A 115,343-nucleotide genomic window follows, 5' to 3' on the forward strand; every position below is an offset into this window, starting at 1 on the left:
GGCCGCAAGATCTTTCTCCGGGCCGGACTTCAGCCGCCCCACTGCAAAAAGACCAACACGCATCATCCGCTCCCGCAGTTCGGCATAAGGCGACACACACGTGCCGCTGGCCGGGTTCGATCATCCGGCCAATGAAATGCCGTCTATCAGGCGCCGGACGCAGCGTCCAGGCAGCCTGTTAGTGCACCGTTTCCTCGTCCATATCAGGCGCGGCCCACATCTTTTCGATGTTGTAGAACTCGCGTATCTCAGGACGGAAGACATGGACGATGACATCGCCGGTGTCGATCAGGATCCAATCGCCGCCTTCCTGACCTTCGACACGGGCGCTTCCAAGGCCCTCGTCTTTGAGATCAGTCAGCAGGTGGTCAGAGATCGCCATGACATGCCTGTTCGAGCGCCCGGAGACGACGACCATGAAGTCCCCCAGTGCCGATTTTCCAGCGATGTCGATGGTGACGATATCTTCAGCCTTAGAGTCCTCGAGGCTTGTGAGGACGGCGTGCAGGGCGCGGGCGGCAGCATCGGCGCCACGTTCCGGGCTCTTTGGGACAACGGCAAGCGTTTTTCCCTTGGCGTGTACTGTTGTCAGCGCTTTCCCTTTCTCGGAATGACAAAACATGCACATCACTGATTTGGTGACCAAATCATAGTTAAGATAGGCACCAAACCATTAACGTTTCAAGACGCGCACAATCACAAAGCGTGAATGTCCGTCTTAGTAACAAACCTTTGTTGAATGGAGGACTGCATGTCGCCGGCTGTGTACAGCCCCTATGACCGCACGTAAAGTAAGTTCCGTTTCCGACTACAAAAGACCCGTCCGATGAAAAGCCCCGCCGCAGACACACTCACTCCGATTCTCCGCATCAGCTTTCCCCATCAAGACAGGCTTGGGCGCGGCAAGATGGAGCTGCTCGAACATATCAGGGACACGGGATCGATTTCCGCCGCCGGCAGAGCGATGGACATGTCCTATCGTCGCGCCTGGTTGCTTGTCAGCGACATGAACAGGATGTTCCGGGACCCCGTAGTCGAATCCCAGCGCGGTGGGCAGAAGGGAGGGGGTGCGGCTCTGACGCCGTTTGGCGATGAACTCCTTGCCCGCTTTCGAAAGATGGAGCGGATGATGAAGTCCACGCTTGCGGAGGATCTGGCATGGCTGGAGGCCAACAGTAGTCGCTGATCATTGTTCCAGGGCGACAGTCTTTATGACGGCGAAGACCGGCGCCCCGATGCACACGCCCAGCCGCTCTGCCGAAAAGCTTGTAATCCGGGAAAGAATGATATCCCCGCCACAATCCATCAGAACATCGACCGTCGCGTCATCAGCCTGCGTCATGTTCTGAACAGTGCCCTTCAGAATGTTCAACGCGCTTAGTGCCTCGGGCTCTCTCATCGCGAGCATGACATCACGGGAGGGGATCCGGACGCGAACGGCCTTGCCAGGTGTGAGCATCGCTCCCGGGACACGAAGCCGGGCCGATTTTAAGGCAATCGTCGCAATGCGATGCTGTGCGTCGACGCTTTCCACTTTACCTTCGAGGAGAGCACCAGTGTCACGCCGTTCGAACGAGGCGGGCGGATGGCTCAGCACATCCAAGGCTGAACCGACCGCCTCCACCTTGCCATCCTGCATGACCACGACCTGATTGGCGAGGCGCGCTACCTCGGTGATCGAATGGCTGACATAGACGATCGGAATATCCATCTCGTCACGCAGCCGCTCGAGATAGGGCATGACCTCGGCCTTTCGGGCATCATCCAAAGCCGCCAGCGGCTCGTCCATCAATAGCAGACGCGGAGCAGAGAGCAGCGCCCGGCCAATTGCCACGCGTTGCTTCTCGCCACCGGAGAGCTTTTCCGGCCTGCGCTCGAGCAAGTTTTCGATGCCGAGCAATGCAACAATTCGATCCAGGCTCTCCGCCGGACCGGCGGCTTTGGCAAACCACCGACCATAGGACAGGTTGTGACGGACGCTGAGGTGCGGAAACAGCCGCGCCTCCTGGAAGACATAACCGAACCTGCGGCGATGCTTCGCAACAAAGATTCGCCGGTCGGTATCCGTGACGACCTCGCCGTCGAGGATCACCTGTCCATCGTCGGGCCGCGCCAAACCGGCAATGATACGGATCATAGACGTCTTGCCGGAACCGGAACGACCGAAAAGCGCTGTGATACCGCACTCCGACGTAAAGGCGGCATCAAGCGCGAAGGCACCAAGCCGCTGCTTTGCTTTCACGACGAGCGTCATTCCGGATCGATCCTCCGACCGGCGATGCGGGAGAGGAATTCCGAGGCAAGCAACGCGACCATCGAGATGGCGATGGCGACGAGGGTCAATCGCAAAGCGCCGGCATCACCGCCCGGCACCTGCGTAAAGGAATAGATCGCGGACGAAAGCGTCTGCGTCTCGCCCGGAATGTTGGAGACGAACGTAATCGTCGCCCCGAACTCTCCCATCGCTTTGGCAAAGGAAAGAACCATGCCGGCAATGATCCCAGGGAGCGTCAGGGGTAGCGTGATCGTCAGAAAGACCCAGATTGGACTGGCTCCCAGCGTGCCGGCTGCCTCCTCCAATTTTCGATCGACCGCTTCGATCGAAAGCCGGATGCTGCGCACCATCAAGGGAAAGGCCATGACCGCGCAGGCAAGTGCTGCACCTGTCCAGCGGAAAGATAATACGATGCCGAAATACTGATCGAGAAAACTGCCGATCGGCCCGCGCCGCCCGAAGAGGATCAGTAAAATGAAGCCCGTGACGACAGGGGGCAGGATCAGCGGCAGGTGAACGACACCATTGAGAACCGACTTACCCCAAAACCGCCCGCGCGCGAGCAGAAGGGCGACCCCGATGCCAAACGGGAGACTCGCCAGCATCGCCACCACTGACACGCGCAGGCTGAGCAAGATCGCCGTCCATTCATCATTGCTCAGGCCGAGCGCATCCAAGCTGTTTTCTCCAAAAATAGGAGGCCCTGTCGGACGGGCCTTCTCACGCTATGTCTTCATGCGAAAATTCGCAATCATTTCAAGATGGTGAAGCCTTGCTCGGTAAAAAAATGAGCCGCCTTTTCCGATTTCAGGAATTCCAGGTAAGCCCTAGCATCCGGGTTCTTGCTCTCGGAGAGAATGGCAATTGGATAAACGATCGGCGGATGCGAGTCCGCCGGGAACGTGCCGACGACAGCAACGCCCGTATCGGCGGCGGCGTCGGTCTGGTACACGATGCCATAAGGCGCCTCGCCGCGCGATACCAGGGCGAGCGCGGCACGAACGCTCTCGGCACCGGCGACCTTGGCCTCAACCGAGGGCCACACGCCAAGCGCTTCGAGTGCAGCCTTGCCATACTTGCCGGCCGGCACAGACTTCACCTCGCCCATCGCGAGTTTGCCGTCACCGAGCAGAGCAGCGAGGTCAAAACCCTTTTTGATCTCGACCGGCTTGGCGTGATCCTTGGTTGCGACAAGTACGATCCGGTTACCCAACAGATTTGACCGGCCGTCGACCCTGATCAGGCTCTTCTTCGCAAGATAGTCCATCCAGTCCAGGTCGGCGGAGATGAAGATGTCGGCAGGCGCGCCGCCTTCGATCTGCTTTGCAAGCGCCGAGCTCGCAGCATAGGAGGCAACGGCTTCCTTACCGCCGTCCTTTGCCCACGCGGCGTTCGCTTCATCGAGCGCGTTCTTCAGGCTGGCCGCCGCAAAAACAGTGACCTTTTCCGCAGCTGCGGCAGGCGTTGCGGCAACACCCGTGAAGACTGCCGAAATGGCAGCGGCGGCAAATTTGATCCATTGGCGGCGACTGCGCATGATCTCTCCCCGAATCTTCGAAATATCCGGAGAAATATAACGTTGCCAGCGACTTGGCCAGCGTTATATTTTCGTAAGCATAACCATCTGGTCGCTCGCCAACCCCCGACTTCACGCATTCGTGATGTGCAAGGCTGAGCAATGCCACTCCTTGAAAACGCGAAAGCGACCCTAAAATTCTAGGGGAAAGCTTGCAGAGATCGTGATGCTTCGGCAGAAATCGTTGAGAATGCAAAAGAAATGAGCAAACTGGAAACGGTTTCCAGCTACAGCTATGCTCATGACGCATTGCTGCAATGCAATGGACTCGCTTCAAAAATCCGAGGACTATGGTACAACACTTTCATCGAACGGCGATCTCCTCCTCCCAAAGCCGTTGGATATGGATCGGCAACACTCCTCCTCCCAGTTGTCGATCAAGTTTATGAAGCCCGACGGATCTCCTCCCCCGTCGGGCTTTTCATTTGCGCTCTCACGGAAAATCGAACTTATTTCAAGGCACCGTTCGTGGCGCGGATGGCGGTCGAGCTGAGGCCGGATCGAGGACCGTGTATGAACGTCCAGGCTGGTGCCCGCCGCTTCCAGAGCGCGCGGGAATCGTCCTCATCGATGCGAGCGAAATCAAATGTCCTCGCCATCTTCGACGACAGAAACGACAGCGTGGAGCCCGGCCGGTCGATAACGGCAATCGGAAATGTGTTGACGATGTCCTGCCAGCGTTGCCACAGATGGAAAGTCTTCAGGCTGTCCGCCCCCATGATCCAGATGAAATGGACATGCGGGTTGCGCGCTTTGACGCGCGCCAACGTGTTCGCCGTGAAGCTCGTCGCGAAATCACGCTCGAACGCCGTGATCTTGATCGAGGGATGTCGGGCAAGCCGCTCGCTCAAAACGATGCGTTCGGCAAGCGGCAGCAGATGCCGCCGATCCTTCAGCGGATTGCCGGGAGTGACCATCCACCACAACTGGTCGAGGCCGAGACGCTTGATTGCGATTTCGGCGACCAGCGCGTGTCCCTCATGCGGCGGATTGAACGAACCGCCGAAAAGACCGACCACCATGCCCCGCTCGCTATGCGGCATGCTAAAGCAACGCCGGTCGATTTCGTCGTTGATCACGTCAGGGCCGGGTCTGTCCGGTGCCGTGCACGCGGTATTTGAAGGATGTCAGCTGCTCGACGCCCACAGGGCCGCGAGCGTGCATCTTGCCGGTCGCGATGCCGATCTCGGCACCCATTCCGAACTCACCGCCATCGGCAAATTGCGTCGATGCATTGTGCAGCAGGATCGCCGAATCAACCTCGGTGAAGAACCTCTCCACCACGGTTGGATCCTCGGCAATCACGGCCTCGGTGTGGTTGGAGGAGTAGGTCTGGATATGCTGGATCGCGCCGGAAATGCCATCGACGACGGCGACCGAAACGATGGCATCCAGATACTCTGTCGACCAGTCTTCCTCCGTGGCGGGCTTCACGCCAGGCATTGCCTGAACAACGGCGGCCGAACCGCGGATCTCGCAACCGGCTCCCGCCACGGCTTCCAGCAGCGGACGAAGATGTGTATCGGCTGCAGCACTATCGACGAGAATCGTCTCCACTGCACCGCAGATACCCGTGCGCCGCATCTTCGCATTGACGACGATCTCCTTCGCCATACGGAGATCGGCGGACGCGTCCACATAAATATGGCAAAGCCCCTCGAGGTGCGCGAAGACGGGCACTCGGGCCTCATTCTGAACGCGCGCCACAAGACTCTTGCCGCCACGCGGAACGATAACGTCGATTGCACCATCCAGTCCGCGCAGCATCGCGCCGACGGCGGCCCTGTCGGTCACCGGCACGAGCTGAATGGCATGGTCTGGAAGTCCGGCGGCCTTCAAGCCCTGTACGAGGCAGGCATGGATCGCCTGCGAAGAACGCCGAGAGTCCGAACCACAACGCAGAACGACTGCATTGCCGGCTTTCAGGCAAAGCGCACCCGCATCCGCCGTCACGTTCGGACGGCTCTCGAAAATCACCCCGATGACGCCGAGCGGTGTGCGAACGCGCTCGATCTTCAAGCCATTCGGCCGCTCCCAGGCTGCGACCACCTCGCCGACCGGATCCTTGAGGGCGGCAATCGCGCGGATACCCTCGGCCATGTCGGCGATACGCTTTTCGGTCAAAGTCAAACGATCGACGAAGGACTCGAGCATATCAGTGCCGGCGACGTCCTTAAGATCCTTGGCATTCTCCGAGAGGATGTGATCGTTGCCGGCGAGGATCGCATCTGCCATGGCACTCAACGCCCTGTTCTTCGCCTCGGTGGATGCAAAGCCCAACGGTCGCGCCGCGGCCTTTGCCTTGCGGCCGATGTCGTTCATCAGCACGTCAATGTCAGGGCTCTGCGCAACGGTATCAAGCATAGCTTGCGTCCTTCTTCTGCCTTTCTGATTTTGATTTGATCTGCGAGGTCATCACCATGTCGTCGCGATGGATCATCGCCGCGCGTCCCGCGTATCCGAGAATCGCCTCGATCTCCGCAGACTTGCGGCCGGTGATCTGCCGCGCCTCTTCGGCATCGTAGCCGACAAGCCCTCGGGCGATCTCGCGGCCGTGGGGGCCGACGATCGCCACCGTATCGCCGCGGCTGAACAGCCCGACAACCTTGCGCACGCCTGCGGGAAGCAAGCTCTTGCCGGCACCGAGCGCAGCAACGGCGCCCTCGTCGACGTGAAGTTCACCCGCCGGCTGCAGCTGGCCCGCAATCCAGGTCTTTCTCGCTGTGACGGGCGTGCCTGACGGCGCAAACCATGAGGAACGCGCCCCACTCTCGATTGCAGAGAGCGGACTGTCCGTTTTACCGGAGGCAATGATCATTGCGCAGCCGGCCGTCGTGGCGATTTTGCCGGCATCGATCTTGGTGCGCATGCCGCCACGCGACAGCTCGGACGCTGCGCCACCCGCCATGGCTTCGATCTCAGGCGTGATCTCAGCGATCGTGGCGAGAAACTCCGCCTGGGGATCGAGATGCGGCGGCGCCGTATAGAGACCATCGATGTCGGATAGCAGAATCAAGAGATCGGCGCCGGTCATCGTCGCGACACGCGCAGCCAGACGATCATTGTCACCGTACCGAATTTCGCTGGTGGCAACGGTGTCGTTCTCGTTGATGATCGGCACGGCACCGATCTTTAAAAGCTGATTGATGGTGGCGCGCGCGTTCAGATAGCGGCGGCGCTCTTCGGTGTCGCCGAGCGTCAGGAGAATTTGGCCGGCAACAATCTCGTCCCTCGACAGGCTTTCTGACCAGGCACGCGCCAGGGCGATCTGGCCGACGGCCGCCGACGCCTGGCTTTCCTCCAGCTTCAGCGCGCCCGAAGGCAGGTCGAGGACCGACCGGCCGAGCGCGATCGCGCCCGAGGAAACGACGAGGATGTCAACGCCCTTGGCTTTCAGCGCCGCAATATCGCGGCACATCGCGTCCAGCCATGCCTTCTTCAGACCCGTCTTGCGATCGACGAGGAGAGCCGAGCCAATCTTGATGACGACGCGCCGATAGCGCTGAAGCGACTTACGCGTCGTCATTCGCCTCGCCTTCGTCATCCGACACCATGTCGCGGTGGCGAAGCTTTGGTGCCTTGGCAAGCTTTTCCGCCGCACCGGCATTCGCCTCGACGATGATATCCCGCAGGGCACGCAACACTTCGGTCATGCCCTTGCCAGTCGCCGCCGAAATCTGGAACGGTGTCCTGCCGCAAGCCTTGGCAAGTTCCTTCGTTTTCTTCTTCAGTGTTGCATCGTCCAGTACGTCGATCTGCGAAAGCGCAACGATCTCGGCTTTGTCGGTCAGGTCGTTGCCATAGGCTTCGAGCTCCGTCTTGACCGTCGTATAAGCCTTGCCGACTTTTTCCTCCTGCGCAGACACGAGATGCAGCAGCACGCGCGTGCGCTCGACGTGTCCAAGGAAGCGATCGCCAATGCCCACGCCTTCATGCGCGCCTTCGATCAACCCGGGAATATCAGCGAGAATAAACTCCTGCCCGTCGATGGTGGCCACGCCGAGGTTTGGGTGAAGCGTCGTGAAGGGATAGTTGGCGATCTTCGGTCGGGCACGCGTTACAGCTGCAAGAAAGGTCGACTTACCGGCATTTGGCAAACCGACGAGGCCGGCATCAGCAATCAGCTTCAGATGCAGCCAGACCGTCTTTTCTTCGCCGGGCAGACCCGGATTTGCCCAATCCGGCGCCTGGTTGACCGACGACTTGAAATGCGCGTTGCCGAAACCGCCATTGCCGCCCGTCGCGATCCGGAACCGTTGCCCCTCTCTCGTCAGGTCGCAGATCAATGTTTCCTGGTCCTCTTCGAGAACCTGCGTGCCGACCGGAACCTTGAGTGTGACATCATCGCCGTTGGCGCCGGTGCGGTTTCTACCCATACCGTGCGTGCCGATTTTAGCCTTGAAGTGCTGCTGGTAGCGGAAGTCGATCAGCGTGTTGAGACCATTGACCGCCTCGACCCACACATCGCCGCCGCGTCCGCCGTCTCCGCCGTCGGGGCCGCCGAACTCGATGAACTTCTCGCGCCGGAAGGAGACACTGCCCCCGCCGCCGTCTCCGGACTTGATATAGACCTTTGCTTCGTCGAGAAATTTCATTTTACTTCCATTGTCCAGTGGCAGCTCATCGCCCCTCTTGCCGCTTTCGATATAGGCGGTTCAATCGGAGGTCAAAGGGTTATCGTGAAGTTTGCGAGCTATAACATACAGTACGGCTTCGGTCTTGATGGCATCTACGACCTCGACCGAATCGCTGCGAGCCTCGAGGGCGGCGACATCATCGCGCTCCAGGAGGTGACCCGGGGCTTCGTTCGCAACGACTATGCCGACATGGTTGCGGACCTTGCCGCGCTTTTTCCCAACCATTTCTGGGCCTATGGACCTGCATGTGATCTGCATGTCGAGGAGGCTTCCGACGGTTGGCCGCCGCGCGGAACCCGTTTCCAGTTCGGAAACATGGTGCTCTCGCGCTGGCCGATCCTGTCGACCCGAACACTGCTTCTGCCGCGCAGCCGAACGATCTCCAAGATTAATCTCCAGCGCGGGGCGACTGAGGCCGTTATCGGGACGCCTGCCGGCGCGCTGCGTGTTTACTCGGTGCATCTCGATCATGTCTCCATCGACGAGCGCGCCCGGCAGCTTTCCCACCTGAACGAGCGCATCAATGCCTTTGTTACCGAGGGCGGGTCGCTCACGGGTTCCGCAGAATTCGATATTAGCGATCCGCCGCTGCCCGAGGACTATATCGTCATGGGAGACTTCAACATGACGCCGGAATCGCCGGAATATTGCATTTTCGCTGGCGCCACCGACGGCTATTACGGCCGCGTCCCGCGCATTGGCACGCCCATCGACGCACTTGCGGCGCTGAAGCCCTACACGCCCGGCAGCTATAGCTGGATGGATCCCAAGGATCACGGCAAACGCATGCATCTTGATTACTGCTTTGTCAGCTGCGGCGTTGCTGGCCGCCTGAAATCGGCAAAGATCGATACGAATTCGGTCGGCTCCGATCACTTTCCCGTCTGGGTCGAGATCGAGGCATAGGGGTCGAGGCGTCCTGATGTATCGGGACGCCTCCTTTTCATCTCAAGCGATCCTGGCCTGTTGCAGGGCACCTGGCTTCAGCATCGTCTCGACATGCGTCACCATAGTGTTGCGCGCGAAGCTGTAGATTTCGCCGCAACCGGTCATCCGGAAGCCAAGCTTTTCCTGCAGCTTCAGCGACGCCGGGTTGTCGGCGAAGACACCGGAATGGACCGCTATCTCAGGCATTCGGCGCGAAAAGCGCCCCAACACAGCCGATACCGCCTCGCTCATGTAGCCCCGCCGCCAGTAGTAGCGGTTCAGCCAATAGCCAAGGTGCCAAAGTCCATGGCGAAGCTCGACCGAGACGACGCCGATATGAGCATCGTCGCCGGCCGTGATGGCAAACTGCCAATCGGGCATGCTTCCGGCCGTCACCGGCACCAGCCAGTCGAGCGCGTCCTGCCTGTCGTAGGGAGCAGGAACGCGCGCGAGCATCCGGGTGACGGCGAAATCGGACAACGTGTCTGCAATCGCATCCGCGTCACTCAGCCTGTGCGGGCGCAGCACCAGCCGATCCGTTGTGATGACCGACAGCGAACCGGGCGTCATCGACTGGCTCCTGGATCTTCGAAGACTGATCGCGTTCATAAGACGCTCCCCCAGCTTCTCAACGACATCCAGGTCTTGCGATCGAGCCTGTACCACTCGACCGGCACGTTGCTGCCGAGCGCCAGTGATGCCGCCAGCCCCGATCCCTGGAACTGGAAACCGCACTTCTGGATGACCCGCCGCGAAGCGACGTTCATGACCCGGCAACGGGCATCGATCTGATCGACATCCTGCCTTGTACGGAAGACCATATCGACCAGAGCGTGGCATGCCTCGGTCATAAAGCCTTGATTCCAGTAAGGTTCTCCAAGCCAGTAACCAATCTCGACAGTCCGCCCGTCGAGATGCGGTTCGACCCCGCAGCAACCCACAAATGCGCCGTTCTCCGCTTTGGTAATCGCATAGACGCACTTGCCGATCTCGCCGTTTTTCGTGCGACGCACGAAGTCGGCGGCATCATTGGCCGTGTACGGGTGCGGCATACGCGACACCATGGTGGCGACTTTGGCGTTGTTGGCAAGATGGGCAAGGGCGTCGATGTCTTCTTCGTGCGGCGCGCGCATGACGAGCCGTTCCGACAATAAGACAGGGCAATCGGCCCTTAACCGTTCCGGCCTCAGCCGTTCCTTGGGAGACCGCTGGTCTTCCCGGGGAGACCGCGATTGGCCTTCCCTTAACAATTCGCCTTGCATGTTCAGTCCTCCTTCGTTGGACAAGAAAAAAGGGGAGATGGCGCCCCATCTCCCCTGTTTTCTGGACTGAACCTGATACGCTCAGCCGGGTCGATGAGACGCCGGCTGTTTTAGAGCGCTACCGGCTTATTCCGCTGCTTCCGCTTTCGGCATTACAGACACGTATACGCGACCGTTGGCCTTCGTTCGGTAGTTCACATTGCCGGCGGTAAGAGCAAAGATCGTGTGATCCTTGCCGAGGCCGACGTTGGAACCCGGATGCCACTGCGTACCGCGCTGACGCACGATAATGTTGCCTGCGATGACGGCTTCGCCGCCGAACTTCTTCACGCCAAGGCGCTTGGATTCGGAATCACGACCGTTGCGCGATGAACCGCCAGCTTTTTTGTGTGCCATTGGAGTTCTCCTTTAAACCTTAAAGTCCCGTGATCTTACTGAGCAGCCACGATGTCCGTAATACGGACAACGGTGTGATGCTGGCGATGGCCGCGCGTACGCTTCGAGTTCTGACGACGGCGCTTCTTGAAGGCGATGACCTTCTTGCCGCGGTTGTGCTCGACCACTTCGGCCTTGACGGAAGCGCCCTTGACGAAGGGAGCACCAATCGCAGCGTCGGCGCCTTCGCCGATTACGAGGACTTCGGTGAATTCAATTGCGTCGCCAGCGGTTGCTTCAAGCTTCTCGATGGTCAGCACGTCGTTTGCTGCCACACGGTACTGCTTACCGCCGGTCTTGATGACTGCGAACATTTTTTATCCTTTCATGTTCGTTCCGGCTCATACCCGCAACAAGCAGGTGGCCGTCTTTTTATCAGTCGAGGTTAAGCAGGGATTTCAGAGGCTTTCGCCCAGAACTCTCGCTGCCGGTGATCCGCCCCGCGCGAACGCGAGACTGGCAAGGCGCGGACTTATCCACACCTATTGCGAAGCCGAGATACGCGAGGCCAAAAACACTGTCAAGACAAAAGGATGAAAAGCATTGAGATTTCGTCTTGCCAGCCCGTCATTCTCTCGCTAAGAGAACGCCCGCGCCGAACAAGCGCCGACCAGACCGCGGAGAGGTGGCAGAGTGGTCGAATGCACCGCACTCGAAATGCGGCATACCTGCAAGGGTATCGTGGGTTCAAATCCCACCCTCTCCGCCATTAAATCCTCTGTCCAGCCCGGAGACATAGGTAACAAAACGTACCTAACACATGGGTGACAACCTCGTGCCGAACGGGTTGTCGATGGTTTGCAAAGTCCTCTGCTCCAGGTCGATATCTCCCAGATCATAGTGCATGAAGCTAACGAGCCAAATACCGTCGTCGACTTCCTTGATTCCCAGTTTCTGTCCTGCCAGCACGGTCGAGATATTGATCTTCTTGCGGTAGATGCAGATGCGGCCGCAATTGGTCACCAGTGCGTCACGGTCGTGGAACGGATAATCGATCTCCGGCAGCCCGTTATATCGGCGCGCCGATGGTGTGTAGAGAACGACCGGCGACTCAGCGTCCTTCGTTTCGAGACCTGTTGGCAACGCCGAAGTGATAGGTAGATGTTCGTTATGCGCCGGGGTAGTCCTTGGCTTCCTCCCAGGGGCATCTACGGGTGATCTTCGGTATCGATGGGAGATCACATGGCGACGATCCGCAAACTTAGAGGACGCTGGCAAGCCCAGGTTCGCCGGCGCGGCATGAAACCCCGCTGCAAGTCCTTTGGTACGAAGCTGGAAGGGGAGAAGTGGGCGCGTGACCTGGAGGCCCCGGTCGATCGCTTCGGTGCCGCGCCGGTCTCAACGTGATCGAGGTTTCTACGATCAGCGGGCACAAGGAACTGCGAATGCTCCGGAGATACGCACACCTCAGTGCGGATGATCTCGTTGCTCGTCCGGGGTAGCCATGCATGTGCCTAGCATGCAGGCTGTGGCAGCCACTACTGCGATGCGGAAGGGGGCGGCGAGAGCCGTCCCTTCGTGCATTGGCGCACAGGTTAATTCAAATAGCATTGACTAATTGATTAGTGTCGGCTATTTGATTGCTCATGACCGAGGCTGAAACCATAACTGCTGTCATGCGCGCCCTTGCTGATCCCACGCGGCGGGCCGTGTTCGAGCGCATCGTCAATTCCGACGAGATCACCGTCGTTGAGTTGACCCGCGGCAGCAGTGTGACGCAGGGCGCTATCTCCCAACATCTCAAGTCCTTGAAGCAGGCCGGCCTTGTTTGCGAGCGCCCCGAGGGGCGCAATGTCTATTATCGTGCCCTCCCCGACGGTCTGGACCCGCTAGCCGACTGGATGAGCGACTATGGCGTATTCTGGCGCGAACGCTTCGCCGATCTGAGAAACCTGCTGAAGGAAATTGACCCATGAACCAAGCCGTGAATCCGGACACGCAGGCCATTGTGGTCGACGACGTCTTCCCGCACGCGCCCGCAGTCATCTGGAAAGCCTTGACGAGCGGCGAGCTCATCGGCCGTTGGCTGATGGCGCCGACTGGCTTCGAGCCTGCAGTCGGCAGCCATTTCACCTTTCAAACCAAGCCGGCAGGCGAATGGGACGGCACCATTCATTGCGAGGTGCTGGAGGTCGTGCCGAATGAGCGTCTGTCCTATGCGTGGAAGGGCGGCCATGAGGGCAATGACGGCTATGGCTCGAAACTGGAGACCGTGGTCACCTTCACCCTCTCCACGGCCGAGACGGGCACGCGCCTGCGCCTCACCCATTCCGGCTTCGTGCTTCCGAAGAACGACACCGCCTACCGCAACATGAGCGAAGGCTGGAAAAAAGTGGTCAAGAATCTCGACAGAGTGGTCGCCGAAGAGGCGTCTTCGCAAAGGCTGCATTGAAGCAACAGGAGAACGACATGAACACGCCCTATACCGGTGGCTGCGCCTGCGGCGAAATCCGCTACGAGATATCAGGCGAACCGGCCGTCATGGTTGACTGTCAGTGCCGGCAATGTCAGCGCGACAGCGGCACCGGACATCAATCGCACCTGACTTTTGTTGCGGCTGAGGTGAAGGTCAAGGGAGAAGCATCGCATTGGCAGACCGTCGGCGATGGCGGAACCGTCAAGCGACGTGCCTTCTGCCCGACATGCGGTTCGTCCGTCCACATGACATTTCCCGACATGCCGGATGTGTTCATCGTCACGCCGGCAAGCCTCGACGACCCAAGCCGCTATAAGCCACAGCTGGTGTCCTGGACAGCAGCCGGACATGCCTGGGATCACCTCGATCCGGCACTGCCGAAATTCGACAAGATGCCGACGACGTGAAACATCGACGTTGCCAGCCGCCATTGGGGGCTGCCGCTTAGCCGCAATGTGGTGAAGCTCGTCCGCCGTCCGGTAATCCGAAACGAGCGCAGCCGGCGCCTGACCGGTGACGAGGAGCAACGTCTCCTCGATGGCTGCGACGCCGGACAGATCCCATTCCTCAAGACGATCGCCATTCTCACCATCGAGACCGGGATGCGCCGAGGGTAGATCCTGGACTGAAGTGGTCCGACGTTTCCCATAATCGCCGGGTGATCACGAGCGCCGCCGCCTTCTTGCGATCCTTCGCGCTGTCGGCCCAGCCCACTTTCTTGAGCTTCGTCGCGCTGATGCCTTTGGGATAGGGCGGCGCATCGGCCGAGAACCATGCGGGCGGCACGCGCTCGATGCCGATCGCCGAAAGCTCCTTCAGCACGCGTGCGGCGTCCTTGTCGTCGCCCGAAATAATGCGCGTGCCGAATGCGTCACAAAGCTTGTCGCGTTCCGCTTCGAAGGCTGCGTCATGCGTGGCCTTCGCGGCGGTCCATGCCGCGTCCCAGGCCTTCTGATCGTCTTTGCTGAAGCGCTTCAGGAAGACCAGCGAGGCCTTAACCGTCGCATCGGCTGAGCGGAAAGTTTCTTCCGGCAGCCCCACTACAGCGAGGCTTTTAGCCTTGCCCTCGCACCAGCGCCACAGCCATGTCAGCGACGGATTGTTGAGATTGCCGTCGGGCAGGACGATGCCATTGGATCCCTTGCGTTCCAAGGTTGTCCCGTAGCCTCTGGTTTTCGTCAAGCATGGATCTCGTCGCCCAAATTGGCTAGGGCCACATTCTCGGCACGACCAAGTATTTGCTGCGCATCCCAATACTCAGGATCGACCGGCTGGCGATGTCTGGCTGCATGTAAGCGAATGTTCGCGAGTTTAACATGAGGCTCAGACGTGTTAAGAAAATGCGTTTTTTTTAACTCATTGAGCGCACATGTTAAAGCCGACCAACATCGCAGGACCACGCTGACGGCGCGTCCGTGATAGTTAGGCGCTACGCAATCCGCCGCGGTGTGATTCAGCCGAAGCTCTCGACTGCCCTCTCGATCCCGGGCCGGGACTTCGCCAGGTCATCGCGGTTCATGACCGCCTTGATCTCAACACTGGCATCAAACGCAAGGAACCATGGCTCAGCAACACCCGGTATCTCCGAGGTGTCCGTCATGTCGAAGAAAATAAGGCCCGTTCTTTTCCCGTCGAATTCCGTGAAGTAGGCCGCTTCGGGTTTGAGATCAGCGAGGATCGATTGAATCTTGGTGACGAGGCTGCCGTCTTTGATTGCTGCGTTTCCCTTGTCAACGGGAAGCGAAACTTTGAGCATCATTCGCATTTCTATCCTCCTTTTTCGTGCATATGTGGCTCTCAGCGACGCCTCATGCCCGACGAGCGGGTCGACGAGGCCGTGCTTTACGTTGCTTTAAGCGCCTCAGCATATAAGAATACTCAGCATATAAGAATACCATGAGATACGTCATCGCTGCGTTTATTCTGGCGTGCTTCGCTACCTGGGATTTTGCCGAGAAAAAGGGATCCGTCTCTTTGGCGGCTCTGGATACCATCACTCATTATGCGAAGCAGCCATCTCGAATTCTACAAAGGCTAGCGGCTCGATAATAAGTAGCGCGCGCTTCCCTATTCCATACGCATCGGGATCTGGGAGATTTGGATTTTCTGACTTGCGTTCGGGATTTCTGCCGCCCCGTCAGCGCGCTGAATGGCCGCCGCTGCGACAATGGAATAGTTCACGGTGAACACGACCACCCGCGCTCGTGGCGCGAAGGGAGCTCAGGCTTTTTCGCCAAAGCTTTGATGCGCCCGGATAGTCCTTGGCTCACCTCCAAGGGAGGATCATCGTAAGCGCTCATTTCCATGCGCCTTTTCGCGTTGAGTTCTCTGCCGCATGAAGTGTCCACTTGAAATAGGTGGACACCAAATATGAATGACGAAGAGCAGAAGCTGCGTGTGCGGTTGGTGGGGCGTGATGGTCGGCGGCGCTATGATCCAGGATCAAAGGCGCGGCTTGTTACGGCTTGCCTCCAGCCTGGTGTTTCTATATCAGGCCTTGCGCTTGGCCATGGGGTCAATGCCAACCTTCTACGCAAGTGGGTCAAGGAGGCCAGGGAGGCTGGCTTGTCGGCGGTATCTGCAAGCTCGCCGTTTATCCCGGTCGTCGCAGCAGACGGCAGCCTGCCTGTCGGGATGCGCTCGCTGGATATACCGGTCGCGTATGGTGAAGAACAACCGGCATCACTGGAGAAGACGGCCCATCTGTCAGGTTTTTCCAAAATCAGCGCGTTGCTGCCGAACGGCGTGAAGCTTTCGCTGGAATGCGGTGATGTGGATGCGTTGACGGCGATCATCGGAGCTCTGGGTCATGTTCAGACTGGGCGCTGATATCAAGGTTTACCTGCACCGCGAGCCGATCGACTTCCGGGCCGGTATCAACAGCCTTGCGGTCCTGGTGCAGGAGGTGATGGAGCTCGATCCGTTTGCGCCTGCGGTCTTTGCCTTTTGCAATCGCCGCCGTGACCGGATGAAGCTCCTGTTCTTCGATCGGTCCGGTTTTGTGATGGTGCTGAAGCGATTGTCGGAAGACCGGTTCCGATGGCCACGTCGGGAGATGATGGTGGTAACGCTGACGACCGAGCAATTACACTGGATTCTCGACGGCATTGATATCGACGCGATGGTCCGCCATCCGGTTCGGCAATACCAGATCGCCGGCTGACAGTTCTCGACGTCTGCGGTTGACGGGGCGAAACGGTTCAGATTCAAGAATCTGATGATCCGACCCGGCGAACCCACTGTTGAGGAGTTGATGGCGCGCATTGCGGCGCTGCAGGCGGAGAACCGTCAGCTCACGGAACGCGTGGTCAAGCTCGAGGAAGAACTGGTGTTGGCGCGGCTTCATCGTTTTGCGCCGAAAAGCGAAAAGCACGTGGACCGCCTCTTCGATGAAGCCGAGCAGGTTGCCGATGAAGACGACGCCGGCGGAGACAATGGGGAGGTCGTCGACCTGCCGGACACGGGCTTTGCGGCGATCGAGAAGCCAGAGGGCAAGAAACGTGGCCGCAAGCCCCTGCCGGAACATCTGCCGCGCGAGCGCGTCGAATATGACCTTGCCGACGACCAGAAGGCCTGTCCTTGCTGCCGTCACCAGATGCATCGCATGGGCGAGGCCGTCACCGAGCAGCTCCACATCGAGGTGAAGGCCAAGGTCCTGCAGAATGTGCGGCTCAAGTATGCCTGCCGCCATTGCGATCGCACCGGGATCAACACGCCTGTTGTCCTTGCGCCAATGCCCGCGCAGCCCTTGCCGGGCAGCATCGCCACGGCCTCGACGCTGGCATTTGCTCTTGTTCACAAATATGTCGATGGCACGCCGCTCTACCGCCTGGCCCAGGCCTTCGAGCGCGCCGGCGTTCCCGTCAGCCGCGGTGCTCTGGGCCATTGGGTGATCGGTTCGAGCGAGAGGCATCTCTCCCGCATCTATGACGCGCTGAAATCGCGGCTCAGGTCTCAAGCCATCATCCATGGCGACGAGACGACGGTCCAGGTGCTGAAGGAAAAGGACAGGGAGGCCACCAGCACATCATTCATGTGGGCGTATCGGAGTGGAGAGGACAGCGACGAGCCGATCGTGCTGCTCGATTATCAACCCGGCCGCGGCCAGATTTATCCGCAGGCCTTCCTCGGCGATTACCACGGCATCCTGATGAGCGATGGCTATTCCGCCTGGCGCACGCTGGCAGGGGCCACCCATCTGGGATGCATGGCGCATTCCAGGCGTCGCTTCGTCGATGCCCTCAAGGCAAGAAAGAAAGGCGGCGGTCCGCCGGAGCAGGCGCTGAAATTCTTCGAGCAGATCTACCGGATTGAAAGCCAGGCGCGCAACGCAAAGCCTGACAAGGGCGAAACGCAAGCCGATTGCATTCGCCGTTTCCGCCAGCAACACAGTGTCCCCATCCTGAATGCTCTCAAGGTATGGCTCAACGACATCGCCCCGAAGGTCTTGCCCGACAGCAAGATCGGCGATGCCGTGTCCTATACCCTAAATCAGTGGGACTACCTGACGCGCTACACAGAAGACGCCAGGATGCCGATCGACAACAACCTACTCGAGCGCGATATCAGAATTTTTGCCACTGGCAGAAAATCCTGGCTGTTCAGCGACACCGTGGACGGAGCGAGGGCCAGTGCCGTCGTCTACAGCCTAATGCTGACCTGCCGAGCTTGCGGCATCGAACCCTTGGCCTACTTGCGCCACGTGCTTACCGAACTGCCGCAGCGCGCAACAGATTCCGACATCACTGATTTGCTGCCCTTCAACTTCGCCAAAACTACCGCTGCCTGATCCGATAGGGCCGTCACAAAGCGACCCACGTCAAATGGGCCACGTCAACGCGCATGGAAATGAGCGCTTACGGATCATCAACAGCGGTGGGAGATCATATGGCGATGATCAGAAAACTAAGAGGGTGCCTTGGCCCGTGCAGATGCAGATGATCCTTCCTCACGGTCCTGCGGCGGTCCAGAATCCGGTCTTCTTCGCGTGCTTGCCCCTCAACTCTGCAACATAGCCGGGATGTGACGTAAAAGTGTCGAAGTCGCTAATCTTCGTCGACAGTCGCTCACATTCAAAGAGATGCCGCGCGGCAAAGCGATAGCGACTGGATTTCGCTCGATCGAGCGTAAAGTCGATCATAACCCGCAGGGCGATGGTCGCTGCCAACGGATACTTCTCCTGCAGATGCTCGGACGCCGGTGTCAACAGTTCGTAGCGATCGCCATCAAGTTCGGCTGCACGCGTGCGAACGAGCGTCGCAGCCTTGTCGAGCGCCGGCCATGACACCAGGAAGGCGAGCGCTTGGTGGACATCCTGGAAGCGGCTCACATAGTTGAAGGCGTTCTCTTCTGCTTCGAGATCATCGAAATCCGGTAGGCGCTTCAGAAAAGCTCCCAGGTGCCGCTCGTTCAGCGATTGTTCGAAGCACTGCCAGCGAAAGGCCTGCGCTTCGTCACTCCGGCTGAGAGCTTCAAGCACATCGAGGCGGGCCTCTTCCCACTCGAACGGGGATGGTCTGCCCTTCATCTCAACGCGATTGATGGCATCCCATGCCTCTCCGGCCCGGTCCGCCTTCAGCAGACGCTGGGCGATTTCTGCCGCAATCGTTGGCACGGATCTCGCCTGCTCGCTCTGCTGCGCGATGAAGGCATCAACATCACCCTGGGCGTCGGCGATCTGCTCCAATGCTGACCTGATGGTTCTGTCGCGATGGAGGAGATTGATCTCGTCTTCGTAAACCGGACCACTGCTTCCCCAACCGATCACGACACGGCCTGCCTCAGCCGGCGCATCGACCGGCGCTTTTGCCCAATCGTCGAACAACGACTTCAGCCAATCGAGGCCTTCCGCACCCAGCGCTGGCGACAGATTCTCGATCAGACGATCATACTGCCCGTAGTCATTGCCTTGCAACGCGCGAAAGGTTTGTTCGGCGAGCAGGCGCGGGTCCGGTCTTGCCGCGTTCGCTATCGTGCCCAGATCGACGCAGGTTTGATAAAAGACATCCATGATTGTGCCGTTGCCATCGTCGCATCGCTCGAAAATCGAACGCGCCAAGCCCATGAAGCGCCACATCACCTCCAGCGCCTCGTCTGGATCGCTGCTGGCGATCGTATCAACGATCACGTGCCGCTGCGTCTCCAGATCGCTCTTCAAGGCCTTCACCCGGCGCCAGTTGATCACGGAGCGGGAGCGCTCGATCGATGAAAGCCGCTTTGTTACCTCCCTTGCAACTTCAGCGCTGCTCTGCTTTCCGGCAAGTTCGATCCGCAGCCGTCGCTTGTGCGCGGCACTGCCAGTGCTGATGTCGATCAGAAGCTCTGCAAGCCGCTTCGCGCCGAGTGCTTCCAGGTTCTTCGCATTGAGGGTGGTCTTCGGTGCCATCGATTGTCACTGTCTGTTTTAGGTCGACTTTACTTGGGCAAGCGCAGAAGTCCAAGGCTGCAGCTGTCGGCTTGCATCTGCTGCATTGTCGTGAATACTCGACCTTCAACATGAGGTGAGGAGCGAAATGGCGCTCACACAGGGCACGGAAATCCGAATTGGACGAGCAACTCTCAACTTGACGCCAAGTTCTTCCGTTGCAGTCGAACCTGCCCGCTATGAATTTGAACGCTGCCTTTCGAAGAAAGCGGAAATGCCGGCCTGTGCCTCGTCCGTCTCCCAGCTATCCGCGAGCTGAGAAATCACGCTCTCGACGATCTCGTCCGTGATCGGCGAGGCGAGAGAACGCACCAGGGCCTTGGCGCGTGCTGCAGCCTGCGGCGAGGCCGCAATGAATTCGTCGACCTCCCTGTCGACGGCGCGATCGAGATCGGCGGGCGCGACAATGGAAGCGACCAGACCGATCGACTTGGCATGGGCAGCGTTAAACATTCGACCGGAGACGAATAGGGACCGCGCTGCAGAACTGCCGATCCGCGCTACGACATAAGGGCTGATCGTTGCCGGTATTAGCCCAAGCCGGACCTCCGTCAGGCCGAAACGCGCTGCCTCCGAGGCAATCACGGTATCGCAGACGCTGATCAACCCGATACCGCCGCCGAAAGCGCTCCCGTGGACGCAACCAATAAGCGGCCTCGGCAGTTCGTTCAACGCCTTGAACATCATAGCCAGCCGTCGCGCTTCCGCAATTCTCTCCGCCCGGCTCGCCTGGAACTGCGCTCTCATCCACTCCAGATCGCCCCCTGCACAGAAGCTCTTGCCGGCCCCGGCAAGCACGATGGCGCGAACCCTCTTGTCCGACCCAAGTGCGCTTGCGGCTTCGGTCAACTCGTCGATCATCTCGGCGGACATTGCATTGTGCTTGTCTTTGCGGGCAAGCGTAAGCCGCGCGACACCGCGTTCGTCGATCGAGATCATCAGCGTTTCCGGCATTATCCTGCGCTCCTTAGGCCCTGCGCAAAACGGGCGGCCTGTTCCAGCTTCTCCGCCGAGAGCCCGGTCCGGTAGCCCTTGCGGGCAAGGAACTGCGCGACAGCCAAAGTATCGACGTTGCCCTTTGCGCCCGGCGCATAAGGGCAGCCGCCCAATCCGCCGACCGACGCATCGAAAACCCGCAGCCCGTGCTTTAACGAAACGTCGATGTTTTCGAGGGCCCAGCCGTCGGTGTCGTGGAAATGACCGGCAAGCATCGTCGCCGGTGCAAAGGAAAGGACCGTTACCAGCATCTGGTCGACCTCGTCGGGGCGTCCTCGGCCGATTGTATCGCCGAGGCTGATCTCGTAGCAGCCCAATGCATGCAGGCTCTCGACGACCCGCGCCGCCGCATCGGGCGAGACGGCCCCCTCATAGGGACATTCGACCACGCAGCTGACGTAGCCGCGCATGGGGACGCCGCGCGCAAGGCTTGCTTCGGCAACCGGCTTGAAACGTTCGATGCTCTCGGCGATCGAGCAGTTGATATTCTGCTGCGAGAAGCTTTCCGAGGCAGACGCGAAGATCGCGACTTCGTCCGCGCCCGCCGCCATTGCAGCCTCGAAGCCTTTCATATTCGGCGTCAGAACGGCGTAGCGGACCCCAGGTCTGCGCTTGATACCGGCCATCACCTCGGCGGCATCAGCGAGCTGCGGCACCCACTTCGGGCTGACAAAGCTCGTCGCCTCGATCCGCTCGAAACCACATTCCGAGATCATGTCGATCAGGGCGATCTTCGTCGCCGTCGGAATCAGATCCTTCTCGTTCTGGAGACCATCGCGAGGCGCCATCTCGACGATCGACACGTCCCGCGGCAGCAGTGAAGATTCTCCGGCCTGCACAATCACGTCTCCTCTACCCGCAGCGTCAGAAGTACCGCGCCTTCGTCGACCTGCTGCCCTTCACTCACCTCGACGGCTTCCACCGTTCCATCGCGGGCTGCGACAAGCGTGAGTTCCATCTTCATGGCCTCCATGACCACAAGCGCGTCACCCTCGGAGACTTCCGCCCCCGAACTCGTACGCACGATCTTGATAAAGCCCGGCATCGGCGCGATCAGCCTGTTGCCGTCAGCCACATCCGTCGTATTGAAATCGAGCGGGTTGCCGAGATGAAACACATGCGTCCTGTGATCCACGCTGACAACCAGATGATGCGCCGCCACGCTCGCCTTGACCTGCACCTGCCGGCCATCGACCTCCGCCCTGCATCCGTCATCCTGCCTGCTGACGATCTTCACGGGAATGACTCGCCGGCCATCGTGCACCGCAAAGAAATCGAATCCCTTGGCGGCAACCCGCAGCGTTGAATGCCCGCCCTGGTAGGTTAGCACCACGATACGCTGCATTTCGCTCCAAAGCTGCCAGTGCCCCAGCGTCAGCCATGGGTCGCCATCCGATGATTGCGCAAGTGCGCCCAACGACAGGACGGCGGCAAGCGCAACGACGGTGTCCACCGGCGGCTCGATTGCGGTCAGCGATCGAAGGTTGCGATCGATCAGCCCGGTATCCGGATGGCCAGCAGTAAATTCCTCCTGTGCGCTCAGTCTGGCGAGAAAGTCGAGATTGGTGGTGACGCCGACGACATGCGAGCTCTGCAAGGCTCTGGTCAGTCGCAACAGCGCGACACTCCGACTGGGCCCGTGCACGACCATCTTGGCGATCAGAGGGTCGTAATGAGCGGAGACCGTGTCGCCGGGACGGATCCCGGCATCGATCCGCGCCGTAACGTCAGGAAAATCTAGATGCCTGATCGTTCCCGTCGCGGGCAGGAAACCCTTGGCCGCATCCTCGGCATAAATTCGCGCCTCGAAGGCCCAGCCGTAGATTTCGAGCTCCGACTGCTTCTTCGGCAGGGCTTCACCAGCCGCCACGCGGAATTGCCACTCGACCAGATCGACCCCGGTGATTGCCTCAGTGACGGCATGTTCGACCTGAAGGCGGGTATTCATCTCCATGAAATAGAAGCGATCCGGCCAAAGGCCGTTTGACACGTCCGCGATGAACTCCACGGTGCCGGCACCACGATAGGAGATGGCACGCGCCGCGCGCACGGCCGCCTCGCCCATCGCACGGCGCATCTCTGGCGTCATGCCAGGCGCTGGCGCCTCCTCGATCACCTTCTGATGGCGGCGCTGGAGCGAGCAATCGCGCTCGAAAAGATGAACGACGTTGCCATGCCGATCCCCGAAGATCTGAACTTCGATGTGGCGAGGTCGAATAAGGCACCGCTCTATCAACACGGCATCGTCACCGAAGGCGGCCATGGCCTCCCGTCTTGCGGCGGCGAGCGCCTCTGGAAAATCCTCTTCGCTGTCGACCCGTCGCATTCCCTTGCCACCGCCACCGGCGCGGGCCTTGATAAGGACAGGGTAGCCGATCAAGGTCGCCTGATCGGCCAGAAACCCGTCGTTCTGTTCCTCGCCATGATAGCCCGGGACAACCGGGACCCCGGATTGTTCCATCAACGCCTTTGCCGCATCCTTCAATCCCATGGCGCGAATGGAGGATGCCTGCGGTCCAATGAAGACGATGCCCGCAGCCTCGACGGCTGCAGCAAAATCGGCATTCTCGGACAAAAACCCGTAACCGGGATGAATGGCTTCAGCGCCGGTCCGTTCCGCCGCAGCCAAGATCCGTTCGATCGAGAGATAGCTTTCCTGTGCGCTGGCGGAGCCTAAGCGGACGGCCTCGTCGGCCATCTCGACATGCAGCGCCCCGACATCGGCATCCGAATAGACCGCCACTGTGGCAATCCCCATGCGCCTGGCAGTTCGAATCACCCGACAAGCAATCTCGCCACGGTTTGCGATGAGAATTTTCTGGAACATCGCTACCTCACATCCGGAATAGGCCGAAGCGCGTCGCTTCAATCGGTGCATTCAGCGCCGCAGACAGCGAGAGACCGAGCACATCGCGGCTCTTGGCTGGATCAATCACCCCATCATCCCAAAGGCGCGCCGACGCATAGAGCGGATGGCTCTGCCGTTCGAAGAGATCGAGCACCGGCTGCTTGAAAGTAGCCTCCTCCTCCGGCGTCCAGGGGGTGCCGGCACGGGAAAGCGCTTCTCCCCGCACGGTCGCAAGGACACCGGCCGCCTGCTCTCCACCCATGACCGAGATGCGGCTGTTCGGCCATGTCCAGAGAAAGCGCGGCGAGAAGGCGCGCCCCGCCATGCCGTAGTTGCCCGCACCAAAGGAACCGCCAACCAGCATCGTCACCTTCGGCACGCCAGTCGTTGCGACCGCGGTAACGAGCTTGGCGCCATTCTTCGCGATGCCTTCCGTCTCGTATTTGCGGCCAACCATGAAGCCGGTGATGTTCTGCAGGAAGACGAGCGGTATCCTGCGCTGCGAGCAGAGCTCAATGAAATGGGCACCCTTCAGAGCCGACTCCGAGAACAACACACCGTTATTGGCGACAACGCCAACGGGAATACCGTGGATATGGGCAAAGCCGCAGACCAACGTCGTCCCGTAGCGTGTCTTGAACTCATCGAAGCGGGAGCCGTCGACGACACGAGCAATGACTTCGCGCACGTCATAGGGCACGCGTAGATCGGCGGGGACGATACCCGCAATTTCGGCCGGATCAAACAGCGGCGCTTCGACCGGTTGCCGCTCGATGCCGCGAACCTTGCAGCGATTGAGGTTGGCGACAGCGCGCCTCGCCAAGGCCAGTGCGTGGGCATCGTCACGAGCGAGATGGTCGGCAACGCCGGAGAGCCTTGTGTGCACATCGCCACCGCCGAGATCCTCCGCCGAAACAACTTCGCCGGTCGCGGCCTTGACCAATGGAGGACCGGCAAGAAAGATCGTCCCTTGGCCTTCGACGATGATCGCCTCATCGGACATAGCAGGCACATAGGCGCCACCCGCCGTACACGAGCCCATGACCACGGCAATCTGGGGAATTCCCGCTGCCGACATATTTGCCTGATTGTAGAATATCCGGCCGAAATGATCGCGATCCGGAAACACCTCGTCCTGGTTCGGCAGATTCGCGCCGCCGGAATCCACCAAATAGATGCAGGGCAGATTGTTCTGGGCGGCAATTTCCTGCGCTCGCAGATGCTTCTTCACCGTCAGTGGAAAGTAGGTGCCGCCTTTGACGGTCGCATCGTTGCAGACGATCATGCAATCGCGCCCCGAGACGCGGCCGATGCCGGTAATCAGGCCCGCAGCCGGCGCTTCGTTGCCATACATTCCGTGGGCCGCGGTCAATCCGACCTCGAGAAACGGTGTGGCTGGATCGAGGAGGCCCGCGATGCGATCGCGCGGCAGCATCTTGCCGCGGGCAACATGGCGCTCGCGCGCTGTCGCTCCGCCGCCATTTGCGGCACTCCCAGCAGCTTCCTCGATGGCACGGATCGCTTCGGCCATCGCCGCGCGATTTGTCCTGAAACTCTCGGAATTCGTCGAAATCTGCGACTTCAAAACCGTCATTTGTCACCAGGATGGTTGTCGGATGAACTTTCAGATTAAGCCGTCTCAGCAAATAGCTCGCGGCCAATCAGCATGCGTCTGATTTCAGAGGTTCCGGCACCGATCTCGTAGAGCTTTGCGTCGCGCAGCAGCCGGGCGGCGGGATAGTCGTTGGTGTAACCATTGCCGCCGAGCGCCTGGATCGTCTCCAGGGCCAGAAGCGTCGCTTTCTCGGCGGCATAGAGGATGCAGCCGGCAGCATCCTTGCGTGTCGTCTCGCCGCGATCGCTGGCGGCCGCCACCGCATAGACGTAGGCACGCGCCGTGTTCATGGTCACGTACATGTCGGCGAGCTTTCCCTGCATCAGCTGAAACTCGCCGATCGCCTGACCGAATTGCTTTCTCTCATGAAGATAGGGCACGACGACATCCATGCAGGCCGCCATGATGCCGATCGGCCCAGCGGAAAGAACGACGCGCTCATAGTCGAGTCCCGACATCAGAACGCGTGCACCACCGCCGACAGTATCGAGCACATTTGTCTCGGGAACCTCGCAGTCCTCGAAGATCAATTCGCAGGTGTTGGAACCGCGCATGCCTAGCTTGTCGAGCTTCGGGCCGGTTGCAAAGCCCTTGAAGGCCTTCTCGACGAGGAAGGCGGTGATGCCGCGCGGTCCTGCTTGCGGGTCTGTCTTTGCGTAGACCACCAGCACATCGGCATCCGGGCCGTTGGTGATCCACATCTTGTTGCCGTTGAGAACGTAACTTTCGCCTTGCTTCTCCGCCCGAAGCTTCATCGAAACGACGTCTGATCCGGCGCCCGCCTCCGACATCGCAAGTGCGCCGACATGCTCGCCGGAGATAAGCTTGGGCAGATACCGCGACTTCTGCTCTGCCGTTCCATTGCGGCTGATCTGATTGACGCACAAATTGGAATGGGCGCCGTAGCTGAGCCCGACTGAGGCCGAAGCGCGGCTGATCTCCTCCATCGCGACGCAATGGGCCAGGTATCCTAGACCGGCGCCGCCATAGGCCTCCTCGGCCGTGATCCCGAGCAGCCCCATGTCGCCCATCTCGCGCCAGAGCGGCGTCGGGAAACGGTTGCTGCTGTCCGTCTCGGCCGCGAGCGGCGCAATATGCTCCGTCGCAAAGCGTCGAACGCTGTCGCGAAGCGCCTCGATCTCGTCCGCCAGACCAAATCTCAAACCACCTGAATACATGCCTTCCCTCCCAAGTCCGGCGCGCGGTTGGCGCAGCGTCCGGCATGCGTGTGTCGTTATTCTCCCGTCATTGTTTTTCACGCGCGTATCTTGTCGGCAGCTCCTCCACTGCCTGTCGGCTCGATAAATTTCGTTGAAGAACGCGAAAATGGCAAGCATTTCCGGTCGGCCGGTCCGTCCGGACCGCCAGTTTGCTCCTGGTGGATCTTCGATAGATCTTCCGCCGGCATCTGCCCTTCCTCCCGAGATAGGCGACGACTCGAATACGCACGGGGTCTTTGGAGATCCGCGCGCAATGAGGATGCTAGCACCGGGCGCACGGTATTTCTGAACCAAGAAGGCTCGTCTTGCGCAACGTATGGAAAAGAATTGGCCGTCGGGACGACAAATTCGCCCGATCGGGCCGCCCGATGAAGTCAGGCAACCCAATGGGCGGCAAGAGCCGATGGCTGTGAGATTAGCGCTTTATGGCGCGGCCGCTGCGGCTTTCGGAGAGCGCGCGCACCTGATGGCGGCGAACGAGCTCAACCTGTACCTCAGCCTGAAATGTCATGATCTGGTCGCGAACCTCAGCTTCGGAGCAGCCGAGCAACGTCAGCTCGTCCGCCAGCCGGCGGCATTCCGTCTTCCAGAAGCGCACTGCGTCCTCACCGTGGCTACGATCCAACTCGGCCGCACACCGATCAATGTCACCGGCGCGCGACGCGACCGGGAAAATAACGATCTCGCTTGTCGTCATTGCTTGCAGAGTTTTGTTTGACTGTACTGGCATCGACTCGTTCCGTTGTGTCCGACTCATTCCTAGCTGACCATGGTTAACGCTTTCCCCATCACGTCAGGCGAACGCATTGCTTCGGCTCACCGCGGGTCGCATCAGCCGTCGCTGACACGCTCAGCGGCGGGTACTTTGAGCGCTGTCTTCCGCCACAAGCAGGACTTCCTAACCGTCAAAAATGCCGCTACGCTTCTGCAAGCTGCTTTGTCGATGCAGCGGGGGGCTGAAATCGGTGAGAAGTGTGATCGCGAAGCCTGTCGCGGCGGCCATCGTGGTGTTCGCCCGTGCAATTACTGCAGTGCGCGCCATCTGGCCGAATGACGGCATTCCCGAGGGGCAATGTGTTTATTTTGCCAATCATTCCAGCCATGGCGATTTCATTCTGGTCTGGGCTGTCCTGCCGCCGAGTTTGAGACGCCGAACACGCCCTGTCGCTGGCGCGGAATATTGGCTGAAATCGTCGATCAACCGTTTCATCGGCCGCGACGTCTTCGACGCAGTGCTTATCGAGCGGGATCGCGACAAGCGCACCCGCGATCCGATTGAAGTCATGGCCGAGGTGGTCGATTCCGGGGCGTCGCTGATTCTCTTTCCCGAAGGCACGCGCAACCAGACAGAGGCGCAACTGCTGCCATTCAAAAGCGGGCTTTTCCATCTCGCCTCGACCCGGCCGGGCATTCAGCTCGTGCCGGTCTGGATCAACAATCTCAATCGCGTCATGCCAAAGGGCGAGATCGTCCCGATCCCCCTTATCTGTACCGTGACCTTCGGCAACTCCATGCAAATCGAAGCCGGCGAGAGCAAGGAAATCTTCCTCGAAAGGGCGCGCACGGCGCTCCTCGATCTGTCACCAAAACACCCAGGCGGTCACGAATGAATGCAACAAACTCCGACCTGTGGACGCTTGTCCTTGGTATCTTCACGCTCCTCGTCGTTTCCTCGGCCATTGGCTACCTGCTGCAGCGACGCCTGCCCGCCGGTAAGTCAAATGCCGCAATCGAAAACCTGAACGCGCGCATCACCGCATGGTGGATCATGGTCATCCTGATCGGCCTTGCCTTTCTCGCCGGTCGGATCGGTGTGCTGCTGCTTTTTGGCTTCTGTTCTTTCGCGGCGTTGCGCGAATTCATTACCCTGACCGACACCAAACGTGCGGATCATTGGGCGCTCGCGGCTGCCTTCTTCGTCGTGCTGCCGATCCAGTATTGGCTGCTGTGGGAGAAGCAATACGGTATCTTCTCGATCTTCATCCCAGTCTACGCGTTCCTGCTGATGCCAATCATCTCCGTGTTGCGCGGCGATACCGAGCGTTTCCTGATACGCATTGCCGAAGTGCAATGGGCACTGATGATCTGCGTATTCTGCGCCTCACACGTTCCGGCATTGCTGACGCTGACGATCCCGGGCTACGAAGGCCGCAACGTTCTTCTGATCGCCTTCCTGGTGATCATCGTTCAGCTTAGCGATGTCCTGCAATATGTCTGGGGCAAGCTGCTCGGTCGAACCAAGATCGCGCCAAGCCTGTCTCCGTCAAAGACTGTGGAAGGCTTTGTCGGCGGCGTGGTCAGTGCGACATTGATCGGCGCCGCCCTGTGGTGGATCACGCCATTTACGCCGTTTCAAGCTGGGGTCCTGGCCTTCGTCATCACGATGATGGGCTTCTTCGGCGGTCTCGTCATGTCGGCAATCAAGCGAGACCGCGGGGTCAAGGACTGGGGCCATCTGATCGAAGGCCACGGCGGATTGATCGATCGGCTCGACTCCGTGGTGTTTTCCGCGCCGATCTTCTTCCACATTGTCCGCTATTGGTGGTCGACCACATGATGGCACCCGTTCGCCGGCTTGCCCAAAGCAGTGTGACGCACGTGCTTTTCGCGTTCGTCGCCATGGGCGGTTGGGCGGTCCTTGCCAACAGCAATCACTCTCCGCAACGGGCGCTGCTGGCCGGCATTGTGCAGGGCGCACTCTCAGCCTGTCGAACGGCTCTCGAAGCAGTTCAAGGGGGGCGCCGGTCTCTGGGCGCCACCGTTGATCGCATGTCTTGCCTCGACTGCCGTGCTGATCTCGATCCACGCATTGAGCGGCACGCCGGAGATCCTGAGAACCATCGCGGTTCCGCTGGCCGTCTCGACGAGCTACGCGGCGGTTTACAACTACTTTCTCTATCGAAAGAGGATCAGCGCATGACGGAAACGGGGGATCGGCGGCCGCTGGCAAGCAGAGACACCCAATGGGCGCGGCGCATTGCACAATGGCTGGCGACGAGGTCGGTCACTCCGAACCAAATCTCTCAGGCAAGTATGGTCGCGGCGGCGATGGCGGGCGGTTCGTTCTTCCTTGCCGGATCTGAAATGGGATGGGCGCGGGCTCTTCTCCTTGTGTTCGCGGCCGCCTTCTGCCAGCTGCGTCTCTTGTGCAATCTCTTCGATGGCATGGTTGCCGTCGAAGGTGGCAAGGGTGCAGCCGACGGACCGTTCTGGAACGAATTCCCCGACCGTGTCGCGGATATCCTGATCCTGGTCGGTGTGGGATATGGCATCGGATCGCCCGGGTTCGGCTGGGCAACGGCGTCGTTTGCCGTGCTGACGGCGTATGTTCGCGAGCTCGGTCGAGCAACGGGAACGGCGAGCGACTTCTCTGGCCCGATGGCAAAGCAGCACCGAATGGCGACAATCACGGCTGCAGCGGTTCTCTCCGTTCTCGAGCCACTGTGGAACGGCCACAACCAAATCCTGGTCGCAGCCCTCTGGCTGATTGCCGTCGGCGCGGCGTTCACAGCCATGCGGCGGAGTAGAAACCTCGTTCGAAACCTGAACGCGGGGCACACCCACAACTGACAGATTTCCTTTTGTCATCGTCAGGCGTACCGAAAAGCCCGAAAGTGCGCTTTGCAGCCGAATGGCCGGGCAATAGAACAACCGCGTCGCTTCTTCTTTTCCCCGAAGCGGCCTAGGACTAGCCTCGCTTCGGCGAGGCATTTTTCTTCCATCTGCATTTATAAGATTTTTATATCCGCGGCCCGCCGCCGATCTCGAACGCTTATGCGGTTCGGTCGCATATTAATGTCCGAGAGATCCAAGGATCATCTCCACGCCAGAAAGCATGAAAGGTGCCATCCGGTGGATGGCGCCCTTTGTCTTGTCTGACTCCAAAAGAACAACAGGAGTCAAGATCGATGATGGACATAGTTCTACTCGCGACAGCAATCGTATTTTTCGCCCTCTGCTTTGCTTACACCAAAGCCTGCGACCGGCTTTGACCGGAGGAAACGCCATGACCCTCGACTATATTCTCAGCGGTGCCGTCACCGTATTTCTCGCGATTTACCTCACATACGCTCTCATTCGCCCCGAGCGCTTCTAGCATCGCGCCCTCTCCCATTGCGCGACAGGCGGAACCAATCGGGTATTGAAAGTTACCTCCCATGACCCTCAACGGATGGCTTCAGATTCTGCTCTACTGCGGGATCATCATCGTGCTCGTCAAACCGCTCGGCGGTTACATGACTCGCGTTTTCAGTGGCGAACGCACGTTTCTCTCACCGGTCCTCGCTCCGATCGAACGGGGACTTTACGCGCTTGCAGGCACCAGTGAGCGCGAGGACCAGCACTGGACTTCCTACGCATTTGCGATGCTGATGTTCAACCTGCTCGGCGTCGTCGTTCTCTATGCATTGCTGCGCTTGCAGGCTGTCCTGCCCTATAACCCGGCCGGCATGGCTGCCGTCGGGCCGGAGCTTTCCTTCAACACCGCCACGAGCTTCGTCAGCAATACCAACTGGCAGAACTACGGCGGCGAAAGCACGATGTCTTATCTCAGCCAGATGGCGGGCCTAACCGTTCAGAATTTCGTGTCTGCCGCGACCGGTATGGCAATCGCGATTGGCCTCATCCGCGCCTTCTCGCGTGCTTCGGGCAAGGCAATCGGCAATTTCTGGGTCGATATGGTCCGCAGCACGCTCTATATGTTGCTGCCGATCTGCATCGGGCTGACGCTGGTCTATGTCTATCTTGGCGTCCCGCAGACCCTGGGTCCCTATGTCGATGCAACAACCCTCGAGGGCGCCAAGCAGACAATCGCCCTCGGCCCGGTCGCCTCGCAACTCGCCATCAAGATGCTTGGCACGAACGGCGGCGGCTTCTTCAATGTAAACTCTGCGCATCCGTTCGAGAACCCCGACAACATCTCGAACATGATCCAGATGGTCTCGATCTTCGCAATTGGCGCCGCCTTCACCAACGTCTTCGGCCGGATGGTCGGCAACCAGCGCCAGGGCTGGGCCATTCTTGCAACCATGGGCATCCTCTTCATTGCCGGCGTGGCTGTCACCTACTGGGCTGAAGCCGCTGGCAATCCGCTGATGCATGCCTTTGGCCTGCAGGGCGGCAACATGGAAGGCAAGGAAGTGCGCTTCGGCGTCGCCATGTCCTCGCTCTTTGCGGTGATCACGACGGCGGCTTCCTGCGGCGCCGTCAACGCCATGCACGGCAGCTTCACGGCGCTCGGTGGGCTCATTCCGCTGATCAACATGCAGCTCGGCGAAGTCATCGTTGGCGGCGTTGGCGCGGGCTTCTACGGCATCATCCTCTTCATCATCGTCGCTGTCTTCGTGGCAGGCCTCATGGTGGGCCGCACACCGGAATATCTTGGCAAGAAGATCGAGGCGAAGGAGATGAAGATGGCCGTTCTCGCCATCCTTTGCCTGCCGCTCGCCATGCTGGTCTTCACCGCGATCGCCAGTGTGCTGCCCTCCGCGGTCGCCTCGATCGGCACGGCTGGCCCGCACGGTTTCTCCGAAATCCTCTATGCCTATACGTCCGCTGCGGCGAACAACGGCTCGGCTTTCGGCGGCCTGACGGGTAACACTCCCTGGTACAACATCACGCTCGGTATCGGCATGCTGATGGGCCGCTTCCTGGTCATCGTTCCGGCTCTTGCGATCGCAGGTTCGCTGGTTACCAAGAAGACGGTTCCCGCCTCGGCAGGTACGTTCCCGACCGATGGCCCACTCTTCGTCGGCCTTCTCAGCGGTACGATCCTGATCGTCGGCGGCCTGACCTTCTTCCCGGCGCTGGCGCTTGGCCCGGTCATCGAGCACCTGGTCATGATCGCCGGCCAGACCTTCTGAGGTGAAGCATGATCCTTCGTCACAGGCTTCGCAAATCCTTCAATCCACGTCCCGGTTCGCCGGGACGGGACAGCCAGCGGATGACCCGTGCCTCCGGCATCATTCTCGTGATACTCGCCGGTCTCCTCGTCATCGTCGCGGTACTTCGGATCCTACACGGCTGATCGCACAACGGTCGCCTTACTCTTTCAAGCTGGAGTCTCTTATGAGCCAGGCAAAATCAGCGAGCGTCATGGATACTCGCATTCTCATTCCGGCCGTGGGCGCTGCCTTCAAGAAGCTGAACCCGCGCACCCTTGCCAAGAACCCGGTCATGTTTGTCGTGGCCACGGTTTCGGCGTTGACCACCCTCCTTTTCATCCGCGATCTCGTCACCGGCGGTGAAAATCTCGGCTTCTCCTTCCAGATCAACCTCTGGCTCTGGTTCACCGTGCTCTTCGCCAACTTCGCCGAAGCAGTCGCCGAGGGGCGAGGCAAGGCGCAGGCGGACTCGCTGCGCAAAGCCCGCACCGAGACCCAGGCAAAACTGCTGACGGCCAATAACGGCACAGGCTACCGCCTCGTCCCGGGCACGAGCCTGAAGGTCGGCGATCTCGTCCTCGTCGAGGCTGGCGACATCATTCCCTCTGACGGCGAGGTGGTCGAAGGCGTGGCCTCGGTCAACGAGGCCGCAATCACCGGCGAGTCCGCCCCTGTCATCCGCGAGTCCGGCGGTGACCGTTCAGCGGTTACCGGCGGCACACAGGTTCTCTCCGATTGGATTCGCGTCCGCATCACCGCCGCTGCCGGGTCCACCTTCCTCGACCGCATGATCTCTCTTGTCGAAGGCGCGGAGCGCCAGAAGACTCCAAACGAAATCGCGCTCAACATCCTGCTCGCAGGCATGACGCTGATCTTCGTTCTGGCAACCGCCACGATCCCGAGCTTTGCAAGCTATGCCGGCGGGTCTATTCCAATCATCATCCTCGTTGCTCTCTTCGTGACACTGATCCCGACCACGATCGGGGCGCTTCTTTCGGCGATCGGCATTGCCGGCATGGACCGTCTCGTGCGCTTCAACGTGCTTGCCATGTCGGGTCGCGCCGTTGAGGCAGCCGGTGACGTCGATACATTGCTCCTTGACAAGACGGGAACGATCACCCTCGGCAACCGTCAGGCGACGATGTTCCGCCCGGTACGCGGCGTTTCCGAACAGGACCTCGCCGACGCGGCGCAGCTTGCGTCGCTCGCTGACGAAACGCCGGAAGGCCGGTCGATCGTCGTGCTTGCCAAAGAGATATACGGCATCCGCGGCCGCGACATGGCGAGCCTGAAGGCCACCTTCGTACCCTTCACTGCACAGACGCGAATGAGCGGCGTGGATGTCGAAGGCTCGTCGATCCGCAAGGGCGCCGTCGATGCCGTCCTTGCCTACGTCGGCGCCGCGCTTGCACCGGTTTCCGGCAATGCGGCTGTCGCCATCCGCAGCAACACAGAGGTCGTGCGGGAACTGCAGGCCATCGCTGATGAAATCGCCAAGGCAGGAGGCACGCCGCTGGCTGTCGCCCGCGACGGACGCCTTCTCGGCATCATCCAGCTGAAAGATATCGTCAAGGGCGGTATTCGTGAGCGCTTCGTCGAACTGCGCCGGATGGGCATCCGCACGGTCATGATCACTGGTGACAACCCGATGACGGCGGCTGCAATCGCCGCCGAAGCCGGCGTGGACGACTTCCTCGCGCAGGCGACACCTGAGAACAAGCTGTCCCTGATCCGTGAGGAACAGGCCAAGGGCAAGCTCGTTGCCATGTGCGGCGACGGCACGAACGACGCCCCCGCACTCGCCCAGGCCGATGTCGGCGTCGCCATGAACACCGGTACGGTCGCCGCCCGCGAAGCCGGCAACATGGTCGACCTTGACAGCGACCCGACGAAGCTCATCGAAATCGTCGAGATCGGTAAGCAGCTGCTGATGACGCGTGGCGCGCTGACGACCTTCTCGATCGCCAACGACATCGCCAAGTATTTTGCCATTATCCCGGCAATGTTCCTGGCGTTCTATCCGCAGCTCGGCGTGCTGAACATCATGGGGCTCGCGACACCGCAGAGCGCCATCCTGTCGGCCATCATCTTCAACGCGCTGATCATCGTCGCGCTGATCCCCCTGTCGCTCAAAGGCGTGAAGTACCGCGCGATCGGCGCCGGCGCGCTGCTTTCCCGCAACCTACTCGTCTACGGCCTCGGCGGCATCATCGTCCCGTTCATCGGCATCAAGGCGATCGACATGGTCATCACGGCCATCGGTCTCGCTTAAGGAGTTGACATCATGTTGAAAGAACTTCGTCCGGCAATCGTTATGATCGTTGCCACCACGGCTATTACCGGCCTACTCTACCCGCTCGCCATGACCGGCGCCGCGCAAGCGCTCTTCCCGGCGCAAGCAAACGGCAGCTTGATAGAAAAGGACGGCAAGGTGATCGGTTCGACGCTGATCGGCCAGGCGTTCACGAGCGATAAATACTTCCACGGTCGTCCTTCTGCCGCGGGCGATGGATACAACGCCGCCTCATCGTCGGGCTCGAACCTTGGCCCGACCAGCCAGAAGCTGCTTGATCGCGTAAAGGCTGACTATGAGACAGCAAAGGCGACCAATCCGAATGCGGAGGTACCGATCGACCTCGTAACCGCCTCGGGCAGTGGCCTCGACCCGCATATTTCACCTGAGGCTGCCTACTTCCAGATACCGCACGTGGCCAAGGCCCGCGGCACGGATGAAGCCAAGCTGAAGGCGATTGTCGATGCCGCCATCGATCACCCCGAACTCGGCATTCTCGGTGAAGCCACCGTCAATGTTCTGGCATTGAACCAGTCCCTTGATGCTTCTATGTCTCAGTAAGGTTGAAAGCCCCGGGCGCCTGCGTGCGCCCGGGGTTTGCTCGTCAGGGAAAGATGACACGCATGCCGGAAGACAACCGCGACAAGGTCGGCAGGCCCTCGCCGGATGCGCTGCTTGAGAAGGCGCGTCAGGAGACCCGCGGCCGTCTGAAAATCTTCCTCGGCGCAGCGCCCGGGGTGGGCAAGACCTATGAGATGCTGGAATCGGGCCGCGCTAAGATCTCCGATGGCGTCGACGTGGTGATCGGCATCGTCGAGACCCATGGGCGCAAGGAAACCCAGGCGCTGGTCGACGGCTTCGAAGTCATTCCCCGCGTCAAGATCGACTACAAGGGCCGCCCGCTCGAGGAGATGGATATCGACGCCATCCTCGCACGCCATCCGAGCCTCGTTCTCGTTGACGAACTCGCACATACGAACGCCGAGGGTAGCCGTCATCCGAAGCGCTACCTCGACGTGAAGGAATTGCTCGACGGCGGCATCGACGTCTATTCGACGCTGAACATCCAGCATGTCGAGAGCCTGAACGACGTCGTCTCACAGATCACCCGCATCCGCGTCCGCGAGACCGTTCCGGATTCGATCATAGACATGGCCGACGACGTCGAGATCATCGATCTGACGCCAGATGATCTGATCAAGCGACTGCATGACGGCAAGGTCTATGTTCCGAAGACTGCCGAGCGGGCTCTGACCAACTATTTCACTCCCGGCAACCTGACCGCGCTGCGCGAACTCGCATTGCGCAAAACCGCGCAGCGTGTCGACGACCAGCTTCTGACCCACATGCAAGCGCATGCCATCCCCGGTCCCTGGGCTGCAGGTGAACGGGTTCTTGTGTCTGTCGATCAGCATCCACGCTCCACCTCGCTGGTGCGCTACGCGTCTCGAATGGCTGCGCGACTGCGGGCGCCATGGGCAGCCGTCTATGTCGAAACCAACCGGTCGATCAATCTGACTGAGGCCGACCGCGACACGATTGCAGCCACGCTTCGGCTGGCTGAACAGCTGGGCGGCGAGGCAATCACCATTCCCGGCCGCGAGGTCTCCGAGGAGCTGGTCCGGCACGCCGCGGCCAACAATGTCACGCATATCGTCATCGGCGCACCCAGCAAGCCGTCATGGCGTGACTGGTTGCACCGTTCCATAGCCGACGATCTGATCAGAAAGTCTGGCAATATCAGCGTTCACGTGATTTCGGGCAGTGAGAAGGAAGGGACATCCACGCGCGGCGTCAACGCCGCTCCTTCTTCGCCAGCATTCAATATCCAAGCCTATCTCTCCGCCACCACCTATGTCGCAATCGCGCTCATTGTCGGGGTCGTGCTCGATCAAGTTCTTGATGTCCGCAACCTTGCCCTCGTGTTCCTGATGGCCGTGCTGACCTCAGCCGTCATTCACGGCCTTCGTCCAGCGCTCTACACCTGCATCCTCAGCGCGCTATCCTTCAATTTCTTCTTCCTGCCGCCCCGCTACACGCTGACGATCAGCGATCCGGAGAGCGTGCTTGCGCTGTTCTTCTTCCTGGGCGTCGCCGTCATCGCGAGCAACCTGACCGCAACGGTCCAACGCCAGGCCGCGGCGGCCCGGCAGCGCGCCAGAACGACGGAGGACCTCTACCTGTTTTCCAAGAAACTGGCCGGCACCGGCACGCTCGATGACGTTTTGTGGGCCACAGCATTCCAATTGGCCTCGATGCTCAAGGTGCGGGTCGTCCTTCTGCTTCCTGAAGAAGGCACCATCGCCGTTAAAGCCGGCTATCCGCCGGATGACACGCTGGACGAGGCAGACATTGCGGCCGCCCGGTGGGCCTGGGAGCATAATCACGCTGCCGGTCGCGGCGCCGACACCCTGCCCGGCGCCAAGCGCCTCTATGTGCCGCTGCGAACCGGACGCGCAGCCGTGGGCGTGATCGGCCTGGACAATGATAGACGCGACGGCCGGCTCCTGACGCCCGAGCAGCAACGTCTTCTCGACGCATTGGCGGACCAGGCGGCGCTGGCGATCGAGCGCATTCAACTCGTGGCAGATGTTGATCGCGCAAGACTTGCTGCCGAAGCCGACCGTTTGCGCTCTGCCCTGCTGACCTCGATCTCGCATGACCTGAAGACGCCGCTCGCGGCTATCCTTGGCGCTGCGGGCACACTCCGCGACTATCTCGATTCCATGTCTCAGGAAGATCGCGTCGATCTTCTCTCGACCGTCATCGACGAATCGGAGCGGCTCAATCGCTTTATCGCCAACCTGCTCGATATGACGAAGATCGAGTCTGGGGCGATGGAGCCGAACTATGCGCTGCACTACCCGGGCGACATTGCCGGCAGCGCGTTGCGCCGCGCCGAGAAAATTCTCGCACACCACAAGACCGTCGTGACAATTCCCGCGGACCTGCCGATGGTTCGCGTTGACCCGGTATTGTTCGAGCAGGTGCTTTTCAATCTGCTCGACAATGCTGCCAAATATGCGCCGCAAGGATCATCGATCCGTATCGATGGGTGGGCGGACGGATACAATGTCATGATTCAGGTTTCGGACAAGGGACCCGGTATTCCGCCCGCTGACGTGGATCGCGTCTTCGATACATTCTATCGCGTGCGCAAGGGTGATCAGGTTCGAGCGGGAACGGGCCTCGGCTTGTCAATCTGTCGAGGTTTTGTCGAGGCGATGGGCGGCACGATCACAGCCGCAAATCGCTCCGATCGTTCCGGTGCCGTCTTCACCATCCGTCTTCCAAAACCAAATGAGATTCAGAAACTGGATGAGCTCCAATGACCGGTTCAGCCGTAAAAATTCTCGTCGTCGACGACGAGCCTCCGATCCGCAAGCTGCTTCGCGTTGGCCTCACCGCGCAAGGCTATGAGGTGCACGAGGCGCCGAACGGCGCTGCGGCCCTACAATCGGCCAAGGACGAGCCACCTGATCTGATCGTGCTCGACCTTGGCCTGCCGGACAAATCAGGTCACGAACTGTTGAGGGAGTGGAGAGACGCGGGCCTTACCTTGCCGATCGTGATCCTCTCCAGCCGCACAGACGAAACGGGTATCGTCAACGCCCTCGAGGCTGGGGCCGACGACTACCTGACAAAGCCGTTTGGCATGAACGAACTCGGCGCCCGGCTCCGTGTTGCCTTGCGTCATCGGTTACAACAACAGGGTGAGCGGGCGATCTTTCAGGCCGGAGGCCTGTCCATCGACCTCGTCAAGCGCATCGTCAAAATCGATGGCAGGGAAATCAAGCTCTCGCCCAAGGAATACGACATTCTGAGGGTCCTCGCCCAGCACGCAGGAAAGGTCCTGACCCATCAATTCCTGCTGAAGCAGATCTGGGGACCGGCTGCCGACGTGCAGTATTTGCGCGTCTACGTTCGCCAGCTGCGCCAGAAGATCGAACTGAGCCCGGACCAGCCGCAATACATCACGACGGAAACCGGTGTCGGATACAGGCTGAAAGAAGCAGACCCGCCGCCGGTCTAACTTGGTTCATCGGTAGGCACGCTCAGACAACGCACGCATGCCGAGCCCGACCATCACTTCGTAAGCGATGCGGCGCCGCATCGGATTGTGCAACCGGATCGCCGTCGAGCCGAGGAATTTGGTCTCAAGGTGATCGAATGCCTTGAGCTCGGTCGAAGTCTTGATCGTGCGCGAGTAGAACTCGTGAAACGCCTGGCGGCAAAGATAGGTCTTATATTTCGTCAGGCAGAAAACCGAAAAGCGACCGGCCCCTTCGCGCAGGAAGTCGGTTACCCCGGCGGTGACCTCCGGCCAAGCCGGATTGAAGGTGTCGTCGAAAACGATGATGCCATGCTCGGCAAGCGACGCGGCGGCAAGACGGCTATCGGCCTCGACGTGATGCAGCATATGGCCGCCGTCGATGCTGAAGAAGCGGACCATGCCGGCTCTTTCGATAATGTCCTCGGGCCTGAGCAGCGTGCTGTCGCTCTTGATGACGCGCGCTCCATCTACGGAAAGGCCGAGTTGGCGACCGCCCGCCACGAAACGGTCATATTGCGCGACACCGTGATCTGGCTTCACGATATCGAAGGGATCGATAGCCACGATCTTCTCCGCGTCTCCGCAGATTTTTCGCAACAGGAAGTAGGATCGGCCGTAGTAAACGCCTATCTCGGCTAAGCCGCCTTGCAAGGATGCCGCCTGCTGGGACCGCAAAATGGCGAGAAATACCAGCGCGTCAGGCGGATCAATGTATCCCTCGATCGCCTGAAGATCATGGAATATGAACTTTCTGATCGACGAAGTCATAGAGATACGCTTCCCGATTTATCGCAGATATTACCAGATTAAACTCCTCTCGCAGAAAATACGAATGCGTCTAAAATAATACAATAGAAGTACTTGGAAATATATTTTGTCGCGAGAACAATCCGAAGACCGCGTCTACGTTACTTTAAGACCTGGCCGCTGCGGGCGTTTCACGAACAGTAAATTCATCAGAAAAACTTCGGTCGAGCAATTTGCTAATGCCGTCGCCGACAAAATGAAGGCAACGCCCCTCCCCGTACGTTTCTTTCTTTTTCTCGCCATCGACCTGCCCTAAGTCTACCCTCATCCGAAACGGGAATTGAAGGTGGTGCATGGCAGGTGAAACGGTTCTGGTCGTGGGCGGTGCTGGGTATATCGGCTCGCACACGTGTCTCGATCTTGCGAACAAGGGCTTCAAGCCTATCGTTTTTGACAATTTCTCCAACGGACATCGCGAGTTCGTGAAGTGGGGACCTGCGGAAGAAGGCGACATTCGGGATCGGGCTCGTCTTGACGAGGTTTTGGCCAAGCACAAACCGGCCGCCATCCTACACTTTGCCGCGCTCATCGAGGTCGGTGAATCGGTAAAAGACCCGGTTGCTTTCTACGAAAACAACGTCATTGGCACGCTGACGCTATTGGCCGCCGCTCAGGCGGCTGGCGTCAAGGCATTCGTCTTTTCGTCTACTTGCGCAACCTATGGCTTGCCGCAGAGCGTGCCGCTCGATGAAACGCATCGTCAGGTGCCGATCAACCCATATGGCCAAACGAAATACATCATCGAGCAGGCGCTTGCCGACTATGACAGGTACACGGGGTTTCGATCTGTCGTGCTCCGCTACTTCAATGCAGCCGGGGCCGATTTCGAAGGTCGTGTCGGCGAGTGGCATCAGCCGGAAACCCACGCCATACCCTTGGCGATCGATGCCGCCCTCGGTCGCCGTGAAGGCTTCAAGGTGTTCGGCACCGACTATGAGACGCGTGATGGCACCTGTGTCCGCGACTACATCCATGTGCTCGACCTCGCCGACGCCCACGTCCGCGCCGTGGAGCATCTGCTGCGGGGCGGGGAGTCGATTGCTCTCAATCTCGGCACCGGCACGGGAACCACGGTGAAGGAACTGCTCAACACTATCGAGCGTGTGTCGGAGCGGCCGTTTCCTGTGGAATATGCCGGTCGTCGCGAAGGCGACTCGCACACGCTAGTTGCCAACAATGACAAGGCGCGGGAGATTCTCGGCTGGACGCCGCAATATGACCTGTCTCAGATCATCCGCTCGGCGTGGAACTGGCACGCAAAATCAAACCAGCACTGACATGCATCCATGACCGGTCGACCGAACATCCTGCTCATCACCGCGGACCAGCGGCGCGGTGATTGTCTGTCGGCGACCGGACATGCCTGCGTCGGGACGCCGAGCGCGCCGCCACGCATCTCACGAAACGGGGTCAGCCCCGGCGGTAAGTTCCATCAGGCGAGGCGTCCGAGATAGTCCATCTTGCCGACCGGAACGCCCTGGTTGCGCAGGATCGCGTGTGCCGTCGCAAGGTGGAAGAAGAAGTTCGGCAGTGCGAAGGTCATGACATACTCGTCGCCGCGGAACGTGATCTTGTTGCCCCCTGGCGAAAGAGCGATTTCCCGCGTTTCCGTTCCCTCGAGCGCAGCAGGCTCGACGGTAGCGAGATAGGCTTCCGTCTTGGCGACACGCTCGCGCAACTCGGTGATCGTCACTTCGTTGTCCTCGAATTTCGGCGCTTCGCTACCGGTCAGCCGCGCGATCGCCAATTTGGCGCTATCGGTCGCGCGTTGATACTGACCCGAGAATGGCAGCATGTCCGAAGACAACCGCGCGGCAACAAGATCGGCTCCGTCGATGCCTTTTTCTTTCGCGAAGTCGTCGGCTTTATCGAGATAGATCTTCAAGGTTTCAAGACCGTGCTGGAAGACGGGAACTGTCAATCGGTACATCGAGATGGGCATCGGTTTCTCCATGGAAGGCAGCGAACTGCTGCCGTTGGCGCGTTTATATAGTTCGCAACATCGCGCTTTTCACCGCCATGGGGTTGTCCGGCGAGATTTTCGTAGGGCGTCGGCGACCTCGTCCTTGAATTGGACTTGACGCCCCTGGCAGAAAATGGAATGAATATTCCGCAACAGAAATTTTACGGTTCGTTTGTTCCGTTTCTTGACGGACGGCCAACGGGAGATGGCACACAGCGAACAGATACTGGCTTTTGGGCACTGCCCGAAGCTCCGGCGTGAGGAGGGTGCAGCCGGACACCGCTTTGTGGAGGAAAGAAAAATGAAGAAATTTATCATGGGCACTGCTATGGCGCTCGTCCTGTCGACGGCCGCTCACGCTGAGACCGTCGGCGTCTCTATGTCGAAGTTCGACGACAACTTCCTGACTGTTCTGCGCAACGGCATGCAGAACTATGCCAAGACGCTGAACGGTGTGACACTGCAGGTCGAAGACGCCCAGAACGACGTCGCCAAACAGCAGAGCCAGATCCAGAATTTCATTGCTTCCAAGGTCGACGCGATCATCGTCAACCCGGTTGACACCGACGCCACGGCAGCCATGTCGAAGATCGCAGCTGAAGCCGGCGTTCCGCTGGTTTATGTCAACCGTGAGCCGGTCAACGTTGACAGCCTACCGGACAAGCAGGCTTTCGTCGCTTCGAACGAGCAGGAATCTGGCACGCTCGAGACCAAGGAAGTGTGCCGTCTGCTCGGCGGTAAGGGCAAGGCTGTCATCCTGATGGGCGAACTCTCCAACCAGGCTGCTCGCATGCGCACCAAGGATGTCCATGATGTTGTGGCAACCGACGACTGCAAGGGTATCGAGCTCGTTGAGGAGCAGACGGCAAACTGGTCGCGCACAGAAGGTTCGGATTTGATGACCAACTGGCTCTCTAGCGGCATCGAATTCGACGCCGTCATCTCGAACAACGACGAAATGGCAATTGGCGCCATCCAGGCCCTCAAGGCGGCCGGCAAGGACCTCAGCAAGATCGTGATCGGCGGCGTTGACGCCACCCAAGACGCGCTTGCCGCGATGCAGGCCGGTGACCTCGACGTGACGGTCTTCCAGGACGCTGCCGGGCAGGGCAAGGGCTCGCTCGATGCGGCTCTGACGCTTGCAAAGGGCGAAAAGGTGGAGAAGAAGGTTTACATTCCTTTCCAGCTCGTCACGCCTGAGAACGTCAAGGACTTCGTCGCAAAGAACTAACGCTTTGGAGAGCCAGGATGCGGGACATGGTTCCGCATCCTTCTTCAGTTCCTGTCCGGGAGGAGATGAGATGGTTGTCAGCCCGTCTACAATGGCTGCAGTGCGTCAGAGTGGCGCTGTTCCGAATGCGGAATACCTGCTGAGCGCAGAAGGTGTCCGGAAGGAGTTTCCGGGTGTCGTCGCTCTCGACGACGTTCAGTTCCGGCTGAAGCGCGGCACAGTGCACGCTCTGATGGGCGAAAATGGCGCCGGCAAGTCGACACTGATGAAAATCCTCGCCGGCATCTATATTCCCGATAAGGGCGAAGTGCGCCTCAAGGGCGTAGAGATTCAGCTTAAATCACCGCTCGACGCGTTGGAAAACGGCATCGCCATGATCCATCAGGAACTGAACCTGATGCCGTTCATGACGGTCGCCGAGAACATCTGGATCCGTCGTGAGCCGAAGAACAAGTTCGGCTTCGTCGATCACGCGGCAATGTTCCGCCAGACCGACGAGCTGTTTCGACGGCTGAATATCGACATCGACCCCGAGATCCAGGTTAGCGAACTTTCGGTCGCCAACCGGCAGATGGTCGAGATCGCCAAGGCGGTCTCCTACAATTCCGACGTGCTGATCATGGATGAACCGACATCGGCGCTGACCGAGCGCGAGGTCGAGCATCTCTTCAGGATCATTCGCGACCTCAGGGCTCAAGGCATCGGCATCGTCTACATCACGCACAAGATGAACGAGCTGTTCGAGATTGCCGACGAATTCTCAGTGTTCCGTGATGGCCGTTATATCGGCACACATGCGTCAACGGACGTCACCCGCGATGACATCATCCGCATGATGGTCGGCCGCGAAATCACCCAGATGTTCCCGAAGGAGGAGGTGCCGATCGGCGACGTCGTCCTCTCGGTCAAGAACCTCTCGCTGAACAACGTCTTCCATGACGTTTCCTTTGACGTGCGATCGGGCGAGATCCTCGGCGTTGCCGGCCTCGTGGGATCAGGCCGATCCAACGTCGCCGAGACCTTGTTCGGTGTGACGCCGGCGACGTCGGGCACGATCGAGCTCTTCGGCAAGACGACAGACATCGCCTCGCCGACCGTCGCAATCCGGAATCGTATGGCATTCCTGACCGAGGACCGCAAAGACACAGGCTGTCTGCTGATCCTCAGCGTTCTCGAGAACATGCAGATCGCCGTTCTCCAGGACAGCTTCGTCAAGGGTGGCTTTGTGCAGGAAAGCTCGATCGAGGCGACTTGCGAAGACATGGCCAAGAAACTCCGGGTCAAGACCCCCAACCTCGATGAGCGCGTGGAAAACCTTTCCGGCGGCAACCAGCAGAAGGTTCTGATCGGTCGCTGGCTGCTTACGAAACCGAAGATCCTCATTCTCGACGAGCCGACACGCGGCATCGATGTCGGCGCCAAGGCCGAGATCCATCGTCTGGTGACGGAGATGGCGAGAAATGGAGTAGCAGTGATCATGATCTCGTCCGAAATGCCGGAAGTCTTGGGCATGAGCGACCGCATCATGGTGATGCACGAAGGGCGTGTAACCGGTTTTCTCAATCGCGACGAAGCAACGCAGATCAAGGTTATGGAGCTTGCCGCGCAGTGACGCGGCCTCCGGCAACCGAAGGGAGGATATCATGAATACAAACGCAGCTGAGGCGGCAGCCCCCCTCGCAACGCGCGCGCGCAGACGACGTGTTCCGCCTGAACTCAGCATTTTCCTCGTCCTGGTCGGCATTGCGCTCATCTATGAAATTCTGGGCTGGATTTTTGTGGGCCAGAGCTTCCTGTTCAATTCGCAGCGCCTGACGATCATGGTCCTTCAGGTCGCCGTCATCGGCATCATTGCGGTGGGTGTGACGCAAGTTATCATCACCGGCGGCATCGACCTATCATCCGGCTCGGTCGTCGGCATGACCGCGATGATTGCGGCAAGCTTCGCGCAGGCATCGACCTGGCCACGAGCGCTCTATCCTTCGCTGACCGACCTGCCCTTCTTCATCCCGATCGGCGTTGGCCTCCTCATCGGCCTCGCAGCCGGCTTTATCAACGGACAGCTGATCGCAAAGACCAAGATCCCGCCGTTCATCGCAACGCTGGGCATGATGGTCTCGGCGCGCGGCATTTCGAAGTGGTACACCAAGGGCCAGCCGGTTTCGGGGCTCACCGATCAGTTCAATTTCATCGGCACCGGCATTTGGCCCGTGATCGTTTTCCTCGTCGTCGCGCTGATCTTCCACATTGCGCTGCGCTATACCCGCTACGGCAAGTTCACCTATGCCATCGGCGCCAATGTGCAGGCTGCGCGGGTTTCCGGTATCAACATCGAAGCCCACCTGATCAAGGTTTACGCAATCGCCGGTCTCCTGGCGGGTCTTGCTGGCGTGGTCACGGCAGCCCGCGCCCAGACCGCGCAGGCCGGCATGGGTGTCATGTACGAACTGGACGCCATTGCTGCGACTGTTATCGGCGGTACGTCCCTGACGGGTGGCGTCGGCCGCATCACCGGAACAGTTATCGGCACGATCATTCTCGGCGTGATGACCTCGGGCTTCACCTTTCTCAGGGTTGATGCCTACTACCAGGAGATCGTCAAGGGGCTGATCATTGTGGCTGCCGTCGTGATCGACGTTTACCGGCAAAAGAAACGCGCCAAGCACTGACGAAAAGCACTTCGGAACGGGAGCCTTGGCTCCCGTTTTTTGTTTCCGCTAACCATTGATGCGGAAGCGCAAAATTTCTGAAAAAAGTGGTAGCGTATTCCGTCAGCTTTTCTATTCTGCGCTCTTCATATCGCCCGCCCGGGCACACAGGAACGCAGATGCAATTCGTATTCGACGGCCATAACGACGTCCTCCTCCGGCTTTGGACACATGAACGGGATGGTGGCGATCCAGTCGCTGAATTTTCAAACGGAACAGACCTAGGCCATATCGATGCCCCGCGCGCCAAGGCTGGCGGGCTGGCCGGCGGCCTATGCGCAATCTACGTGCCCTCCGGCGATCTCGTTTTTGCCGATCCCGACAAGAACGGCCACTATGTCACCCCGCTTGCCGCGCCCCTCGAACCGCTTCCCTCGCTGAGGATCGCTACGGAAATGGCCGCGATCGCGCTTCGCCTCGACCGCGCAGGCGCCTGGCGCCTCTGCCGCAGCGTCAAGGACATTCGCCAAGCGATGGCCGACGGCGTCTTCGCGGCTGTGATGCACATGGAAGGCTGCGAGGCCATTGGCCCCGATCTCGCAGCGCTCGAAGTGTTCCATGCCGCCGGCTTGCGGTCACTGGGACCGGTATGGAGCCGGCACAATGTCTTCGGCCACGGCGTGCCCTTCGCATTTCCGATGTCGCCGGACACCGCGCCCGGCCTGACCGAGGCAGGCTTGGCGCTTGTGCGCGAATGCAACCGGCTCGGCATCCTGATCGATCTGGCGCACATCACCGAGAAAGGCTTCTGGGATGTTGCAAAGACAACCGATCAGCCGCTCGTGGCCAGCCACTCCAACGCTCATGCGCTAACGCCCGTTGCTCGTAATCTCACTAACAAGCAGCTCGACGCCATTAGAGAAAGCCGCGGCCTCGTCGGCGTGAACTATGCGACCGCGATGCTGCGCAGCGACGGTCGCTCCGATGGCGACACACCGCTCAGCGACATGGTGCGCCATATCGATTATCTCGTCGAGCGCATCGGCATCGATTGTGTGGCTCTCGGCTCGGACTTCGATGGCGCAACCATTCCCGAAGAAATAGGGGATGCCGCCGGTAACCAGAAGCTGATTGCCGCCCTCCAGCGCGTTGGCTATGGTGCACGAGATCTCGAAAAATTGGCCAGCGGGAACTGGCTGAGAATTCTGACTTCGGCGTGGGGAGAAGAGTACGCCTAAGCTTGCCTATCGCTTTGTATTGAAATGGAAAACAGGGGAACAAAAACCATGATAGTCAGCAAATTCAACCGCACCTTCCGTCTGCTTTCGGCAGGCGCCGCTCTGTCGATCATGATGGCCGCCGCACCGGCTGCCTTCGCGGAAACGCCGAAGGACACGCTGGTCGAAGGCTTCGCCATCGACGACATCATCACCATGGACCCGGGTGAGGCGTTCGAACTGTCGACGGCCGAAGTTACGAGCAACACCTACAGCCTGCTCGTCCGTCTCGACATGAGCGACACGTCGAAGGTCAAGGGCGATCTCGCCGACAGCTGGACGGTGTCTGATGATGGCCTGACCTACACCTTCAAGCTCAAATCCGGCCTGAAGTTCGCCTCCGGCAATCCGATCACCGCCGAAGACGTTGCGTGGTCCTTCGAGCGCGCAGTCAAGCTCGACAAGAGCCCGGCGTTCATCATTACCCAGTTCGGCATCAATGGCGACAACGTGACCGAGAAGGCAAAGGCGACAGATGAAAACACCTTCGTCTTCACAGTCGACAAGCCTTACGCGCCGAGCTTCGTTCTGAACTGCCTGACGGCAACTGTTGCCTCGGTCGTCGACAAGAAGCTGGTCATGGAGCACATCAAGTCCGTGACGCCGAGCGCCGACTACAAGTACGACAACGACTTCGGCAACGAATGGCTGAAGACCGGTTATGCAGGCTCCGGCGCTTTTAAGCTGCGCGAATGGCGCGCCAATGAAGTTGTCGTGATGGAACGCAACGACAATTACTATGGCGACAAGGCGAAGCTCAACCGCGTCATCTATCGCTTCATGAAGGAAAGCTCGGCGCAGCGCCTGGCGCTGGAAGCAGGCGATATCGATATCGCGCGCAACCTGGAGCCCGGCGATCTGGATGCGATCGCCAAGAATGCCGACCTGACGACCGTCGCTGCGCCGAAAGGGACCGTCTACTACGTCAGCCTCAACTCCAAGAACGACAACCTGAAGAAACCGGAAGTCCAGGAAGCCTTCAAGTATCTTGTCGACTATGATGCGATCGGTTCGACGCTGATCAAGGGCATCGGCGAAATCCACCAGACCTTCCTGCCCAAGGGCCAGCTCGGTGCGCTCGATGAAAACCCTTATAAGCTCGACGTGGCCAAGGCGAAGGAACTGCTTGCGAAGGCCGGCCTGAAGGACGGCTTCTCGGTGACGATGGACGTTCGCAATACGCAGCCGGTAACGGGTATTGCCGAATCCATCCAGCAGTCGCTCGCCCAGGCCGGTATCAAGATGGAAATCATCCCCGGCGACGGCAAGCAGACCCTGACGAAGTTCCGTGCACGCACGCATGACATGTACATCGGCCAGTGGGGTTCGGACTATTTCGACCCGAACTCGAATGCCGACACCTTCACCACCAACCCAGACAACTCGGACGCTGGTACGGTCAAGACGCTCGCATGGCGCAACACCTGGGAAGCGCCAGAGCTCGACAAGGAAACGAAGGCTGCATTGCTGGAGCGTGACGGCGCCAAGCGCGCTGCCATGTACGAGGACATCCAGAAGAAGTTCCTCGCCAACAGCCCCTTTGTGATCATCTTCCAGCAGATCGAAGTCGCAGGCGCTCGCAAGAGCTTGAAGGACTTCAAGCTCGGCCCGAGCTTCGACACCAACTATGTCGGCCCGATCGGCAAGGAATAATCCGGCAGGATTGATCCGTTGAGCATCATTGAGACAAAGACGGAGGTACGGCCCAAACCGGGCCGTGCTGTTCCCGTTGCCAAGGCGGTCGGGCGATTTCTTGTCGCCGCCGTCACCACTTATCTCGGCCTCCTGGCCGTGACTTTCTTCATCGGCCGCGTCGTACCGATCGATCCGGTCCTTGCGATTCTCGGCGACCGCGCGCCGACACATGTCGTCGAACGCGTCCGACACGAGCTCGGTTTCGACCTGCCGCTCTACCAGCAGTTCTACATCTATCTGAAGAGCATCCTTTCGGGTGACTTCGGAACCTCGGTGCTGACCACCAATCCTGTCATGGTCGACATCAGGCGCGTCTTTCCCGCGACGATCGAGCTCGCAACGCTCGGGACGATCATCGGCTCCGCAATTGGCGTCCCGCTGGGCGTCCTCGCTGCAGTCCGGCGAGGCAGCACGGCCGACCAGGTCGTCCGCGTCATTGGCCTGATTGGCTATTCCGTGCCGATATTCTGGCTGGCACTCATTTCGCTTGTCATCTTCTACGCCCAATTGCGTTGGGTGGCCTTCCCCGGCCGCATTGATATTGTCTTTGAATACAGTTTCACGCCGGTGACCGGCTTCTATCTCCTCGACAGCGCCATGCAGGGGCAATGGGACGTCTTCTATGACGTTTTTCGCCACATCATCCTGCCGGCCTCGTTGCTCGGCTATTTCTCGCTGGCCTACATCAGCCGCATGACCCGAAGTTTCATGCTCAACGAGCTGAGCCAGGAGTATGTGGTCGCGGCGCGCGCCAAGGGACTAACGGAAACCCGGGTGATCTGGGGTCACGCATTGCGCAACGCCGCGGTGCCGCTTGTAACCGTCATTGCACTTTCATATGCCGGCTTGCTTGAGGGTTCGGTGCTCACCGAGACTGTGTTCTCCTGGCCGGGCATCGGGCTCTACATCACCAATTCCCTTCAGAACGCGGATATGAACGCCGTCCTTGGTGGCACCATCATTATTGGCACGGTTTTCATCGGCATCAATCTTCTGTCCGACCTTCTCTACCGGACGCTTGACCCCAGGACGCGAAGCCGATGACGGTTCCCGCAAATCAATCAGCGCCACTGAGCCGCCGCGAGTGGCTGCTTTCCGATCGGCCGCAGTCGCGCACGCAGGCGCGATTGGGCCGAGCCTACGTGACCTGGCGCCAGTTCAGCGCAAACCGCCTCGCCGTCGTCGGTTTGCTGATCATCATTGCGCTCCTGTTTGTGGCTGCCTTTGCGAATGTACTTGCAACCCATCCGCCTGTTGTGGGCGACCTGAAAAATGCGCGTTTGCTGCCGCCGGGCTCAGAGGGCTATTGGCTTGGCACCGACGATCAGGGACGCGATATCTATTCCCGCCTCATCTATGGCTCTCGTCTGACCCTGCTCGTCGTCGTTCTCGTCGCAGCCATCTCGGCGCCGATCGGCCTGATCGTCGGGACGGTGTCGGGTTATGCCGGCGGCTGGGTCGATGCGACGCTGATGCGCATTACCGATATCTTCCTGGCATTCCCGAAGCTGGTTCTGGCCCTCGCCTTCGTCGCGGCGCTCGGGCCTGGCATCCAGAACGCCATCATTGCCATTGCTATCACCTCCTGGCCGCCTTACGCCCGCATTGCGCGCGCGGAGACGCTAACCGTGCGACGCTCCGACTATATTTCCGCGGTCAAGCTGATGGGCGCATCACCTTTGCGGATTGTGGTCCGGCACGTCATGCCGCTATGCCTTTCCTCGCTCATCGTGCGCGTCACACTCGACATGGCTGGGATCATCCTGACAGCCGCCGGTCTCGGCTTCCTCGGTCTCGGCGCGCAGCCTCCGTTACCCGAGTGGGGCGCGATGATCGCCTCCGGCCGGCGTTTCATCCTGGACCAGTGGTGGGTCGCCGCAATGCCTGGTTTCGCTATCCTGATCGTCAGCCTCGGCTTCAACCTGCTCGGCGACGGCCTGCGCGATGCGCTTGACCCGAAGGAGAGCGGCCAATGACCGAGCTCCTCACGGTTCAAAACCTCAAAGTCAGCTATCCCACGCGCACGGGCGTGATCGAAGCAGTCCGCGGCGTCTCCTTTGCCCTTGGAAAGGAACGCCTCGGTATTGTCGGCGAGTCCGGCTCCGGCAAGTCCCAGACGGGGCGCGCCATCATGGGGCTAACCCCGAAACACGGCATCGTCTCGGCCGACAAGCTCGACTTCAACGGCATCGATCTTCTCGCCGCATCCGCCAAGCAGCGCCGACAGTTGCGCGGCAAACGCATCGCGATGGTTCTCCAGGATCCCAAATATTCGCTCGATCCCGTGATGTCGATCGGCCGGCAGATTTGCGAAACGTTGCGAACCCATGAAAGGGTCGGCAACGCGGAGGCGCGCGATCGCGCGCTGGCGATGTTGGAGGCGGTTCAAATCCGCGACCCGAAGCGGGTATTCGACCTCTATCCGCATGAGGTCTCGGGCGGCATGGGTCAGCGCGCAATGATCGCCATGATGCTGATCGCCGATCCGGAGCTCTTGATCGCCGACGAACCGACCTCCGCGCTGGATGTCACGGTCCAGCTCGACGTTCTCCGGATCATGGACCGACTCGTGTCGGAACGCGGAATGGGGCTGATCTTCGTGTCCCACGACCTCCGCCTGGTTTCGTCCTTTTGTGACCGCGTCATCGTTATGTATGCCGGCAAGGTTGTCGAAGAACTCAAGGCATCGGAACTTAAGAACGCGCGCCACCCATACACGCAGGGCCTGTTGAACTGCATGCCCCAAATTGGCGAAAGCAGGCATCCCCTGCCGGTCCTCGATCGCAAGCCGGAGTGGGCCGCATGACCATCGCACTGTCAGTCGATAAGCTGAGTGTAATCTATGATCACTTCCACGCGCTAAAGGACGTCAGCGTCGATATCGAGACCGGCGGGTCATTCGGCCTAGTGGGCGAGTCCGGATCCGGAAAGTCGACCTTGCTCCGTGCTGTTGCTGGCTTGGCGCCGGTGGCGAGCGGCAGCATCAGAATCCATGGCGATCCCCTCGTCGGCGCCAAGCGATCCAAGGCCTTCTACAGACAGGTGCAGATGGTCTTCCAGGATCCCTATGGGTCCCTGCACCCCCGCCAGACCATCGATCGCCTCCTGCTCGAGCCGCTGGCGATACATGGCATCGGTGACAATGACATGCGGATTGCCCGCGCCCTCGATGAAGTCGGGCTTGGAAACGGCTTCCGCTTCCGGTACCCGCATCAGCTTTCTGGCGGTCAACGCCAACGAGTTGCGATTGCCCGCGCATTGATCGTCGAGCCGACGATTCTCCTGCTTGACGAGCCGACCTCGGCTCTTGACGCCTCGGTGCAGGCGGAGGTTCTGAATCTGCTCGAGCAGATTCGTCGTGATCGCAAGCTGACCTTCGTTATGGTCAGCCATGACCTCGGCGTCGTCACGCATATGTGTGATCGCCTGGTAGTGATGCGCGACGGCACCGTCGTCGAGCGACTGACCGCGACGCAGCTGGCGCAGGCAGCCGTGACGGAGGACTACACGCGAAATTTGATGATCGCCAGCAAGGGCTTCGTAAAAGCTTGAAGGGCAATCCTTTCGAAGAATTGATTTCGCTGAGGCTCGCTGGACCTCAGCCTTAACGATCAACTAAAACACGACCATTCGACTAGACTATTGACACCTCCCTTACTTCTGTCATGATCCGGTTAACGCCCGTTAATTTTCGTGATCATGGAGATCAGGCATGTTTTTTCTCGGCGGCATGACAATGGGATACCTGCAGCCACCGGCCAAAACCGATAGAGAAGCTGCAATCTCGACATCCATTCCCGCAGAGAAAGACCGGCGCTTGCTGGAAACGCCAGAAGCAGCGGTGAGGCCGCGCTATGGTGCCGGGAACGAGCGTTCCCTGCTCTGGGCGTGGCGAACTCTCGTCTAGGCACAAACGGACGGATTTTTTAACGCCGCCTAGCAGGACAGAATTTTATCTCTACTTATCAGATAGAGAAAATACGAAAACACGCTCTAACAAAAAGAAGCGCGGAGAAACGGAGGCAGCACATGGCAGACTTGGGTATCTCGCACGCTCATGTGAATCAATATGGTTCCGTCCAGACCAAGAAGCCGGTCACGGCACGCAGCAAGATTCAGCTTGTCGTTCACGCAACGCTTGTCACGGCGGCATTTCTTTTCGTCGCAGCCCTCGTCTTTGGCGTCGTCGGATAAGCCAAGAGCACGTAGCAGTCGGAAGATGCCGTGTCGGAACCATCCCGGCTCATCCTCTCGTCACATTCATTGTGAAAGGGAAAATGACGATGAAAGGCATTTTGCTTTGGTTGATCGGTATCCGATCCCGGTGATTATTCTACTCTGTCTCTTCCATGCAGTTTAAGACTGCGTTCGGTTGCCGGTATTGCAAAGGCGCGTCGACGCATCTTTTCTGTTGGCTGAAGCCGGCCTTGGAGCTCCAACGGAACCAATAGGGCGACCTCCCGTTATTTTGTCAGCAAAGACAAAGGAGATCGCCATGCTTTACTATGCACTTGTATTTCTCGTTGTGGCGCTGATCGCCGGCGTTTTGGGCTTTGGCGGCATTGCAGGTGCTTCGGCGTCAATCGCTCAGGTTCTTTTCTTCCTGTTCCTGATCCTGTTCGTCGTCTCGCTGGTTGTGCGCCTCATGCGGCGCGCTTGACAAAAACATTGGTGTAAAATGGGAAACCGGCGCTTGCCCAAGCGCCGGTTTCCTTTCGACCGCAGGAAATATCCGCACGGTGCCCGATTGCATCCTTTGAAACATCTTGACTTGAATTATCGCAATGGTGTCCAACTTTCCCGGAATGGCTCCGAAAGGGTGGAGGGCGCAACGGAGCCGTGTTCGCACATCGCCCACATAGGTCGCGTTTAAACCGTTTCGCATCGTCGGTTGATTACCGCTTCGATCTTGCTGTCCGGGATCAGGAAACCTCGGCACTGTTCATGCGGCAGTCATATTTGGCAGTGCAAAAGGCTACGCAAAATCATCATAACTTTGTTTGGATCCAGAACCGAACCCATGTCAATTTCCGCCACGTCTCCGAGCCCGTCCCGCGAGTCCGAAACGAAGCAGATCGATCATAACGACTCGATCCGCTCAACGTATCTTTCCATCGAGGATATCAAGGCAATAGGCGCCTCCGTCGCCGCCCGCGGCGTCGACTTGCTGCCCGCTTTTGCGCCCTTCGATTTCTTCGCGCGGCATAAGGAAAACGAGAAGGAAATCCTGCGGGTCTACCGCACCACGGCAACGGACGTGGAATCGGGTGAAACGATCACTCCCGCAGCGGAATGGCTGCTCGACAACCACTACATTGTCGAGGAAGCGATCCAGGAAATCCGTCGGGACTTCCCGCGGCGCTTCTATCGGGAACTGCCGACGATCGACATCAGCGGTGTGCAGATTCCGCGCACGCTGGCGCTCGCGTGGCTTTATGTCGCCCACACCCACAGCACGATCTCGCAGCAAAGCCTGACGGCCCTCGTCGATGGCTTCCAGCAGAGCGAAACGCTGAGGATCGGTGAACTCTGGGCACTGCCGTCGCTTGTTCGCTATGTGCTCGTGGAAAACCTGCGTCGCATTTCGATCCGCGTCGAGCGCAGCCGTCGGTTGCGTCGACGCGCCAACGAGGCTGCAGACGAGCTTGTGCGGCTGACGGACCCGGGAAGGGCGGCCGAGTATCTTAGGTCGCTGGAGTCTCTTGCCGACGACAACACCTTTGCGACGCAGTTCCTCTATCGCATGCGCGACGGCTCGCAAGCGTCCAGCGTGGCGATCACATGGCTGGACGAGCGTCTTGAAGCCCTCGGCCGTGACACCGAAGAGGCGACGATGGCGGAACATAGCCGCCTGTCCTCCGGCAATGTCACGATGGGCAACATCATCCGCAGTCTTCGCGAGATCGACGACACCGAATGGTCGGTCTGGGTCGAGCAGGTGAGCCATGTTGACAAGCTGCTGTGGGACCATTCCGACTACGGTGATCTTGATTCCGGCTCGCGCAACAAATACCGCAAGCAGATCGAAAAGCTGGCCAAGCGCTCGCCACTGTCGGAAATGGAAATTGCCCAACTGGCGCTCGATATGACTGAGGAGGCGAGGGCCTCCGGCGAGACGCAGCCAAATGAACCAAACGTCGGTGGCTTTCTCACCGGTGCCCAACGGCCAAAACTCGAGGCGCGATCGAACTACCGCCCAACGCCGACGCAGCATTTTGTCCGCGCCGTTCGCCGATTCAATTGGCTGTCGATCGCCGCTCCGGTGATCCTGCTCACGATCATCGCGATGGCGGTCGTCGGCAAGTTCATGGCCAGTGCAGGCATGGGACCGCTGGAAATCGCGATCCTGCTGATCATGTTCTCGCTTCTGGCCTCCGAAGGCGCGACCGGTCTCTTCAACACCGTGCTGTCGTTCTTCGTCATACCGGCTCGACTGGTCGGCTACGAATTCAAGGAAGGCATTCCGGAGGAAGCACGCACGCTTCTGGTCGTTCCCTGCCTTATCTCCAACCGTGACAGCGTCGATGAGCTGGTCCGAAATCTCGAGGTCCACTACCTCGCCAACCCGCGCGGCGAAATCTACTTCGCGCTGCTCAGTGACTGGCCGGACAGCCAGGCCGAGGAAACGTCTGCCGATCTTGAGGTTCTGGACTACGCTCGCCGCGAAGTCGCAAACCTCTCGGCGCGCTATGCCTTTGATGGCAAGACGCGTTTCTATCTCTTGCATCGCCGCCGGCTCTACAATCCGTCCGAAGGTGCCTGGATGGGATGGGAACGCAAGCGCGGCAAGCTGCACGAATTGAACCTGCTGCTTCGCGGCGACCGTGATACGACCTACCTTCCGGGTGCAAATATCGTACCGGCAAACGTTCAGTACGTGATGACGCTCGATGCCGACACACGCCTTATGCGTGATGCGGTCACGAAGCTCGCAGGCAAGCTCTACCATCCGATCAACCGTCCGGTCATCAATCCGGCTACGGGTCGCGTCGAAAGCGGCTATGGCGTGCTGCAGCCGCGCGTTACCCCATCCCTGACAACAGGCAAGGACGCTTCGGTCTTCCAGCGCGTGTTCTCGATCAACCGCGGCCTCGACCCGTACGTCTTCACCGTCTCCGACGTCTATCAGGATCTGGCGGGTGAGGGCACTTTCACCGGCAAGGGCCTTTATCATGTCGATGCCTTCGAAGCGTCGCTGAAGGGGCGCATCGAGGAAAACTCGGTGCTCAGCCACGACCTGCTCGAGGGTTCGATGGCCCGTTGCGCGCTGGTCACCGATCTGGAGCTCGTCGAAGATTTCCCGATCCGTTACGAGGTCGAAACCTCGCGCCAGCATCGTTGGGCGCGTGGCGACTGGCAGCTGTTGCCGTACATGTTCAATCCGAAGCACGGCGTGACCGGGCTCGGCCGCTGGAAGATGTTCGACAATCTCCGCCGCTCGCTGACACCGATCGCCTGGTTCTTCGCCTCGGTGCTCGGCTGGTATTTCATGAGCCCACTCGGCGCACTCGTCTGGCAGATCCTCTTGATTTTCTGCCTCTTCGTCGCTCCCACGCTCTCGCTTATCCACGGCATCATTCCCCGCACCAGCGATATCGTCGCGAGGGCTCACCTTTACACCGTTTGGTCCGACATTCGCGCGGCCAATGCCCAAGTGGCCCTGCGGATCGTCTTCATCGCCGATTCCGCTTGCATGATGGCCGATGCCATCGGTCGCTCGCTCTATCGCCTGCTTTTCAGCCACAAGCTGATGCTGCAGTGGCGAACGGCAGCCAGTGTCCAGGCCGGCAAGCAGGGAACGATCCGGTCTTACTACAAGGCAATGTGGCACGCCCCGGTGCTGGCCCTTCTCGCGCTCGGCTTTGCCGCACTTTCCGGCGACAACGCCTATCTCGTCGGCGTTCCTTTCGCCCTTCTCTGGTTCCTGTCGCCACTGGTCGCCTACTATGTCAGCCAGTCTGCCGAGACCGAAGACCGGCTTGAGGTCGCCGATTCCGTTTCCAGCGAACTCCGCAAGATTGCCCGCCGCACGTGGCGATATTTCGAGACGTTCACGACCGCCGAACAGAACTACCTGCCGCCGGACAATGTTCAGGAAACGCCGCATGTGATCGTGGCGACGCGCACGTCTCCGACCAATATCGGCGTCTACCTGCTATCCGTCGTCTCCGGCCGCCATTTCGGATGGTTCTCCTTCGAGGAAACCATCGAGCGGCTCGAACAGACGATCGCAACGATCGACAGGATGGAGAAGTTCCGCGGGCACCTGTTCAACTGGTATCACACCGATACGCTCGAGACGCTTGGACCGCGCTATGTTTCCGCAGTCGATAGCGGCAACCTTGCTGGCCACCTCATCGCGATCTCGTCCGCCTGCCGCGACTGGGCGGAAGCGCCGTCAGCTCATATGCAGGGCAACCTCGACGGCGTCGGCGATACTGCCGGCATCCTTGCAGAAGTGCTGTCCGAGCTGCCGGACGATCGCAAGACGGTTCGCCCGCTGCGCCGTCGCCTGGAGGAACGAATCATCGGCTTCCAGAACGCGCTGGCCGCAGTCAAGCGCGAGCACGAGTTCGCATCCATTCGCATCATCAACCTCGCCGTACTGGCGCGTGATATTCAGAAGCTCGCTGCCAACCTCGACCACGAAGTAAAGTCTGCTTTGAGCGTCGAAGTCACGCGCTGGGCGGAGTCTCTGGTCAAGATCTGCGAAGCCCACATCTCCGACAGCACTTTTGATCTATCCAACATCGACGCGTTGCGTCCACGTCTGACTGCCTTGCGCGACAAGGCACGCGACCTCGCCTTCTCGATGGACTTTGGTTTCCTGTTCCGACCCGAGCGGCGCCTGCTCTCCATCGGCTACCGGGTGGAAAGCGGCGAACTCGATCAGGCGTGTTATGACCTACTGGCGTCGGAATGCCGCCTCACCAGCCTGTTCGGCATCGCCAAGGGCGACTTGCCGACAGAGCATTGGTACCGACTCGGCCGCCAGGTCGTTCCGGTTGGCTCGCGCGGTGCACTCGTCTCCTGGTCCGGCTCGATGTTCGAGTACCTCATGCCGCCGCTCGTCATGCAGGAGCGCGGCGGAGGCATCCTCAACCAGACCAACAATCTGGTCGTGGTCGAGCAAATGAACCATGCTCGCAAGCTGGGAATTCCGTGGGGTATTTCGGAAGCGGCGTTCAATGCGCGCGACCACAACCTGAACTACCAGTACACGAACTTCGGCGTACCATCGCTCGGCCTGAAGCGTGGCCTTGGCCACAACGCGGTTATCGCGCCCTATGCTTCGATCCTCGCCAGCCAGTACGATCCTGACGCGGCACTTGAGAACCTTCAGCGCCTGCGCAAGCTCGGCGCGCTCGGTAAGTTCGGCTTCCACGACGCCGTCGATTTTACGCCGACCCGCGTGCCCGAAGGTAAGACTTGCGCGGTCGTCTACAACTACTATGCTCACCATCACGGCATGTCGATCGCGGCCGTCGCGAACGTGGCCTTCAACGGCCACTTGCGCGAACTCTTCCACTCGGATCCGGTGATCGAGGCTGCCGAGCTCCTTCTCCAGGAGAAGGCACCGCGGGATATTCCGGTCATGAGTGGCAAGCACGAGTCCGATACGCCAGCCAGCATCCAGGACGACCTGTTGCGTCCTGAACTGCGCAAGATCTATGATCCGGCATCGCGCGACCGCGAGCTGGTCTTCCTCTCGAACGGCCACTACTCGCTGATGCTGACTGCAACCGGCGCCGGCTATTCCAGGTGGAACGGCCAGTCGGTCTCCCGTTGGAAAGCCGATCCAACCGAGGATCGCTGGGGTAGCTTCATCTTCCTGCGCGATACCGCAACCAACGAATGGTGGTCGGCGACCGCGGAGCCAAAGAGCGTCGAAGGCGAGCAGGTCAGGGTTCTCCTTGCCGACGAAAAGGCGGAGTTCACCAAGACCGTCGGTGACCTTACCAGTGAGGTCGAGTGCATCGTCGCCACTGAGCACGACGCCGAAGGCCGACGCCTGACGCTCGTCAACAGCGGAACGGAGGATCGCTTCATCGAGGTGACCTCGTATCTCGAACCGGTTCTGGCGACGGACGATGTCGACAACGCACACCCGGCGTTTGCCCGGATGTTCGTCAAGACGGAAATCGGCAAACGCGGTGACGTCATCCGCGTCGAGCGCAACAAGCGCGATCCGAACGAGCCGAACATGGCCGTTGCTCACCTTATCGTCGACAACTCCGGTTCTTCGCGCCACACCGAGTTCGAGACCGACCGCCGCAAGTTCCTCGGACGGGGACGCACCCTCTCGAATGCTGCCGTTTTCGACCCTGGCGCGACCCTTTCCGGCACCGACGGCTTCGTTCTCGACCCGGTTCTCTCCCTTCGCCGCACGGTCCGCGTGCCGCCCGGCAAGAAAGTCAGCGTCATCTTCTGGACTGTCGCTGCCCCGAGCCGCAATGAGGTGGACCAGGCCGTTGATCGGTATCGCCACGCGGACGCCTTCAACCACGAGCTCGTCCAGGCATGGACCCGCACGCAGGTGCAGATGCGCCATGTCGGCGTCACGTCGCAGCAGGCGGTAGCCTTCCAGCATCTCGGCCGCCACCTGGTTTATCCGGATATGTATCTGCGCGCCGATGCGGCCGCAGTCGCCGCCGGCATGCAGTCGCAGTCGTCGCTTTGGCCGCTGGCAATTTCGGGGGATTTCCCGATCTTCACCCTGCGCGTCAATGATGACATGGATCTCGACATTGTCAGAGAGGCATTGCTTGCGCAGGAATACCTTCGCTCGCGTGGCGTCACCGCCGATCTGGTCATCATGAACGAGCGCGCCTCATCCTATGCGCAGGACATGCAGCACGCCGTCGACCAGATGGCAGAAAACGTTCGCCGTATGGGTCAGGCCGATGGCTTGCGTCAGCACATTTTTACGGTCCGCAAGGATCTGATGGAAGAGTCGACATATCACGCCCTCATCTCCGCCTCGCGCGTGACCTTCCACGCCAAGAACGGCAAGATTATCGATCAGATCAATCGCGCCGTCGCGCTCTTTTCCCCAAGCAAGGAAGAGCAGCAGGAACTGGAACGCGCCGACCGGGCAAAGACGCCTGTCAAGCTGGTCGCCGCGGCACCCGCCTCATCGCCGTCAAAGGTGGTGATCGAGGAGGAAGGCGACCTTAATTTCTGGAACGGCATCGGCGGTTTTGCCGTCGACGGTCGCGAATATGTCGTGCGCCTTCCCGGGGGTCACGCGACGCCTCATCCGTGGATCAATGTGATCTCGAATGAGAAATTCGGCTTCCACGTGTCTGCGGAAGGAGCGGGTTTCACGTGGAGCGTAAACTCGCGCGATTATCAGCTGACCTCGTGGTCGAATGACGCGGTCATCAACCGCCCAGGTGAAGCGATTTACGTCGTCGATCGCGAGAGCGGCGCGGTGTTGACCCCGTTCGCGAGCCTCTCGGAGCGTCAGGATATTCGCTTCGAAGCACGACATGGTCTGGGCTATTCCGTATTCTCCAGCGTCCAGAACGAAATCGCGCTTGAGGTCACGCAAACCGTCGATCGCGAGAAACCGGTCAAGCTGCAGCGGATCCGGCTACGCAATACCGGCTCCAGACCAAGAAAGCTGCGGCTCTACGGCTACGTCGAGTGGGTTCTGGGCAACAACGCGCAGAAGTCTGCACCGTTCATCCTCTCTGAGCACGACGAGGAGACGGGCGCGCTGCTGGCGAGCAACAACTACAGCATCGATTATTCCGGTCGCGTGACTTTCTTTGTGGCCAGCGAGAAGCCATCGAGCTTTACCGCCAGCCGTCGAGAATTTATCGGCAAAACAGGTACGATCCAGACACCGCATGCACTGAGTTCGGTGGCCAACCTTTCCGGCACGACCGAACTCGACGGCGACCCGGCAGCGGTTCTGGCGATCGATATCGAGATCGGACCGGACGAGGAGCGGGATGTCTGCTTCTTCCTCGGCGAGACCGAGACGAAGGCCGAGGCGAGGGCGTTGATCAGCGATATCCGCAAGATCGCCTTCGAGGACGTTGTCCAGGCAAACCGTGCCTTCTGGCAGGGTTTCACTGGGAAGCTGCAGGTTTTCACGCCCGATCAGAGCATGAACAATCTGATCAATACGTGGCTGCCCTACCAGAGCCTTGGCTGCCGTATCATGGCGCGTACGGCCTTCTATCAGGCGAGCGGTGCCTTCGGCTTCCGCGACCAGTTGCAGGATACATTGGCATTCGTCATCCATGAGCCGTCGATTGCCCGCAAGCAGATCCTGAACGCCGCCTCGCGTCAGTTCCGTGAAGGTGACGTTCAGCACTGGTGGCTGCCCGGTACTGGCGCCGGCGTCCGGACAATGATCTCGGACGATGTTGTTTGGCTCGCCTACGCGATCCATCACTACTGCAGCGTTACGAGCGACAAGAGCGTCCTCGACGAGCAGCTCGCCTTCCTGGAAGGGCCGGCGCTCCTCGAGGGCCAGCACGATTCCTTCTATCTGCCTGAGGTCTCCGACGACACGGCGAGCGTCTACGAACACGCCGCCATCGCGCTTGATCTCGCGATCGCCCGGAAGGGAAAGAACGGGCTGCCGTTATTCCTTGGCGGCGACTGGAACGATGGCATGAACCGCGTCGGCATCGGCGGCCAGGGAACGAGCGTCTGGCTCGGCTGGTTCCTTGCGGGCGCGCTGCGCTCGTTCACCGCCTATGCGCGGGAGCGGGGCGACACGGCACGTGTCGAGCAGTGGACCAAGCACCTGGCAGAGCTTAAGGCTGCGCTTGAAACTGCAGCTTGGGATGGCGCCTACTACAGGCGTGGTACGTTTGACGACGGCAGCTTGCTTGGTTCGAAGGAAAGCCTCGAATGCCAGATCGACTCGATCGCCCAGTCCTGGAGCGTGCTATCCGGCGAAGGAGATCCGGCGCATGCTGCGAAGGCGATGAACTCGGTCTTGGATAAGTTGGTCGATCCCGAAGCGCGGATCATCCGCCTCTTTACCCCGCCCTTTGCTAACTCGGCTAAGGATCCGGGCTACATCAAGGCCTACCCGCCAGGTGTTCGCGAAAACGGTGGTCAGTACACCCATGCCGCGACCTGGGTCGTCATGGCGCTGGCCGAGCTTGGCCGCGGCGATGACGCTCTGCGTTGTTTCGAACTGCTCAATCCGATCAGCCATGCGCGTGACCCGGTTTCGGCGGAGCGCTATCGCGTCGAACCCTACATCATCGCAGCTGATGTCTACGGCGAGGGCACGCTCACCGGGCGCGGCGGCTGGACGTGGTACACGGGCTCGGCCGGGTGGCTCTACCGGGCGGTGACCGAGGGCATCCTTGGCATCCGGGTAAAGGACGGTTGCTTGTACGTGCGTCCGGCACTGCCGAGCACATGGGACGGCTTCTCTGCCGAGATCGAGCATGCGGGTGCTAAATATCTCATTTCGGTCTCAAAATCGTCCCATCCGAAAGGTTACGGTGTCACCATCAACGGACGCGAAGTCACCGATCCCGACGAGGGATATCCGGTCGGATAACAGCATTTTTCCACGCTAATCATCCGGCGATTCGTTGCGGCCAAAAGGGAACCCTTTTGGCCGCAACTGCGTTTGCAAAATCGGAAACAAAATCGGAAAGCAGGAGAAGTCCATGGCAATAGCGCTCGAAGGAACGATCAGCGCCAAGCAAAGTTCTGTGACGATAGCGACGCCGAAACGTGACACACGATTGGACGTTCTGCGCGGACTCGCGCTCATCACGATTTTCATCAATCATGTTCCCGGTCAGATTTTCGAGAACCTCACAACCAAGAATTTCGGCTTCTCGGATGCGGCCGAAGGCTTCGTCCTGATCTCCGGCATTGCCGTCGGTCTGGCCTACGGATCGCGCTTTCAGCCAGGGGCGTGGCTGCAGACGGCAACAAAAGCCACGAAGCGAGCATTCACGCTTTACCTGGCTCACATGATCACGACATTCATGACGCTCGCCCTATTTCTCACCGGCGCATGGATCTTCCATCGGCCCGGGCTTTTGTGTGAGATCAACATCCTTGCAGTCCTCACCAATTTGAAGGCCGGGATCCCCTCGTTGCTGCTACTCGGGCATCAGATCGGTTACAACAACATTCTGCCGATGTATGGCGCGTTGATGTTGATGGTCCCGATCATCCTTCTGCTCAATGCGGCAAGCCCCCTCCTTGCCCTCGCCGTTTCGGGCACTGTCTGGCTGTTTGCCGGCGTTTACGAGATTGCTCCGCATAACATGTTGATCGAAGGCTACTGGTTCCTCAATCCGTTGTCCTGGCAGTTCCTCTTTACGATCGGAATCGTCGGAATGATGCATGTGCGCCGCGGCGGCAAACTGCCGCAGCACCCAATTCTTTTTGCGCTCGCGGCCGCCTATATCGTGTTGTCCTTTGCCTGGGTTGTCGGTCAGCTCTGGAGCTTCGGAATCGCACTGACATCGCTCGGGCTGCCGCCCGTACTGACGGGCTTCGACAAGACGTTCCTGTCGTTACCGAGGCTGCTGCACGTTTTGGCGTTGACCTATCTCGTCATCAACATTCCGGCGATCTCACGCCTGCTTCAACGGTCCACGGACAATCCGCTGACCGTCCTCGGTCGCCATTCGCTGAGCATCTTCGTCGCCGGCACCATTCTGGCGATGGTTGGTCAGGTCGTGCTCTACATCAACAATCACGATCAGATCGCCGGGCCAGTCTTCGTGGTCATCGGCATCGCCATCCAGTTCGCCTACGCCTACCATCTTGAGCGCAAGCGCAGGCTTGAGATGGGGGACCATAGGAGATTGCCCGATCGAAGCATGATTCCGGTTCCCGTGCGCGTCGATCGTTGGCGGGATCGGCGCTAGACGCCGGCGGCATGAGGGCTGCTGGAAGACCGACCATCGGCCGCCACGCTGCCGCATCTGATCGCAAAAACCTTGACTCCTGTGGAAAACCTTTTAAGAGCAACGGCGGAAAAGGGATATCCATGGTTCGCGACGAACACGCCATTGCTGCATGCAATGACCTGGCACAAAATGCCGGGATGGGTACTGCCGTTCCGGTTTCTTCCAAAACCAAGGCCAAAACGACGACGAAAACCGTCTGACGTCTCTGGCCTGCCGCTCTCTCCCCGGCCCGGCTGGGGACAAGGAAGCCGCGATGTTTTCGCGCTTCCCCCTCACCGGATAAGAGGAGAGAAGAGAAAGAGAGCTTGAGAAATGGGTTTTAAAGTTGCAGTTGCGGGAGCGACCGGAAATGTTGGCCGGGAAATGCTCAACATCCTCTCCGAGCGCGGTTTCCCTGCCGACGAAGTCGTAGCGCTTGCGTCTGCGCGTTCGCAGGGCACTGAAGTTTCCTACGGCGACAAGACGCTGAAGGTCTCCAACCTTGAAAATTACGACTTCTCCGATACCGACATCTGCCTGATGTCGGCCGGCGGCGAGGTTTCCAAGAAGTGGTCGCCCAAGATTGGCGCCCAAGGCTGCGTCGTCATCGACAACTCGTCGGCATGGCGCTACGACGCGGACGTGCCGCTGATCGTTCCGGAAGTCAACCCGGACGCAATTGCCCAATTCAACAAGCGCAACATCATTGCCAACCCGAACTGCTCGACTGCACAGCTCGTCGTGGCGCTCAAGCCGCTGCACGACTTCGCCAAGATCAAGCGCGTGGTCGTTTCGACCTATCAGTCCGTTTCCGGCGCCGGCAAGGACGGCATGGACGAGCTGTTCAACCAAACGCGCGCCGTCTTCGTCGCGGATCCGATCGAGAACAAGAAGTTCACGAAGCGCATTGCCTTCAACGTCATCCCCCACATCGACAGCTTCATGGAAGACGGTTACACGAAGGAAGAGTGGAAGGTTCTCGCCGAGACCAAGAAGATGCTCGATCCCAAGATCAAGGTGACCTGCACGGCAGTTCGCGTTCCGGTCTTCATCGGCCACTCTGAATCGGTCAACATCGAATTCGAGAACGAGATCACCGCCGATCAGGCTCGCGACATCCTGCGCGAAGCTCCCGGCTGCCTCGTCATCGATAAGCGAGAGAACGGCGGTTACATCACGCCGTACGAGTCTGCCGGCGAAGACGCGACCTATATCTCGCGCATCCGCGAGGACGCGACGGTCGAGAACGGCCTGAATATTTGGGTGGTTTCCGACAACCTCCGCAAGGGGGCTGCTCTTAATGCGATACAGATCGCCGAGCTGCTTATCAATCGCGGACTTGTGAAGCCGCGCAAGAAGGCGGCCTAACCAACTGTTAACTGTGATTTGTTAAGTCCCGCTTATTAAGATAGGGCTTGCTTGGCGCGGGTTTGCTGTTTTTGGCTTCCCGCGCTTGCCAATACAAAGATGGTGACAATATTGCCGAAAGCGGGCCGCTGGCCCGGTTTGAAGGCTAGTCAGATCGGGATCGGGGTATCTCCATGCGCATGACAAAATTATTGCTGGTAGCTGCGGCCGCCTGCATTCTCCACGCAGTTCCTGCAGCCGCCAAGGCCGCCCAGTGCGGCAACAACGGTGCCGGCTTCGATGAGTGGGTTGGCGAGTTCAAACAAGAGGCTGCGGCACAGGGTATCAGCCCCAAAACTCTTGATCGCGCCTTCGCGAACGTCGCCTACAACAGACCCACAATTGCCGCCGACCGCGGCCAGAAGAGCTTCAAGCTTTCCTTCGATGCCTTCATGCAGAAGCGTGGCGGCGCGACAATCATTTCACGCGGCAAGGGGATGAAGCGCTCCAATGCAGCCCTCTTTGCATCGATCGAGCGCCGCTTTGGTGTTCCAGCCGGCCCGCTGATCGCGATTTGGGGCATGGAGACTGGATTCGGCAGCTACATGGGCAACCAGCACACGCTGTCGGCCGTGTCGACGCTCGCTTATGATTGCCGGCGCTCTGATTACTTCACCGACCAGCTTTACGCAGCGCTGCAACTCGTCTCGGAGGGTTACCTCAGCCCGCAGGCGCGCGGCGCAGCCCACGGCGAGATCGGACAGACGCAGTTCCTGCCGCGCAATGTCGTGCGCTTCGGGGCCGATGGCGATGGCGACGGCCGCGTCGATATGGTTGGCTCACGCGCTGACGCGCTTGCCTCAACTGCCAACTTCCTGAAAGGCCATGGTTGGCAGGCTGGTGCCGGCTATCAGCCAGGCGAGTCCAACTTCGCAGCCATTGCCGGCTGGAACGCGGCGACGGTCTACCAGCAGGCAATCGCCTACATAGGCCAGCAGATCGACGGCAACTGAGAAGAGTTCAACGTACGCCAAGAGCGCCGAACCGAAGTTCGGCGCTTTTTATTTTCGCCTAGACGTCAGGGCGAATGAAGTCACGGGTTTCAGCGTCCATAACCCACAGCTCTCCGGTCGAAATGTCAAACCAGGCACCGTGAAGCGCTATCTTGCCGGCGTCTTCCAAGGCCTTGATGTCCGGAAACGTCCTGAGATTCTCGATCGAATTGCGGATCGACACGCGCTCGAGGGCGGTTTGGCGCTCGGCGAGAGTCATGACATCATTGGCGCCGATCTGCTCAGCCGCAGGCCTGACCAGCGACATCCAGCGTCCGATAAAGTCACCCGGCGACAGGGGCTCAGCATTCGGGTCCAGCGCCGCCCGAATACCCCCGCAACGGCCATGACCCATGACGACGATATCGGTAACCTTCAACACCTGGACTGCGAATTCCAGCGCTGCCGACGTCGCGTGGAAATGGCCATCCGGCTGATAGGGCGGCACCATGTTGGCAACATTCCGAATGACGAAAAGTTCACCGGGGCCTGCGTCGAAAATCAGTTCGGGGGCAGCGCGCGAGTCCGAACAGGCGACCACCAGCGTACTTGGGTTCTGGCCGTGCTCTGCCAGTGTCCTATAGCGATCGCGGGCGTCCGCATAACGCCCGTTCATAAAGTTGCGATAACCGTCCAGAAGGGTGCTTGGAAAACGCTGCATGATCTTCGATTACAGCCTACGCCCCCCAAGATCAATATCGCACTGCAAGATATGAAATGCGGGTGCGTGACCGTTACCCCTTGCGCCTTTGTGCCGGGTGCAACAAGCGTCGCATCTGGACCATCGCCATCGGCGTTGCCAGGCTCGACGAGTCGCTTGCCAGTGTCAATTCATCACTGCCCCGCTTCACGGCGCGAGCGAGCACCTCGTAGACGCTCGCCGTTGCAAGCTGAAGCGCCTTCTCATCCTCCATGCCGGACAGGAGCCGCGATAGAAACAGCGCCGCGAGAAGATCACCAAGGCCATTCGGCGGCTTGTCGATAAGGCGATGTTCCGCCAGCAGCGCATGGCGCCCCGAGAGATAGAGATTCCCTGTGCCGCCAGCCATCATGGGCACGGCGGAGGTCACCAGCATGCGGGACGGTCCCAGCGATAGGGCAGCATCCATGATCGCTGTATTGTCCTCCAGCGGAGCACCGGCGAGCCAGGCGAGTTCATATCGATTGGGCGTTGCAAGCGAAGCGAGCGGTATCAGATGATCCCTGATTGCCTCGGCCGTTGGCTGCGGCACGTAGAGACCGCCCAGATCCCCCATGACCGGATCACAAACATACAGCAGCTCCGGCTTCCGCTCCCGCAAAGCCGTCACCAGGCGGGCAACCGAGCGCGCCTGCGCGGCATTGCCGAAATACCCCGAGAGAACAGCCTTCACTTCGCCGATCCAGGGCGCGCGGACGAGATCGTCGATCGCCGCATCAAAATCGGCTTCCGCAAATGTGAGCCTTGTCGACGGGCCGTGACCGGGGTGCCACGGAAGCACGATCGTCGGCAGTGCCCAGACCTGATGGCCTAGAGTCTCTAGTGCAAAGACCGCCGCACGATTTCCGACGGAACCACGGACAACGTGGCTGGAGACAACGATGACAGTTCCTGCGGCGTTTTCCGACATGATGCTCCACTCGGCTTTCGATGAACGTTGATCTCCTTTTTGCGGCTTCACTGTCAACTGCTCTTCACACAGGCATGAAAACGTCGGCTCCGAGAAATTCCATATGTCTACGACGAAGCAAAATCTTTCGAAAATTTGCGTTCGGGTGGTCAAAAACGCATGAAAGCTGCCTCGTATTGCGCTCTTTTAGAGATTCTTTCGTCAAATCTTCTGTTACTTTGCGCTAAATCGAGGAGATGAGGGAGTATCTGCGATGGCTGGTCGAAACAATCCGAAACGAGAAAAACAGCTCGAAAGCGCGACCAAAATCGCGGCGGCAACCGGGGAAACCTCTCTCGATCCCGAGTTTTTGTTCGGCCGCGCGAGCGGCGACGATCTGGAACACTACACACCGGAAATGCTGGCGCTTTCTGCCGTGCATTCGGCAAAGGAATTAGCAGCCTGGGCGGGCAATTCGGCGCGCATCACCATCGATACCATCGCCGATGTGGAGCCCGACGGCGTTGCCGTTTCCATTCTCTCGGTCACCGACCACAACATGCCGTTCCTGTATGAATCGGTGATGGGCGAGGTCACCAGCAGCTATCGCGACCTCTATATGGCCGTGCACCCGATCCTAGTGCTGGAGGAAGGCAAAGCGCCGGAACTTTACTCCGCTGATCTCCCGAGCGAGCCGGTCAATCGCGTCAGCCATATCCAGCTGCACCTTGCGCCTCTGACGGCGGCCCAGGCCGCCGACCTCATCAAGCGGGTGAAGACCGTGGTCGAGCAGGTGCGCGTGACGGTGTCCGACTGGAGGCCTATGCTGGAGAGGCTCGGAACGGTGATCGATGAGCTTTCCGCTTACAAATCCAGCCGTAGGAAGGCGGAACGGGATGAAGCGCTTGCCTTTCTGACGTGGCTACGCGATGCAAACTTCACGTTCCTCGGGATGCGAGAATATGTCTACTCCGGAAAAGGCGCCAGCGCGAAGGTGGAGCGGGACAAGGGCACCGGTCTCGGCATTCTCTCGAACCCCGACGTGCTTGTTTTGCGCACCGGCAAGGACGCTGTTACGACAACACCGGAAATCCTGGCATTCCTGGATGGCCCGGATTTCCTGATCGTTACCAAAGCCAACGTGAAGTCGATCGTCCATCGCCGCGCCTATATGGACTATGTCGGGGTCAAGCGCTTTGACGCCGACGGGAATGTGACCGGCGAGTTGCGCATTGTCGGCCTCTTCACCTCGACCGCCTACACATCCCTCGCCAGCGATATCCCGCTGCTCCGCTCCAAAATCGAGCGGGTGAAGGAACACTTCGGCTTCGACCCGATGAGCCACTCGGGCCGTATGCTGGACAACACGCTGGAATCCTATCCGCGCGACGACCTCTTCCAGATCGACACGATGCTCCTGGCCGGGTTCGCTGAGCAGATCAACGATCTCGCCGACCGGCCGCGAGTCCGCGTCCTGCCCCGCATCGATCATTTCGACCGTTTCGTTTCAGTGATCGTTTACGTGCCGCGCGAAGAGTACGATTCGATCGTGCGTGAGAAGATCGGAGCCTATCTGAAGACCGTCTATGATGGCCGTGTCTCGGCTTACTACCCGGCCTTTCCTGAAGGCGGCGTTGCCCGCGTCCACTTCATCATTGGCCGGTCCTGGGGCAAGACGCCACGCGTGCCACAGGCAAAGCTAGAGGAAGCTATTCGCGCCATCACCGCACGCTGGGATGATCGCTTCGAAACCCTTGCCGGGCCGAAGGCGCCACGCCTGCAGGTCAGTCACGCTTTTCAGGATCTCTTCACGCCGGAAGAGACCTTTGGCGATCTGGGGGACATTGCTGCATGCGCAGCCGGAGAACCGATCCGTATCACTTTTTACACGCGACAGAAGGACGGCGTTGAACTGCTGTGCCTGAAGATCTTTCACTCTGGTGGCCAACTCGCCTTGTCCCGCCGCGTCCCATTGCTTGAGAATCTGGGTTTCAACGTCATCAGCGAAGGAACCTTCGATATCGATGTGACCCTGCCCGGCGGCTCGGAGAAGCTGGTCGTGCTGCATGACATGGAGCTCGAAGCTCGAGGCGGCATTGAAATCGACCTCCACCGACATGGAGCGACGTTGGAGGAAGCCTTCCTCGCAGCTTTCAGCGGAGTCATCGACAATGACAACTTCAACCGGCTGATCGTCTCGGCGGGACTGACCGCGCGCGAAACCAGCGTGCTTCGCGCCTACGCACGTTATCTGCGCCAAGCGGGTATTCCTTACTCGCTGGACTATATCGCAACGACGCTTGACAAATATCCGGCAATCGCGGCGATGGCCTTCCGGCTATTCCACGACACGCTCGATCCCAAGATCACCGACAAGACGCGGATGAAGAAGGTGAGCGAACAGCATGAAAAGATAGAGGCGGCGCTTTCCGACGTTCCGAGCCTTGATGACGATCGAATCCTGCGCCGCTACGTCAACGTCGTGGACGCGACACTGAGGACCAACTACTTCCAGCGCAATCAAGACGGCTCACCGAAGGCGATGCTGGCTTTCAAGCTTGACCCGCATCTGGTCGACGGATTGCCCGAACCACGGCCGTTCCGCGAGATGTTCGTCTATGGCGTCGAAGTCGAAGGCGTACACCTGCGCTTCGGCAAGGTGGCGCGTGGCGGCCTGCGTTGGTCCGACCGTGCTGAAGACTATCGAACCGAAGTGCTGGGGCTTGTGAAAGCGCAACAGGTCAAAAACGCGGTCATCGTGCCGGTTGGCGCGAAAGGTGGCTTCTATCCGAAGAAGCTCCCGGTCGGCGGCAGCCGCGACGAGATCTTCAACGCCGGTCGCGAAGCTTACAAGACCTATATTCGCACGCTGCTGTCGATCACCGACAACATCAGTGGCGCCGATATCGTGCCGCCGAAGGACACGGTAAGGCTCGACGGCGACGACCCCTATTTTGTCGTGGCAGCCGACAAGGGGACCGCAACCTTCTCGGATACCGCCAACGCTCTCGCGCAGGAAGCTGGCTTCTGGCTTGACGATGCCTTCGCGTCAGGCGGCTCGGCTGGGTACGACCACAAGAAGATGGGCATTACTGCACGCGGCGCCTGGGAAACGGTGAAGCGACATTTCCGTGAAATGGACATCGACATCCAGACCACGCCGTTTACGGTTGCAGGCGTCGGTGACATGTCCGGCGACGTGTTTGGCAACGGCATGCTGTTGTCGCCAAAAATCCGGTTGGTCGCCGCTTTCGACCACCGCGACATCTTCATCGATCCCGATCCGGACATGGAAAAGGCCCTTGCCGAACGGCAGCGGCTTTTCAATCTGGCGCGGTCGAGCTGGCAGGATTTCGACAAGGGTGTCCTTTCGAAGGGCGCCATGATCATTTCGCGATCGGCAAAGTCCGTCACACTGACGCCCGAAGCGGTGGCTGCGATCGGCATCGACAGGGCCGTGGCAACGCCGTTCGAGATCATCACGGCCATTTTGAAGAGCCCGGTCGATCTGCTCTGGTTCGGCGGTATCGGCACTTACGTCAAAGCGCCGTCAGAAACAGACGCCGAGGTCGGCGACCGTGCCAATGACCCCATTCGGGTAGCGGCGGAAGACGTGCGCGCCAAGGTGATCGGCGAGGGCGCAAATCTTGGTGTCACGCAGAAAGGCCGTATCGCCTACGGACTGAGGGGCGGGCGCTGCAATTCCGACGCGATTGACAATTCAGCCGGCGTCAACACGTCAGACGTCGAGGTCAACATCAAGATCGCGCTTGCCGCTGCGATGCACGATAATCGTCTCACGCGGGCAAAGCGCGACCAGCTGCTGTCATCGATGACGGAGGAAGTCGGAAAGCTTGTGCTCAGGAACAACTATTTGCAGTCTCTGGCGATTTCGCTGATTGAGCGCAAGGGCACAGCCAACGGGCTGGAACTTGCCCGGCTCATGACGGTGTTCGAAGGCGCCAAGCAATTGAACCGCAAGGTGGAGACGCTACCCGACGATACGGTCCTTGCCGAGCGCTATGCGGCAGGCAAGCCACTGACCCGACCCGAGATCGGCGTTCTACTTTCCTATGCCAAGATCGTGTTGTTCGATGCCCTGGCAGCCAGCGATTTGCCTGACGATCCCTATTTCGCTGCGACGCTTTCGAACTACTTCCCCGCAAAGATGCGGAAGACGAACGCGTCTGACATCGACGCCCATCGTCTGAAACGCGAGATCATTGCGACCGTGCTCGCCAACGAGGCCATCAACCGAGGTGGCCCCGGCTTCGCCGTCAGCATGATGGATGCCACAGCGGCATCCGCGCCTGAGGTCGTTCGGGCGGCAATCATCGCCCGTGACGGCTTTGATCTCGGACGGCTTTGGACGGAAACGGATGCATTGGACGGCAAGATTGGCGGCCAGATGCAGAACCGCATCTACGAGGAAATCAGCCACACGTTCACGCTGCTGACGCGCCTCCTTCTGAAGACACAGATGGCCAAGGGCGATATGGCCGCAACGATCGAAGGACTTCAGACTGCCCTGAAGAAGCTCAAGCCGATTTTCGCCAACCAGACGGTGCCAGAGCTCGAGGCGCGCCAGCAGGAATATCGCGACGCCGGCGTGCCCGATAAGCTGGCCGCCGAGATCTCAGGGCTGCTCGGCTTTGCGCTCGTGCCCGAGATCATGCAGATCGCCGAACGCACGGGCGAACCGCTGGCTCGCGCCGCGGAAAGCTATTTTGCCGTCTCCCAGACCTTCCGGATCGGACGGTTGCTCGCCGCCGGATCGCGGATCATCACAGCCGACCATTACGAGAACCTGGCGCTGGCACGCAGTATCGACCAGATCGCCAGTGCGAGACGTGATATCGTCATTTCGGCACTTGCCAACCATGGGAAGGACAAGCTTCCGGTCCAGGCTTGGCATGCCGGCGATCGCGTCAGGATCAACCGGATTGCAGAAGAACTATCCGGGTTGAGCGAGAGCGGCGATCCGAATCTTGCCCGGATCACTGTCGCCGCGGGTCTGTTGACCGACCTTGCGCGCGACGGGACGAGGTGACACAGTTCCGCTCGGAATCAGGAGCGGATTGTGAATCGCATCGACTGGACGGGAACTCAGCCGGCTAGGGCATCGGAAAAGGGCATCTGGGGCTGGATGCTCTTTGACTGGGCGGCCCAGCCGTTCTTCACAGTCGTGACAACGTTCATCTTCGGCCCTTACTTCGTGTCACGCCTGACGGTCGATCCGGTCTCCGCCCAGGCGATGTGGAGCAACATGGCGACGATCTCCTCGGTGATCATCGCCATTTTATCGCCCGTCCTCGGATCGATCGCCGACCAGTCCGGCGCGCGAAAGCCGTGGATCGCTTTCTTTGCCGTCATCAAGATTGCAAGCCTCTTCGGCCTCTGGTTTGCGGCACCGGGTTCGCCGCTGGTCTACCCAGTAACCTTCATGATCCTGGCGTCGATCGCAGCCGAGTTCTCGATCGTCTTCAACGACTCCATGATGCCGCGGCTTGTCAGCAAGGACGAGGTCGGCAAACTATCCAATACGGCCTGGGGTCTCGGTTATCTTGGCGGGATGATCGTCCTGATCGCCTTGGTGGTCCTGCTTGCGGGAAGTCTCGAATCCGGCAAAACGATTCTCGGTCTCGAGCCCTTGTTTGGTCTCGATCCACACCAGGGCGAGGATGCCCGCATCACCGGGCCGATCTCGGCCGTCTGGTACCTGATCTTTATTCTTCCGATGTTCTTTTTCACGCCCGACACAAGCAAGGGCCTTCCGTTCGGCACCGCCGTCCGTACTGGCCTTGCCGAGCTGAAAAACACGCTTGGCGAGCTAAGGCACCGCCGAGGCATCCTTCACTTCCTGATAGCACGAATGATCTATCAGGACGGCGTCAACGGACTGCTGATACTCGGTGGAGCGTTTGCCGCCGGAATGTTCGGTTGGGCGACGATCGAGATCGGGATCTACGGAATTATTCTTAACATCGTTGCGATTTTCGGCTGCATCATTGCAGGTCGGGTGGACCGGCACATTGGCTCCAAATCGACGATCATCATCAGCTTGACGATGTTGCTGCTCGCGACTATTGGCATTGTGTCGACGGGGCCGGGATACACACTCTTCGGCTTTTTCGAGCTGCCAACCGTCGATTCCGGCGGCCTCTTCGGGACGGCGGCCGAGAAAGCGTACATTGCCTACGGCCTGCTGATCGGCCTTGCGTTCGGCCCGGTGCAGGCTTCATCGAGGTCCTACCTCGCGCGGAGCGTAAGCCTGAACGAGGCGGGCCGCTATTTCGGCATCTATGCGCTTTCGGGACGCGCCACGAGCTTCATGGCGACGCTGTTGTTTTCCGCCGTGACCTACATGACTGGCTCGTCGCGGCTCGGAATGGCAACGCTTGTGCTCTTCCTGGCCGCCGGGCTCGTCCTGCTTGTCCGAACGCCCTATCCTGCAGACAGGGCGTAACGGCAGGGCTACCGCTCAGTGGCGGAAGTGCCGCATTCCGGTAAAGACCATCGCGACATTGTGCTCATTGGCAGCGTCGATCACTTCCTGGTCGCGCATCGACCCGCCGGGCTGGATGACCGCCGTCGCACCAGCCGCAATCATTGACAGCAAACCATCGGCGAAGGGCAGGAATGCCTCCGAGGCAACGGCCGAACCGCGCGTCAGCGGCTCTGCGAGGCCAAGGGCCCTCGCCGCTTCCTCGGCTTTCAAGCCGGCGATGCGCGCAGAATCCACCCGGCTCATCTGGCCTGCCCCAATGCCAGCCGTCTGCCCGTCCTTCGCATAGACCACGGCGTTCGACTTGACATGCTTGGCCACTTTGAAGGCAAACGTCATGTCTTCGAGTTCCTGCTGTGTCGGTGCCCGCTTGGTGACCACCTTCAGCTCCAGGTCCTCGACCATGCCATTGTCGCGGCTCTGCACGAGCAAGCCGCCGGAGACGGTTTTCGCCGTGAGGCCGGCAAGCCGCGGATCCGGGAGGCCACCTGCCGTAAGCAGGCGGAGGTTTGCCTTGCGCGCGACGATGGCCTTTGCCTCCTCAGTCACATCGGGCGCGATGATGACCTCGGTAAAGAGCTTGATGATCTCTTCCGCCGTTTCCGCGTCAAGCGTCCGGTTAAGGGCGATTATGCCGCCGAAGGCAGAGACGGAATCGCAGGCAAGCGCGCGCTTGTACGCCTCAAGCAGGCCCGAAGCCGTCGCCACGCCGCAGGGGTTTGCATGCTTGATGATCGCGCAGGCCGCGGTTTTCTCCGGCAGGAACTCTGCGACAAGCTCGTAAGCCGCATCAGTGTCGTTGATGTTGTTGTAGGAGAGCTGCTTGCCCTGAAGCAGTGACGCCGTGGCAACGCCGGCTCGGCGCTCGCCCGTAACATAGAATGCCGCCTTCTGGTGCGGATTCTCGCCGTAGCGCATCTCTTCCTTGAGGACGCCGCCAACGACGCGGTGTCTCGGCGTGTCGATCGACAGCGCCTCGGCAAACCAGTTGGAGATCATTGCGTCATAGGCCGCGGTGCGAGCGAAGGCCCTGGCAGCCATCTGCTGGCGGAACCCATACACGGTCTGGCCGCCACCGGAAGTGAGCTGCTCGAGCAGTTCGGGATAGTCCGCTGGGTCAGTGAGGATGGTGACATAGGCGTGGTTCTTGGCCGACGCGCGGATCATCGCCGGACCGCCGATATCGATATTCTCGACGGTCGTCGGGTAGTCACCGCCGGCGGCACGGACGTCCTCGAACGGATAAAGATTGATGACGACGAGATCGATACCCTCGATGCCGTGCGCCTTCATCGCCGCTTGGTGTTCCGCATCATCGCGGATGGCAAGCAGGCCGCCGTGCACTTTCGGATGCAACGTCTTGACGCGACCGTCCATGATCTCAGGAAAACCTGTGACGTCGGAGACATCGGTCACCGCAAGTCCGGCCGCTGCAATTGCCTTATGAGTGCCCCCGGTCGACAGGAGGCGAACACCCTTATCGGCAAGTGCGCGCGCGAGCTCGACGATACCGGTCTTATCAGATACCGAAAGCAATGCGGTCCTGACGTCGACTTTGTCGGGTGCGGGGATTTTCTTGGAAACAACGGCCATGAGGCTTCTCCATTTGGTCTTCAGGAGATATCCGGCGAGGGATAAGAAGATGATGGCGCCGCGTTAGCACAGCTTTGCGTCCGCGAAAACAGTCACTAGCTCTTGCGTGATAAAAACCAGCGTATTTCCGGCCGGTCAGGGTAGGAGAAGGCGATCTCCATCAGATCGGATCCGCAGATACCCGAGGCGTCCGCGAAGAAGACGTCCTCGCCGATCAACACCTCGTTGCCGGGCGACGAGAACAGCCAGGTTTCGCCATCGGGTGCCGTCATCATCACCGACTCTTTGTCGAGCGGCTTCAGGTTGATCGAGGGGTGGGCATGGAAACGCGCCACGGCACGCACGGCGTCATCGACCTTGCCTTCCGGCGCGACAAGCCGATCACAGCCGGTAACGATCAATCCCGTGGCGTTCAGGGTCAGCTCTCGCTCATGCAGAACGCCAAAGGCGTTGAGGTAGCCGTCGTGGCTCGCCTTGATCACGTCGCGTCCATCATCTGCGAGCGCGCGATCGACACTCACAGTCTTCACGCCATCGGTGATCACATTCGCGATGAAGTCGGACGGTGCAAAACGGCTGGACGACGTGTCATTAACCGTCACGGTGCTATGCGCAGCAGTCGTTCGAGCAATCTGAACGTAACGCCGGCCGGCAAATTTCGGCGATCCCGAATTGACGATAAAGCGGTGACGCCCGGAGGACATCTCAAACGACAGGCAACCCACATGCGCCGTGCGGGACAAATTTCCAGCAGGCGGCAAACCGGTATCAGCAATGACCACTGTTCTTCCCGCGGCCAGCCGCTGATAGCGCGAATGGGGCATCGCCTTGAAGGGATCGCCCGCGGTCTCGTCATAGCGCAGCAACGACATCAGTTCCGTCGCGAGAGTCGACGTCGCGCCATTGAAAAGCGCGAGATCGCCATCCTGATGCCTGAAGAAGCGCAGAGCCGGATACATCCGATCGATACCGGAGATCAGCTTCTGCGGCAGGTCATGGCCCAGATTGACGTAAGTTTGCCTCAGCGGAAGGAGATCGAGGAGCAGCTCCAACCCGGTTCGCGGATTGCGCGAGACATGGCCTCCGTCAGGCAGAATCTGGCTGTCGAACTCGTGGTCCAATGCTTCAGCCGCGCGTCGGAGCGCACCTGCGCGTGTCGGCATTGCAATGGAGGCCATCGCGAGGGCAATCCGCAACCGGAAGCGAACCTCTCCGGGCGGTGCGTACTTTGCAATTCGCCGTAGAAAGCGGACTTGAAAGGCGAGTGACCGCAAGAAGCGGCGATAGAAGCCGCGATCGGCATTGTGAAGAACAACGGGAGAATGCGAGAGCCAGGCAATCACGCGCTGCGCTGTAACATCGATCTCCCAGGCAATACCTTCGATGCGGCCGCCATGCAGCGATAGCCAGTTGTTGACGATGGAGCGGGCAACGCTCGAGTGAAGGTCACTCTTCTTGGTCCGCATGTGGCGAAGCCAGCCGAAGCTGTGAAGTCGTAGCGCGAAGGATCGGGACGGAAGGCTGAAATTGAAAGGCGACTTGCCGCCTGTTTCGAGAAGGCGTCCGGCAAGCGGGAAGCGGCCGTTCAAAATCTCTTCGGCCACATGCGGATCAACCGCACGCAGGTCGGTGGGGGCGACGATTAAGCGCTCCGGAGCGTGAATCGTATGGCGGAAGAGACGCAGCCGCAGGATTGCTCCGCGGCACAGGGTGCGCCGCCAAGCCTCTCCCACGTAAAGAGTCGAGAACCCGGACCACATATCTATCGTCTATTGACCCGCGTCGTTAAGAATAAGTGAATAAGCCCGGAATCAGTGACACTTACGTATCAAATTATGACAGGTGCTCAACTATGCCAGTTGCCTTTCAATCAGGCAACACGGCGCATGACGACGGCGTAGAAGCCATCGAGACCACCCGCAAAACCGGAGGGAACGTCCAGCATGTCAGGTGTCGTGCGGAATTCGCCGAGGGGACTGATAGCAGACTCGAGCCCCGGCCAACGCTTGGCATCAATTGCAACTCGCTCGACCATCGGTGTATCCGAAAGGACGCGGGCTGCGACCTCTTCTCCCTCGGTGGGATCAAGCGAGCAATTGGAAAAGACGATTGTGCCACCCGGCTTCAGCAAGGTGAGTGCGTGGCGCAGCAGGCGCTCCTGAAGCACTGCAAGTTTCGCTATGTCTGCCGGTCCCTTGGCCCAGAGCACATCCGGATGCCGGCGCGTCGTCCCCGTCGATGAGCAGGGCGCATCCAGTAGTATCGCGTCAAAAAGCTCCGCTGGCTCGTACTTCGTCAGGTCGCTAGCGACCGTTTCGGCACTCAGTCCTAGCCGATCGAGATTGGCTCGCAAACGCTTGATACGGTTTTCGGATTGCTCGACCGCCGTGACGTCGCCGCCAGCGAACACCAGTTGGGCCGTCTTTCCGCCAGGGGCCGCACATAGATCGGCAACGCGTTTCCCTGTCAGGTCACCAAAGAGTTGAGCGGGGATACTGGCGGCTGCGTCCTGAACCCACCATGCGCCCTCCGCAAATCCCTCGAGGGAGGGAATACCGCCCTCGAAGGCGGCCAGCCGCACACCACCGGTCGGCAGCGCAAAACCACCCAAACGTTCCGCCCAGCTTTGCGCATCGGCCTTGACAGTGAGATCGATCGCTGCCGGCTCGAGTTGCGCTTCAGAAATCGACTGTGCCTTCTCCTTGCCGTAGGCTTTTTCGAGCCTTTGAAGAAACCATTCCGGCATCACCGGAATGTTGCTGATCTCGGCGAGGACCTCCTCTTTCTCGCGGCCAAGACGGCGTAGGACAGCGTTTACCAACTTGGCAAAGCGACGATTGCGCGGGTCTTGATTTGATTGCTCGACCGCGAGATCGACCGCGGCATGATCCGGCACATCGAGGTAGAGGATCTGCGCCGCGGCAACCGCGAGAACATGATGCAATGCCCGCGCGCCTTCGGGAAGCGGCGATTCAAGCAGGCGGGAAATCGCGGCATCTATGCGTGGCAAATGCCGCAACGTCGCATTGAGAATGGCGCGCACCAGTGCGCGGTCACCCTCGTTGAGAGCCTTGTAAGCCGGATTGCCATGCTCATTGTCCAGCGCGCCGTCAAGCGCGAGCTTCCGGTCAACGACCGCTGCCAGGATCTTGGCCGCAGCGGCACGAACCTGCAATCCAGGTTTTACCGGCCCAAGGACAGGCCCCGCGCTGGAAGGCTTTGGCTTACGAAATGGCTTCTTCTTGCCGTCTGAATTCAAGACCACGGACCTTTCGGCGGTTGGGAACCACCGCGATCAAGACCGGTATCCGGAACCGAACGCGATTTGCGCATCGGATTATCAGCGCGAGCCGGCGGCGTCGAGACATTCATCCCGCTGCGTGCCATTTCCTGCAGCGCCGCAATCCGGTTTTCCGTGTTCGGGTGTGTGGAGAACAGGTTATCCATGCCGGCGCCGGTCAGCGGATTGACGATGAACATATGGGCGGTTGCCGGGTTGCGCTCGGCATCGTAGTTCGGCACATGCGACGCGCTCCGCGCGATCTTGCCAAGTGCCGAAGCAAGCCAAAGCGGATTGCCGCAAATCTCCGCGCCACGGCGATCGGCCGAGTATTCGCGCGTCCGGCTGATGGCCATCTGAACGATCATCGCGGCAAGCGGCGCGACAATCATCGCCAGCAACACTCCTATGAAACCGAGCGGATTGTTGTTGTTTTCCCGGTTGCCACTGAAAAAGAACGCAAAATTGCCCAGCATGGAGATCGCGCCGGCGAGCGTCGCCGTGATGGTCATCGTCAAGGTATCGCGGTTTTGCACGTGGGCGAGCTCATGCGCCATGACGCCGGCGACCTCTTCCGGTGTCTGCGCGCTCAATAAGCCGGTGGAGGCAGCAACGGCAGCGTTCTCAGGATTGCGACCCGTCGCGAAAGCGTTTGGTTGCGCGCTGTCGTAAAGATAGACCTTCGGCATGGGGAGGCCGGCACTACGCGCCAGATCCCTTATGATTGCGAAGAACTCCGGCGCATTGCGCTCGTCTATCTCCTGCGCGTGATAGGCCGAAAGCACCATGCGGTCGGAATTCCAGTAGGAAAAGAAGTTCATGCCAGCGGCGATCACGAACGCAATCATCATGCCGCCGCGCCCGCCAATCAGAAAGCCGACGGCCATGAACAAAGCGGTCATGAAGGCGAGCAACATGGCTGTACGGACGAGGTTCATCGCTATCTCCAAAATACCCCTAAGCAGACCGCACAAGGCAACAGGGTTTCAATTGCGGCGCCGGCGCACTATGATTTGGTCATTCACCAGCCATTTTCAATGTTTTTCGGGCGGAATCGCGGGATGCAGGCAGCGGATAATGATAACAACGAAACCCTGGCGACTGAAGCCGCCGAGGCTCCCCACAAGTTGCTCTCGCCGGCTGCCAAGCGCGCGCTTGCCGAGGCTGAAGAGCGTCGCCGAAACGAGAAGCCGGTAGAAATGCCGCCGGAGACAGGTGGCCGCGGCGGTGCAGATCCTTCCCGCTTCGGGGACTGGGAAATCAACGGCAGAGCGATCGATTTCTAAGTAAATATTCCTATTCGCGGTCCTTATTGGTCGGAATTTATACCCTTCATGGGAAGGATTGCTCCCTTGTCGCATTGGCCTTTATTGTGATTCCGGTCACGTCTGGGGCGCGAGACGAAATTGAAGGGCCTGTGTCGGCCGCGACCCTGAGGGCGATCGGTGGCGACACGCTGCTGGACGAAGCGACCTAGGCCGCAGCAACGTGCGGATTCGCGGCATCGACGCGCCGAAGATGCACTCCAGATGCGCCGAAATAAGGCGCGCGGGGATCGATGCTCGCCACGCACTGGAAACCGTGACATCCAGATCACCCGAGATCCGGCTTACGCAAGAATTTCGGCCGTATGCTTGGCAAATGTCACCCTTTCGGATGGCAGGAATCCGGCTCAGGATCTCTGAGAGGAAGGGATCGTAAAGCTCAACAACGGCGGCCGAAAGCCGCGAGAAATCTGTCCCGAAGAGAATGCCGCCCCGATCGCTCGGAGCGGCCCTTTGTTTAGGCTGTCGCCTTGTTCTGGCGGTTGGCAATCAGGTCGTCGACAACAGCCGGATCGGCAAGCGTCGAAGTATCGCCCAGAGAGCCGAAGTCGTCCTCGGCGATCTTCCGCAGGATACGGCGCATGATCTTGCCCGAACGGGTCTTCGGAAGCCCCGGCGCGAACTGTATCTTGTCAGGAGCGGCGATTGGGCCGATTTCGCTGCGAACGTGCTTGACCAGTTGCTGGCGCAAATCGTCCGAACCTTCATTGCCGGCCATGAGGGTGACGTAGCAATAGATGCCCTGGCCCTTGATCGGGTGAGGATAGCCGACGACAGCCGCTTCCGAGACAAGATTGTGCGAAACGAGTGCCGATTCGACCTCGGCGGTGCCCAGGCGGTGACCCGACACGTTCAGCACGTCATCAACGCGACCGGTGATCCAGTAGTAGCCGTCCTCATCCCGTCGGCAGCCATCGCCAGTAAAATACTTGCCTTTGTAGGTCGAGAAGTAGGTCTGGATGAAGCGCTCGTGGTCGCCATAGACAGTACGCATCTGCCCCGGCCAGCTGTCGGTAATGCAGAGGTTCCCGTCGGCGGCACCCTCCAGCACCTTGCCTTCATTGTCGACGAGCTGCGGCTTGACGCCGAAGAATGGGAATGTCGCCGAGCCTGGCTTCAAGTCGGTCGCGCCTGGCAGCGGTGTAATCATGTGGCCGCCGGTTTCCGTCTGCCACCACGTATCGATCACCGGGCAGCGCTTGTCGCCAACCACATTGTAGTACCATTCCCAGGCTTCTGGGTTGATCGGCTCGCCAACCGTTCCGAGTAGGCGCAGGCTTGAGCGCGACGAGCGCGTAACGAAATGGTCGCCGGCGCCCATCAGCGAGCGAATCGCCGTCGGCGCAGTGTAGAAGATATTGACCTTGTGCTTGTCGATGACCTCCCAGAATCGGCCCTGATCGGGAAAATTCGGCACGCCTTCGAACATCAGCGTCGTCGCACAGTTCGCAAGCGGACCGTAGACGATGTAGGAATGTCCGGTCACCCAGCCTACGTCGGCGGTGCACCAGTAGATATCACCGGGGTGGTAGTCGAACACATATTCATGGGTCATTGCCGCATAGACGAGGTAGCCACCCGTCGTATGCAAGACACCTTTTGGCTTTCCGGTGGAGCCGGAGGTGTAGAGGATGAACAGCGGATCCTCCGCCTTCATCTTCACCGCTGGGCACTCCGGCTTAACCGTAGCGGTTTCCTGATGGTACCAGAGGTCGCGGCCCGGCGCCCAGCCGGTCTTGCCGCCCGTGCGGCGTACCACAAGAACCTTGTCGACGATGACATGCTGCCGAGCGGCGATATGAATTGCCGTATCGGTATTGTCTTTCAGCGGCACCGGCTTGCCACCACGCACCCCTTCATCGCAGGTGATCACGAAAGTGGATTCGCAATCAACGATACGGCCGGCCAGTGCTTCCGGCGAGAAACCGCCGAACACGACTGAATGGACCGCCCCAATGCGGGCGCATGCGAGCATCGCATAGGCCGCCTCAGGAATCATCGGCATATAGATGGTGACGCGATCACCCTTCTTGACGCCATGCTTCTTCATGACGTTCGCCATGCGGCAAACATGCTCATAGAGCTCGTTGTAGGTGATCTTCTTGTCGACGTAGGGATTGTCGCCCTCGAAGATGATAGCCACCTGATTGCCGTTGGTCTTCAGGTGCCGGTCAATACAGTTGTACGAAACGTTCGTCTGCCCGTCCTCGAACCACTTGATCGAGACCCGACCGGTGAAAGACGTGTTCTTGACCTTCGTGTAGGGCTTGAACCAGTCGATCCGCTTGCCATGCTTGCCCCAGAACTTGTCGGGGTTCTCGACGCTTTCCTCGTACCATTGCTCGTACTTGGCCTTATCGATAAGCGCATGGTTCTTCACCGGCTTTTGCACCGGGTAGATCTTTTCGGTCATGGAATTCCTCCTCACTCGGACACCGGGCGACCAAAAAGCGAAGCAGCCCGGACTGGCTGTGGGCATTCATAGCAGGTCACATTTGCCCGGCAATTAGACAAAGGTCATTTCATTCGTGATCAATTGCAATTCTGCGTCACTGCGGTTATATAGCGCCATATTTCCCGGACATAGTGGTGACAATCCACGGACCGCGACACCGGCGCGGACGACAGAAGGACTATATCCATGGCTCAACAATTGCTCATGCCGAAGGCGACTGCCATCTGGCTCGTCGACAACACAGCCCTGTCTTTCGACCAGATCGCTCAGTTCTGCAGACTGCATCCGCTCGAAGTGAAGGCAATTGCCGACGGCGAAGCCGCGCAGGGCATCAAAGGTCTCGATCCGATTGCGACCGGTCAGCTTTCGCGCGACGAAATCGCCCGCGCTGAAAAAAACCCGGCGCACAAGCTGAAGCTCTCCGAGCCCAAGGTTCGCGTACCCGAATCCAAGCGCCGCGGCCCGCGCTACACGCCGGTTTCCAAGCGCCAGGATCGTCCGAACGCCATTCTCTGGCTGGTGCGCAATCATCCGGAACTGAAGGATGCTCAGATTTCTCGCCTGGTTGGCACCACGAAGTCGACGATCGAGCAGATTCGCGAACGCACTCACTGGAACTCTGCGAATCTCGCGCCGATGGACCCGGTAACACTCGGTCTTTGCAGCCAGATCGACCTCGACATGGAAGTCGAGAAGGCGGCGAAGGGCCGTCCGCTGCCGACCGCCGCCGAGCTTGGTGCAACCCTGCAGTCGGCGCACGAGACAGAGCGCCTGACGCCGCATGAGCGGGAAGAGGAGAAGGAAATCGATGCCGATGCCGTCTTCGCAAAGCTCAAGTCTCTGAAATCTTCTCCGAAAGACGAGGACGAAGACGATCAGTATTGATCCTCTTTGATGATCGACACACAAGGCCCTGCGTAAGCGGGGCCTTTTCTTTTGCGCCTACATCGGTAGGGAACCGAACCCACGCTTGCGTAGCGCTTCGGCTATCTCCTCGAGAATAGTGGGATCGTCGATCGTCGCTGGCATTTTCCACGGCACGCCGTCGGCGATCTTCTGGATCGTGCCGCGCAATATCTTGCCGGAGCGGGTCTTCGGAAGGCGGTCGACGATTATTGCGGTCTTGAATGCGGCGACCGGGCCGATCGCGTCGCGGATCAGCGTCACGACTTCCGATTCGATCGCCGATGTTTCCCGTGAAACATTTTTCTTCAGGACGAGAAAGCCACAAGGTACCTGGCCCTTCAGCGGATCAACAATTCCGACAACCGCGCATTCGGCAACATCTGGATGCGTAGCGCAAACCTCCTCCATTGCCCCCGTCGACAGTCGATGACCAGCGCAGTTGATGATGTCGTCGGTGCGCGACATGATGAAGAGATAGCCATCTTCGTCGATATAGCCGGCGTCAGCAGTTTTGTAGTAGCCAGGAAACTCTGCCAGATAGGCCGAACGGAAACGCTCATCAGCATTCCACAACGTGGGGAGGCAACCGGGGGGCAGGGGAAGCTTGACAACGATATTCCCAAGCGTCCCCGACGCAACCGAGTGGCCGGCATCATCAAGCACGCGGATAGCATAACCGGGCATGGCCACCGATGGTGAGCCATGCTTCACCGGCAAGACCTCAAGACCGAGCGGGTTCGCCACCATCGGCCATCCGGTTTCCGTTTGCCACCAATGATCGATCACCGGAACGTCTAGCATTCGCTCGGCCCATTTCAGTGTCTCCGGATCCGCACGCTCTCCCGCCAGGAACAGGGCACGGAAATTCGGCATCGCATAGGCCTTGATGTGAATACCATCGCTGTCTTCGCGGCGAATGGCGCGGAAAGCAGTGGGTGCGGTGAAAAGAACGCGGACATCGTGCTCTGAGGCGATGCGCCAGAAGACGCCGGCATCCGGCGTGCCAACCGGCTTTCCCTCAAAAATCACGCTGGTAGCGCCTACTAAAAGCGGTGCATAGACGATGTAGGAATGGCCGACGACCCAACCTATATCGGAAGCTGCCCAGAACACTTCACCTTGCTTGACGCCGAAGATGTTGGCCATTGACCAGGCGAGGGCGACCATGTGACCGCCATTGTCGCGCACGACGCCTTTCGGCTGACCCGTCGTCCCGGATGTGTAGAGAATATAGAGTTCGTCCATTGCACTGACGGGGGTGCATTCAATAGTAACGCCGCGATTTCTCGCAACGGCAGTTTCGAAATCCTCGTCGCGACCATCGATCAGCTCAGCCGCAAGCTGCGGCCTCTGCAACACAAGACAATGGGCAGGCTTCGACTTGGCGATTGAAATCGCCTGATCGACCAGCGGCTTGTATGGAACGACACGTCCCGGTTCGAGCCCGCAACTTGCCGTGAGGATCAGTTTCGCTCCCGAATCGTCGATGCGTGCGGCGAGCTCGTTTGCCGCAAAGCCGCCGAACACCACGGAATGAACCGCGCCGATACGGGCGCAGGCAAGCATTGAAAAGATGGCTTGCGGCACCATTGGCATATAAATGATGACGCGGTCGCCCTTCGCGATCCCACGTTGTCGCAGCGTCGCTGCAATGGCGCTCACTTCGGCAAGGACTTCGCCATAGCTAAATGCAGCCTTCGCACCGCTAACCGGGCTATCGTAGATAAATGCGGTATCGTCGCCGCGGCCGGCCCGGACATGGCGGTCAAGGCAATTGAAGCAGGTGTTGGTTTCGCCCCCAAGGAACCAACGGCCGTATGGGCCATCCTCTGGTGAGAAAGTCCGCTCCGGTTGTTTGAACCAGCTGATTTCCGCCGCCGCCTCGCGCCAGAATGCCTCTGGATCGCTTTTCCATCTGGCATAGGTCTGGCGATAGTTTCCGTGCATTTTCTCCTCCCCAGAACATCCAACTTGTCCTTATCAATCTAGGAAAGCTAGGCCTGGAGAGGAAGCCCGACGAAAGCAGCGTATCAGCGGGCGCCGAAGATCGCAGAGCCTACGCGAACGCTGGTTGCCCCGAAAGCGATGGCCGTTTCATAATCCCCGGACATTCCCATCGACAGTTTCTCGACGCCGCAAACCTTTGCGAGCTTGGCAAGCAACGCGAAATGTGGGCCGGGATTTTCCTCTGCCGGCGGGATGCACATCAATCCCTCGATGGCGAGGCCGAGTTCGTCGCGACAGAAAGCGACAAACACCGCGACGTCATTCGGCGCGATGCCGGCCTTCTGCGGCTCAAGCCCCGTATTGACCTGGACATAGAGGCGAGGATCCTTCGTTTGACGCCTCATCTCGTCCGCCAGCACACGGGCGATCTTCTCTCGATCGATGGTTTCAATGACATCAAATAGCGCGACTGCCTCTGCCGCCTTGTTTGACTGCAGTGGGCCGATGAGATGAAGTTCGATGCCAGGCGTTTCGGATTTCAGTTCGGGCCATTTTAGCTGGCTTTCCTGAACCCTGTTTTCGCCAAAGATCCGTTGGCCGGCCCGAAGCGCTGCACCGATTGCGTCTGCGTCGAATGTCTTTGAGACGGCGACAAGCTGAACCGAACCCGCCGATCGCCCGCCCTGCTGCTCGGCTGCAGCGATACGCGAGCGCACATCGTTCAATCGCTCTTCAAGTTCCATCACTCGCCTCGACATGACCGCATGAGAAGATTGCAATGCACTAAACGCCCGGGCTGTGCTTGCCAAGGCCCACACGTCTGAAATCGTGGCCAGTAGACCGCGATCGGACGCTTGCTGTGCCCGTAAAACTTGACGCTACGGTGGTTTCATGGTGAAGGTCACCACCAACTTCCCCTGATTTTTCGGAAATACGAATACCATGGCTACCGAACGTTATAACCCGCGCGATGCTGAACCTCGCTGGCAGCAGAAATGGAACGAGGCGAAGGTCTTCGAGACCGATAACAGCGATCCGCGCGACAAGTATTACGTCCTCGAAATGTTTCCGTATCCATCCGGTCGCATCCACATGGGCCATGTGCGAAACTACGCGATGGGTGACGTCGTCGCCCGCTACAAGCGCGCCCGTGGCTATAACGTGCTGCATCCCATGGGGTGGGACGCCTTTGGCATGCCGGCCGAGAATGCAGCAATGGAGCGCGGTGTACATCCGGCTTCCTGGACCTACCAGAATATCGCGTCGATGAAGTCCCAGTTGAAGGCGATGGGCCTCTCACTGGATTGGAGCCGCGAGTTTGCGACCTGCGATGTCACCTACTACCAGCACCAACAGCATCTTTTCCTGGATTTCCTCGAGAAGGGGCTCGTCTACCGCAAGCAGTCGAAGGTGAACTGGGATCCGGTCGACAATACGGTGCTGGCCAACGAACAGGTTATCGACGGACGTGGCTGGCGTTCGGGCGCACTCGTCGAGCAACGCGAATTGACGCAGTGGTTCTTCAAGATCACCGACTTCAGCCAGGACTTGCTCGAGGCGTTGGACACCCTTGACCAGTGGCCTGAGAAGGTCCGACTGATGCAGAAGAACTGGATCGGCCGCTCCGAAGGCATGATGCTGCGCTGGGAGATTGTTGAAGAGGCAGCTCCGGCCGGGGAAACCGAAATTACGGTCTATACGACGCGCCCGGACACGCTGTTTGGCGCCTCGTTCCTGGCGATCGCAGCCGACCATCCGCTGGCGAAGGATGCCGCGGCGAACAATCCGACCATCGATGCTTTCTGCGAAGAATGCCGTCGTGCCGGCACGTCGCTCGCGGCGCTGGAAACCGCGGAGAAGAAAGGCATCGAGACCGGCATACGGGTAAAGCATCCGCTTGATCCTTCGTGGGAACTGCCTGTCTACATCGCGAACTTCGTCCTTATGGACTACGGGACTGGCGCGATTTTTGGCTGCCCGTCAGGCGATCAGCGCGACCTCGATTTCGCACGCAAGTACGGTCTGCCCGTCGTTCCGGTTGTCATGCCGGCAGATGGCGACGCTGCGACGTTCAGCGTTGGCGATGTTGCCTATGACGGCGACGGCGTGATGATCAACTCGCGCTTCCTCGACGGCAAGACCACCAGCGAGGCATTCGAGCTTGTCGCGGACCTGCTGTCATCGATGCCGCTTGGCAATGCTCCCCAGGGCGAGCGCCAGGTTAACTTCCGCTTGCGTGATTGGGGCATCTCGCGCCAGCGCTACTGGGGCTGCCCGATACCGGTGATCCACTGCGATGACTGCGGCGTCGTTCCAGTCCCGAAGAAGGACCTGCCGGTGAAGCTGCCGGAGGACGTAACCTTCGATCAGCCCGGCAATCCGCTCGATCGTCATCCGACATGGCGGCATGTTGCCTGTCCGCAATGCGGCAAGGAGGCACGACGTGAAACCGATACGATGGACACTTTTGTCGATTCGAGCTGGTACTTCACGCGCTTTACGGCGCCGTGGGAGGATAAGCCGACCGATCCGAGCGCTGCCAATCGGTGGCTGCCGGTCGATCAGTACATCGGCGGCATTGAGCACGCGATCCTGCATCTGCTCTATTCCCGCTTTTTCACCCGGGCGATGCGCGAAACAGGCCATGTCGACGCGACGGAGCCCTTCAAAGGTCTCTTCACGCAGGGGATGGTTGTTCACGAGACGTACAGCCGCGGCTCTGGAATGAGCCGGGAATGGGTCGCGCCGGCAGACATTCGGATCGAGGAACTGGATGGAAAACGCCGCGCCTATCTCCTGTCCGATGACGAAGAAGTCGCCATCGGATCGATCGAGAAGATGTCGAAGTCGAAGAAGAATGTCGTCGATCCGGACGATATCATCGCATCTTACGGCGCAGACACTGCCCGCTTCTTCGTGCTTTCGGATTCACCGCCGGAACGTGACGTCATCTGGTCGGAAGCGGGAGTCGAGGGCGCGCACCGGTTTACGCAGCGGCTGTGGCGCTTGATTGCCGAGGCGGCGGATACCCTCAAGGATGTCACGCCGATGCCGGCTAAGAACGGCGAGGCTCAGGCTATTTCGCAGGTTGCGCACAAGACGCTGAAAGCCGTCCAGAATGACTATGACCGCCTATGGTTCAACAAGGCTGTCGCGCGGATTTATGAACTCGTCAATGCACTCGCCTCGCCGCTGACCACGGTTGCCGCGGGCGAGGGCGATCTGGCGTATCGCGCTGCCGTGCGTGACGCTGCAGAAATCCTTATCCAAATGGTCGCGCCGATGACGCCGCATTTGGCGGAGGAGTGCTGGACAGCGCTGGGCAACAGCGCATTGCTGGCGCGGACGGACTGGCCGCACTATGACGAGGCCCTAGTGGTTGAAAACGATGTGGTTTTGCCGGTTCAGATCAACGGCAAGAAGCGCGCCGAATTGACAATTTCCCGCGACGCAGATCAGAATGCTGTTACCCAGGCTGTACTCGCATTGGATGACGTCAGGAAGCTTCTGAACGGTCAGACGCCGAAGAAGATCATCGTGGTTCCGCAAAGGATTGTGAACATTGTCGTTTGATATCGCTTTTAAGCTGGTGCGCGGCGCTGGCATTGCCGCAATCCTTGCATCCACGGCTTTTTTCGCATCCTGCCAGGTTCGCCCTCTCTATTCCGAAAGCTCGGGCGTCGCGGGTAAACTCGCTTCCGTGGGCTTCTCGGAGGCGACTTCTCGGGTTGGGCAGGAGGTCCGCAATCGGCTGATCTTCATCGCTTCGCGCGGCGCTGGCGAGCCCGCGAACCCGGAGTACGAGGTCGAGTTTAGCGCTCGCTCGAATGTCATCAGCACTCTTCTTGTGCCGTCGTCTGACGAATCACTGGCCGGCCGCGCGACCGTCAGCGTTGACTACACTCTGAAGTCGACGAAGGATGGCCATGTCATCAAAGCCGGCAATCGCTACGCCACAGCCCTGCTTGACTTCCCGGCCCAGGAGTTTGCCAAGCAGCGTGCGATCCGGGACGCAGAAAACCGCGCCGCGCGGCAGGCTGCCGAGTTCGTCGGTGCCGATATTGCGGCTGCGCTCGGCCGCTAAGGAAGGGATGCGTGGCAGAAATCAAATCGCACGAATTTGAAGGCTTCCTCGAACGATCCGCCCGCAACTACCGACTATTCGTCGTCTACGGACCGGATCGCGGCCTTGTTTCCGAGCGCGCGTCCTTGCTTGCCGCCAAGACAGGCGTTTCGCTTGACGATCCCTTTTCCCTGATAAAGCTCGACATTGCAGATTTGCAGCGGGATCAAGGGCGTCTTTTGGACGAGGCCGGCGCGATCGGCCTTTTTGGTGGGGACAAGCTTATCTGGATCCGGGGCGCGTCAAACGAAAAATATCTCGTCGATTCCCTGCAGGCTCTTTCAGCGAGCATGCCGGAGGCCACCTTCATTGTCATCGAAGCTGGAGACCTCAAGAAGGGTTCGCTGCTACGCAAGGGAGCCGAAACAGCGCGCAACATCGTGGCAATACCCTGCTATGCGGACGATACCCGCGCACTCAACAGCCTGATAGATAACGAACTCTCCAGCGCTGGCCTTGGCATTACACCCACGGCGCGCCAAGCCTTACTGGAACTTATCGGTGGGGATCGTATTGCCTCTCGCAACGAGTTGCGGAAGCTCGCGCTCTATTGCCGCGGTAAATCGACGATCGAAGAGCACCATGTTACGGACATTATAGGCGACGCCAGCGCGATCTCGGTCGACGACGCCGTCGATGCCATACTAAGCGGCAATCCCGGCAGCTTCTTGCACGCGATGCACAAGATCATATCGTCGAAGACTGCTGTGTTTCTCGTCATTCAGGCCTGCCTGAAGCAATTTCAGCTCCTTGAGGCCATGAAGACGGAGATGGAAGAAAAACGGTTGCCGGCCGCACAGGTCATGCAGACACTGGGTCGTCATCTGCATTTTCGACGAAAGCCGATCATTGAGCAAGCGCTACGCACCTGGTCCGCCGAAGCTGCGGCACGAGAGGCAAATCGTCTGCAGGCCGCAATCCTACAGACCCGCAGGCGCGCATCCCTGGAAGATAGCATCGCACTCCAAACACTGCTTTCAACGACGCTGCAATCGGCGCGTCGATAGCAGCGTCCTCAGCGGCGCTCGAGCAGTCGGCAGATTTCTTCCAGTTGTTCCAATGACTTATAGGAAATTTTTATCTGGCCGCCGCTTGCTTTGTGGTTAATCGCCACGTCCAGGCCGAGTGCATCCGACAGCGTACGTTCCAAGGCGAGCGTATCTGAATCCTTCTGATCCTTTTGATGCGCCAGCGTCTTCGGCTCGGACTGAGCCTTGATGTCGTTCTGGGCCAAACGCTCAGCGTCACGCACAGACATGCCCTTTGATACAATGGTGCGAGCGAGGGCGATCGGGTCAGACGTCGGCACCAAGGCGCGGGCATGGCCAGCCGAGAGGCTGCCAGCCGCCAAGAGGTCTCGAACAGGCTCCGGCAACTTCAGAAGACGGAGCGAATTCGCCACATGACTCCGGCTTTTACCGATAATTTCGCCGAGATCGTTCTGTGTGTAGCCATACTCCGCCATGAGCTGCTCGTAGCCCAGCGCCTCTTCAAGCGGGTTAAGATCCGAGCGCTGAACGTTTTCAACAATCGCGATCTCGAGAGCCGTCTTGTCATCGACGTCGCGCACGATGACAGGGATCTCAATGAGGCCGGCGAGCTGCGCTGCCCGCCACCGCCTTTCGCCGGCAATGATCTCGAACTGGCTGCTCGCCATTGTGCGAACCACAACGGGCTGCACGATACCGTGCTGCCGGATGGAACTCGCCAGTTCATGCAATTCGCCGTCGTCGAAGAACCGCCGAGGATTGCGTGGGTTGCGGCTGACGAACTCGATCGGCACCATCCGATCGGCACTGACGCCCGGTCTCGCAGTATCAACCGGCATCGGCTGATCCATCTCGCCAATCAATGCAGCCAAGCCGCGACCAAGTCTTCTCTTCGAGACGTCATCGTTCATGTCTAACTCGCCATTATCTTCTTCAAATCAAGCCGCGAGACGTTGGCGCTCGCGCTGGATAACTTCCGACGCCAACTGCAGATATGCCTGGCTCCCCGCACACTTCAAATCATACAGGATTGCCGGCTTGCCATAGGATGGCGCCTCTGATACGCGAACGTTTCGTGGAATCAACGTGTGGTAGACCTTCTCCCCGAGATGCGTGCGAACATCGTTGACAACCTGCTGCGCCAGATTGTTGCGGGAATCGAACATCGTCAGCACGATGCCTTGGATATCGAGGCGAGGGTTGACGGTGCGCCTAACTTGATCGACGGTCTCTAGAAGCTGGCTCAGACCCTCCAACGCAAAAAACTCGCACTGCAATGGCACAAGCACGGAATGTGCCGCGGCCATAGCGTTCATGGTGAGGAGATTAAAGGAAGGCGGGCAGTCAACGAGGATATAAGAGAAGCGGAAAGCCTCTTCCCTAGCGAGCGCCTTCTTCAGCTTGAATACGCGATCGTTCTGGGTCGCAATCTCCATCTCGATCCCCAGCAGGTCCATTGTCGACGGCACAATGTAAAGGTTTGGAACGGCCGTTTCTTGCGACACCTCGTCGATGCCGTAATCGCCCAGCAAAAGATCATAGGAAGATAGCCGGCGATGTTTACGATCAATCCCCAACCCCGTGCTTGCATTGCCTTGCGGATCAAGGTCAACGATCAAGACCCGTTCGCCGATCGCAGCGAGGGCCGTGGCGAGGTTGATGGCAGTCGTGGTCTTCCCGACGCCGCCCTTCTGATTTGCAATGGTGATTATACGATTTCGTTCGCCAGCCATAGCCAAAGCCCGATCTGTTAAGCCACGCGCTGGAGATTGAAGATTTCCAAGACAACGGAATCCTGCCCAACAGCGCTCTTATGTTCTAACAGATCGAATCCCCAGCCACCATGCGCTTTCTCAATCTCGGCGCGATAATCCCGGCCTTTATGAAAGTAAGCGCGAAGATCTGCATTCCGTAGTGCCCACGGCTCAACATACGCCAAGAGCTTTCCGAGGTCGGCAAGTGCCCGTGCCGAAACGAAATCGCAATTTTCGACGATCGACGGGGCATCCTCAATTCGAACGGCGTGGATAGAACCCCTGCCACCGGTCTCACGAAGAGCTGTTCGCAGGAAGGCCGCTTTCTTGTGATTACTCTCGACTAGATGGACCCATCCATCGCCGAGCTCCGCCAACAGAATGGCTGTCACGACACCCGGAAAGCCGCCGCCACTGCCCAGATCGACCCAGATGAAAGGCGCTGGTTGGAGCTGGAAGATCTGGGCAGAGTCCGCGATGTGCCGGTTCCAGGCGTCATCTAGCGTCGAGGGTGCGGTCAGGTTGACGGCCCTTGCCCATTTTTGAAAGAGGGCCACGAAGTGTTCGAGGCGCTCCTGTGTTTCACGTGAAACACGCCGGCCGTTCAGATGCATGGTAGGACTCTCGCGGGTTGCAATGAGGAACTTCAGGCGGATGTCGCAACGTCCATAGAGCCGCGTCGCAGGTGCACAAGCAGCAGCGAAATGGCAGCAGGCGTCATCCCATCAATCTTGGTCGCCTGCGCAAGGTTGTAGGGGCGGACGCTGCGCAACTTCTGCTTTAGCTCGTTAGATAGGCCAGAAAGCACGGCAAAATCGAAGTCGGCCGGTATCAGGCGATCCTCATCTCGTTTCACATGAGCGACATCCGCAGATTGCCGCTGCATGTAAACGGCATAACTCGCTTCGATCTCCAAGGCTTCAGCCACGCGGTTACCAATCTCTGCCAGCGCCGGCCAAATCTGTTTAAGATGCTCCAGGTTATAATCCGGATAGGACAGGAGATCGTAAGCCGAGCGTCGTTGGCCGTCCCGGTTCAGCTTGAGACCAAAGCGGCCTGCTTCGCTTGGCGTCACAGAGAGCGCCGTTAGTTTGGCGCGACTCGCATCCAGCGCATCGCAATATGCCTGAAAGCGATCCCGCCGGTCTGCAGAGGCCGTGCCTATCTGAATTGCCAGAGGCGTCAGACGGATATCCGCATTGTCCGCTCTTAGCGACAACCGGTACTCGGCACGAGATGTAAACATACGGTACGGCTCCGCCACACCACGAGACGTCAGATCATCGATCATCACCCCGATATAGGAATCGGTCCTGCTGAAGCGCACTTCGTCCTGGCCGCCAGCCAAACGCGCCGCATTGATTCCTGCGACAAGACCCTGTGCCGCCGCCTCCTCGTAGCCGGTGGTCCCATTTATCTGGCCAGCCAGGAACAGGCCCGGCATTTTTTTAACTTCAAGGGATGGTTTCAATTCGCGCGGATCCACATGATCGTATTCGATTGCATAGCCGGGCTGCAGAATCCGAACACGTTCGAGACCGGGAATCGTACGAATGAATGCATTCTGTATCTCAGCGGGCAGGGACGTGGAGATGCCGTTCGGATAGACTGTGTCATCGTCGAGGCCTTCCGGCTCAAGAAACACCTGATGTCCATCGCGCTCGCCAAACTTGACGAGTTTGTCCTCGATTGATGGGCAATAACGCGGTCCAACCCCTTCGATCTGCCCTGAGTACATTGCCGAGCGTTTCAGGTTCTCGACGATGATACGATGGGTTGCCTCGGTCGTGCGCGTGACGCCGCATTCGATCTGAGGGTTTGAGATATGATCAGTCATGAATGAGAAAGGGACGGGCTCTTCATCAGCGCCCTGCCGGCCGACACTTTCCCAATCAATGCTCGTTCCATCCAGCCGCGCCGGCGTACCGGTCTTCAAACGTCCGAGACGAAGACCCAAACTCAAGAGTGTCTGAGAAAGACCAACGGATGGCGCCTCGCCAACGCGACCAGCCGGTATCTTCTGATCGCCGATATGAATAAGCCCTCGTAGGAAAGTGCCGGTTGTCAGGACGACCGATGTGCAGGAGAGAATCTGGCTATCTTTCATGACAACAGCCGCAACCCGACCATCCCTTATGGATAGATCGCAGGCATCCCCCTCGAGCACGGTGAGATTCCCGATGCTCTCAACTTCCGCGAGCATCGCCTGTCGATAAAGCTTTCGATCAGCCTGCGTGCGCGGGCCGCGAACAGCTGGTCCCTTCTTCCTATTCAGCATCCGGAATTGAATACCGGCAGCGTCGGCAACCCGACCCATGAGCCCATCCATGGCATCGATCTCTCGAACGAGGTGGCCCTTACCAAGTCCGCCAATCGCTGGATTGCACGACATGATTCCAATGGTATCGCGCCGATGGGTCACCAACGCCGTCTTAGCGCCAAGGCGCGCTGCGCCGGCAGCGGCTTCGCATCCCGCATGCCCGCCACCGATGACGATGACATCGAACCGTGAGGTGTTCATATTCAAGCTCCTGAGATCGTCAGGTGATGAGCGATGTCATCGGGCGAGTCAAGGCGTTTCACGTGAAACCAAGCGCCAGGGTGCGATTTGGATGTTTCACGTGAATCATTTTCCGATACAGAATTCCCCAAAGATTACATCAAGCAGGTTCTCGACATCAACGCGTCCTGTCACGCGTCCTAAGGCCTCGCCGGCCGCGCGGAGATCCTCTGCCCGCAGATCCAGGCCTCGATTTGGAGCACACAAGGACGCCCGCAGAGCCATCAATGACTTCGTCAGCGAATCCCTATGGCGCGCGCGGCTCGGAATCGCCATCGAGTGCGGATGCACTTTTGCCTTGAGACGCTGCACGATCAAGGCTCGAAGCATATCGAGGCCGGTCCCATCTGCGGTCGAGATCACGAGGTCATAGTCTCGCACACTTCGACGAGGCAGATCACATTTCGTGCCCACTAACACTGCGCCATTGAGGTTCTCGGCGATTGCGGTATCTACCGAAAGGTCCTCGATATAGATCAACAAGTCCGCTTCCGCGATCGTTCTCTCTGCGCGCCGAATCCCCTCGCGTTCGACGATTTCGTCCGTATCGCGAAGGCCTGCGGTATCGTAGAGCTTCACAAGGTAGCCGTCCACGTTCAGATCTACCTGCAGCACATCTCTTGTTGTACCAGCGATATCAGTGACGATCGCTACGTCACGCTTCGCCAGGGCATTCATGAGGCTGGATTTGCCGGCGTTCGGCCTTCCTGCGATGACGATCTTGAATCCATCGCGGATGATCTCGCCGGCCTGCAGTTGCTCGAGATGGCTCGCCATCTCCTCTATCAATCGCGCCACGTCCGTCCAAACTTGGTCGGATACAGAGCCTGGTACATCTTCCTCATCTGGAAAATCCAGCTCGGCCTCGATCAGCGCTCGGGCACGCGTCAGTCGCTCGGACCAGCCATAATAGATCGACGAAAGGCCACCGGAGCTCTGCTCGACAGCAAGACGTCGCTGCATCTCCGTTTCGGCCGCGATGAGATCCGCCAAGCCCTCGATCTCGATCAGATCCAGCTTCCCATTATCAAAGGCTCGCCGTGAGAATTCTCCTGGCGTTGCCGGCCGCAGGTTTTGGAATTCAGCGAGTTCGCGGTGCAAGGCATCAACAACCGCGCGGCCGCCATGAAGGTGCAGTTCCGCTACATTTTCGCCGGTGAAGGAATGCGGTGCCGGGAAGAACAGGACGAGACCGGTGTCGATGACGAGACCGTTACGAGTCCGAATCGATCGCAATGCTGCCTGTCGCGGCCGGGGTAACTCACCGACGAGAGAGGCAAGAACTGCCGGGGTATCCTCTCCACTGATGCGAACCACGGCGAGCCCGGCGGGAACGGCGCCACTCGACAGCGCAAATATTGTTTCCTTGTTGGTCAGCATCTTCCTTCTCCAGTTCAAGGCTGAAGAGAACATCTGTTACAAACGACAAAGCCGGCCACGCTGTGACCGGCTTGATCTAGAGAATCCGGCTAAGCACTACGTATTCATCGAGTCGAAGAAATCTGGGTTGTTCTTCGTCTGCTTCAGCTTGTCGATTAGGAATTCTATCGCGTCGGTCGTTCCCATCGGAGCCAAGATGCGGCGCAACACGAAGATCTTCTGCAGATCCTGACGCGGCACCAGCAGATCTTCCTTACGTGTACCGGACTTCAGGATATCCATTGCCGGGAAAATGCGTTTGTCGGCAACCTTGCGGTCGAGAACGATTTCAGAGTTACCGGTTCCCTTGAACTCTTCAAAGATCACTTCGTCCATGCGGCTGCCGGTATCGATAAGAGCGGTCGCGATGATCGTCAGCGAGCCACCTTCCTCGATATTACGCGCAGCGCCGAAAAAGCGCTTCGGTCGCTGCAGGGCGTTTGCGTCGACACCACCCGTGAGAACCTTGCCAGAGGAGGGGACGACAGTGTTGTAGGCGCGGCCCAAACGCGTGATCGAATCGAGCAGGATGACAACGTCGCGGCCGTGCTCCACAAGACGCTTTGCCTTCTCGATGACCATTTCAGCCACCTGGACGTGGCGCACAGCAGGTTCGTCGAACGTCGACGAAATGACTTCGCCGCGGACCGAACGCTGCATATCTGTGACTTCCTCGGGACGTTCGTCGATGAGGAGTACGATGAGATAGCACTCGGGGTGATTCGCAGTGATCGAATGCGCGATGTTCTGGAGCAGAACAGTCTTACCCGTGCGCGGCGGTGCGACGATCAGTCCACGCTGGCCTTTGCCGAGCGGCGCGACGAGATCGATGACGCGCGGCGAAAGATCCTTGGACGTTGGGAGATCCAACTCCATCCTGAAGCGATCGTTCGGATAAAGTGGCGTCAGATTGTCGAAGTGCACCTTGTGACGAATCTTCTCGGGATCGTCGAAATTGATCGTATTGACTTTCAGGAGCGCGAAATAGCGTTCGCCTTCCTTCGGCCCGCGAATTGGACCCTCGACAGTGTCGCCGGTCTTCAGCGAGAAACGGCGGATCTGGGAAGGCGAGATATAGATATCGTCTGGGCCCGGAAGATAGTTGGCATTGGCCGAGCGCAGGAAGCCAAAACCATCCTGAAGCACTTCAACGACGCCTTCGCCGATGATCTCCACATCCTGGCTCGCAAGCACCTTTAGTATGGCAAACATCAATTCCTGTTTGCGCATTGTGCTCGCATTTTCGACCTCGAGCGATTCGGCAAATGCCAGCAGATCCGTCGGGGACTTACTCTTAAGTTCTTGAAGCTTCATTTCAGCCATGAAGTGACCATTACTCTATAATTCTGGGGGGAGGCGATGTCGAGGCTGTAACCGGTCCTGCGAAGAGATCGCAGACGATCGAACTTTACATACATGCCACAAGGATGAGGTGGAGCGAAAATAGCGAGTAAGGATCACCGCCGCAAGGGGGCTGCTTAAAATGAAGCAAATTTAACCGAACAACGTTTTCTCAGAAGGGCTTGACCACCACCAGAATGACAATCGCGACCATCAACAGGGTTGGCGCCTCGTTCATGAAACGCCAGTAGCGCGCCGGCCTGCGGTTCTCATCACGCTCGAACGCTCGCGCCGCGCGGGAAAAAAAGACGTGCACGGCCGTCAAGAGCACAACGAGACCAATCTTCGCGTGCAGCCAGCCACCCTGAAAGCCATAGACCGACCAAGCGAGATAAAGCCCAAAGATCCAGGTTAGCATCATTGCCGGGTTCATGATCACCTTCAGCAAACGCCGCTCCATGACCTTGAAGGTTTCCGACTGTATGGAACCCGGCTCAGCATCGGTATGATAGATGAAAAGCCGCGGCATGTAGAAAAGACCCGCCATCCACGAAATCACCGCGATGACATGAAGAGCCTTGATCCAGAGGTAGAGATCATCCGGATTCCAGACAAACAGCCCCACGGCCAGAAGCACGACAAACAGGATCGCGAAATGGGCGCGGCGACGCGCATAGGCGCCGGGCTTCTCATCGGTCTGCTTTCCCATGAACTAGCGCCTCCAACTGCGGACCTGGTCCACGAGCAGCTGGACATTCCGAGGGTCGGCCTGTGGCGTGATCCCATGCCCGAGATTGAATATCAGCGGGCCGTCGCCGAGACTGTCGAGAATATCGTTGATTCCCTCCGAAAGCGCTGCGCCGCCGGCGACGACACGCATCGGATCGAGATTGCCTTGTACGGCTCCGTCCCTCTGCAGTTCCACAGCAAAATCCAGAGGCACTGACCAATCGAGCCCGATCGCATCCGCCTTCGTTTTCTGGCGGTAGTCCTTCAGCAGGAACCCGGCTCCCTTGGCGAAGGAAATGACCCGAGCGTTCGGCCGCCGCGCCTTGATAGACGCAATCATCCGCGCAACAGGCTTCACTGCGAATGCCTCAAATTCCCGCTCACCGAGAACGCCAGCCCAGGAATCGAAGATCTGGACCGCATCGGCCCCTGCATCGATCTGCGCAACCAGGTAGTCGGCTGACACCTCAGCCAATACCGCGAGCAGGCGTTCGAAGGCCTTCGGATACTTGTAGCCAAAGAGCCTGGCCGGAGCCTGATCGGGCGTACCATGGCCGGCAATCATATAGGTGGCAACCGTCCATGGAGCGCCGCAGAAGCCAAGCAGGGTCGTCTCGACCGGCAACTCGCTTCGCAGGCGCCCGACTGTTTCCAGAACCGGCTTCAGGTAGTCGATGACACGATCGGTCTCTATCCGGGCGATTGCGGCTTCATCGATTGGATCCATCTCCGGGCCATGCCCCTCGGTGAAGCGAACGTTGCGCTTCATCGCATCCGGGATCACAAGGATATCGGAAAAGAGAATGGCTGCGTCAAAGCCGTAGCGGCGGATGGGCTGAAGAGTGACCTCCACTGCATGCTCAGGCGTATAACAGAGATCAAGGAAACTTCCGGCCTTCGCGCGCGTTTCCCGGTACTCTGGCAGATATCGCCCTGCCTGTCTCATCAGCCAGATTGGGGGAGGGCTGAGCGTCTCGCCGTCCAAGACCCTCATGATTTTCCGGCGGCTCTCACCCACGCGCTTCTTCCCTATAAAAAATCAAAGATATTTTAAAAGGTTTCTATTTCTTAGAGTCTGTTTCTATCAAGGATTAAAATCTATCCACGCCCGGAGCGTTTTGTCGCGCCACCGCCGATCCGAAAGGATCGAACGTCCAGTTGTTTGGCGCAAATCGTGGATAAGTAATAAAATGAAAATCTTTCCAAGTGGATAGAAGATTGCGGGTTGAGGTTGAACTGTGGAAAAGAGAGCGATATCAGTCGAACTGTCGTCCGTTATCCACAGAACCAACACGGCACGCTCATTGGCTCCCACGAAATCCGATTTGTGGAAAAGCCGGCATGTTTTCCCTTGCCTTACCCATGCCGCGTCTCTTAGCTCTGCTTTGTCCAGTCTTTTCAACAAGTCGCGGAAAATAGCGTGGAGAACCGCACGAACTTCTTCCATTTGCATCTGATTTCTGACTCGACCGGCGAAACACTGATTTCGGCCGGGCGCGCTGCCTCGGCGCAATTCAAATCCGCCCAGCCAATCGAGCATGTCTATCCGCTGGTCCGCAATCGCAAGCAGCTCCTGCAGGTTCTCCAGTCGATCGACAGTCAGCCGGGCATCGTTCTCTATACGATTGTCGACCGCGAGCTCGCGACCCTCATTGATCAACGCTGCTCGGAGATGAGTGTTGCATCCGTGAACGTGTTAGAGCCTGTCATGAACGCATTCCAGATCTATCTCGGTGCACCCTCGCGTCGCCGGGTCGGCGCGCAACACGTGATGAATGCCGGCTACTTCGCGCGCATCGAAGCCCTCAACTTCACGATGGATCATGACGACGGCCAGATGCCTGATGACTACAATGATGCTGACGTCGTGATCATCGGCATCAGTCGGACGTCGAAGACGCCGACGAGTATCTACCTCGCCAATCGCGGTATCAAGACGGCCAACATCCCAGTCGTTTATGGCGTGCCGCTCCCGGAAAGCCTATTCCTCGCGACCAAACCCTTGATCGTCTGCCTGATCGCCACGACCGACCGGATTTCTCAAGTCCGCGAAAACCGCGTCCTGGGAGCAACACCGGGTTTTGACCGTGGGCAATATACAGACAGAGCTGCGATCTCGGAGGAGCTGAAATATGCGCGGTCGCTTTGTGCCCGGCACAATTGGCCGCTCATTGACGTGACACGCCGCTCCATCGAAGAGACAGCGGCAGCAATTGTTGCCCTCCGTCCGAAGCTGCGGTAAGCGCAGCATCAGATATGTTCGAGGCCATATGACACCTAAGCTCATTCTCGCATCCTCCAGCCCGTTTCGCCGCCTGCTGATGCACAATGCCGGTCTCGCTTTCGAGGCGCATGCAGCCCATATTGACGAGCGCGCGCTCGAAGAGCCCCTCGAACGAGAGGGAGCAACGCCGGATACAGTCGCGCTCGTCCTCGCCAAGGCCAAAGCGAAGGAGGTCAGCGACCGGTTTCCGACGCGCTTCGTCATCGGATCGGATCAAACGATGTCTCTTGGGCCGCAGACCTTCCATAAGCCGAAGGACATGACCGATGCCACAAAGCATCTTCAGGTGCTGTCGGGCAAGACGCATCGGCTGAACAGCGCCATCGCGATTGCTTACGACGGCGATATCGTCTGGGAGCATGTCTCGCACGCCGAGCTGACTATGCGGCCACTAAGTGCTGATTTTATTGCGCGACATTTGAACCGCGTAGGAGAGAGGGCACTTAGCAGCGTCGGCGCCTATCAACTCGAGGGGGAGGGGCTTCAATTGTTTTCCAGAATCGACGGCGACTATTTTACAATTCTGGGGCTGCCGATGCTGCCGCTGTTGGAGAAACTGAGAGAATTGAGTGCCATTGATGGATGATTCACGTGAAACATTAGGGCCGCAGGCCTTCGTCACGGGCTTTCCTATCAAGCATTCCCGGTCGCCTCTTATCCATGGCTATTGGTTGAAGACGCTTGGATTGCCGGGATCCTATCGCGCCCACGAGGTCGCGCCCGCCGATTTTTCGGTCTTTGTGGATTCTTTGAAGAGCGGCGAATCCGGCTTCGTAGGCGGCAACGTCACCATCCCGCACAAGGAGATGGCGTTCAAACTCGCCGACGATCCGGACGAAATTTCTGAAGAACTTGGTGCATCCAACACACTTTGGATGGAGGACGGCCGTCTCAAGGCAACCAACACGGATGGACGCGGCTTCACCGCAAATCTAGATGAACGACATTCCGGCTGGGATAGGGCCCAGTCGGCGGTGGTGCTTGGCGCGGGCGGCGCCAGCCGCGCCATCGTCCAGGCTCTGCGCGATCGCGGCGTCAGGGAAATACATCTGGTCAACAGAACGGTCGAGCGGGCTCAGGAATTGGCAGATCGGTTTGGCCCCAAAGTATATGCCCATTCGATGGCAGCCTTGCCGGAAGTCATGCGCGGAGCAGGTCTTTTCGTCAACACGACCTCTCTGGGCATGGCTGGCGAGGAGGCACCCCGAATTGATTTTTCGCCCCTGCTGCCCGATGCAGTTGTAACGGATATCGTCTATGTCCCGCTGAAGACGTTGTTCTTAACGCAGGCTGTTCGGCAAGGATTTCCTGTTGTCGACGGGCTTGGCATGCTGTTGCATCAGGCCGTACCTGGTTTCGAGAAGTGGTTCGGGCGTCGCCCGGTGGTCGACGAAAAGCTGCGTGCGCTTATTATTGAGGACATGGACAAGCACTGATGTTGCGGATTGGACTGACCGGCTCGATTGGCATGGGTAAATCAACGATGGCAAAGTTCTTCGCGGAAGCAGGAGTGCCCGTGAATGATTCCGATGCGGTCGTCCATGATCTCTATGCCGGGGAGGCCGCGCCACTGGTCGATGCTGCCTTTCCCGGCACACTGAAGAACGGGGCAGTCGATCGTCAGGAACTCGGCCGCCAGCTGGCCGGAAGTCCGGATGGCTTCAAGCGTCTAGAAGCAATCGTCCACCCACTTGTCAGAAAGCGCGAGGCAGAGTTCATCGAACGCGAGCAGCAACGCAGCGCGGATATGGTGCTGCTCGATATCCCACTGTTGTTCGAGACCGGAGCTCAGAGCAGGGTCGATGTGATCGTGGTTGTCAGCTGTGATCCACAGATACAGCGCGAGCGAGTACTTGCGCGGTCGGGTATGACAGTGGAAAAATTCAACATGATTCTTGCCCGCCAGACGCCTGACGCGGAAAAGCGCGCAAGGGCCGACTATGTGATCGATACCGGACACAGCATCGAAACGGCCAGAAAACGGGTCGCGGAGATTGTCTCGGATTTGAGACGGCGGCTCGCCAGTGGGGAATTCCTGAATGCGTGAAATCATCTTCGATACGGAAACCACGGGTTTGGACAACCGCGTGGACCGTATAATCGAGATCGGCGGCATCGAGCTTTTCAATCATTTCCCGACCGGCAATACGATCCACATCTACATAAATCCGGGGGACCAGAAGGTACACCCGGACGCACTCGCTGTGCATGGGATTACAGATGAGTTTCTGAAGGACAAGCCTTCGTTTGCCGATGTTGCGCAGCGGATTATCGATTTCTTTGGCGATGCGAGGTGGATTGCGCACAATGCCACATTCGATATGGGCTTTATAAACGCTGAATTTGCTCGACTTGAGCTGCCGCCGATCTTGCCCGATCGGGTGCTCGATACGCTGTCCATGGCGCGCCGCAAGCATCCAATGGGTCCCAATTCGCTCGACGCGCTTTGCCGCCGCTACGGCATCGACAATGCGCATCGAACGAAGCACGGCGCGCTCCTCGACTCCGAACTGCTTGCCGATGTCTACATCGAGATGATCGGCGGCCGCCAGGCTGCACTTGGGCTTGGAAATGCCGCGAGCAACTCGGCCGGTCAGGAAATAGTAGTCGAAGAAATCAACATCGGCACGCTCGAACGGCCACGGCCCCTTGCGTCACGTCTCAGCGAAGCCGAGCAGCAAGCCCATGACGCACTCATCGCCAAACTCGGCGCGAAGGGTGTTTGGGGAAAATACGATCTTGCAAACTAAAATGCCCGGGTCACGCCCGGGCATCTCATTTCGTTTCAGTGCGTTATGTGCGAACTGTTAGTTCGTGGTCGCCTGTACCTTGGCACGCGCCTGTTCTTCGGCAACCCGCTGCGCAAACATCTGAGAGAAATCGATCGGGTCGATCATCAGCGGCGGGAAGCCGCCGTTGCGCGTGACGTCGGCAATGATCTGACGGGCGAACGGGAACAGCATGCGCGGGCATTCGATGAAGAGCACCGGCAGCATGTGCTCCTGCGGGAAGCCGGCAATCCGGAAGACGCCGCCATAGACGAGTTCGGTATGGAATACCGTCTTGTCGCCATCCTTGGCTTCGGCATTCAGAGACAGGACGACGTCGAAATCCGTATCGGAGAGCGGATTGGCATTGACGTTGACATTGATATTGATGGCCGGAGCCTTGTCACGCGCCTGCAGCGAACGCGGAGCGCCCGGATTTTCGAAGGAGAGGTCCTTGGTGTATTGGGCAAGGATGGTAAGGCTCGGGCTCGTCGCACCGTTATTGCTGTTTTCGTCGGCCATTGGCTTTTCCTCGAAGGCATTGGATGGTGCCGCATCTATCATTTCGAGCATGGTGTTACAACCCTGAGCCAATTGGCCGGCTTGCGCGTTGTGTCAGTCGCTAAGATGCTTCCCCGACCACGGCGAATTGCCATTGGGCTCACGTCGATAATCCTCGTCGTCAAGGTCCACGATCTCGGAGTCCTTGGTGCGCCCTGAGGCGTTGAAGCCGCTTGTCGATCCCACAACGACGAAACGCCGGCTGACATATTTCCAGGCGAGATCGCGAACAGCGGGAATGAAGATCAGGAGTGCCATGATGTCGGTGATGAAGCCCGGAACGATCAGCAACAATGAGGCGATCACGAACATGGCCGGACGAAGCAGTTCGCGCCCCGGCACCGTACCATTCCGCCCTTCTGCCGACATGCGGCGGAGGATCCCGATGCCTTGGCGCTTGAGCAAGGCCATGCCGAACATAAAGCTCAGGATGACAAGCGCCAGCGTCGGCCAAAGTCCGATCGCCTTTCCGACAAGCACGAAACCGGCAATCTCGGCGAGTGGAAGTAGCAGCAGGAAACCAGGCAGGATCTTCAAGGGCATCGTCTTATTCCGACCTGAGCCGGACTCCGTTGGAGGGTCGCGTTGCCGACCCCATTTGAATCATCTGTATAGGCAGACTATATGGGAGTACAAATCAGAGATGTTAACAGCGGCTGCGGCGGGATATGGGTTCGAACGACTTCATCACATTGTTTTTTCTTGTGGCGGCGGTGCTGATTTTTCTTCAGCTGCGCAGCGTCCTCGGTCGCCGTACGGGAAATGAGAAGCCCCCGCGCGATCTCTATACGCCGCGTGACGCTGCGGGGCCTGATTCTCCGGACGCTGGAAAGGTGGTAACCTTGCCGCGTCGCGACGCGTCGGCCGAAGAAGACGACCGTTTCGCCGCAATCGATGCTTTCGCTCCAGCCGGCACGTCGCTCAACGAATCGCTCCGCGAAATCAACAAGGCCGACGCCTCGTTCGATCCGAAGGAATTCGTGAACGGCGCTCGAATGGCCTATGAAATGATCGTAATGGCGTTTGCGGATGGTGATCGTAAGACACTCAAGAATCTCTTGTCGCGCGAGGTCTATGACGGCTTCGACGCTGCCATCACGGATCGTGAATCGAAGGGTGAGACGGTGAAATCGACCTTTGTCGGTATCGATAAGACTGAGATCACCAGCGCCGAGATCAAAGCCACGGAAGTCCAGATCACGGTCCGTATCGTCAGTCAGCTGATTTCGGCCACCTACGACAAGGCTGACAAGCTGATTGATGGCGACGCGGAGAATGTCGCTGAGGTCAATGATCTCTGGACTTTTGCGCGTGATACCCGTTCCCGCGATCCCAACTGGAAACTCGTGGCCACTGAATCGGAACATGAGTGAAGACACCCTGGGCTTTGCGCTCCAAGCAATAAGTTTCGATGATCTGGAAGGCTGGAAGGATGACGATCCCTCCGGCCTTTTTGAAGCGATGGAGGCATGCCGGCGGCAGATTAATGAGATCAAGCCGTATCGGACCGGCTCACTCGGACTGACGGCGCAGGATCTGCTGCCGCTGCTCGAAGCGGCGCAGTGCGAGAACCTATCGTCGGCTGCCGATGCCCGAGCCTTCTTCCAGTCCCACTGTCGACCTTTCAGAATTCGCCGCACGGACAGCAATCCGGGTTTCGTTACCGCCTTCTACGAGCCCGAAATTATGGTTTCGGCCGTGGCGGATGCTGAGTATCGCTTTCCATTTTACCGTCGTCCCGACGACCTAGTCGATCTTGATGAGGGCAATCGTCCCGCCTCTCTGCCAGATAGCTACGTCTTCGGCAGGCTGAACGGCAGCCGGATTGAAGCATATCCAGATCGGCGTTCGATCGATGAGGGGAGCCTGGCCGGCAGGGGATTGGAGATTGCGTGGGCGAAGTCCAAGATCGATGTCTTCTTCGTCCACGTTCAGGGTGCCGCGCGCCTGCGCTACCTGGACGGCACGATCGGGCGGATTACCTATGCAGCGAAGGCGGGGCACCCGTTCTCGGCGATCGGCAAGTTGCTCATCGAACGTGGAGAAATCGAACGATCCGAGATTTCGATGCAGGCCATTCGGCGATGGCTGGGCGCGCACCCACGTCAGGTGGATGACATTCTTTGGCACAATCGCTCCTACATTTTCTTCCGTGAGGTCCCAACAACAGACCTGAACGCCGGCCCTGTTGCCGCGGCAAAAGTGCCATTGATCCCTGGACGTTCGCTCGCCATCGATCGGCTCTTTCACACCTTTGGCTTCCCGTTTTTCATTCGCTCCGAAAATCTTGTCCATCTCGATGATGGCAAGCCGTTCGCGCGGCTAATGCTTGCTCTCGATACCGGCTCTGCCATCGTTGGTCCGGCGAGGGGTGATATCTTCACCGGATCCGGCGATCAGGCGGGAGAGCTTGCCGGAACGGTACGCCATGACGCCGACTTCGCTATCCTGCTTCCCAACGCTGCCGCGGCGAGGTTCGCCTGATGGCACGAGATCGGAAGCTCAACACGGATGAAAGGATACTCTGGGGCAAGGTGACACGGAGCACGCGTCCAATGCCCGGCAAGGAGGATGAGCTGGCTGAACTCGATGCCTTTCTGACAGAGGCAGAGGTTGAGAAACAAACGGCAGCAAGCCCGAAACGACCTTCCGAAAGTGGGTCCGAGGCGGTTACGCCGGCGTCTCCCAAAACACGATCCGGTGTTCATCACCCGCTCGAAAGGCCGGTCAAGCGTAAGATCGCCAAGGGCCGCCTGCCGCTGGAGGCCCGTATCGACCTGCATGGGCTGGTCCAGAGCGAAGCTCACATATTGCTTCTCGAGTTTCTGGTGCGAGCCCATGAGCGGGGAATGAGGCATGTTCTTGTGATTACCGGCAAGGGCAGTTCGCTTGGCAGCGAAGGCGCCCTGAAGCGCGCCGTCCCGATGTGGTTTTCGAAGCCCGAGTTCCGGTATTTCATCTCGTCCTATGAAACGGCAGCCCACCATCACGGGGGCGAGGGCGCCCTGTATATCAGGCTGTCGCGTCGCCATGGAGAGCGGTCGTGACGCCGTTCGGTGAGGCAGTTCGCAAGCTGCGCGAGCGCAAGGGCGTCTCGCAGAAGCAGATGGCCGCGGCTCTCAATGTCTCCCCGGCCTACCTATCGGCACTCGAACATGGACGGCGCGGCTTGCCGACCTTCGATCTGCTCCAGCGGATCGCCGGCTACTTCAACATCATCTGGGATGAAGCAGAGGAACTCTTCCTCTTGGCCCGTTCTTCGGACCCCCGCGTGGTCGTCGATACGTCGGGTTTATCGGCGGAACATACCGCATTTGCGAACCTTCTGGCGGGTCGCATTCGTGATCTTGATCGTGCGACGCTTGGCGAACTGACGAGCATTATAGAAAACGCCAGAAAAGCGGACGGAAAACGGTCATAATCCCCTGATTTATGGCCAGTTTGAGCGCGCCGGCATTGGGAACTCTAACCAAAAACCCTATATTCCGGCATGTAAAAGGCCGGTGATTCGCAAGTCTCGCTTCAGCCCCGACAACAGGGAAATTCTCGAAAAGTATGACCGATATACCCACGACGGAAAACGGCGTTAGCACCGAATATGGCGCAGACTCGATCAAGGTTCTGAAAGGCCTTGATGCAGTGCGCAAGCGCCCGGGTATGTATATCGGTGATACCGATGATGGCTCGGGCCTTCATCACATGGTCTACGAAGTCGTCGACAACGCGATCGATGAAGCACTCGCAGGCCATGCCGATATCGTGACGGTGACGCTCAATCCCGATGGTTCGGTCACAGTCACCGACAATGGCCGTGGTATCCCAACGGATATCCATACCGGTGAGGGCGTGTCGGCGGCCGAAGTCATCATGACGCAGCTGCATGCCGGGGGTAAGTTCGACCAGAATTCCTACAAGGTTTCCGGTGGTCTGCACGGCGTCGGCGTTTCCGTTGTCAATGCGCTTTCCGTCTGGCTGAAGCTGAAGATCCGCCGTCAAGGCAAGGTCCATGAGATGAGCTTCACGCACGGCGTAGCCGATGCGCCGCTGAAGGTGATCGGCGAGGCGGGCGATGAGACCGGCACGGAAGTCAGCTTCATGCCGAGCACCGAAACCTTCACGATGACAGAATTCGACTACGGCACGCTGGAGCATCGTCTTCGCGAGCTTGCGTTCCTGAACTCGGGTGTCCGCATTCTGCTCAGCGACAAGCGTCACTCGGATATCAGGCAGGAAGAGATGATCTATGACGGCGGTCTTGAAGCCTTTGTCGCCTATCTCGACCGCGCTAAGAAGCCGCTTGTTGACAAGCCGGTGGCGATCCACGGCGAGAAGGACGGAATTACCGTCGAAGTCGCGATGTGGTGGAATGACAGCTACCACGAGAACGTCCTTTGCTTCACCAACAACATTCCGCAGCGCGACGGCGGCACGCACATGGCTGGCTTTCGCGCCGCATTGACGCGCCAGATCACCTCCTATGCCGATACGTCGGGCATCACGAAGAAGGAAAAGGTGACGCTGACCGGTGACGATTGCCGCGAGGGACTGACGGCCGTTCTTTCGGTCAAGGTGCCGGACCCGAAGTTTTCGTCACAGACCAAAGACAAGCTGGTTTCTTCGGAGGTTCGCCCCGTTGTAGAGAACCTCGTCAGTGAAGCGCTAAGCACTTGGCTGGAAGAGCACCCGACGGAAGCCAAGGTTTTGGTCGGCAAGGTGGTTGAAGCTGCCGCGGCGCGCGAAGCTGCTCGCAAGGCGCGGGAATTGACCCGCCGCAAGGGCGCTCTCGACATTGCCTCTCTGCCCGGTAAGCTCGCCGATTGCTCCGAGCGCGATCCATCCAAGTCTGAAGTCTTCCTCGTCGAGGGCGATTCGGCGGGTGGTTCGGCCAAGCAGGGACGTTCGCGTGAAAACCAGGCGATTCTCCCATTGCGCGGCAAGATCCTCAACGTCGAGCGCGCCCGCTTCGATAAGATGCTCTCGAGCCAGGAAATCGGCACGCTGATTACCGCCCTTGGTACAGGCATCGGCAAGGACGAATTCAACGCCGAAAAGCTGCGCTACCACAAGATCATCATCATGACGGACGCTGACGTCGACGGCGCCCACATTCGTACGCTGCTGTTGACCTTCTTCTTCCGCCAGATGCCGGAATTGATCGAGCGCGGCCACCTCTATATCGCCCAGCCGCCGCTCTATAAGGTCTCGCGCGGCAAATCGATCCAGTACGTGAAGAACGAGAAGGCCCTCGAGGATTATTTGATCGGGCAAGGCCTGGACGATGCTGCCTTGAAGCTCGGCAGCGGCGAAGTGCGGACCGGCCAGGACCTTGGCGAAGTGATCGGTGATGCATTGCGCCTTCGCGCGCTGCTGGACAATCTGCACTCGCGCTACAATCGCGCTGCCGTCGAACAGGCAGCGATTGCCGGCGCGCTCAATGCCGAAGCCGTCAGCGACCGCTCAAGGGCAGAACAGCTCGTCGGTGAAGTCGCCAGACGCCTTGATCTGATTGCCGAAGAAACTGAGCGCGGTTGGGAAGGCGGCTTGACGAGCGAAGGCGGTCTCAAGCTTGAGCGCATGGTGCGCGGCGTGAAGGAAGTCGTCGTGCTCGACATGGCGTTGATCGGTTCGCAGGACGCGCGGCTTCTCGATCAGCTCTCGGTTCGACTGAAGGAGATCTACCAGACACCCCCGTCACTCTCCCGACGCGACGGTGACCTGGAAATTTCCGGCCCGCGGGCGCTGCTGGACGCGATTTTCGCAAGCGGCCGCAAAGGTCTGACGATGCAGCGTTACAAGGGTCTCGGCGAGATGAATGCCGAACAGCTTTGGGAAACGACACTTGATCCGAATGTTCGGTCGCTGCTGCAGGTCAAGGTCAACGACGCGACCGATGCAGATGGCTTGTTCGCGCGCCTGATGGGAGACGAAGTCGAGCCTCGCCGGGAGTTCATCCAGGAGAACGCGCTGAGCGTTGCAAACCTCGATATCTAAGATGCGGGACACGAGATGTTGTATCCAGGGCCCCGCACTTCGACGCGGGGCTTTGCCCATAGCGACTAGTTCACGATAAACTTGCCTCGAAAGGCGACCTCTGAGAGAGGCTTGCGGTGGCTCGGAACTTCCCGTTCTTGGTTCCGCTGCGAAAGCGTGCTCTTGTCTGCGAGGCGCCCCAGCGCCACGCCCGCTTCGACCCGGTAGCCTTCGGGGATGGAAAAGGTCTGCTGGATCTCGCCGTGCTTGATGCCACCCATGCCGTGGGCGTAGAAACCCGAAAGCCGAGCCTGAAGCGCGAGATAGCCCCAAGCCGTGCCGGCGTCGAAGGAATGCGTGTAGCTCGTCCTTCCTTCTGAGAAATCGCCGTTGAAACCCCTTGAGACAACGTAGATCAGTGCCGAAGCGTTCTTCGCCCATTCCTGATTGGATTCGACCAGCAGATCGACGAACTTGCCCCAGTCCTCAGAGCCCTTGAGCGCGTAGATGAAACGCCACGGCTGCTGGTTAGCAGACGATGGTGCCCAATGCGCGGCGTCCAGAATTGTCAGGAGATCCGATTCATCGATCTCTTCGCCGGTAAATGCACGCGGCGACCACCGCTCCAGGAACAACGGGTTGATCGGGTACTGGGATTCGCGGCTGTTGCTCTTTGTCATGGCTTTTCCGAGTGCGGTTTGTCAGGCATTCCAAGTAATGTCGAGCTCTTCGCGGAAAGCGAATCGCTTCAGATGATCGGCGACGACAGTCTCATATCGCTCAAGCTGTGACGGGTCGGCTGCCGACAGCGTCAGGTTGAGTGCACCGGGATCGGCAGCAAACGTCAGCTCGGCGGTGTCGCTGAAGGGTACGCGGCCAATCTCTGCGGTGAATTCCACGGCAAACCTATGGCTCCAGTGTTTGCAGAGTTGCTGAAGATACTTGCTGGCGTGCGCGGTGGCGACGGTAGAAGTTGAAACAGGCATATCGAACTCCATCTCGCCTGTCTTATACCAGCGTGAGCGATCTCTGACTCTTTTTGAGGTTTCCAAATCAGTTGAGTTCTGAATCAATACCGCAAACGGAGGTTTGCGGATGACATCAGGAATTCCACTGCGCGATGACTTCGACGGCTTCGCTCTTCGGGCGTTGGCCAAAGGCACGAAGGATGCGGCACAGGCTCGGCGGCTTCTTGCCCTTGCCGAAATCTATGATGGCCATTCCCGCAGCGATGCGGCCAGGATCGGAGGCGTGACCCTGCAAATTGTCCGCGACTGGGTTATTCGCTTCAATGCGCGTGGCCCGTCGGGGCTCATCAATGGCAAAGCACCCGGCAATCAAGGAAAGCTTTCCGACGTGCATCGCCAGGCTTTGGCAAAGATCGTCGAAAGTGGCCCGATACCGGCGGTGCATGGCGTTGTGCGCTGGCGGCGCAAGGATCTTGCTCAATGGCTGTTCCAAGAATATCGGATATCCGTCGATGAAACGACCATTGGCCGCGAATTGAAGGCGCTCGGCTTTGCAAAGCTGTCTGCCCGCCCGCGCCATTACGCCCAGAACGAAGGCGACCTGGAGAGTTTTAAAAAAAGTTCCCCGCCACACTGGCAGCCATCAAAGGCAGGCTCCCGAAGAACGTCGAGATTGAGCTCTGGTGGGCCGACGAAGCTCGGATAGGCCAAAAGAACAAGATCACCCGGCGATGGGCACGCAGGGGAACAAGGCCTTCGGCACCACACGATCAACGCACGATGTGGACCTATATCTTCGGCGCTATCTGCCCCAAGAAGGGCAAAGGTGCGGGTCTCGTTCTTCCCTACTGCGACACCAGCGCCATGAACCAGCATTTGATCGAAATCAGCCAGGCCGTCGATGACGGCGCTCATGCCGTGCTGATCGTTGATCAGGCGGGGTGGCATGTCACGCCGAAGCTCGATGTGCCCGACAACATCACACTGCTCTTCCTGCCGCCACGCTCGCCCGAATTAAATCCCGTCGAGAACGTGTGGCAATTTCTGCGTGACAACTGGTTGTCCAACCGGATCTTCAAAGATTACGAGGACATCGTCGCCCATTGCTGCGACGCATGGAACAAGCTGGTCGCTCAGCCGTGGAAGATCATGTCGATTGGAATGCGTGACTGGGCGCACCGGTTTTGATTAGCGCTCGTTGGTATTAGGCTCCGTCCGATGGACTTGGCAAGCAACCTTCGCTGTGCTTGACGGTGTACACTCTGTTTCAACAATAGTGGCCTCCCAGGCGCGCAAAGGCACGCTAGGTTCTGCCAATATCACAATCAGAGGAAAAGCGTCTTGCTCGTGAACGGTACGTGGACGGAAGATTGGCAGCCGGTACAGGCCAAGGACGAGAAGGGCGGCTTTGTCCGCCAGACGTCCAGCTTCCGCAATTGGGTAACCCCGGATGGCGCTGCAGGCCCGACGGGAGAGGGTGGGTTCAAGGCCGAGGTGGGACGCTATCATCTCTATGTGGCCTATATCTGCCCCTGGGCGTCGCGAACATTGATCGGCAGAAAGTTGAAGGGGCTCGAATCGGCCATCTCGGTTTCTGTCGTCGAGCCGGCGTTGACGAAACAGGGCTGGCGGTTCGGCGACTATCCGGGCGCTACGCAAGATCATATCCAGGGCGCAACCCATATGCACGAGATCTATAGCAGCGCTGCGCCCGATTTTACCGGCCGCGCGACGGTGCCTGTGCTCTGGGACAAGCAGTTGCAGACGATCGTCAACAACGAGTCGGCTGACATTCTGCGGATGATGAACGAAGGCTTCGGCGATCTTGCTCGCAATCCGATCGACCTCTACCCCGCTGCTCGCCGCCCTGAGATTGATGCCTTCAACGAGCGTATCTATCCGAGCCTCAACAATGGCGTCTATCGCGCAGGCTTTGCCACCGCGCAGCTTGCCTATGAGGAAGCTTTGGCCGGCGTGTTCGAGTGCCTCGATTGGGTGGAGAAAGAGCTTGGCGAGCAGCCCTTGCTGTTCGCCGACCATCCGACCGAAGGCGACATTCGCCTATTTGTGACGCTGGTGCGCTTCGATATCGCTTATCACGGCCTATTCAAATGCAATCTGAGGCGTCTTTCCGATTACCCCAATCTTCGCCAGTTTTGCCGACGGATGCTCGACTGGCCGGGTGTCTATAGCGCGACGATCAGGATGAGACGCGAGCGACAATCTGGATGAGATTCTTATGTCGCGGTTGGAGCGAAGTTATCATGTTGATTGTCGCTGGCAAGAGTTTCATCGTGTTCTGATTGCCGCTCCGCGACAAGCTGGGAAGAGCTTTTGATTGTCGCGAATGAGGCGGGTCTGCCGCGCTGGCGTTTGGCTTCCATGGCCGAACGCCGCCGGTAGCTTTCGACATTCATCTCGAAGATTGTTGCGTGATGGACAAGTCGGTCCACCGCGGCAAGCGTCATGGCCGGGTCTGGAAAGACGCGGTTCCATTCTCCGAAGGGCTGATTGGCGGTGATCATGATGGAACGCCGCTCATATCTTGCGGAGATGAGTTCGAAGAGCACGCTCGTTTCGGCCTGGTCCTTGGTGACGTAGGCCAGGTCGTCGAGGATGAGAAGATCGAACTTGTCGAGCTTTGCGATGGCGGCTTCGAGCTGAAGCTCCCTCCGCGCGACCTGAAGCTTCTGGACGAGATCGGTCGTGCGGGTGAAGAGCACGCGCCAGCCGTTCTCGATTAGCGCGAGGCCGACGGCTGCGGCGAGATGGCTCTTTCCGCCGCCGGGCGGACCGAACATCAGGATATTGGCGCCTTTGGCGAGCCAGCTATCGCCGGCTGCAATCGCCATGACCTGGGCCTTGGAGACCATGGGAACAGCGTCGAAGGCGAAGCTGTCGAGCGTCTTTCCGGGTGGCAGGTGGGCCTCGGCGAGGTGTCTTTCGATCCTGCGATGGGCGCGTTCGGCCAATTCATGCTCGGCGATGGCCGAGAGGAAACGGGCAGCAGGCCATCCTTCCCGATCGGCCTGCTCGGCAAATTGGTGCCAGAACGTCTTGATCGTCGGCAGCCTCAGTTCGTTGAGCATGATGCCGAGGCGGGCTTCATCGACTGTGTGGATGTTGCTCTTCATGCGACCTCTCCCGCATAGGCCGTGCCGATCAGGGCTTCATAACCATTGAGCGACGCGAGTTGCACATGAACGATCGGCAACTGATCCGGGTCCGGGCTGAAGACCGCTCTCAAAGCCGCCAGATCAGGCAGTTTGTGGGCGTCGAGCGTTTTGGCAAGCTCCTCGGCCAGTTCACGCTCGCAACTGCGATCGTGAGCCAAGGCAAGCAGTTCCACGGTGATCTTGCAAGCCTGCCGCTCGGGCAGTTGCTCGATGAGCGCGTCGAAAGTCCTGCGATATTCCGGCCTGGGGAAGAGCTTGTCGCGATAGACGAGCCCCAAAAGCGCCATCGGCTTTTTGCGCAGGGAATGAATGACGTGATGATAGTTGACGACTTGATCGTGCTTGCCACTCGCATGGGCGCGGCCTCGGGGTAATGTCAGCAGATGCGTGCCGCCGATGAAGACGTCGAGGCGATCGTCGAACAGACGCACCCGCAGCCGGTGGCCAATCAGACGGGAAGGCACGGTGTAGAAGACCTTGCGCAAGGCGAAGCCGCCGGTGCTCGATACGGTGACGATGACCTCTTCGAAGTCGGTGGTGCGACGATCGGGAAGAGCTTGCAGATGCGTGCGCTCGGCATCGATGCGCTTGCCATGTGCGGCATTGCGGCGGCTGACGATCTCATCGATGAAGGCGCGATAGGATCCGAGGTCGCCAAAGTCCCTGGTTCCGCGCATCAGCAGAGCATCGCGGATCGCATTCTTGAGATGGCCGTGGGAACTTTCGATCGAGCCGTTCTCGTGCGCGACGCCCTTGTTGTTGCGCGTCGGCGTCATGCGATAATGGGCGCACAGTTCGTCGTAGCGATGCGTCAGATCGACCTTGGCGTCGGCATCGAGGTTGCGGAAGGCGGCCGATAAGCTGTCGCTGCGATGATAGAGCGGCGAACCGCCAACCGACCACAGGGCGTTCTGCAGCCCCTCGGCCAGAGCGACGAAGCTCTCTCCACCCAGGATGACATGGGCATGCTCGAAGCCCGACCAGACCAGCCGGAAGTGATAAAGCAGATGATCGAGCGATTGGCCGGCGATCGTCACGCCGAGGCTGCCCATGTCGGTAAAATCCGACAGTCCTAACCGACCGGGTTCGTGCATCTGACGGAAGATCACTTCCTGCTCCTGACCGTGAACAGCCCGCCATGATCGGATACGACGCTCAATCGTACGGCGAACACCTTCTGACAGCTCTGGATGACGCCGCAGCATCTCGTTGTAAACGGCGACCGCTCGGATGCCGGGCGCGGCCTTGAGGAGCGGAACAACCTCGGCGTCGAAGATGTGCTCAAGGGGATCGGGGCGACGCCGGTCGCGCGGCGGCTTGGTCTGCG

The 115,343-nt window shown here is 59.2% G+C and carries 101 protein-coding genes, 1 tRNA gene and 4 pseudogenes (2 of these 106 only partly in view); 58 read left to right on the forward strand and 48 right to left on the reverse strand.

Annotated features, from left to right (window positions below; translation table 11 throughout):
* Both rlmH and rsfS read right to left on the reverse strand, forming a co-directional pair.
* Positions 1-63: the 5' end (the start) of a 23S rRNA (pseudouridine(1915)-N(3))-methyltransferase RlmH gene (gene rlmH, locus WGT02_RS00565; RefSeq protein WP_024313288.1), read on the reverse strand. It extends 420 nt beyond the left edge of the window; only the first 63 of its 483 coding nucleotides appear in the window; its start codon is at positions 61-63; the stop codon falls past the left edge of the window.
* Between the two features lie 115 nt (positions 64-178).
* A complete protein-coding gene (rsfS, locus tag WGT02_RS00570) occupies positions 179-622 on the reverse strand; it encodes a ribosome silencing factor (RefSeq protein WP_007791018.1) in 444 nt (147 codons plus the stop codon).
* Between the two features lie 204 nt (positions 623-826).
* Between rsfS and WGT02_RS00575 the strand changes: the two genes are divergently transcribed.
* Positions 827-1,186 carry a winged helix-turn-helix domain-containing protein gene (locus WGT02_RS00575; protein ID WP_024313287.1) on the forward strand — a complete coding sequence of 120 codons (360 nt, stop codon included), beginning with the start codon at positions 827-829 and terminating at the stop codon, positions 1,184-1,186.
* Here the strand turns inward: WGT02_RS00575 and modC are convergent, their stop codons facing one another.
* The 7 genes from modC to obgE all read right to left on the reverse strand — a co-directional run bounded on the left by modC (position 1,187) and on the right by obgE (position 8,446).
* Positions 1,187-2,254: a molybdenum ABC transporter ATP-binding protein gene (gene modC / locus WGT02_RS00580; protein WP_024313286.1), complete on the reverse strand. Its 1,068-nt coding sequence runs from the start codon at positions 2,252-2,254 to the stop codon at positions 1,187-1,189.
* Positions 2,251-2,952 carry a molybdate ABC transporter permease subunit gene (gene modB / locus WGT02_RS00585; RefSeq protein ID WP_024313285.1) on the reverse strand — a complete coding sequence of 234 codons (702 nt, stop codon included), beginning with the start codon at positions 2,950-2,952 and terminating at the stop codon, positions 2,251-2,253. Before modB ends, modC begins: the two co-directional genes overlap by 4 nt.
* Positions 2,953-3,026: 74 nt before the next feature.
* Complete coding sequence (gene modA, locus WGT02_RS00590) at positions 3,027-3,812, reverse strand: molybdate ABC transporter substrate-binding protein (protein WP_208249441.1); 786 nt, start codon at positions 3,810-3,812, stop codon at positions 3,027-3,029.
* A 488-nt stretch (positions 3,813-4,300) separates the two neighbouring features.
* Positions 4,301-4,894: a nicotinate-nucleotide adenylyltransferase gene (locus WGT02_RS00595; protein ID WP_210363345.1), complete on the reverse strand. Its 594-nt coding sequence runs from the start codon at positions 4,892-4,894 to the stop codon at positions 4,301-4,303.
* 37 nt (positions 4,895-4,931) lie between these two features.
* Entirely contained in the window at positions 4,932-6,215 is a 1,284-nt protein-coding gene (locus WGT02_RS00600) for a glutamate-5-semialdehyde dehydrogenase (protein WP_024313282.1), read from the reverse strand.
* Positions 6,208-7,377, reverse strand: coding sequence for a glutamate 5-kinase (gene proB / locus WGT02_RS00605; protein WP_024313281.1), 1,170 nt, complete (start codon positions 7,375-7,377; stop codon positions 6,208-6,210). Before proB ends, WGT02_RS00600 begins: the two co-directional genes overlap by 8 nt.
* Positions 7,364-8,446, reverse strand: coding sequence for a GTPase ObgE (obgE, locus tag WGT02_RS00610; protein WP_024313280.1), 1,083 nt, complete (start codon positions 8,444-8,446; stop codon positions 7,364-7,366). Before obgE ends, proB begins: the two co-directional genes overlap by 14 nt.
* An 84-nt stretch (positions 8,447-8,530) precedes the next feature.
* Between obgE and WGT02_RS00615 the strand changes: the two genes are divergently transcribed.
* Positions 8,531-9,394 (forward strand): endonuclease/exonuclease/phosphatase family protein, encoded by an 864-nt coding sequence (locus WGT02_RS00615; protein ID WP_208249438.1) that lies wholly within the window; start codon positions 8,531-8,533, stop codon positions 9,392-9,394.
* Between the two features lie 42 nt (positions 9,395-9,436).
* On the opposite strand, the gene WGT02_RS00620 is transcribed toward WGT02_RS00615, so the two are convergent.
* From WGT02_RS00620 to rplU, 4 genes are all read right to left on the reverse strand, one after another.
* Positions 9,437-9,985, reverse strand: a complete 549-nt coding sequence (locus WGT02_RS00620; RefSeq protein WP_375678877.1) for a GNAT family N-acetyltransferase — start codon at positions 9,983-9,985, stop codon at positions 9,437-9,439.
* Positions 9,986-10,020: 35 nt separating this feature from the next.
* On the reverse strand, positions 10,021-10,677 hold the full coding sequence (locus WGT02_RS00625; RefSeq protein ID WP_208249434.1) for a GNAT family N-acetyltransferase: 657 nt from the start codon (positions 10,675-10,677) through the stop codon (positions 10,021-10,023).
* A gap of 126 nt (positions 10,678-10,803) precedes the next feature.
* Positions 10,804-11,073 (reverse strand): 50S ribosomal protein L27, encoded by a 270-nt coding sequence (rpmA, locus tag WGT02_RS00630; RefSeq protein WP_004127267.1) that lies wholly within the window; start codon positions 11,071-11,073, stop codon positions 10,804-10,806.
* A gap of 35 nt (positions 11,074-11,108) precedes the next feature.
* A complete protein-coding gene (gene rplU / locus WGT02_RS00635; RefSeq protein ID WP_024313277.1) occupies positions 11,109-11,426 on the reverse strand; it encodes a 50S ribosomal protein L21 in 318 nt (105 codons plus the stop codon).
* 305 nt (positions 11,427-11,731) lie between these two features.
* Between rplU and WGT02_RS00640 the strand changes: the two genes are divergently transcribed.
* Positions 11,732-11,821: transfer RNA gene (locus WGT02_RS00640), tRNA-Ser, on the forward strand.
* 44 nt (positions 11,822-11,865) lie between these two features.
* Here the strand turns inward: WGT02_RS00640 and WGT02_RS00645 are convergent.
* Positions 11,866-12,159, reverse strand: a pseudogene (locus WGT02_RS00645) (IS481 family transposase); the annotation flags it as partial.
* Between the two features lie 135 nt (positions 12,160-12,294).
* On the opposite strand from WGT02_RS00645, the pseudogene WGT02_RS00650 reads away from it, so the two are divergent.
* From WGT02_RS00650 to WGT02_RS00665, 4 genes and pseudogenes are all read left to right on the forward strand, one after another.
* Positions 12,295-12,447 (forward strand): annotated as a pseudogene (locus tag WGT02_RS00650) (site-specific integrase); the annotation flags it as partial.
* 251 nt (positions 12,448-12,698) lie between these two features.
* Positions 12,699-13,028, forward strand: coding sequence for a helix-turn-helix transcriptional regulator (locus WGT02_RS00655; protein ID WP_024313275.1), 330 nt, complete (start codon positions 12,699-12,701; stop codon positions 13,026-13,028).
* On the forward strand, positions 13,025-13,504 hold the full coding sequence (locus WGT02_RS00660) for an SRPBCC domain-containing protein (protein ID WP_024313274.1): 480 nt from the start codon (positions 13,025-13,027) through the stop codon (positions 13,502-13,504). Before WGT02_RS00655 ends, WGT02_RS00660 begins: the two co-directional genes overlap by 4 nt.
* Before the next feature lie 17 nt (positions 13,505-13,521).
* Positions 13,522-13,935, forward strand: coding sequence for a GFA family protein (locus WGT02_RS00665; RefSeq protein WP_024313273.1), 414 nt, complete (start codon positions 13,522-13,524; stop codon positions 13,933-13,935).
* Positions 13,936-14,113: 178 nt separating this feature from the next.
* On the opposite strand, the gene WGT02_RS00670 is transcribed toward WGT02_RS00665, so the two are convergent.
* Both WGT02_RS00670 and WGT02_RS00675 read right to left on the reverse strand, forming a co-directional pair.
* Positions 14,114-14,710, reverse strand: a complete 597-nt coding sequence (locus tag WGT02_RS00670; protein ID WP_141652535.1) for a hypothetical protein — start codon at positions 14,708-14,710, stop codon at positions 14,114-14,116.
* 271 nt (positions 14,711-14,981) lie between these two features.
* Entirely contained in the window at positions 14,982-15,287 is a 306-nt protein-coding gene (locus WGT02_RS00675) for a hypothetical protein (protein WP_225039760.1), read from the reverse strand.
* 611 nt (positions 15,288-15,898) lie between these two features.
* Here WGT02_RS00675 and WGT02_RS00680 point away from each other — a divergent pair.
* The 3 genes from WGT02_RS00680 to WGT02_RS00690 are packed head-to-tail and all read left to right on the forward strand — an operon-like array spanning position 15,899 to position 18,317.
* Complete coding sequence (locus WGT02_RS00680) at positions 15,899-16,357, forward strand: transposase (RefSeq protein WP_208245161.1); 459 nt, start codon at positions 15,899-15,901, stop codon at positions 16,355-16,357.
* A complete protein-coding gene (gene tnpB, locus WGT02_RS00685) occupies positions 16,338-16,691 on the forward strand; it encodes an IS66 family insertion sequence element accessory protein TnpB (RefSeq protein WP_208245162.1) in 354 nt (117 codons plus the stop codon). The genes WGT02_RS00680 and tnpB overlap by 20 nt, the downstream gene beginning before the upstream one ends.
* 54 nt (positions 16,692-16,745) lie before the next feature.
* Positions 16,746-18,317 carry an IS66 family transposase gene (locus WGT02_RS00690; protein WP_208245164.1) on the forward strand — a complete coding sequence of 524 codons (1,572 nt, stop codon included), beginning with the start codon at positions 16,746-16,748 and terminating at the stop codon, positions 18,315-18,317.
* Positions 18,318-18,476: 159 nt separating this feature from the next.
* On the opposite strand, the gene WGT02_RS00695 is transcribed toward WGT02_RS00690, so the two are convergent.
* The 7 genes from WGT02_RS00695 to WGT02_RS00725 all read right to left on the reverse strand — a co-directional run bounded on the left by WGT02_RS00695 (position 18,477) and on the right by WGT02_RS00725 (position 27,361).
* Positions 18,477-19,913, reverse strand: coding sequence for a DUF6880 family protein (locus WGT02_RS00695; protein WP_208249432.1), 1,437 nt, complete (start codon positions 19,911-19,913; stop codon positions 18,477-18,479).
* A gap of 216 nt (positions 19,914-20,129) precedes the next feature.
* Positions 20,130-20,906 (reverse strand): crotonase/enoyl-CoA hydratase family protein, encoded by a 777-nt coding sequence (locus WGT02_RS00700; protein WP_024313268.1) that lies wholly within the window; start codon positions 20,904-20,906, stop codon positions 20,130-20,132.
* On the reverse strand, positions 20,906-21,736 hold the full coding sequence (locus tag WGT02_RS00705; protein WP_210363545.1) for a hydroxymethylglutaryl-CoA lyase: 831 nt from the start codon (positions 21,734-21,736) through the stop codon (positions 20,906-20,908). Before WGT02_RS00705 ends, WGT02_RS00700 begins: the two co-directional genes overlap by 1 nt.
* A 53-nt stretch (positions 21,737-21,789) precedes the next feature.
* Positions 21,790-23,775, reverse strand: a complete 1,986-nt coding sequence (locus tag WGT02_RS00710; RefSeq protein ID WP_024313266.1) for an acetyl/propionyl/methylcrotonyl-CoA carboxylase subunit alpha — start codon at positions 23,773-23,775, stop codon at positions 21,790-21,792.
* Positions 23,776-23,782: 7 nt separating this feature from the next.
* Positions 23,783-25,390 (reverse strand): carboxyl transferase domain-containing protein, encoded by a 1,608-nt coding sequence (locus WGT02_RS00715; protein WP_024313265.1) that lies wholly within the window; start codon positions 25,388-25,390, stop codon positions 23,783-23,785.
* A 35-nt stretch (positions 25,391-25,425) separates the two neighbouring features.
* A complete protein-coding gene (locus WGT02_RS00720; protein ID WP_024313264.1) occupies positions 25,426-26,589 on the reverse strand; it encodes an isovaleryl-CoA dehydrogenase in 1,164 nt (387 codons plus the stop codon).
* A 457-nt stretch (positions 26,590-27,046) separates the two neighbouring features.
* Complete coding sequence (locus tag WGT02_RS00725; RefSeq protein ID WP_208249430.1) at positions 27,047-27,361, reverse strand: DUF6074 family protein; 315 nt, start codon at positions 27,359-27,361, stop codon at positions 27,047-27,049.
* Between the two features lie 235 nt (positions 27,362-27,596).
* Here WGT02_RS00725 and WGT02_RS00730 point away from each other — a divergent pair, with 235 nt between their 5' ends.
* From WGT02_RS00730 to WGT02_RS00780, 11 genes and pseudogenes are all read left to right on the forward strand, one after another.
* A complete protein-coding gene (locus WGT02_RS00730) occupies positions 27,597-28,241 on the forward strand; it encodes a lysophospholipid acyltransferase family protein (RefSeq protein WP_024313262.1) in 645 nt (214 codons plus the stop codon).
* Positions 28,238-29,188 carry a phosphatidate cytidylyltransferase gene (locus tag WGT02_RS00735; RefSeq protein ID WP_024313261.1) on the forward strand — a complete coding sequence of 317 codons (951 nt, stop codon included), beginning with the start codon at positions 28,238-28,240 and terminating at the stop codon, positions 29,186-29,188. Before WGT02_RS00730 ends, WGT02_RS00735 begins: the two co-directional genes overlap by 4 nt.
* Positions 29,185-29,551, forward strand: a pseudogene (locus WGT02_RS00740) (hypothetical protein). Before WGT02_RS00735 ends, WGT02_RS00740 begins: the two are co-directional and overlap by 4 nt.
* The gene (locus tag WGT02_RS00745; protein WP_208249428.1) at positions 29,548-30,201 is read left to right on the forward strand and encodes a CDP-alcohol phosphatidyltransferase family protein; all 654 of its coding nucleotides are present in this window, start codon (positions 29,548-29,550) and stop codon (positions 30,199-30,201) included. Before WGT02_RS00740 ends, WGT02_RS00745 begins: the two are co-directional and overlap by 4 nt.
* A 436-nt stretch (positions 30,202-30,637) precedes the next feature.
* A complete protein-coding gene (locus WGT02_RS00750) occupies positions 30,638-30,727 on the forward strand; it encodes a K(+)-transporting ATPase subunit F (RefSeq protein WP_037070139.1) in 90 nt (29 codons plus the stop codon).
* Between the two features lie 61 nt (positions 30,728-30,788).
* Positions 30,789-32,492 (forward strand): potassium-transporting ATPase subunit KdpA, encoded by a 1,704-nt coding sequence (gene kdpA, locus WGT02_RS00755; protein ID WP_208249426.1) that lies wholly within the window; start codon positions 30,789-30,791, stop codon positions 32,490-32,492.
* An 8-nt stretch (positions 32,493-32,500) separates the two neighbouring features.
* Positions 32,501-32,656, forward strand: a complete 156-nt coding sequence (locus WGT02_RS00760; RefSeq protein ID WP_167546216.1) for a hypothetical protein — start codon at positions 32,501-32,503, stop codon at positions 32,654-32,656.
* 41 nt (positions 32,657-32,697) lie between these two features.
* Positions 32,698-34,785: a potassium-transporting ATPase subunit KdpB gene (gene kdpB, locus WGT02_RS00765; protein ID WP_024313257.1), complete on the forward strand. Its 2,088-nt coding sequence runs from the start codon at positions 32,698-32,700 to the stop codon at positions 34,783-34,785.
* A 12-nt stretch (positions 34,786-34,797) separates the two neighbouring features.
* Positions 34,798-35,367, forward strand: a complete 570-nt coding sequence (kdpC, locus tag WGT02_RS00770) for a potassium-transporting ATPase subunit KdpC (RefSeq protein WP_024313256.1) — start codon at positions 34,798-34,800, stop codon at positions 35,365-35,367.
* Positions 35,368-35,429: 62 nt separating this feature from the next.
* Positions 35,430-38,138, forward strand: a complete 2,709-nt coding sequence (locus WGT02_RS00775; protein ID WP_208249425.1) for a sensor histidine kinase KdpD — start codon at positions 35,430-35,432, stop codon at positions 38,136-38,138.
* Entirely contained in the window at positions 38,135-38,839 is a 705-nt protein-coding gene (locus tag WGT02_RS00780; protein ID WP_024313254.1) for a response regulator transcription factor, read from the forward strand. Before WGT02_RS00775 ends, WGT02_RS00780 begins: the two co-directional genes overlap by 4 nt.
* A gap of 6 nt (positions 38,840-38,845) precedes the next feature.
* Here the strand turns inward: WGT02_RS00780 and WGT02_RS00785 are convergent, their stop codons facing one another.
* The gene (locus tag WGT02_RS00785; protein ID WP_024313253.1) at positions 38,846-39,628 is read right to left on the reverse strand and encodes a class I SAM-dependent methyltransferase; all 783 of its coding nucleotides are present in this window, start codon (positions 39,626-39,628) and stop codon (positions 38,846-38,848) included.
* Positions 39,629-39,960: 332 nt separating this feature from the next.
* On the opposite strand from WGT02_RS00785, the gene galE reads away from it, so the two are divergent.
* On the forward strand, positions 39,961-40,944 hold the full coding sequence (gene galE / locus WGT02_RS00790) for a UDP-glucose 4-epimerase GalE (protein WP_024313252.1): 984 nt from the start codon (positions 39,961-39,963) through the stop codon (positions 40,942-40,944).
* 155 nt (positions 40,945-41,099) lie between these two features.
* Here galE and WGT02_RS00795 read toward each other — a convergent pair whose 3' ends face one another.
* Positions 41,100-41,609, reverse strand: coding sequence for a DUF1993 family protein (locus tag WGT02_RS00795; protein WP_208249424.1), 510 nt, complete (start codon positions 41,607-41,609; stop codon positions 41,100-41,102).
* A 322-nt stretch (positions 41,610-41,931) separates the two neighbouring features.
* Between WGT02_RS00795 and WGT02_RS00800 the strand changes: the two genes are divergently transcribed.
* From WGT02_RS00800 to WGT02_RS00880, 17 genes are all read left to right on the forward strand, one after another.
* Positions 41,932-42,861: a sugar ABC transporter substrate-binding protein gene (locus tag WGT02_RS00800; protein ID WP_024313250.1), complete on the forward strand. Its 930-nt coding sequence runs from the start codon at positions 41,932-41,934 to the stop codon at positions 42,859-42,861.
* A gap of 70 nt (positions 42,862-42,931) precedes the next feature.
* A complete protein-coding gene (locus WGT02_RS00805; RefSeq protein ID WP_024313249.1) occupies positions 42,932-44,473 on the forward strand; it encodes a sugar ABC transporter ATP-binding protein in 1,542 nt (513 codons plus the stop codon).
* 31 nt (positions 44,474-44,504) lie between these two features.
* Positions 44,505-45,530 carry an ABC transporter permease gene (locus WGT02_RS00810; protein WP_024313248.1) on the forward strand — a complete coding sequence of 342 codons (1,026 nt, stop codon included), beginning with the start codon at positions 44,505-44,507 and terminating at the stop codon, positions 45,528-45,530.
* Positions 45,531-45,688: 158 nt separating this feature from the next.
* The gene (locus WGT02_RS00815) at positions 45,689-46,747 is read left to right on the forward strand and encodes a dipeptidase (RefSeq protein WP_024313247.1); all 1,059 of its coding nucleotides are present in this window, start codon (positions 45,689-45,691) and stop codon (positions 46,745-46,747) included.
* Positions 46,748-46,795: 48 nt separating this feature from the next.
* Positions 46,796-48,439, forward strand: a complete 1,644-nt coding sequence (locus WGT02_RS00820) for an ABC transporter substrate-binding protein (RefSeq protein WP_208249423.1) — start codon at positions 46,796-46,798, stop codon at positions 48,437-48,439.
* An 18-nt stretch (positions 48,440-48,457) separates the two neighbouring features.
* On the forward strand, positions 48,458-49,525 hold the full coding sequence (locus WGT02_RS00825; RefSeq protein ID WP_024313245.1) for an ABC transporter permease: 1,068 nt from the start codon (positions 48,458-48,460) through the stop codon (positions 49,523-49,525).
* Positions 49,522-50,457 (forward strand): ABC transporter permease, encoded by a 936-nt coding sequence (locus WGT02_RS00830; protein ID WP_208249422.1) that lies wholly within the window; start codon positions 49,522-49,524, stop codon positions 50,455-50,457. The genes WGT02_RS00825 and WGT02_RS00830 overlap by 4 nt, the downstream gene beginning before the upstream one ends.
* Positions 50,454-51,287 (forward strand): ABC transporter ATP-binding protein, encoded by an 834-nt coding sequence (locus WGT02_RS00835; protein WP_024313243.1) that lies wholly within the window; start codon positions 50,454-50,456, stop codon positions 51,285-51,287. The genes WGT02_RS00830 and WGT02_RS00835 overlap by 4 nt, the downstream gene beginning before the upstream one ends.
* Positions 51,284-52,033 carry an ABC transporter ATP-binding protein gene (locus tag WGT02_RS00840; protein ID WP_024313242.1) on the forward strand — a complete coding sequence of 250 codons (750 nt, stop codon included), beginning with the start codon at positions 51,284-51,286 and terminating at the stop codon, positions 52,031-52,033. The genes WGT02_RS00835 and WGT02_RS00840 overlap by 4 nt, the downstream gene beginning before the upstream one ends.
* 160 nt (positions 52,034-52,193) lie before the next feature.
* Entirely contained in the window at positions 52,194-52,388 is a 195-nt protein-coding gene (locus WGT02_RS00845) for a hypothetical protein (RefSeq protein WP_024313241.1), read from the forward strand.
* Positions 52,389-52,510: 122 nt separating this feature from the next.
* Complete coding sequence (locus WGT02_RS00850) at positions 52,511-52,675, forward strand: hypothetical protein (RefSeq protein ID WP_167546217.1); 165 nt, start codon at positions 52,511-52,513, stop codon at positions 52,673-52,675.
* 301 nt (positions 52,676-52,976) lie between these two features.
* The gene (locus tag WGT02_RS00855) at positions 52,977-53,141 is read left to right on the forward strand and encodes a DUF1328 domain-containing protein (protein ID WP_024313240.1); all 165 of its coding nucleotides are present in this window, start codon (positions 52,977-52,979) and stop codon (positions 53,139-53,141) included.
* A 360-nt stretch (positions 53,142-53,501) separates the two neighbouring features.
* Positions 53,502-62,021, forward strand: coding sequence for a GH36-type glycosyl hydrolase domain-containing protein (locus tag WGT02_RS00860; RefSeq protein WP_208249421.1), 8,520 nt, complete (start codon positions 53,502-53,504; stop codon positions 62,019-62,021).
* A 112-nt stretch (positions 62,022-62,133) separates the two neighbouring features.
* The gene (locus tag WGT02_RS00865) at positions 62,134-63,354 is read left to right on the forward strand and encodes an OpgC family protein (protein ID WP_024313238.1); all 1,221 of its coding nucleotides are present in this window, start codon (positions 62,134-62,136) and stop codon (positions 63,352-63,354) included.
* An 11-nt stretch (positions 63,355-63,365) separates the two neighbouring features.
* Positions 63,366-63,596 (forward strand): hypothetical protein, encoded by a 231-nt coding sequence (locus WGT02_RS00870; protein ID WP_024313237.1) that lies wholly within the window; start codon positions 63,366-63,368, stop codon positions 63,594-63,596.
* Between the two features lie 112 nt (positions 63,597-63,708).
* Positions 63,709-64,743 carry an aspartate-semialdehyde dehydrogenase gene (locus WGT02_RS00875; RefSeq protein WP_024313236.1) on the forward strand — a complete coding sequence of 345 codons (1,035 nt, stop codon included), beginning with the start codon at positions 63,709-63,711 and terminating at the stop codon, positions 64,741-64,743.
* 173 nt (positions 64,744-64,916) lie between these two features.
* Positions 64,917-65,735 carry a lytic transglycosylase domain-containing protein gene (locus WGT02_RS00880; RefSeq protein ID WP_024313235.1) on the forward strand — a complete coding sequence of 273 codons (819 nt, stop codon included), beginning with the start codon at positions 64,917-64,919 and terminating at the stop codon, positions 65,733-65,735.
* A gap of 58 nt (positions 65,736-65,793) precedes the next feature.
* Here the strand turns inward: WGT02_RS00880 and WGT02_RS00885 are convergent, their stop codons facing one another.
* Positions 65,794-66,435, reverse strand: coding sequence for a carbonic anhydrase (locus WGT02_RS00885; RefSeq protein ID WP_024313234.1), 642 nt, complete (start codon positions 66,433-66,435; stop codon positions 65,794-65,796).
* Positions 66,436-66,508: 73 nt separating this feature from the next.
* The gene (gene pdxY / locus WGT02_RS00890) at positions 66,509-67,384 is read right to left on the reverse strand and encodes a pyridoxal kinase PdxY (protein WP_208249420.1); all 876 of its coding nucleotides are present in this window, start codon (positions 67,382-67,384) and stop codon (positions 66,509-66,511) included.
* 253 nt (positions 67,385-67,637) lie between these two features.
* Between pdxY and WGT02_RS00895 the strand changes: the two genes are divergently transcribed.
* Both WGT02_RS00895 and WGT02_RS00900 read left to right on the forward strand, forming a co-directional pair.
* Positions 67,638-72,413 carry an NAD-glutamate dehydrogenase gene (locus WGT02_RS00895; protein WP_024313232.1) on the forward strand — a complete coding sequence of 1,592 codons (4,776 nt, stop codon included), beginning with the start codon at positions 67,638-67,640 and terminating at the stop codon, positions 72,411-72,413.
* 27 nt (positions 72,414-72,440) lie between these two features.
* Positions 72,441-73,829 carry an MFS transporter gene (locus tag WGT02_RS00900; protein WP_208250526.1) on the forward strand — a complete coding sequence of 463 codons (1,389 nt, stop codon included), beginning with the start codon at positions 72,441-72,443 and terminating at the stop codon, positions 73,827-73,829.
* A 15-nt stretch (positions 73,830-73,844) separates the two neighbouring features.
* Here WGT02_RS00900 and purH read toward each other — a convergent pair whose 3' ends face one another.
* From purH to htpX, 4 genes are all read right to left on the reverse strand, one after another.
* On the reverse strand, positions 73,845-75,461 hold the full coding sequence (purH, locus tag WGT02_RS00905; RefSeq protein ID WP_024313230.1) for a bifunctional phosphoribosylaminoimidazolecarboxamide formyltransferase/IMP cyclohydrolase: 1,617 nt from the start codon (positions 75,459-75,461) through the stop codon (positions 73,845-73,847).
* A 95-nt stretch (positions 75,462-75,556) separates the two neighbouring features.
* Complete coding sequence (locus WGT02_RS00910) at positions 75,557-77,221, reverse strand: heparinase II/III family protein (protein WP_208249419.1); 1,665 nt, start codon at positions 77,219-77,221, stop codon at positions 75,557-75,559.
* A gap of 110 nt (positions 77,222-77,331) precedes the next feature.
* The gene (locus WGT02_RS00915) at positions 77,332-78,726 is read right to left on the reverse strand and encodes an RsmB/NOP family class I SAM-dependent RNA methyltransferase (RefSeq protein WP_024313228.1); all 1,395 of its coding nucleotides are present in this window, start codon (positions 78,724-78,726) and stop codon (positions 77,332-77,334) included.
* Positions 78,717-79,679 (reverse strand): zinc metalloprotease HtpX, encoded by a 963-nt coding sequence (htpX, locus tag WGT02_RS00920; RefSeq protein ID WP_208249418.1) that lies wholly within the window; start codon positions 79,677-79,679, stop codon positions 78,717-78,719. The genes WGT02_RS00915 and htpX overlap by 10 nt, the downstream gene beginning before the upstream one ends.
* A 123-nt stretch (positions 79,680-79,802) precedes the next feature.
* Here htpX and WGT02_RS00925 point away from each other — a divergent pair, with 123 nt between their 5' ends.
* On the forward strand, positions 79,803-80,027 hold the full coding sequence (locus tag WGT02_RS00925; protein WP_208249416.1) for a DUF1674 domain-containing protein: 225 nt from the start codon (positions 79,803-79,805) through the stop codon (positions 80,025-80,027).
* Positions 80,028-80,523: 496 nt separating this feature from the next.
* Here the strand turns inward: WGT02_RS00925 and acs are convergent, their stop codons facing one another.
* Positions 80,524-82,479 (reverse strand): acetate--CoA ligase, encoded by a 1,956-nt coding sequence (gene acs, locus WGT02_RS00930; protein ID WP_024313225.1) that lies wholly within the window; start codon positions 82,477-82,479, stop codon positions 80,524-80,526.
* Between the two features lie 228 nt (positions 82,480-82,707).
* Here acs and WGT02_RS00935 point away from each other — a divergent pair, with 228 nt between their 5' ends.
* On the forward strand, positions 82,708-83,406 hold the full coding sequence (locus WGT02_RS00935) for a DUF1013 domain-containing protein (protein WP_024313224.1): 699 nt from the start codon (positions 82,708-82,710) through the stop codon (positions 83,404-83,406).
* A gap of 57 nt (positions 83,407-83,463) precedes the next feature.
* Here the strand turns inward: WGT02_RS00935 and WGT02_RS00940 are convergent, their stop codons facing one another.
* On the reverse strand, positions 83,464-85,374 hold the full coding sequence (locus tag WGT02_RS00940; RefSeq protein ID WP_208249415.1) for a propionyl-CoA synthetase: 1,911 nt from the start codon (positions 85,372-85,374) through the stop codon (positions 83,464-83,466).
* Between the two features lie 83 nt (positions 85,375-85,457).
* Positions 85,458-86,117: a YggS family pyridoxal phosphate-dependent enzyme gene (locus WGT02_RS00945; RefSeq protein ID WP_208249413.1), complete on the reverse strand. Its 660-nt coding sequence runs from the start codon at positions 86,115-86,117 to the stop codon at positions 85,458-85,460.
* Positions 86,118-86,316: 199 nt separating this feature from the next.
* On the opposite strand from WGT02_RS00945, the gene leuS reads away from it, so the two are divergent.
* The 3 genes from leuS to holA are packed head-to-tail and all read left to right on the forward strand — an operon-like array spanning position 86,317 to position 90,504.
* Positions 86,317-88,947 carry a leucine--tRNA ligase gene (leuS, locus tag WGT02_RS00950; protein WP_208249411.1) on the forward strand — a complete coding sequence of 877 codons (2,631 nt, stop codon included), beginning with the start codon at positions 86,317-86,319 and terminating at the stop codon, positions 88,945-88,947.
* On the forward strand, positions 88,937-89,458 hold the full coding sequence (lptE, locus tag WGT02_RS00955) for an LPS assembly lipoprotein LptE (RefSeq protein ID WP_208249409.1): 522 nt from the start codon (positions 88,937-88,939) through the stop codon (positions 89,456-89,458). The genes leuS and lptE overlap by 11 nt, the downstream gene beginning before the upstream one ends.
* Positions 89,459-89,469: 11 nt before the next feature.
* Entirely contained in the window at positions 89,470-90,504 is a 1,035-nt protein-coding gene (gene holA / locus WGT02_RS00960) for a DNA polymerase III subunit delta (protein WP_208249407.1), read from the forward strand.
* Between the two features lie 8 nt (positions 90,505-90,512).
* Here holA and WGT02_RS00965 read toward each other — a convergent pair whose 3' ends face one another.
* From WGT02_RS00965 to hemE, 8 genes are all read right to left on the reverse strand, one after another.
* Positions 90,513-91,397 (reverse strand): ParB/RepB/Spo0J family partition protein, encoded by an 885-nt coding sequence (locus WGT02_RS00965; RefSeq protein WP_024313218.1) that lies wholly within the window; start codon positions 91,395-91,397, stop codon positions 90,513-90,515.
* Positions 91,398-91,424: 27 nt separating this feature from the next.
* On the reverse strand, positions 91,425-92,219 hold the full coding sequence (locus WGT02_RS00970) for a ParA family protein (RefSeq protein ID WP_024313217.1): 795 nt from the start codon (positions 92,217-92,219) through the stop codon (positions 91,425-91,427).
* A gap of 17 nt (positions 92,220-92,236) precedes the next feature.
* Complete coding sequence (gene rsmG, locus WGT02_RS00975; protein WP_024313216.1) at positions 92,237-92,854, reverse strand: 16S rRNA (guanine(527)-N(7))-methyltransferase RsmG; 618 nt, start codon at positions 92,852-92,854, stop codon at positions 92,237-92,239.
* A 32-nt stretch (positions 92,855-92,886) separates the two neighbouring features.
* Positions 92,887-94,761, reverse strand: coding sequence for a tRNA uridine-5-carboxymethylaminomethyl(34) synthesis enzyme MnmG (gene mnmG, locus WGT02_RS00980; RefSeq protein ID WP_208249406.1), 1,875 nt, complete (start codon positions 94,759-94,761; stop codon positions 92,887-92,889).
* 105 nt (positions 94,762-94,866) lie between these two features.
* Complete coding sequence (gene mnmE / locus WGT02_RS00985; protein ID WP_208249405.1) at positions 94,867-96,180, reverse strand: tRNA uridine-5-carboxymethylaminomethyl(34) synthesis GTPase MnmE; 1,314 nt, start codon at positions 96,178-96,180, stop codon at positions 94,867-94,869.
* 96 nt (positions 96,181-96,276) lie between these two features.
* Positions 96,277-97,542 carry a transcription termination factor Rho gene (gene rho / locus WGT02_RS00990; RefSeq protein ID WP_024313213.1) on the reverse strand — a complete coding sequence of 422 codons (1,266 nt, stop codon included), beginning with the start codon at positions 97,540-97,542 and terminating at the stop codon, positions 96,277-96,279.
* 190 nt (positions 97,543-97,732) lie between these two features.
* Complete coding sequence (gene hemJ, locus WGT02_RS00995) at positions 97,733-98,269, reverse strand: protoporphyrinogen oxidase HemJ (protein ID WP_024313212.1); 537 nt, start codon at positions 98,267-98,269, stop codon at positions 97,733-97,735.
* Positions 98,270-98,272: 3 nt separating this feature from the next.
* Positions 98,273-99,307 (reverse strand): uroporphyrinogen decarboxylase, encoded by a 1,035-nt coding sequence (hemE, locus tag WGT02_RS01000; RefSeq protein ID WP_208249404.1) that lies wholly within the window; start codon positions 99,305-99,307, stop codon positions 98,273-98,275.
* A 402-nt stretch (positions 99,308-99,709) separates the two neighbouring features.
* On the opposite strand from hemE, the gene WGT02_RS01005 reads away from it, so the two are divergent.
* From WGT02_RS01005 to dnaQ, 5 genes are read left to right on the forward strand one after another with little or no spacing between them, the layout of a single operon-like run.
* Positions 99,710-100,531, forward strand: coding sequence for a pyruvate, water dikinase regulatory protein (locus WGT02_RS01005; RefSeq protein ID WP_024313210.1), 822 nt, complete (start codon positions 99,710-99,712; stop codon positions 100,529-100,531).
* A gap of 28 nt (positions 100,532-100,559) precedes the next feature.
* Complete coding sequence (locus tag WGT02_RS01010) at positions 100,560-101,159, forward strand: Maf-like protein (protein ID WP_024313209.1); 600 nt, start codon at positions 100,560-100,562, stop codon at positions 101,157-101,159.
* Positions 101,152-102,009 (forward strand): shikimate dehydrogenase, encoded by an 858-nt coding sequence (locus WGT02_RS01015; protein WP_024313208.1) that lies wholly within the window; start codon positions 101,152-101,154, stop codon positions 102,007-102,009. The genes WGT02_RS01010 and WGT02_RS01015 overlap by 8 nt, the downstream gene beginning before the upstream one ends.
* The gene (coaE, locus tag WGT02_RS01020; protein ID WP_024313207.1) at positions 102,009-102,620 is read left to right on the forward strand and encodes a dephospho-CoA kinase; all 612 of its coding nucleotides are present in this window, start codon (positions 102,009-102,011) and stop codon (positions 102,618-102,620) included. The genes WGT02_RS01015 and coaE overlap by 1 nt, the downstream gene beginning before the upstream one ends.
* Positions 102,613-103,323 (forward strand): DNA polymerase III subunit epsilon, encoded by a 711-nt coding sequence (gene dnaQ, locus WGT02_RS01025; protein ID WP_024313206.1) that lies wholly within the window; start codon positions 102,613-102,615, stop codon positions 103,321-103,323. The genes coaE and dnaQ overlap by 8 nt, the downstream gene beginning before the upstream one ends.
* Positions 103,324-103,380: 57 nt before the next feature.
* Here dnaQ and secB read toward each other — a convergent pair whose 3' ends face one another.
* Together secB and WGT02_RS01035 are read right to left on the reverse strand one after the other, a co-directional pair.
* On the reverse strand, positions 103,381-103,863 hold the full coding sequence (gene secB, locus WGT02_RS01030) for a protein-export chaperone SecB (protein WP_016556856.1): 483 nt from the start codon (positions 103,861-103,863) through the stop codon (positions 103,381-103,383).
* 93 nt (positions 103,864-103,956) lie between these two features.
* Positions 103,957-104,445 (reverse strand): FxsA family protein, encoded by a 489-nt coding sequence (locus tag WGT02_RS01035; RefSeq protein WP_024313205.1) that lies wholly within the window; start codon positions 104,443-104,445, stop codon positions 103,957-103,959.
* A 125-nt stretch (positions 104,446-104,570) separates the two neighbouring features.
* Between WGT02_RS01035 and WGT02_RS01040 the strand changes: the two genes are divergently transcribed.
* From WGT02_RS01040 to gyrB, 5 genes are all read left to right on the forward strand, one after another.
* Positions 104,571-105,275, forward strand: coding sequence for a Tim44/TimA family putative adaptor protein (locus tag WGT02_RS01040; protein WP_024313204.1), 705 nt, complete (start codon positions 104,571-104,573; stop codon positions 105,273-105,275).
* Positions 105,268-106,386, forward strand: a complete 1,119-nt coding sequence (locus tag WGT02_RS01045; protein ID WP_208249402.1) for a murein transglycosylase A — start codon at positions 105,268-105,270, stop codon at positions 106,384-106,386. Before WGT02_RS01040 ends, WGT02_RS01045 begins: the two co-directional genes overlap by 8 nt.
* Complete coding sequence (locus WGT02_RS01050) at positions 106,386-106,949, forward strand: Smr/MutS family protein (RefSeq protein WP_024313202.1); 564 nt, start codon at positions 106,386-106,388, stop codon at positions 106,947-106,949. The genes WGT02_RS01045 and WGT02_RS01050 overlap by 1 nt, the downstream gene beginning before the upstream one ends.
* Positions 106,946-107,323 (forward strand): helix-turn-helix domain-containing protein, encoded by a 378-nt coding sequence (locus WGT02_RS01055; protein WP_208249401.1) that lies wholly within the window; start codon positions 106,946-106,948, stop codon positions 107,321-107,323. Before WGT02_RS01050 ends, WGT02_RS01055 begins: the two co-directional genes overlap by 4 nt.
* A gap of 134 nt (positions 107,324-107,457) precedes the next feature.
* Positions 107,458-109,893: a DNA topoisomerase (ATP-hydrolyzing) subunit B gene (gene gyrB / locus WGT02_RS01060; protein ID WP_024313200.1), complete on the forward strand. Its 2,436-nt coding sequence runs from the start codon at positions 107,458-107,460 to the stop codon at positions 109,891-109,893.
* 65 nt (positions 109,894-109,958) lie between these two features.
* Here the strand turns inward: gyrB and WGT02_RS01065 are convergent, their stop codons facing one another.
* Positions 109,959-110,552 (reverse strand): nitroreductase family protein, encoded by a 594-nt coding sequence (locus tag WGT02_RS01065; protein WP_024313199.1) that lies wholly within the window; start codon positions 110,550-110,552, stop codon positions 109,959-109,961.
* Positions 110,553-110,573: 21 nt separating this feature from the next.
* Complete coding sequence (locus tag WGT02_RS01070) at positions 110,574-110,870, reverse strand: DUF2218 domain-containing protein (protein WP_024313198.1); 297 nt, start codon at positions 110,868-110,870, stop codon at positions 110,574-110,576.
* 97 nt (positions 110,871-110,967) lie between these two features.
* On the opposite strand from WGT02_RS01070, the gene WGT02_RS01075 reads away from it, so the two are divergent.
* Both WGT02_RS01075 and WGT02_RS01080 read left to right on the forward strand, forming a co-directional pair.
* A protein-coding gene (locus WGT02_RS01075; RefSeq protein ID WP_208245220.1) for an IS630 family transposase occupies positions 110,968-112,028 on the forward strand; the annotation gives its coding sequence in 2 pieces (ribosomal slippage) (positions 110,968-111,460 and positions 111,460-112,028; 1,062 coding nt in all).
* Positions 112,029-112,181: 153 nt separating this feature from the next.
* A pseudogene (locus WGT02_RS01080) lies at positions 112,182-113,027 on the forward strand (glutathione S-transferase family protein); the annotation flags it as partial.
* Positions 113,028-113,077: 50 nt separating this feature from the next.
* On the opposite strand, the gene istB reads toward WGT02_RS01080, so the two are convergent.
* Entirely contained in the window at positions 113,078-113,974 is an 897-nt protein-coding gene (gene istB / locus WGT02_RS01085) for an IS21-like element helper ATPase IstB (RefSeq protein ID WP_208245168.1), read from the reverse strand.
* On the reverse strand, positions 113,971-115,343 hold the 3' portion of the coding sequence (gene istA / locus WGT02_RS01090) for an IS21 family transposase (protein WP_208245170.1). The gene runs 100 nt beyond the window's last position; only the last 1,373 of its 1,473 coding nucleotides appear in the window; the start codon falls outside the window, past its right edge; its stop codon occupies positions 113,971-113,973. The genes istB and istA overlap by 4 nt, the downstream gene beginning before the upstream one ends.

The sequence above is a fragment of the Rhizobium sp. T1470 genome (assembly GCF_042140505.1).
GTDB lineage: Bacteria > Pseudomonadota > Alphaproteobacteria > Rhizobiales > Rhizobiaceae > Rhizobium > Rhizobium favelukesii.

Excerpts from the sequence above, each read along its gene's own strand:
- WGT02_RS00705 (WP_210363545.1), bottom strand. The coding sequence starts at position 21,736 with ATGGCGCCTCGCGATGGTCTCCAGAACGAGAAGGATCTGATTCCGACG.
- WGT02_RS00675 (WP_225039760.1), bottom strand. The coding sequence starts at position 15,287 with ATGATGCTCAAAGTTTCGCTTCCCGTTGACAAGGGAAACGCAGCAATC.
- WGT02_RS00875 (WP_024313236.1), top strand. The coding sequence starts at position 63,709 with ATGGGTTTTAAAGTTGCAGTTGCGGGAGCGACCGGAAATGTTGGCCGG.
- WGT02_RS00860 (WP_208249421.1), top strand. The coding sequence starts at position 53,502 with ATGTCAATTTCCGCCACGTCTCCGAGCCCGTCCCGCGAGTCCGAAACG.
- WGT02_RS00745 (WP_208249428.1), top strand. The coding sequence starts at position 29,548 with ATGACGGAAACGGGGGATCGGCGGCCGCTGGCAAGCAGAGACACCCAA.
- WGT02_RS01040 (WP_024313204.1), top strand. The coding sequence starts at position 104,571 with ATGGGTTCGAACGACTTCATCACATTGTTTTTTCTTGTGGCGGCGGTG.
- WGT02_RS00970 (WP_024313217.1), bottom strand. The coding sequence starts at position 92,219 with ATGGCTGGCGAACGAAATCGTATAATCACCATTGCAAATCAGAAGGGC.
- WGT02_RS00720 (WP_024313264.1), bottom strand. The coding sequence starts at position 26,589 with ATGTATTCAGGTGGTTTGAGATTTGGTCTGGCGGACGAGATCGAGGCG.
- WGT02_RS00800 (WP_024313250.1), top strand. The coding sequence starts at position 41,932 with ATGAAGAAATTTATCATGGGCACTGCTATGGCGCTCGTCCTGTCGACG.
- WGT02_RS00895 (WP_024313232.1), top strand. The coding sequence starts at position 67,638 with ATGGCTGGTCGAAACAATCCGAAACGAGAAAAACAGCTCGAAAGCGCG.
- WGT02_RS00665 (WP_024313273.1), top strand. The coding sequence starts at position 13,522 with ATGAACACGCCCTATACCGGTGGCTGCGCCTGCGGCGAAATCCGCTAC.
- obgE (WP_024313280.1), bottom strand. The coding sequence starts at position 8,446 with ATGAAATTTCTCGACGAAGCAAAGGTCTATATCAAGTCCGGAGACGGC.
- WGT02_RS01070 (WP_024313198.1), bottom strand. The coding sequence starts at position 110,870 with ATGGAGTTCGATATGCCTGTTTCAACTTCTACCGTCGCCACCGCGCAC.
- mnmG (WP_208249406.1), bottom strand. The coding sequence starts at position 94,761 with ATGAACACCTCACGGTTCGATGTCATCGTCATCGGTGGCGGGCATGCG.
- kdpA (WP_208249426.1), top strand. The coding sequence starts at position 30,789 with ATGACCCTCAACGGATGGCTTCAGATTCTGCTCTACTGCGGGATCATC.
- WGT02_RS00845 (WP_024313241.1), top strand. The coding sequence starts at position 52,194 with ATGTTTTTTCTCGGCGGCATGACAATGGGATACCTGCAGCCACCGGCC.
- WGT02_RS00840 (WP_024313242.1), top strand. The coding sequence starts at position 51,284 with ATGACCATCGCACTGTCAGTCGATAAGCTGAGTGTAATCTATGATCAC.
- WGT02_RS00880 (WP_024313235.1), top strand. The coding sequence starts at position 64,917 with ATGCGCATGACAAAATTATTGCTGGTAGCTGCGGCCGCCTGCATTCTC.
- WGT02_RS00835 (WP_024313243.1), top strand. The coding sequence starts at position 50,454 with ATGACCGAGCTCCTCACGGTTCAAAACCTCAAAGTCAGCTATCCCACG.
- WGT02_RS00655 (WP_024313275.1), top strand. The coding sequence starts at position 12,699 with ATGACCGAGGCTGAAACCATAACTGCTGTCATGCGCGCCCTTGCTGAT.
- WGT02_RS01065 (WP_024313199.1), bottom strand. The coding sequence starts at position 110,552 with ATGACAAAGAGCAACAGCCGCGAATCCCAGTACCCGATCAACCCGTTG.
- modA (WP_208249441.1), bottom strand. The coding sequence starts at position 3,812 with ATGCGCAGTCGCCGCCAATGGATCAAATTTGCCGCCGCTGCCATTTCG.
- WGT02_RS00620 (WP_375678877.1), bottom strand. The coding sequence starts at position 9,985 with ATGACGCCCGGTTCGCTGTCGGTCATCACAACGGATCGGCTGGTGCTG.
- kdpC (WP_024313256.1), top strand. The coding sequence starts at position 34,798 with ATGTTGAAAGAACTTCGTCCGGCAATCGTTATGATCGTTGCCACCACG.
- WGT02_RS00945 (WP_208249413.1), bottom strand. The coding sequence starts at position 86,117 with ATGGAACTTGAAGAGCGATTGAACGATGTGCGCTCGCGTATCGCTGCA.
- WGT02_RS00595 (WP_210363345.1), bottom strand. The coding sequence starts at position 4,894 with ATGCCGCATAGCGAGCGGGGCATGGTGGTCGGTCTTTTCGGCGGTTCG.
- gyrB (WP_024313200.1), top strand. The coding sequence starts at position 107,458 with ATGACCGATATACCCACGACGGAAAACGGCGTTAGCACCGAATATGGC.
- WGT02_RS00775 (WP_208249425.1), top strand. The coding sequence starts at position 35,430 with ATGCCGGAAGACAACCGCGACAAGGTCGGCAGGCCCTCGCCGGATGCG.
- WGT02_RS00625 (WP_208249434.1), bottom strand. The coding sequence starts at position 10,677 with ATGCAAGGCGAATTGTTAAGGGAAGGCCAATCGCGGTCTCCCCGGGAA.
- WGT02_RS00715 (WP_024313265.1), bottom strand. The coding sequence starts at position 25,390 with ATGACGGTTTTGAAGTCGCAGATTTCGACGAATTCCGAGAGTTTCAGG.
- galE (WP_024313252.1), top strand. The coding sequence starts at position 39,961 with ATGGCAGGTGAAACGGTTCTGGTCGTGGGCGGTGCTGGGTATATCGGC.
- rho (WP_024313213.1), bottom strand. The coding sequence starts at position 97,542 with ATGGCTGAAATGAAGCTTCAAGAACTTAAGAGTAAGTCCCCGACGGAT.
- rsfS (WP_007791018.1), bottom strand. The coding sequence starts at position 622 with ATGTTTTGTCATTCCGAGAAAGGGAAAGCGCTGACAACAGTACACGCC.
- WGT02_RS00600 (WP_024313282.1), bottom strand. The coding sequence starts at position 6,215 with ATGCTTGATACCGTTGCGCAGAGCCCTGACATTGACGTGCTGATGAAC.
- WGT02_RS00830 (WP_208249422.1), top strand. The coding sequence starts at position 49,522 with ATGACGGTTCCCGCAAATCAATCAGCGCCACTGAGCCGCCGCGAGTGG.
- WGT02_RS00760 (WP_167546216.1), top strand. The coding sequence starts at position 32,501 with ATGATCCTTCGTCACAGGCTTCGCAAATCCTTCAATCCACGTCCCGGT.
- WGT02_RS00935 (WP_024313224.1), top strand. The coding sequence starts at position 82,708 with ATGGCTCAACAATTGCTCATGCCGAAGGCGACTGCCATCTGGCTCGTC.
- WGT02_RS00850 (WP_167546217.1), top strand. The coding sequence starts at position 52,511 with ATGGCAGACTTGGGTATCTCGCACGCTCATGTGAATCAATATGGTTCC.
- WGT02_RS00725 (WP_208249430.1), bottom strand. The coding sequence starts at position 27,361 with ATGCCAGTACAGTCAAACAAAACTCTGCAAGCAATGACGACAAGCGAG.
- WGT02_RS00820 (WP_208249423.1), top strand. The coding sequence starts at position 46,796 with ATGATAGTCAGCAAATTCAACCGCACCTTCCGTCTGCTTTCGGCAGGC.
- WGT02_RS01045 (WP_208249402.1), top strand. The coding sequence starts at position 105,268 with ATGAGTGAAGACACCCTGGGCTTTGCGCTCCAAGCAATAAGTTTCGAT.
- dnaQ (WP_024313206.1), top strand. The coding sequence starts at position 102,613 with ATGCGTGAAATCATCTTCGATACGGAAACCACGGGTTTGGACAACCGC.
- WGT02_RS00815 (WP_024313247.1), top strand. The coding sequence starts at position 45,689 with ATGCAATTCGTATTCGACGGCCATAACGACGTCCTCCTCCGGCTTTGG.
- kdpB (WP_024313257.1), top strand. The coding sequence starts at position 32,698 with ATGAGCCAGGCAAAATCAGCGAGCGTCATGGATACTCGCATTCTCATT.
- proB (WP_024313281.1), bottom strand. The coding sequence starts at position 7,377 with ATGACGACGCGTAAGTCGCTTCAGCGCTATCGGCGCGTCGTCATCAAG.
- WGT02_RS00805 (WP_024313249.1), top strand. The coding sequence starts at position 42,932 with ATGGTTGTCAGCCCGTCTACAATGGCTGCAGTGCGTCAGAGTGGCGCT.
- tnpB (WP_208245162.1), top strand. The coding sequence starts at position 16,338 with ATGTTCAGACTGGGCGCTGATATCAAGGTTTACCTGCACCGCGAGCCG.
- WGT02_RS00855 (WP_024313240.1), top strand. The coding sequence starts at position 52,977 with ATGCTTTACTATGCACTTGTATTTCTCGTTGTGGCGCTGATCGCCGGC.
- WGT02_RS00710 (WP_024313266.1), bottom strand. The coding sequence starts at position 23,775 with ATGTTCCAGAAAATTCTCATCGCAAACCGTGGCGAGATTGCTTGTCGG.
- WGT02_RS01015 (WP_024313208.1), top strand. The coding sequence starts at position 101,152 with ATGGATGATTCACGTGAAACATTAGGGCCGCAGGCCTTCGTCACGGGC.
- WGT02_RS00780 (WP_024313254.1), top strand. The coding sequence starts at position 38,135 with ATGACCGGTTCAGCCGTAAAAATTCTCGTCGTCGACGACGAGCCTCCG.
- mnmE (WP_208249405.1), bottom strand. The coding sequence starts at position 96,180 with ATGCTGACCAACAAGGAAACAATATTTGCGCTGTCGAGTGGCGCCGTT.
- secB (WP_016556856.1), bottom strand. The coding sequence starts at position 103,863 with ATGGCCGACGAAAACAGCAATAACGGTGCGACGAGCCCGAGCCTTACC.
- pdxY (WP_208249420.1), bottom strand. The coding sequence starts at position 67,384 with ATGTCGGAAAACGCCGCAGGAACTGTCATCGTTGTCTCCAGCCACGTT.
- WGT02_RS00680 (WP_208245161.1), top strand. The coding sequence starts at position 15,899 with ATGAATGACGAAGAGCAGAAGCTGCGTGTGCGGTTGGTGGGGCGTGAT.
- coaE (WP_024313207.1), top strand. The coding sequence starts at position 102,009 with ATGTTGCGGATTGGACTGACCGGCTCGATTGGCATGGGTAAATCAACG.
- hemJ (WP_024313212.1), bottom strand. The coding sequence starts at position 98,269 with ATGGGAAAGCAGACCGATGAGAAGCCCGGCGCCTATGCGCGTCGCCGC.
- WGT02_RS00885 (WP_024313234.1), bottom strand. The coding sequence starts at position 66,435 with ATGCAGCGTTTTCCAAGCACCCTTCTGGACGGTTATCGCAACTTTATG.
- WGT02_RS00750 (WP_037070139.1), top strand. The coding sequence starts at position 30,638 with ATGACCCTCGACTATATTCTCAGCGGTGCCGTCACCGTATTTCTCGCG.
- WGT02_RS01010 (WP_024313209.1), top strand. The coding sequence starts at position 100,560 with ATGACACCTAAGCTCATTCTCGCATCCTCCAGCCCGTTTCGCCGCCTG.
- WGT02_RS00700 (WP_024313268.1), bottom strand. The coding sequence starts at position 20,906 with ATGCCGGAAACGCTGATGATCTCGATCGACGAACGCGGTGTCGCGCGG.
- istB (WP_208245168.1), bottom strand. The coding sequence starts at position 113,974 with ATGAAGAGCAACATCCACACAGTCGATGAAGCCCGCCTCGGCATCATG.
- WGT02_RS00795 (WP_208249424.1), bottom strand. The coding sequence starts at position 41,609 with ATGCCCATCTCGATGTACCGATTGACAGTTCCCGTCTTCCAGCACGGT.
- WGT02_RS00965 (WP_024313218.1), bottom strand. The coding sequence starts at position 91,397 with ATGAACGATGACGTCTCGAAGAGAAGACTTGGTCGCGGCTTGGCTGCA.
- WGT02_RS01035 (WP_024313205.1), bottom strand. The coding sequence starts at position 104,445 with ATGCCCTTGAAGATCCTGCCTGGTTTCCTGCTGCTACTTCCACTCGCC.
- leuS (WP_208249411.1), top strand. The coding sequence starts at position 86,317 with ATGGCTACCGAACGTTATAACCCGCGCGATGCTGAACCTCGCTGGCAG.
- WGT02_RS00925 (WP_208249416.1), top strand. The coding sequence starts at position 79,803 with ATGCAGGCAGCGGATAATGATAACAACGAAACCCTGGCGACTGAAGCC.
- acs (WP_024313225.1), bottom strand. The coding sequence starts at position 82,479 with ATGACCGAAAAGATCTACCCGGTGCAAAAGCCGGTGAAGAACCATGCG.
- WGT02_RS00735 (WP_024313261.1), top strand. The coding sequence starts at position 28,238 with ATGAATGCAACAAACTCCGACCTGTGGACGCTTGTCCTTGGTATCTTC.
- WGT02_RS00940 (WP_208249415.1), bottom strand. The coding sequence starts at position 85,374 with ATGCACGGAAACTATCGCCAGACCTATGCCAGATGGAAAAGCGATCCA.
- purH (WP_024313230.1), bottom strand. The coding sequence starts at position 75,461 with ATGGCCGTTGTTTCCAAGAAAATCCCCGCACCCGACAAAGTCGACGTC.
- WGT02_RS00785 (WP_024313253.1), bottom strand. The coding sequence starts at position 39,628 with ATGACTTCGTCGATCAGAAAGTTCATATTCCATGATCTTCAGGCGATC.
- htpX (WP_208249418.1), bottom strand. The coding sequence starts at position 79,679 with ATGAACCTCGTCCGTACAGCCATGTTGCTCGCCTTCATGACCGCTTTG.
- WGT02_RS00870 (WP_024313237.1), top strand. The coding sequence starts at position 63,366 with ATGAGGGCTGCTGGAAGACCGACCATCGGCCGCCACGCTGCCGCATCT.
- rpmA (WP_004127267.1), bottom strand. The coding sequence starts at position 11,073 with ATGGCACACAAAAAAGCTGGCGGTTCATCGCGCAACGGTCGTGATTCC.
- WGT02_RS00695 (WP_208249432.1), bottom strand. The coding sequence starts at position 19,913 with ATGGCACCGAAGACCACCCTCAATGCGAAGAACCTGGAAGCACTCGGC.
- WGT02_RS00690 (WP_208245164.1), top strand. The coding sequence starts at position 16,746 with ATGATCCGACCCGGCGAACCCACTGTTGAGGAGTTGATGGCGCGCATT.
- WGT02_RS00910 (WP_208249419.1), bottom strand. The coding sequence starts at position 77,221 with ATGTGGTCCGGGTTCTCGACTCTTTACGTGGGAGAGGCTTGGCGGCGC.
- WGT02_RS00865 (WP_024313238.1), top strand. The coding sequence starts at position 62,134 with ATGGCAATAGCGCTCGAAGGAACGATCAGCGCCAAGCAAAGTTCTGTG.
- rsmG (WP_024313216.1), bottom strand. The coding sequence starts at position 92,854 with ATGCATCTGAACGGCCGGCGTGTTTCACGTGAAACACAGGAGCGCCTC.
- modC (WP_024313286.1), bottom strand. The coding sequence starts at position 2,254 with ATGACGCTCGTCGTGAAAGCAAAGCAGCGGCTTGGTGCCTTCGCGCTT.
- WGT02_RS00810 (WP_024313248.1), top strand. The coding sequence starts at position 44,505 with ATGAATACAAACGCAGCTGAGGCGGCAGCCCCCCTCGCAACGCGCGCG.
- rplU (WP_024313277.1), bottom strand. The coding sequence starts at position 11,426 with ATGTTCGCAGTCATCAAGACCGGCGGTAAGCAGTACCGTGTGGCAGCA.
- WGT02_RS00660 (WP_024313274.1), top strand. The coding sequence starts at position 13,025 with ATGAACCAAGCCGTGAATCCGGACACGCAGGCCATTGTGGTCGACGAC.
- WGT02_RS00575 (WP_024313287.1), top strand. The coding sequence starts at position 827 with ATGAAAAGCCCCGCCGCAGACACACTCACTCCGATTCTCCGCATCAGC.
- WGT02_RS01050 (WP_024313202.1), top strand. The coding sequence starts at position 106,386 with ATGGCACGAGATCGGAAGCTCAACACGGATGAAAGGATACTCTGGGGC.